General features: G+C 67.4%; 103 protein-coding genes, 1 tRNA gene and 3 pseudogenes (2 of these 107 cut by a window edge). 46 read left to right on the top strand and 61 right to left on the bottom strand.

Translation table 11 applies throughout. From position 1 onward, the window contains the following. The 5 genes from ASG37_RS04070 to ASG37_RS04050 all read left to right on the top strand — a co-directional run. Positions 1 to 1,141 carry the 3' portion of a M20/M25/M40 family metallo-hydrolase gene (locus tag ASG37_RS04070; RefSeq protein ID WP_055756291.1) on the top strand. The gene continues 335 nt to the left of window position 1, outside the view, so only the last 1,141 of its 1,476 coding nucleotides appear in the window; its start codon lies beyond the left edge, outside the window; the stop codon is at positions 1,139 to 1,141. 14 nt (positions 1,142 to 1,155) lie between these two features. After that, positions 1,156 to 2,613 (top strand): IMP dehydrogenase, encoded by a 1,458-nt coding sequence (gene guaB, locus ASG37_RS04065; RefSeq protein ID WP_055756289.1) that lies wholly within the window; start codon positions 1,156 to 1,158, stop codon positions 2,611 to 2,613. Positions 2,614 to 2,694: 81 nt separating this feature from the next. Then, entirely contained in the window at positions 2,695 to 3,876 is a 1,182-nt protein-coding gene (locus tag ASG37_RS04060; protein ID WP_055756284.1) for an RsmB/NOP family class I SAM-dependent RNA methyltransferase, read from the top strand. Between the two features lie 31 nt (positions 3,877 to 3,907). Next, positions 3,908 to 4,426 carry a tetratricopeptide repeat protein gene (locus tag ASG37_RS04055; RefSeq protein ID WP_055756282.1) on the top strand — a complete coding sequence of 173 codons (519 nt, stop codon included), beginning with the start codon at positions 3,908 to 3,910 and terminating at the stop codon, positions 4,424 to 4,426. Positions 4,427 to 4,441: 15 nt separating this feature from the next. After that, entirely contained in the window at positions 4,442 to 5,203 is a 762-nt protein-coding gene (locus tag ASG37_RS04050) for an SIMPL domain-containing protein (RefSeq protein ID WP_082448328.1), read from the top strand. A 161-nt stretch (positions 5,204 to 5,364) separates the two neighbouring features. On the opposite strand, the gene ndk is transcribed toward ASG37_RS04050, so the two are convergent. The 3 genes from ndk to ASG37_RS04035 form a co-directional block, all read right to left on the bottom strand. Next, positions 5,365 to 5,787, bottom strand: coding sequence for a nucleoside-diphosphate kinase (gene ndk / locus ASG37_RS04045; RefSeq protein WP_055756278.1), 423 nt, complete (start codon positions 5,785 to 5,787; stop codon positions 5,365 to 5,367). Positions 5,788 to 5,859: 72 nt separating this feature from the next. Next, complete coding sequence (locus ASG37_RS04040) at positions 5,860 to 6,297, bottom strand: DNA polymerase III subunit chi (RefSeq protein ID WP_055756276.1); 438 nt, start codon at positions 6,295 to 6,297, stop codon at positions 5,860 to 5,862. Positions 6,298 to 6,404: 107 nt separating this feature from the next. Next, positions 6,405 to 7,889 (bottom strand): leucyl aminopeptidase, encoded by a 1,485-nt coding sequence (locus ASG37_RS04035; RefSeq protein ID WP_055756273.1) that lies wholly within the window; start codon positions 7,887 to 7,889, stop codon positions 6,405 to 6,407. Between the two features lie 163 nt (positions 7,890 to 8,052). Here ASG37_RS04035 and ASG37_RS04030 point away from each other — a divergent pair, with 163 nt between their 5' ends. The 4 genes from ASG37_RS04030 (at position 8,053) to rsmA (ending at position 13,576) form a co-directional block, all read left to right on the top strand. Then, the gene (locus ASG37_RS04030) at positions 8,053 to 10,290 is read left to right on the top strand and encodes an LPS-assembly protein LptD (RefSeq protein ID WP_055756270.1); all 2,238 of its coding nucleotides are present in this window, start codon (positions 8,053 to 8,055) and stop codon (positions 10,288 to 10,290) included. Positions 10,291 to 10,381: 91 nt separating this feature from the next. Beyond that, positions 10,382 to 11,743: a peptidylprolyl isomerase gene (locus ASG37_RS04025; RefSeq protein ID WP_055756268.1), complete on the top strand. Its 1,362-nt coding sequence runs from the start codon at positions 10,382 to 10,384 to the stop codon at positions 11,741 to 11,743. Between the two features lie 13 nt (positions 11,744 to 11,756). Continuing rightward, positions 11,757 to 12,749, top strand: a complete 993-nt coding sequence (gene pdxA, locus ASG37_RS04020) for a 4-hydroxythreonine-4-phosphate dehydrogenase PdxA (protein ID WP_156349153.1) — start codon at positions 11,757 to 11,759, stop codon at positions 12,747 to 12,749. Further along, the gene (gene rsmA / locus ASG37_RS04015; RefSeq protein ID WP_414887839.1) at positions 12,746 to 13,576 is read left to right on the top strand and encodes a 16S rRNA (adenine(1518)-N(6)/adenine(1519)-N(6))-dimethyltransferase RsmA; all 831 of its coding nucleotides are present in this window, start codon (positions 12,746 to 12,748) and stop codon (positions 13,574 to 13,576) included. The genes pdxA and rsmA overlap by 4 nt, the downstream gene beginning before the upstream one ends. Positions 13,577 to 13,708: 132 nt before the next feature. Here rsmA and ASG37_RS04010 read toward each other — a convergent pair whose 3' ends face one another. Genes ASG37_RS04010 through purM form a run of 4 tightly spaced genes read right to left on the bottom strand, consistent with a single transcriptional unit; the run spans position 13,709 to position 16,239 of the window. After that, positions 13,709 to 14,311 carry a hypothetical protein gene (locus ASG37_RS04010; RefSeq protein WP_055756263.1) on the bottom strand — a complete coding sequence of 201 codons (603 nt, stop codon included), beginning with the start codon at positions 14,309 to 14,311 and terminating at the stop codon, positions 13,709 to 13,711. Beyond that, positions 14,308 to 14,574 carry a hypothetical protein gene (locus tag ASG37_RS04005; RefSeq protein WP_055756261.1) on the bottom strand — a complete coding sequence of 89 codons (267 nt, stop codon included), beginning with the start codon at positions 14,572 to 14,574 and terminating at the stop codon, positions 14,308 to 14,310. Before ASG37_RS04005 ends, ASG37_RS04010 begins: the two co-directional genes overlap by 4 nt. After that, a complete protein-coding gene (gene purN / locus ASG37_RS04000; protein ID WP_055756259.1) occupies positions 14,571 to 15,092 on the bottom strand; it encodes a phosphoribosylglycinamide formyltransferase in 522 nt (173 codons plus the stop codon). Before purN ends, ASG37_RS04005 begins: the two co-directional genes overlap by 4 nt. Before the next feature lie 40 nt (positions 15,093 to 15,132). After that, on the bottom strand, positions 15,133 to 16,239 hold the full coding sequence (purM, locus tag ASG37_RS03995; RefSeq protein WP_055756257.1) for a phosphoribosylformylglycinamidine cyclo-ligase: 1,107 nt from the start codon (positions 16,237 to 16,239) through the stop codon (positions 15,133 to 15,135). Between the two features lie 59 nt (positions 16,240 to 16,298). Here purM and ASG37_RS03990 point away from each other — a divergent pair, with 59 nt between their 5' ends. Genes ASG37_RS03990 through ASG37_RS03975 form a run of 4 tightly spaced genes read left to right on the top strand, consistent with a single transcriptional unit; the run spans position 16,299 to position 21,839 of the window. Beyond that, entirely contained in the window at positions 16,299 to 17,537 is a 1,239-nt protein-coding gene (locus ASG37_RS03990; RefSeq protein ID WP_055756256.1) for a hypothetical protein, read from the top strand. Next, the gene (locus ASG37_RS03985; protein WP_055756253.1) at positions 17,534 to 18,172 is read left to right on the top strand and encodes a hypothetical protein; all 639 of its coding nucleotides are present in this window, start codon (positions 17,534 to 17,536) and stop codon (positions 18,170 to 18,172) included. Before ASG37_RS03990 ends, ASG37_RS03985 begins: the two co-directional genes overlap by 4 nt. Next, positions 18,169 to 20,349: an RNA degradosome polyphosphate kinase gene (locus tag ASG37_RS03980; RefSeq protein ID WP_055756251.1), complete on the top strand. Its 2,181-nt coding sequence runs from the start codon at positions 18,169 to 18,171 to the stop codon at positions 20,347 to 20,349. Before ASG37_RS03985 ends, ASG37_RS03980 begins: the two co-directional genes overlap by 4 nt. Further along, positions 20,349 to 21,839 carry a Ppx/GppA family phosphatase gene (locus ASG37_RS03975; protein ID WP_055757289.1) on the top strand — a complete coding sequence of 497 codons (1,491 nt, stop codon included), beginning with the start codon at positions 20,349 to 20,351 and terminating at the stop codon, positions 21,837 to 21,839. Before ASG37_RS03980 ends, ASG37_RS03975 begins: the two co-directional genes overlap by 1 nt. 491 nt (positions 21,840 to 22,330) lie before the next feature. Here ASG37_RS03975 and ASG37_RS03970 read toward each other — a convergent pair whose 3' ends face one another. Together ASG37_RS03970 and rnd are read right to left on the bottom strand one after the other, a co-directional pair. Further along, the gene (locus tag ASG37_RS03970; protein ID WP_055756248.1) at positions 22,331 to 22,699 is read right to left on the bottom strand and encodes an I78 family peptidase inhibitor; all 369 of its coding nucleotides are present in this window, start codon (positions 22,697 to 22,699) and stop codon (positions 22,331 to 22,333) included. Further along, on the bottom strand, positions 22,696 to 23,871 hold the full coding sequence (gene rnd, locus ASG37_RS03965; protein ID WP_055756246.1) for a ribonuclease D: 1,176 nt from the start codon (positions 23,869 to 23,871) through the stop codon (positions 22,696 to 22,698). Before rnd ends, ASG37_RS03970 begins: the two co-directional genes overlap by 4 nt. Before the next feature lie 189 nt (positions 23,872 to 24,060). Between rnd and aspS the strand changes: the two genes are divergently transcribed. After that, positions 24,061 to 25,857 carry an aspartate--tRNA ligase gene (aspS, locus tag ASG37_RS03960; protein ID WP_055757287.1) on the top strand — a complete coding sequence of 599 codons (1,797 nt, stop codon included), beginning with the start codon at positions 24,061 to 24,063 and terminating at the stop codon, positions 25,855 to 25,857. A 48-nt stretch (positions 25,858 to 25,905) separates the two neighbouring features. Here the strand turns inward: aspS and ASG37_RS03955 are convergent, their stop codons facing one another. Then, positions 25,906 to 26,532, bottom strand: coding sequence for a carbonic anhydrase (locus tag ASG37_RS03955; RefSeq protein WP_156349152.1), 627 nt, complete (start codon positions 26,530 to 26,532; stop codon positions 25,906 to 25,908). Between the two features lie 107 nt (positions 26,533 to 26,639). Here ASG37_RS03955 and lipA point away from each other — a divergent pair, with 107 nt between their 5' ends. Then, a complete protein-coding gene (lipA, locus tag ASG37_RS03950) occupies positions 26,640 to 27,566 on the top strand; it encodes a lipoyl synthase (RefSeq protein WP_055756244.1) in 927 nt (308 codons plus the stop codon). After that, positions 27,566 to 28,066 carry a type II toxin-antitoxin system RatA family toxin gene (locus ASG37_RS03945; protein ID WP_055756242.1) on the top strand — a complete coding sequence of 167 codons (501 nt, stop codon included), beginning with the start codon at positions 27,566 to 27,568 and terminating at the stop codon, positions 28,064 to 28,066. The genes lipA and ASG37_RS03945 overlap by 1 nt, the downstream gene beginning before the upstream one ends. Here ASG37_RS03945 and ASG37_RS03940 read toward each other — a convergent pair. The 3 genes from ASG37_RS03940 to ASG37_RS03930 are packed head-to-tail and all read right to left on the bottom strand — an operon-like array spanning position 27,988 to position 30,203. After that, entirely contained in the window at positions 27,988 to 28,527 is a 540-nt protein-coding gene (locus ASG37_RS03940) for a CinA family protein (RefSeq protein WP_055756240.1), read from the bottom strand. The genes ASG37_RS03945 and ASG37_RS03940 overlap by 79 nt on opposite strands. Positions 28,528 to 28,533: 6 nt before the next feature. Then, positions 28,534 to 29,052, bottom strand: coding sequence for a hypothetical protein (locus tag ASG37_RS03935; RefSeq protein WP_055756238.1), 519 nt, complete (start codon positions 29,050 to 29,052; stop codon positions 28,534 to 28,536). Then, entirely contained in the window at positions 29,049 to 30,203 is a 1,155-nt protein-coding gene (locus ASG37_RS03930) for a bifunctional 2-C-methyl-D-erythritol 4-phosphate cytidylyltransferase/2-C-methyl-D-erythritol 2,4-cyclodiphosphate synthase (RefSeq protein ID WP_055756236.1), read from the bottom strand. The genes ASG37_RS03935 and ASG37_RS03930 overlap by 4 nt, the downstream gene beginning before the upstream one ends. A 91-nt stretch (positions 30,204 to 30,294) precedes the next feature. On the opposite strand from ASG37_RS03930, the gene dusB reads away from it, so the two are divergent. From dusB to hflX, 7 genes and pseudogenes are all read left to right on the top strand, one after another. Further along, complete coding sequence (gene dusB / locus ASG37_RS03925) at positions 30,295 to 31,290, top strand: tRNA dihydrouridine synthase DusB (protein WP_055756234.1); 996 nt, start codon at positions 30,295 to 30,297, stop codon at positions 31,288 to 31,290. Then, positions 31,266 to 32,336, top strand: a complete 1,071-nt coding sequence (locus tag ASG37_RS03920; protein ID WP_055756232.1) for a two-component system sensor histidine kinase NtrB — start codon at positions 31,266 to 31,268, stop codon at positions 32,334 to 32,336. The genes dusB and ASG37_RS03920 overlap by 25 nt, the downstream gene beginning before the upstream one ends. Continuing rightward, complete coding sequence (ntrC, locus tag ASG37_RS03915; RefSeq protein ID WP_055757285.1) at positions 32,333 to 33,778, top strand: nitrogen regulation protein NR(I); 1,446 nt, start codon at positions 32,333 to 32,335, stop codon at positions 33,776 to 33,778. The genes ASG37_RS03920 and ntrC overlap by 4 nt, the downstream gene beginning before the upstream one ends. Positions 33,779 to 33,847: 69 nt before the next feature. Continuing rightward, positions 33,848 to 36,097 (top strand): sensor histidine kinase NtrY-like, encoded by a 2,250-nt coding sequence (locus tag ASG37_RS03910; protein ID WP_055756231.1) that lies wholly within the window; start codon positions 33,848 to 33,850, stop codon positions 36,095 to 36,097. Next, positions 36,094 to 37,476: a sigma-54-dependent transcriptional regulator gene (locus ASG37_RS03905; protein WP_055756229.1), complete on the top strand. Its 1,383-nt coding sequence runs from the start codon at positions 36,094 to 36,096 to the stop codon at positions 37,474 to 37,476. Before ASG37_RS03910 ends, ASG37_RS03905 begins: the two co-directional genes overlap by 4 nt. Positions 37,477 to 37,598: 122 nt before the next feature. Then, positions 37,599 to 38,102: pseudogene (hfq, locus tag ASG37_RS03900) on the top strand (RNA chaperone Hfq); the annotation flags it as partial. Next, the gene (hflX, locus tag ASG37_RS03895) at positions 38,099 to 39,385 is read left to right on the top strand and encodes a GTPase HflX (protein WP_055756225.1); all 1,287 of its coding nucleotides are present in this window, start codon (positions 38,099 to 38,101) and stop codon (positions 39,383 to 39,385) included. The pseudogene hfq and the gene hflX, both read left to right, overlap by 4 nt. 134 nt (positions 39,386 to 39,519) lie before the next feature. Here hflX and mazG read toward each other — a convergent pair whose 3' ends face one another. The 10 genes from mazG to ASG37_RS03845 form a co-directional block, all read right to left on the bottom strand. Further along, positions 39,520 to 40,278 carry a nucleoside triphosphate pyrophosphohydrolase gene (mazG, locus tag ASG37_RS03890; RefSeq protein ID WP_055756223.1) on the bottom strand — a complete coding sequence of 253 codons (759 nt, stop codon included), beginning with the start codon at positions 40,276 to 40,278 and terminating at the stop codon, positions 39,520 to 39,522. 32 nt (positions 40,279 to 40,310) lie between these two features. Then, a complete protein-coding gene (locus ASG37_RS03885; RefSeq protein ID WP_235525210.1) occupies positions 40,311 to 40,952 on the bottom strand; it encodes a TIGR02281 family clan AA aspartic protease in 642 nt (213 codons plus the stop codon). Beyond that, positions 40,949 to 41,713, bottom strand: a complete 765-nt coding sequence (locus tag ASG37_RS03880; protein WP_055756221.1) for an MBL fold metallo-hydrolase — start codon at positions 41,711 to 41,713, stop codon at positions 40,949 to 40,951. Before ASG37_RS03880 ends, ASG37_RS03885 begins: the two co-directional genes overlap by 4 nt. Continuing rightward, positions 41,710 to 42,489, bottom strand: coding sequence for a TatD family hydrolase (locus ASG37_RS03875; RefSeq protein WP_055756219.1), 780 nt, complete (start codon positions 42,487 to 42,489; stop codon positions 41,710 to 41,712). The genes ASG37_RS03880 and ASG37_RS03875 overlap by 4 nt, the downstream gene beginning before the upstream one ends. Then, a complete protein-coding gene (gene metG / locus ASG37_RS03870) occupies positions 42,486 to 44,033 on the bottom strand; it encodes a methionine--tRNA ligase (RefSeq protein ID WP_055756217.1) in 1,548 nt (515 codons plus the stop codon). Before metG ends, ASG37_RS03875 begins: the two co-directional genes overlap by 4 nt. Positions 44,034 to 44,255: 222 nt before the next feature. Further along, the gene (locus ASG37_RS03865; RefSeq protein ID WP_055756215.1) at positions 44,256 to 45,206 is read right to left on the bottom strand and encodes an AAA family ATPase; all 951 of its coding nucleotides are present in this window, start codon (positions 45,204 to 45,206) and stop codon (positions 44,256 to 44,258) included. Beyond that, a complete protein-coding gene (tmk, locus tag ASG37_RS03860) occupies positions 45,203 to 45,829 on the bottom strand; it encodes a dTMP kinase (protein WP_055756214.1) in 627 nt (208 codons plus the stop codon). The genes ASG37_RS03865 and tmk overlap by 4 nt, the downstream gene beginning before the upstream one ends. Further along, complete coding sequence (locus ASG37_RS03855) at positions 45,826 to 46,992, bottom strand: D-alanyl-D-alanine carboxypeptidase family protein (RefSeq protein ID WP_055756213.1); 1,167 nt, start codon at positions 46,990 to 46,992, stop codon at positions 45,826 to 45,828. Before ASG37_RS03855 ends, tmk begins: the two co-directional genes overlap by 4 nt. 25 nt (positions 46,993 to 47,017) lie before the next feature. Further along, positions 47,018 to 47,746, bottom strand: a complete 729-nt coding sequence (locus tag ASG37_RS03850) for an SPOR domain-containing protein (protein WP_156349151.1) — start codon at positions 47,744 to 47,746, stop codon at positions 47,018 to 47,020. Continuing rightward, entirely contained in the window at positions 47,743 to 48,765 is a 1,023-nt protein-coding gene (locus ASG37_RS03845; RefSeq protein ID WP_235525209.1) for a lytic transglycosylase domain-containing protein, read from the bottom strand. The genes ASG37_RS03850 and ASG37_RS03845 overlap by 4 nt, the downstream gene beginning before the upstream one ends. A gap of 117 nt (positions 48,766 to 48,882) precedes the next feature. Between ASG37_RS03845 and ASG37_RS03840 the strand changes: the two genes are divergently transcribed. Then, a tRNA-Ser gene (locus tag ASG37_RS03840) sits at positions 48,883 to 48,972 on the top strand. 54 nt (positions 48,973 to 49,026) lie between these two features. Here ASG37_RS03840 and pcaF read toward each other — a convergent pair. Genes pcaF through pobA form a run of 8 tightly spaced genes read right to left on the bottom strand, consistent with a single transcriptional unit; the run spans position 49,027 to position 56,421 of the window. After that, entirely contained in the window at positions 49,027 to 50,229 is a 1,203-nt protein-coding gene (pcaF, locus tag ASG37_RS03835) for a 3-oxoadipyl-CoA thiolase (RefSeq protein WP_055756208.1), read from the bottom strand. Further along, complete coding sequence (locus ASG37_RS03830; protein ID WP_055756206.1) at positions 50,229 to 51,407, bottom strand: alpha/beta fold hydrolase; 1,179 nt, start codon at positions 51,405 to 51,407, stop codon at positions 50,229 to 50,231. The genes pcaF and ASG37_RS03830 overlap by 1 nt, the downstream gene beginning before the upstream one ends. Positions 51,408 to 51,411: 4 nt before the next feature. Next, positions 51,412 to 52,554: a lyase family protein gene (locus tag ASG37_RS03825; RefSeq protein ID WP_055756204.1), complete on the bottom strand. Its 1,143-nt coding sequence runs from the start codon at positions 52,552 to 52,554 to the stop codon at positions 51,412 to 51,414. Beyond that, positions 52,551 to 53,210, bottom strand: a complete 660-nt coding sequence (gene pcaG, locus ASG37_RS03820) for a protocatechuate 3,4-dioxygenase subunit alpha (protein ID WP_055756201.1) — start codon at positions 53,208 to 53,210, stop codon at positions 52,551 to 52,553. The genes ASG37_RS03825 and pcaG overlap by 4 nt, the downstream gene beginning before the upstream one ends. Then, a complete protein-coding gene (gene pcaH / locus ASG37_RS03815; protein WP_055756199.1) occupies positions 53,200 to 53,901 on the bottom strand; it encodes a protocatechuate 3,4-dioxygenase subunit beta in 702 nt (233 codons plus the stop codon). The genes pcaG and pcaH overlap by 11 nt, the downstream gene beginning before the upstream one ends. After that, entirely contained in the window at positions 53,898 to 54,527 is a 630-nt protein-coding gene (locus ASG37_RS03810) for a 3-oxoacid CoA-transferase subunit B (protein WP_055757281.1), read from the bottom strand. Before ASG37_RS03810 ends, pcaH begins: the two co-directional genes overlap by 4 nt. Further along, on the bottom strand, positions 54,527 to 55,237 hold the full coding sequence (locus ASG37_RS03805; protein WP_055756197.1) for a CoA transferase subunit A: 711 nt from the start codon (positions 55,235 to 55,237) through the stop codon (positions 54,527 to 54,529). Before ASG37_RS03805 ends, ASG37_RS03810 begins: the two co-directional genes overlap by 1 nt. Next, on the bottom strand, positions 55,234 to 56,421 hold the full coding sequence (gene pobA, locus ASG37_RS03800) for a 4-hydroxybenzoate 3-monooxygenase (RefSeq protein ID WP_055756195.1): 1,188 nt from the start codon (positions 56,419 to 56,421) through the stop codon (positions 55,234 to 55,236). The genes ASG37_RS03805 and pobA overlap by 4 nt, the downstream gene beginning before the upstream one ends. A 125-nt stretch (positions 56,422 to 56,546) precedes the next feature. Here pobA and ASG37_RS03795 point away from each other — a divergent pair, with 125 nt between their 5' ends. Continuing rightward, complete coding sequence (locus tag ASG37_RS03795; protein WP_055757279.1) at positions 56,547 to 57,428, top strand: helix-turn-helix domain-containing protein; 882 nt, start codon at positions 56,547 to 56,549, stop codon at positions 57,426 to 57,428. An 88-nt stretch (positions 57,429 to 57,516) separates the two neighbouring features. Here the strand turns inward: ASG37_RS03795 and ASG37_RS03790 are convergent, their stop codons facing one another. From ASG37_RS03790 to ASG37_RS03730, 15 genes and pseudogenes are all read right to left on the bottom strand, one after another. Next, entirely contained in the window at positions 57,517 to 58,440 is a 924-nt protein-coding gene (locus ASG37_RS03790; RefSeq protein ID WP_055756193.1) for a sugar phosphate isomerase/epimerase family protein, read from the bottom strand. A gap of 19 nt (positions 58,441 to 58,459) precedes the next feature. Beyond that, the gene (locus ASG37_RS03785) at positions 58,460 to 59,416 is read right to left on the bottom strand and encodes a sugar phosphate isomerase/epimerase family protein (protein ID WP_055756191.1); all 957 of its coding nucleotides are present in this window, start codon (positions 59,414 to 59,416) and stop codon (positions 58,460 to 58,462) included. Between the two features lie 65 nt (positions 59,417 to 59,481). Then, positions 59,482 to 60,255: a sugar phosphate isomerase/epimerase family protein gene (locus ASG37_RS03780; protein WP_055756189.1), complete on the bottom strand. Its 774-nt coding sequence runs from the start codon at positions 60,253 to 60,255 to the stop codon at positions 59,482 to 59,484. Positions 60,256 to 60,643: 388 nt separating this feature from the next. After that, positions 60,644 to 60,781: pseudogene (locus tag ASG37_RS17250) on the bottom strand (3,4-dihydroxy-2-butanone-4-phosphate synthase); the annotation flags it as partial. A 118-nt stretch (positions 60,782 to 60,899) separates the two neighbouring features. Beyond that, positions 60,900 to 61,979, bottom strand: a pseudogene (ribB, locus tag ASG37_RS03775) (3,4-dihydroxy-2-butanone-4-phosphate synthase); the annotation flags it as partial. A 54-nt stretch (positions 61,980 to 62,033) separates the two neighbouring features. Then, positions 62,034 to 62,136, bottom strand: a 103-nt coding sequence (locus ASG37_RS18220; RefSeq protein WP_156460577.1) for a 3,4-dihydroxy-2-butanone-4-phosphate synthase, incomplete at its 3' end; no start/stop codon positions are given. Next, entirely contained in the window at positions 62,133 to 63,074 is a 942-nt protein-coding gene (locus ASG37_RS03770; RefSeq protein WP_055756186.1) for a fumarylacetoacetate hydrolase family protein, read from the bottom strand. The genes ASG37_RS18220 and ASG37_RS03770, both read right to left, overlap by 4 nt. Then, the gene (locus ASG37_RS03765; protein ID WP_055756184.1) at positions 63,071 to 63,871 is read right to left on the bottom strand and encodes a cyclase family protein; all 801 of its coding nucleotides are present in this window, start codon (positions 63,869 to 63,871) and stop codon (positions 63,071 to 63,073) included. Before ASG37_RS03765 ends, ASG37_RS03770 begins: the two co-directional genes overlap by 4 nt. Further along, positions 63,868 to 65,025 (bottom strand): alpha/beta hydrolase family protein, encoded by a 1,158-nt coding sequence (locus ASG37_RS03760; protein WP_055756182.1) that lies wholly within the window; start codon positions 65,023 to 65,025, stop codon positions 63,868 to 63,870. Before ASG37_RS03760 ends, ASG37_RS03765 begins: the two co-directional genes overlap by 4 nt. 5 nt (positions 65,026 to 65,030) lie before the next feature. Then, positions 65,031 to 65,933 carry a VOC family protein gene (locus tag ASG37_RS03755; RefSeq protein ID WP_055757277.1) on the bottom strand — a complete coding sequence of 301 codons (903 nt, stop codon included), beginning with the start codon at positions 65,931 to 65,933 and terminating at the stop codon, positions 65,031 to 65,033. 71 nt (positions 65,934 to 66,004) lie between these two features. Next, positions 66,005 to 68,323, bottom strand: a complete 2,319-nt coding sequence (locus ASG37_RS03750; RefSeq protein ID WP_055756179.1) for a TonB-dependent receptor — start codon at positions 68,321 to 68,323, stop codon at positions 66,005 to 66,007. A 123-nt stretch (positions 68,324 to 68,446) separates the two neighbouring features. After that, positions 68,447 to 68,899: a nuclear transport factor 2 family protein gene (locus tag ASG37_RS03745; RefSeq protein ID WP_055756177.1), complete on the bottom strand. Its 453-nt coding sequence runs from the start codon at positions 68,897 to 68,899 to the stop codon at positions 68,447 to 68,449. Beyond that, positions 68,896 to 71,244 carry a glycoside hydrolase family 3 C-terminal domain-containing protein gene (locus ASG37_RS03740; protein ID WP_055756175.1) on the bottom strand — a complete coding sequence of 783 codons (2,349 nt, stop codon included), beginning with the start codon at positions 71,242 to 71,244 and terminating at the stop codon, positions 68,896 to 68,898. Before ASG37_RS03740 ends, ASG37_RS03745 begins: the two co-directional genes overlap by 4 nt. After that, on the bottom strand, positions 71,241 to 71,807 hold the full coding sequence (locus ASG37_RS03735) for an NADPH-dependent FMN reductase (RefSeq protein WP_055756173.1): 567 nt from the start codon (positions 71,805 to 71,807) through the stop codon (positions 71,241 to 71,243). Before ASG37_RS03735 ends, ASG37_RS03740 begins: the two co-directional genes overlap by 4 nt. Before the next feature lie 3 nt (positions 71,808 to 71,810). Then, on the bottom strand, positions 71,811 to 72,914 hold the full coding sequence (locus tag ASG37_RS03730; RefSeq protein ID WP_055756171.1) for an LLM class flavin-dependent oxidoreductase: 1,104 nt from the start codon (positions 72,912 to 72,914) through the stop codon (positions 71,811 to 71,813). A gap of 128 nt (positions 72,915 to 73,042) precedes the next feature. Here ASG37_RS03730 and ASG37_RS03725 point away from each other — a divergent pair, with 128 nt between their 5' ends. From ASG37_RS03725 to ASG37_RS03710, 4 genes are all read left to right on the top strand, one after another. After that, positions 73,043 to 73,711, top strand: a complete 669-nt coding sequence (locus ASG37_RS03725; protein ID WP_055756168.1) for a TetR/AcrR family transcriptional regulator — start codon at positions 73,043 to 73,045, stop codon at positions 73,709 to 73,711. A gap of 109 nt (positions 73,712 to 73,820) precedes the next feature. Further along, entirely contained in the window at positions 73,821 to 74,450 is a 630-nt protein-coding gene (locus ASG37_RS03720; RefSeq protein ID WP_055756167.1) for a gluconate 2-dehydrogenase subunit 3 family protein, read from the top strand. Then, the gene (locus ASG37_RS03715; protein ID WP_055756165.1) at positions 74,450 to 76,144 is read left to right on the top strand and encodes a GMC oxidoreductase; all 1,695 of its coding nucleotides are present in this window, start codon (positions 74,450 to 74,452) and stop codon (positions 76,142 to 76,144) included. The genes ASG37_RS03720 and ASG37_RS03715 overlap by 1 nt, the downstream gene beginning before the upstream one ends. Positions 76,145 to 76,317: 173 nt before the next feature. Continuing rightward, the gene (locus tag ASG37_RS03710) at positions 76,318 to 77,637 is read left to right on the top strand and encodes an MFS transporter (RefSeq protein WP_200909693.1); all 1,320 of its coding nucleotides are present in this window, start codon (positions 76,318 to 76,320) and stop codon (positions 77,635 to 77,637) included. Between the two features lie 43 nt (positions 77,638 to 77,680). On the opposite strand, the gene ASG37_RS03705 is transcribed toward ASG37_RS03710, so the two are convergent. The 4 genes from ASG37_RS03705 to ASG37_RS03690 are packed head-to-tail and all read right to left on the bottom strand — an operon-like array spanning position 77,681 to position 81,180. Further along, entirely contained in the window at positions 77,681 to 78,526 is an 846-nt protein-coding gene (locus tag ASG37_RS03705) for a DUF1080 domain-containing protein (RefSeq protein ID WP_055756161.1), read from the bottom strand. Then, positions 78,526 to 78,903, bottom strand: coding sequence for a C-glycoside deglycosidase beta subunit domain-containing protein (locus ASG37_RS03700; protein ID WP_055756159.1), 378 nt, complete (start codon positions 78,901 to 78,903; stop codon positions 78,526 to 78,528). The genes ASG37_RS03705 and ASG37_RS03700 overlap by 1 nt, the downstream gene beginning before the upstream one ends. Before the next feature lie 11 nt (positions 78,904 to 78,914). Further along, a complete protein-coding gene (locus ASG37_RS03695; protein ID WP_156349036.1) occupies positions 78,915 to 79,925 on the bottom strand; it encodes a sugar phosphate isomerase/epimerase family protein in 1,011 nt (336 codons plus the stop codon). Positions 79,926 to 79,947: 22 nt separating this feature from the next. Next, the gene (locus tag ASG37_RS03690) at positions 79,948 to 81,180 is read right to left on the bottom strand and encodes an MFS transporter (protein WP_055756155.1); all 1,233 of its coding nucleotides are present in this window, start codon (positions 81,178 to 81,180) and stop codon (positions 79,948 to 79,950) included. A 109-nt stretch (positions 81,181 to 81,289) separates the two neighbouring features. Between ASG37_RS03690 and ASG37_RS03685 the strand changes: the two genes are divergently transcribed. Next, on the top strand, positions 81,290 to 82,720 hold the full coding sequence (locus tag ASG37_RS03685; RefSeq protein WP_055756153.1) for an MFS transporter: 1,431 nt from the start codon (positions 81,290 to 81,292) through the stop codon (positions 82,718 to 82,720). 19 nt (positions 82,721 to 82,739) lie between these two features. After that, positions 82,740 to 83,537 carry an MBL fold metallo-hydrolase gene (locus ASG37_RS03680; protein ID WP_055757275.1) on the top strand — a complete coding sequence of 266 codons (798 nt, stop codon included), beginning with the start codon at positions 82,740 to 82,742 and terminating at the stop codon, positions 83,535 to 83,537. An 18-nt stretch (positions 83,538 to 83,555) separates the two neighbouring features. Here ASG37_RS03680 and ASG37_RS03675 read toward each other — a convergent pair whose 3' ends face one another. From ASG37_RS03675 to ASG37_RS03660, 4 genes are all read right to left on the bottom strand, one after another. Beyond that, positions 83,556 to 84,692, bottom strand: a complete 1,137-nt coding sequence (locus ASG37_RS03675; RefSeq protein ID WP_235525115.1) for a metallophosphoesterase — start codon at positions 84,690 to 84,692, stop codon at positions 83,556 to 83,558. Between the two features lie 200 nt (positions 84,693 to 84,892). Beyond that, complete coding sequence (locus tag ASG37_RS03670) at positions 84,893 to 85,297, bottom strand: cupin domain-containing protein (protein ID WP_156349035.1); 405 nt, start codon at positions 85,295 to 85,297, stop codon at positions 84,893 to 84,895. Between the two features lie 59 nt (positions 85,298 to 85,356). Then, a complete protein-coding gene (locus tag ASG37_RS03665; RefSeq protein WP_055757270.1) occupies positions 85,357 to 86,547 on the bottom strand; it encodes an MFS transporter in 1,191 nt (396 codons plus the stop codon). Positions 86,548 to 86,705: 158 nt separating this feature from the next. Then, entirely contained in the window at positions 86,706 to 87,614 is a 909-nt protein-coding gene (locus ASG37_RS03660; protein WP_055756151.1) for a LysR family transcriptional regulator, read from the bottom strand. Positions 87,615 to 87,794: 180 nt separating this feature from the next. On the opposite strand from ASG37_RS03660, the gene ASG37_RS03655 reads away from it, so the two are divergent. The 10 genes from ASG37_RS03655 (at position 87,795) to ASG37_RS03610 (ending at position 99,461) form a co-directional block, all read left to right on the top strand. Then, positions 87,795 to 88,178, top strand: a complete 384-nt coding sequence (locus ASG37_RS03655; protein ID WP_200909705.1) for a VOC family protein — start codon at positions 87,795 to 87,797, stop codon at positions 88,176 to 88,178. A gap of 124 nt (positions 88,179 to 88,302) precedes the next feature. Continuing rightward, positions 88,303 to 88,503 carry a hypothetical protein gene (locus ASG37_RS03650; RefSeq protein ID WP_082447965.1) on the top strand — a complete coding sequence of 67 codons (201 nt, stop codon included), beginning with the start codon at positions 88,303 to 88,305 and terminating at the stop codon, positions 88,501 to 88,503. A gap of 213 nt (positions 88,504 to 88,716) precedes the next feature. Continuing rightward, the gene (locus ASG37_RS03645) at positions 88,717 to 89,124 is read left to right on the top strand and encodes a response regulator (protein WP_055756145.1); all 408 of its coding nucleotides are present in this window, start codon (positions 88,717 to 88,719) and stop codon (positions 89,122 to 89,124) included. A gap of 378 nt (positions 89,125 to 89,502) precedes the next feature. Further along, positions 89,503 to 90,339: an alpha/beta hydrolase gene (locus ASG37_RS03640; RefSeq protein WP_055756141.1), complete on the top strand. Its 837-nt coding sequence runs from the start codon at positions 89,503 to 89,505 to the stop codon at positions 90,337 to 90,339. Between the two features lie 295 nt (positions 90,340 to 90,634). Beyond that, the gene (locus ASG37_RS03635) at positions 90,635 to 93,649 is read left to right on the top strand and encodes a TonB-dependent receptor (protein WP_055756139.1); all 3,015 of its coding nucleotides are present in this window, start codon (positions 90,635 to 90,637) and stop codon (positions 93,647 to 93,649) included. A 61-nt stretch (positions 93,650 to 93,710) separates the two neighbouring features. After that, positions 93,711 to 95,228: a tryptophan halogenase family protein gene (locus tag ASG37_RS03630; RefSeq protein ID WP_055756137.1), complete on the top strand. Its 1,518-nt coding sequence runs from the start codon at positions 93,711 to 93,713 to the stop codon at positions 95,226 to 95,228. Next, positions 95,221 to 95,928: a SapC family protein gene (locus ASG37_RS03625; protein ID WP_055756134.1), complete on the top strand. Its 708-nt coding sequence runs from the start codon at positions 95,221 to 95,223 to the stop codon at positions 95,926 to 95,928. Before ASG37_RS03630 ends, ASG37_RS03625 begins: the two co-directional genes overlap by 8 nt. Next, positions 95,921 to 96,928 carry a cupin-like domain-containing protein gene (locus ASG37_RS03620; RefSeq protein ID WP_055756132.1) on the top strand — a complete coding sequence of 336 codons (1,008 nt, stop codon included), beginning with the start codon at positions 95,921 to 95,923 and terminating at the stop codon, positions 96,926 to 96,928. Before ASG37_RS03625 ends, ASG37_RS03620 begins: the two co-directional genes overlap by 8 nt. Continuing rightward, positions 96,925 to 98,406: a tryptophan halogenase family protein gene (locus tag ASG37_RS03615; RefSeq protein WP_055756130.1), complete on the top strand. Its 1,482-nt coding sequence runs from the start codon at positions 96,925 to 96,927 to the stop codon at positions 98,404 to 98,406. The genes ASG37_RS03620 and ASG37_RS03615 overlap by 4 nt, the downstream gene beginning before the upstream one ends. Next, positions 98,406 to 99,461: a LacI family DNA-binding transcriptional regulator gene (locus ASG37_RS03610; protein ID WP_055756127.1), complete on the top strand. Its 1,056-nt coding sequence runs from the start codon at positions 98,406 to 98,408 to the stop codon at positions 99,459 to 99,461. Before ASG37_RS03615 ends, ASG37_RS03610 begins: the two co-directional genes overlap by 1 nt. An 18-nt stretch (positions 99,462 to 99,479) precedes the next feature. Here ASG37_RS03610 and ASG37_RS03605 read toward each other — a convergent pair whose 3' ends face one another. Next, a complete protein-coding gene (locus ASG37_RS03605) occupies positions 99,480 to 99,806 on the bottom strand; it encodes an ArsR/SmtB family transcription factor (protein ID WP_055756126.1) in 327 nt (108 codons plus the stop codon). Positions 99,807 to 99,936: 130 nt separating this feature from the next. Here ASG37_RS03605 and ASG37_RS03600 point away from each other — a divergent pair, with 130 nt between their 5' ends. Beyond that, positions 99,937 to 100,671, top strand: a complete 735-nt coding sequence (locus ASG37_RS03600) for an SDR family oxidoreductase (RefSeq protein ID WP_055756124.1) — start codon at positions 99,937 to 99,939, stop codon at positions 100,669 to 100,671. A 69-nt stretch (positions 100,672 to 100,740) separates the two neighbouring features. Here ASG37_RS03600 and ASG37_RS03595 read toward each other — a convergent pair whose 3' ends face one another. Continuing rightward, entirely contained in the window at positions 100,741 to 101,061 is a 321-nt protein-coding gene (locus ASG37_RS03595) for a hypothetical protein (protein ID WP_055756122.1), read from the bottom strand. 233 nt (positions 101,062 to 101,294) lie between these two features. Between ASG37_RS03595 and asd the strand changes: the two genes are divergently transcribed. Together asd and ASG37_RS03585 are read left to right on the top strand one after the other, a co-directional pair. Next, positions 101,295 to 102,146 (top strand): archaetidylserine decarboxylase, encoded by an 852-nt coding sequence (asd, locus tag ASG37_RS03590; protein ID WP_055756120.1) that lies wholly within the window; start codon positions 101,295 to 101,297, stop codon positions 102,144 to 102,146. A gap of 40 nt (positions 102,147 to 102,186) precedes the next feature. After that, complete coding sequence (locus ASG37_RS03585) at positions 102,187 to 102,876, top strand: hypothetical protein (RefSeq protein ID WP_156349034.1); 690 nt, start codon at positions 102,187 to 102,189, stop codon at positions 102,874 to 102,876. A 5-nt stretch (positions 102,877 to 102,881) separates the two neighbouring features. On the opposite strand, the gene ASG37_RS03580 is transcribed toward ASG37_RS03585, so the two are convergent. Beyond that, positions 102,882 to 104,165 carry a serine hydrolase domain-containing protein gene (locus ASG37_RS03580; RefSeq protein ID WP_055756116.1) on the bottom strand — a complete coding sequence of 428 codons (1,284 nt, stop codon included), beginning with the start codon at positions 104,163 to 104,165 and terminating at the stop codon, positions 102,882 to 102,884. 68 nt (positions 104,166 to 104,233) lie between these two features. Beyond that, positions 104,234 to 104,977, bottom strand: a complete 744-nt coding sequence (locus ASG37_RS03575; protein ID WP_055756114.1) for a glycine-rich domain-containing protein — start codon at positions 104,975 to 104,977, stop codon at positions 104,234 to 104,236. A 152-nt stretch (positions 104,978 to 105,129) separates the two neighbouring features. On the opposite strand from ASG37_RS03575, the gene ASG37_RS03570 reads away from it, so the two are divergent. Beyond that, the gene (locus ASG37_RS03570) at positions 105,130 to 106,068 is read left to right on the top strand and encodes a 2-hydroxyacid dehydrogenase (protein ID WP_235525114.1); all 939 of its coding nucleotides are present in this window, start codon (positions 105,130 to 105,132) and stop codon (positions 106,066 to 106,068) included. Between the two features lie 16 nt (positions 106,069 to 106,084). Here ASG37_RS03570 and ASG37_RS03565 read toward each other — a convergent pair whose 3' ends face one another. The 3 genes from ASG37_RS03565 to ASG37_RS03555 all read right to left on the bottom strand — a co-directional run bounded on the left by ASG37_RS03565 (position 106,085) and on the right by ASG37_RS03555 (position 113,606). Further along, positions 106,085 to 108,592 carry a putative bifunctional diguanylate cyclase/phosphodiesterase gene (locus tag ASG37_RS03565; protein ID WP_055756110.1) on the bottom strand — a complete coding sequence of 836 codons (2,508 nt, stop codon included), beginning with the start codon at positions 108,590 to 108,592 and terminating at the stop codon, positions 106,085 to 106,087. A gap of 107 nt (positions 108,593 to 108,699) precedes the next feature. Continuing rightward, positions 108,700 to 111,126 (bottom strand): prolyl oligopeptidase family serine peptidase, encoded by a 2,427-nt coding sequence (locus tag ASG37_RS03560; RefSeq protein WP_055756108.1) that lies wholly within the window; start codon positions 111,124 to 111,126, stop codon positions 108,700 to 108,702. Positions 111,127 to 111,203: 77 nt separating this feature from the next. Continuing rightward, on the bottom strand, positions 111,204 to 113,606 hold the full coding sequence (locus tag ASG37_RS03555; protein ID WP_055756106.1) for a glycoside hydrolase family 2 TIM barrel-domain containing protein: 2,403 nt from the start codon (positions 113,604 to 113,606) through the stop codon (positions 111,204 to 111,206). Positions 113,607 to 113,799: 193 nt separating this feature from the next. Here ASG37_RS03555 and ASG37_RS03550 point away from each other — a divergent pair, with 193 nt between their 5' ends. Next, positions 113,800 to 113,895, top strand: the 5' portion of a protein-coding gene (locus ASG37_RS03550) for a tryptophan halogenase family protein (protein ID WP_055756104.1). It continues 1,425 nt past the right edge of the window; only the first 96 of its 1,521 coding nucleotides appear in the window; the start codon lies at positions 113,800 to 113,802; the stop codon falls past the right edge of the window.

Below are 113,895 nucleotides of genomic sequence, written 5' to 3'. Positions count from 1 at the left end.
CCTTGCTCCCACGACCAGCATCACCCGCGCGCCGTTGGTGTTCGTCGGACGCGGCGCGCCCGATCAGATGGCGGGCACCGACCTGACCGGCGCGGTCGCGGTGGTGATCGGTGGCACCGCGCCCGATGCGCCGCCGGTGCCCAACGCCGATCGCAATGCGGCATTGCAGGCGGCGGGCGCGCTCGGCGTACTGCTGATCGCCTCGGCGCAGGCACCATGGGCAGACGTTGCGCATTCCTTCTCGGAACTGACGATCGCCGGTCCGGTCAAGCGGCCCGGCTTCACCGGCCTAGTGTCGGCCGATGCGGCGCAGCTTTTGCTGGGCCGGAGCGCCGCAGACCTGCGCACGGCGGCGATCGCGCCGACCTTCCGCCCGGTCCGCTCCGACACGACGATCGATATTGCCGCGACCGGCACCGCGCGCCGCTATACCACCGCCAACATCGTCGGCATGCTCCCCGGCACGCAGCGCCCGAACGAGGCGGTGCTGCTGTCGGCGCACTGGGACCATATCGGCATCTGCGCCCCCGAAGGTGCTGCCGACCGCATCTGCAACGGTGCCGCCGACAACGCCAGCGGCACCGCGATCCTGATCGAAGTGGCCCGGGTGCTGGCGAAACAGCCGCGTAGCCCACGCAGCGTCTATTTCGTCGCGACCACGGCGGAGGAAAAGGGTCTGATCGGCGCGGACGCCTATGCCGCCGCGATCGTCGATACGCCGCTCAAGGTCGTCGCCAACCTCAACATCGATACTGCGGCGATCGTGCCCGTCGGCATGCCGGTGGCGATGGTCGGGCGCGGCAACCACCCCACGATCGACGCGATCGTCGACCAGACTGCCCGCGCGATCGGCCGCAAGGTCGATACCGATACCGAGGCCAACATCATGGTCCAGCGGCAGGACGGCTGGGCGTTTGGCCAGCGCGGCATCCCTGCCGTCATGGCGACCGGGTCGGTCAGCGACATGAAGCGGCTGTTCGCCTATCTCGACGGGCCGTATCACAAGCCGACCGACGACATGGCGCATATCGACCTGACCGGCGCGGCCGAGGATGCCAATTTGCACGTAGCACTCGCCCGCGCGCTGGCCGATCCCACGCGCTACCCGACCCCCGCCGCCCCCGCCCAACCGACGAAGTAAAGAAGCGACCCCCAATGGACATCACCCTCGGCCTCACCTTCGACGACGTGCTGCTGGTTCCGCAGGAATCGGACGTTCTGCCCAGCCAGGCCGACCCGCGCACCCGCGTCGCCCGCGATCTGGCGCTCAACATCCCGTTCCTCTCGTCGGCGATGGACACCGTGACCGAGGCCGACATGGCGATCGTCATGGCGCAACTGGGCGGCATCGGCGTGCTTCACCGCAACCTGACGATCGAGGAACAGACGGCGGCGGTGCGCGCGGTCAAGCGGTTCGAGAGCGGCATGGTCGTCAACCCGATCACCATCGCCGCCGACGCGCCGCTGTCTGCCGCGCGCGCGCTGATGCAGCGCCACCGGATCAGTGGCATCCCGGTGGTCGAAGGGTCGGGCAAGCTGGTCGGCATCCTCACCAACCGCGACGTGCGCTTCGCCGAGAACCCGGACCAGCCGGTCGCCGAGCTGATGACGCACGAGAATCTGTCGACGGTCCGTGTCGGCGTTTCGCAGGAAGAGGCGCGCCGCCAGCTTCACCAGCGCCGGATCGAAAAGCTGCTGGTCGTCGACGACAAGTATCATTGCGTCGGTCTCATCACCGTCAAGGACATCGAAAAGGCCGTCACCTATCCCAACGCGACCAAGGACGGCACCGGCCGCCTGCGCGTCGCCGCCGCCACGACCGTCGGCGACAAGGGCTATGAGCGGACCGAGGCGCTGATCGACGCGGAATGCGACCTGATCGTCATCGACACCGCGCACGGCCACAACCGGCAGGTCGCCGAGGCGGTCCGCCGGGTGAAGGCGATCGCGCCGCACGTCCAGGTCATCGCCGGCAACGTGGCGACCGGCGAGGCGACCCGCGCGCTGATCGATGCAGGGGCGGACGGCATCAAGGTCGGCATCGGGCCGGGATCGATCTGTACCACCCGCGTCGTGGCGGGCGTCGGCGTGCCGCAATTGACCGCGGTGATGGACGCGGCGAAGGCAGCGGCGGGCACCGGCGTGCCGGTGATCGCCGACGGCGGCATCCGCACGTCGGGCGACGTCGCCAAGGCGCTGGCGGCCGGCGCGTCGGCGGTGATGATCGGATCGCTGCTGGCCGGCACCGAGGAAGCACCAGGCGAAACCTTCCTGTATCAGGGGCGCGCCTACAAGAGCTATCGCGGCATGGGATCGGTCGGGGCGATGGCCAAGGGATCGGCCGACCGCTATTTCCAGCAGGACATCAAGGACCAGTTGAAGCTGGTGCCCGAGGGGATCGAGGGGCAGGTGGCGTTCAAGGGCCCCGCCAAGGACGTCATCCACCAGTTGGTCGGCGGCGTGAAGGCGGCGATGGGCTATACCGGATCGAATACCATCACCGATCTTCAGGACCGCGCGCGTTTCGTCCGCATCACCAATGCGGGCCTGCGCGAGAGCCATGTTCATGACGTGACGATCACCCGCGAAGCGCCCAATTATCCGACGCGGTAAGCACGCGAAGCGCGGCCGTCCGACTGGATTGATGTAGGTTATGTTGGTAGCGTCGCGCATGATTTTTCAGGATAACTGCGCATGACCCCGGCGGCCCGGACCCAGGCGGCGATCGATCTGGTCGATGCGATTCTCGATGCGGCGCGCGCTGGCGGCGCGGCGGGCGATCAGGTGGCGAAGCGTTTCTTCGCCGCGCGGCGCTATGCCGGCTCCAAGGACCGGCGGGCGATCCGCACGCTCGCCTATGATGCGGTGCGCCGTTTTGGCGAACCGCCGGTCAGCGCGCGTTCGGCCATCCTCGCGATGGCCGATGCCGATCCGCTGCTGGCGGCGACCTTCGACGGCGCACCTTATGGCCCGGCGCCGATCGAGCCCGGCGAACCCCGCGCGGAGGCGGGGCCGGCGCCGCGCTGGCTGGTCGAGGCGTTCGCCGCCGCCGGCTTGGGCGACACCGAACTCGTTGCGTTGCTCGACCGCGCCCCGCTCGACATTCGCGTCAACCGGCTGACTGCCGATCGCGACACGGTGCTGGCCGAGATCGGTGGCGAGCCCGCCGTCGATCTGCCCGACGCCATTCGCTTGCCCGCGGATGCCGCGATCGATCAGAACGGCGTGCTGAACGACGGTCGCGGCGAGGTGCAGGACATCGGCAGCCAGATCGTGTCGCTCGCCACCTGTGCCGAACCGGGCGGCTTCGCGATCGACTTGTGCGCGGGTGGCGGCGGCAAGACGCTGGCGATCGCCGCGCAGATGAACGGGCAGGGGCGTATCCTCGCCACCGATACCGATCGTCCGCGCCTGTCGCGCCTTGGCCCCCGCGCCGCGCGTGCCGGGGTGACGATCGCCGAACCCCGGCTGATCGATCCGGGCAAGGAAATCGCGATGCTCGCCGATGTCGTCGGACAGGCCGATTGGGTGATGGTCGACGCGCCCTGTTCCGGCACCGGTACATGGCGGCGCAACCCCGAAGCGCGCTGGCGGCTGACCCCCGATCGGTTGGCGCGGGTGGTGGCAACGCAGGCGCGGCTGCTCGACGTAGCGGCGGAACTGACCGCGCCGGCGGGCACGATCACCTATGTCGTCTGCTCGCTGCTCGACGACGAAGGCGCGGAACAGGTCACAGCGTTCCTAGGGCGCCGTCCCGACTGGCGCGCGCTGCCGCTTGCATTGCCGCGCGGGCGCGTCCACGGTTCGGGCATGCGCCTGACCCCCGCCCATGACTCCACCGACGGTTTCTTCGTCGCGCGGCTGGGCCGGGCCTGACGCGCAGGGCACGGGACAACCGGAGATGTTGATGCGGATTACCTCGGTCTCGGTGGCAGCGGCGCTTGCCCTTATCTGCGCCTCCACGTCCTTGAGCGGCCAGCGCCCCGATGCGCAGATCGACCCGCGTTCGATGGCGTTGCTGCAACAGGGGCGCGCGGCGCAGGCCGCCGGCGACACGAGCGGTGCGACCGGACTGATCGAAAGCGCGCTGGTGATCGATCCGCGCAACCGGCAGGCGTTCGTGGCGCTGGCCGACATCGCCCGCGCACAGGGGCTGCCCGGCAAATCGATCCGCCTCTACCGCGAGGCGCTGACGCTCGAACCCAATGACGTCGCCGCGCTGAAGGGCGAGGGCGAGGCGCTGGTGCAAAAGGGTGCCGTGACCAAGGCGCGCGAGACGCTGGCAAAGCTGCGCACGGTATGTGGTGCGACCTGCCCGGCGGCGGGCGAACTGGCGGCGGTGATCGCCAAGGGTCCGCCGGTGACGGCCACCGCGCAGCAGACGCCGCCGGTGGTGCCGGGCACGGCGGGCGCGACGCAGCAGTAACGGGGGGGGAGCGGGATGATGCGGTTGTTGATTCCGGGAACGGCCGCGTTGATCGCCGCGCCTGCATTGGCGCAGGAGGATGTGCGCCCCTCTCATATCCAGGTGCAGGGTATGGCGATCGTCGAAACCAGCCCCGACAAGGCGCAAATGACCTATTCGGTCAATGGCGAGGGCAAGACCGCAGACGATGCAAGCCGTGCATTGGCGACGAAGCAGAAGGCCATTCGCGACGGAATCGCCTCGTTGCTTGGTCGCAACGCGGAACTGACGACGAGCGACGTAACGATCGGCGAAGTCCGCGCGCCGCAATGCGACGCCAATCCTTATGGCCGGCCACGGTTGAGCGAGGGACCGTGCGCCGTGATCGGTTATATCGCGACGATTTCCGGCATGGTGCGAACCGGGGCGGTGGATCGCATCGGAACTGCCGTGGGCCTTGCGGGACGACTGGGTGCTCGCGATGCCCGGATGCAGCGCTTCGATCTGGCCGATCCGGGCGCGGCAAAGCGGCGTGCGATCACCGCCGCGATCGCCGATGCCCGTCGCCGTGCGGAAGCGCTGGCCAGTGGCGCGGGCGTCCGTCTCGGAGAATTGCTGACGCTCAGCGACCAGAACGGCGGCGATGTCGTAGTGCAGGGGATCGAGGCGTCGGACATCGGTGCATTTTCCGGGCCGCCGGCACCACCGGCTCCGCCCGCGCCTGTCCCGATCGACGTCAAACCCCGCCCGATCGAAACCCGTGCCACGGTCTACGCTCGCTTCGCGATTGCGCGCTAGAGACAGACGTCATCCCAGCGAAGCTGGGATCTCTCGGTGGTGGCGCACGGCAAAAGCCGCTCGAAACCCCGGCCTTCGCTGGGGCGACGCTTCGGTTCGGATGAAGCAAACGTCACGCGGTAATCGGCCGGCACCCGCAACCGGGCACCGGCCGGACGGCATCAGCCGACGATTTCTTCGGGCTTGAAGAAGAAGTCGATCTCGATCTTCGCATTCTCTTCCGAATCCGATCCGTGGACCGAATTGGCTTCGATCGATTCGGCCAGTTCCTTGCGGATCGTGCCAGCATCGGCGTTCGCCGGGTTCGTCGCGCCCATGATGTCGCGGTTCGCCTGCACGGCGTTCTCGCCTTCCAGCACCTGCACGACGACCGGACCCGAGATCATGAACGACACCAGATCGTTGAAGAACGGACGCTCGCGGTGGACGCCGTAGAAGCCCTCGGCCTGCTCGCGGGTCATCTGGATGCGCTTGGAGGCGACGACGCGCAGACCGGCTTCCTCCAGCATCTTGGTGACTGCGCCGGTCAGGTTGCGGCGGGTGGCATCGGGCTTGATGATCGAGAAGGTACGGGTGGCGGCCATGGTGGTCGCGGCTCCTGCGTTATGGTGTTTTGGTCGCGGCTCCCTAGTCGGGCAACCCCCGACAAGCAAGGCTCACGCCGCCTGTTCCCAGCCGCCGTCGCCCTGCCGCCAGTAGCGCCGCTCGATGCCGTCGCGCTCGCCCAGTGCCTTCCATGCGGCGCGTGCGGCGGCGATGTGATCCTCGCCGAAGAAGTGGAACGCACGGTCGAACCCCAGCGCGGCGTCGCGCCAGCGCCCGTCGACGATCGCGACGTTGCGCGCCCCATTGGCGGGGGTGGGGTCGGCGGCGATCAGCACCGCCTGCGCGGCGTCGTTGCCGGTTCCCGCCTCGGCATGCGGCAGGAAGCTGTCGCGTGCATAGGTCCACAGCAGCGTGTCGATCACGCGGCGCTGGTCGGCATCGTCCGACAGCAGCAGCAACCGCTCGCCGGCGTCGTGCAGCCGCGCGGCGATGCGTGGCAACACCCGGTCGAGCGGGCTGCGGGTCAGGTGGTAGAAGTCGACTTTCATGACGCCTTTTCGTCGTTCCCGCGCAGGCGGGAACCCATTGCCGCTGCCGTTTCGAATCCATTCGCTACGTCGGCGTCAATGGATTCCCGCCTGCGCGGGAATGACGGCTATTCCTCGAAATTGTCCTTCACGAACCGGTCGAGCAGCCGCACGCCGAACCCGGTCGCACCCTTGTCATGATGGGTGCCCGGCTTGTCGGCCCACACCATCCCGGCAATGTCGAGATGCGCCCAGCGTACGCCGTCCTCGATGTAGCGCTTGAGGAACTGCGCGGCGGTGATCGATCCCGCGCCGCGCGGGCCGATGTTCTTCATGTCGGCGATCGGCGAATCGAGCAGCTTGTCGTACGCCGGCGATAGCGGGAAGCGCCACAGCAGGTCGCCCGACTCCTTCGATGCCGCCAGCAACTCGTCGGCCAACGAATCGTCGTTGGCGAACATGCCGCCATGCTCGCTGCCAAGGCTGATAATCATCGCGCCGGTCAGCGTGGCGAGGTCGACGATCGTCGCCGGCGAATGCGTCCGCTGGACCCACGTCAGCACGTCGCACAGCACCAGCCGCCCCTCGGCGTCGGTGTTGAGCACCTCGATCGTCTGGCCCGACATGCTGGTGACGACGTCACCGGGGCGCATCGCCTTGCCGTCGGGCATGTTCTCGACAAGGCCGACCACGCCGACGACGTTCGCCTTCGCCTTGCGCGTGGCGATCGCCTTCATCGCGCCCGCCACGGCGCCGGCACCGCCCATGTCCCACTTCATGTCCTCCATGCCGGGTCCGGGTTTCAGCGAGATGCCGCCGGTGTCGAAGGTCACGCCCTTGCCGACCAGCGCGACGTCGGTGGTGTCGCCGCCCTTGCCGTGCCAGCGCATCGCCAGCAGCCGCGCTTCCTTTTCCGAGCCGAGGCTGACGCCCAGCAGCGCGCCCATGCCCAGTTCGGCCATCTGCCGTTCGTCGAGGATGGTCAGCTCGATCCCCAGCGCTTCCAGCTCGCGGCACTTCTCGACGAAGCTGACCGGATAGAGGACGTTCGGCGGATCGGTGACGAGCGTGCGGGTAAGGTCCAGCCCCTGCGTGATCGCATCGGCGGCGACGAAGGCGTCGTCGATCCCGTCGGGCGCACCAACGATGGTAATCGTCGTCAGCGTCGGCTTCGATCGTTCGGGCAGCTTGGTGCGATAGCCGTCCTGCCGCCAGCCGCGCTGCGCCGCCGTCGCCGCGAACCGCGCAACCGCCGCCGCGTCGGGCGCGGTCGCCAGCGCGCCGAAATCGACGGTCAGCTCGGTGAGGCCCGACAGCAGGAACCGCCCGGTCAGCGCGCCGCCCGCCTTTTCCAGCGCCACGCCGCCGCCGTCACCGATGCCGAGCAGGATCACCCGACCCGCGTCGCCGCCCTCGATGCCGGGTACGAAGACCTCGGCGATCGATCCCGCCTCACCATCGAAGCGACCCGCCCGCGCCGCGCCAGCGACGAGCGCCGCAACCGCATCATCCAGTCCGGCGGCGGCGGCGCGGTCGAGCCCGCCCGTCGCGATCGGCAGGACGAGGGCGGGGGGAATTTCGCTACGCTGGGCGAACTGGATCGAGATCGACATGAATTTCCTTTGTACTACGCGGGCGTCGGCGCGCCGGCTATCTTGGCGCGCCCGTCCCGGCACGTAAAGCGGGTGGACGGCGATTGCGGTTCCCGGGCGACGATGCAATAGGCGTTGCGACAGGCGCGATCAGGGCACCGACGGCATTGGGGAATCTGGACTAGTGAAGCGTGCGTTCGGGTCGCTGGCCCTTGGCCTGACGCTGGCGGTCGCCGGCCCTGCGCTGGCGCAGGACCTGCAGGATCGCGCTGCGCCTCCGCCGCCGCCCGAAAGCGCGCTGCCGACGCCGGCGAGCGCCGACCAGATCGATTTCTCGTCCGACCTGCTCGAATATGACAGCAACGCCGACATCGTCACCGCCAGCGGCGAAGTGCGGCTGCTGCGCGACGGCAATCGCCTGCGCGCCGACCGGGTGACGTGGAACCGCAAGTCGGGGCAGGTGGTGGCGACCGGCAACATCGCCGTCACCAATCCGCAGGGCGACATCGCCTATGGCGACCGGATCGAGCTGACCGATACGCTGAAGGACGGCGTGGTCGACAACATGCTCGTCGTCCTCGACGAAGGCGGGCGTATCGCCGCCAGACGCGGCACCCGGTCCGACAACGGCGTCGTGACGGTCGAGAGCGCGGCCTATACCCCGTGCGCCGTCACCACGTCGGCCGGCTGTCCCAAGGAGCCGTCGTGGAAGATCACCGCGCTGCGCGTCCGCTACGATCCGGTGCGACAGCGTATCCGCTACACCGGCGCGGGCCTCACGCTCTTTGGCCTGCCGACGATTCCGCTACCGTCGTTCTCGCATTCGATCGGCGGCAACAGCGATTCGGGTCTGCTCGCGCCGTCGATCCGGCTCGACCGGGTGAACGGCGTCGAAGTGGCCGTGCCCTATTATTTCAACCTCGCTCGCAACCGCGACCTGACGATCACGCCGCATGTCTTCACTGCCGTGCTGCCGATGCTCGAGGCGGAATATCGCGCGCTGGGCCGCAACGGCGCGTACCGGGTACAGGGCTTTGCGACGGTCAGCCGGCGCAGCGACGACCTCGTGCTCGGCGCTGCGCCCACCGGCACGCAGCAATCGTTCCGTGGCTATGTCGATGCGACCGGCCGGTTCCAGCTCGATCCCAACTGGAGCGTGTCGGGATCGTTGCGCTATACCACCGACCAGACGTTCCTGCGCCGCTACGACATTTCGCGCGACGACCGGTTGCGCAATAATATCTCGGTCGAACGGATCGACCGCGACTCGATGCTCTCGATCAGCGGCTGGGCGGTGCAGACGCTGCGTGTCGGCGATAATCAGGGGATGCAGCCGGTGGCGCTCCCCGAAATCGACTATCGCCGCCGCTTCAACGGCCTGCTCGGCGGGGTCGCGCAGGTTCAGCTCAACACGCTGGCGATCGGCCGGTCGGAGGGGCAGGATACCCAGCGCGCCTTCGCCGCCGCGCGGTGGGACCTGACGCGCTACACCCCGCTCGGGCAGGAAGTGACCTTCACCGCCTATGGCCGGCTCGATGCCTACAACACGCGCGACGTCATCGATACCGCCGTGCTGAGCTACCGCGGCGGCGAGGGCTTTACCCCGCGCGGCATCGCCGCGCTGGCGGTCGATATGCGCTGGCCGTTCGTCGGCGCGGTGGGCCGGGGCACGCAGCGCATCAGCCCCCGCGTCCAGCTCGTCGCCTCGCCCAAGATCGCCAATCTCGCCGTCCCGAACGAGGACGCCCGCGCGGTCGATCTGGAAGACTCGAACCTCTTCGCGCTCAACCGCTTCGCCGGCTACGACCGGTTCGAGGATTCGTCGCGTGTCACCTATGGCCTCGACTATGCGCTCGATCTGCCCGGAGTCGCGGTGCAGACCACGATCGGCCAGAGCTATCGTACCTCCGAGCGCGCCAGCATCCTGCCCAACGGCACCGGGCTCGACGATCGTTTTTCCGATTTCGTCGGGCGCACCGATGTCCGCTTCCGCGAACTCGTGACGCTCACCCACCGCTACCGGCTCGACAAGGACGGGTTCAAAATCCGCCGCAACGAGATCGACGCGACGGTCGGATCGCGCCGCACCTATGTCCAGGTCGGCTATCTCCGGCTCAACCGCGACATCAGCGAGCTGGAGGATTTGCAGGACCGCGAGGAAATCCGCGCCGCCGGGCGGGTCGCCTTCGGTCCGTTCTGGTCGGCGTTCGCCTCGACCACCATCGATCTGACCGACCGGTCGGAGGATGCGTTGTCGGTATCCGATGGCTATGACCCGATCCGCCACCGTATCGGCGCGCAATATGAGGACGACTGCCTCCGCCTCGGACTGACGTGGAAACGCGATTATCAGCGGATCGGCGACGCCCGCAGCGGCAACAGCTATCTCGTGACGCTGGCGTTCAAGAATTTGGGACGATAGATAAGGCTGCGTTCAGCCGCGACGGGCCATGATTTGGCCCGAATGGTTCGGCAGGCACGTCGCCGACGTGCGCATGGGATAGTACGACCAAGTGACCAACAACATCGTGAATGCCACCCGCCTCGGCCGTTCGATCGCCGGTATCCTGAGCATAGCCGCCGCCACCGCGCTTGCCGCGCAGACGGTCAGCGACGGACAGCAGGTGCCCGGCGCCAATCTGAACCTGCCGGGCAATCCGACGATCTTCGGCAAGGTCGACCCCAATATCCGCAAGCCGACCGCGATCGTGAACGATACGGTGCTGACCGGCACCGACGTCGACCAGCGCATGGCGCTGATCGTCGCGATCAACGATTTCAAGCTGAGCGCGGAGGACCGCGAGGTGCTGCGCGGGCAGGTGGTCCGTCAGTTGATCGACGAGACGCTGCAGATCCAGCAGGCGAAGTCGAAGGACATCACCGTCACCGCGCCCGAGCTGGAGCAGAGCTTCAACCGCCTCGCCAAGCAGCGGTTCCAGCAGACGCCCGACCAGCTTCGCGCCTATCTCCGCTCGGTCGGCTCGTCGGAACGCTCGCTGCGCCGCCAGATCGAGGGTGAGCTGGCGTGGAGCCGGTTGCTGCGCAAGCAGGTCGAACCCTTCATCAACGTCGGCGAGGAAGAGGTCGAGGCGATCCGCGCTCGGCTCGAAGCGTCGAAGGGCACCGAGGAATACAGCCTTCGCGAGATCTACATCTCAGCGACGCCCGATCGCGCGGCCGAGGTGCAAGCGGCAATGACCAAGATCGTCGAACAGATCCGCCAGGGCGCGCCGTTCGAATATTTCGCGCGCAACTTCTCCGAAGCCACCACCCGCGCGGTCGGCGGCGATCTCGGCTGGGTGCGCCTGAACATGCTGCCCGACCAGTTGCAGCGCGCCGCGACGCAGATGCAGGTCGGCCAGATCGCCGGACCGATCGAGGTGCCGGGCGGCTATTCGATCCTCTACCTCGCCGACAAGCGGCAGGTGCTGATGGCCGATCCGCGCGATGCCAAGGTCGCGCTGCGCCAGCTCACCCTGCCGTTCCCGCCGGGCACGACGCAGGCGCAGGCGACGCAGCGCGCCGCATCGTTCGCCACCGCGACGCAGGGCATCCGCGGCTGCGGCGACGCGACCAAGGTCGCGCAGTCCGAAAAGGCCGAGGTCGTCGACAATGATTCGGTCGTGATCCGCAACCTGCCGCCGGCGCTTCAGGAGATCATCCTGAAGCTGAACGTCGGACAGGCGACCCCGCCGTTCGGGTCGCCCAAGGACGGCATCCGCGTGCTAATCGTGTGCGGTCGCGACGATCCGCGCGGCGGCACCGTGCCCAGCGCCGAACAGATTCAGGACGGGTTGCAGCAGGAGCGCGTGAACCTGCGCGCCCAGCGCATGCTGCGCGATCTGCGGCGCGACGCGGTGATCGAATATCGTTGATCGGGGGCCGGGCGTGACGCTCCCCCTCGCGGTATCCATGGGCGATCCCGCCGGCATCGGGCCGGAGGTGATCGCCAAGGCATGGGCTTCACGCGACGCCCACCGCCTGCCGTGCTTCTTCGCGGTCGGCGACGTGCGCGCGGTCGGCGCGGTGTGGTCCGGCCCGGTCGAGCGCATCGACGATCCGGCGCGTGCCGCCGCCGTGTTCGGTCGCGCGCTCCCCGTCCTGTCGGTTGCCGATGGCGGATCGATCGTCCCCGGCCGCCCCGATACCGAGGGGGCGGACTGCACGCTCCAGTCGCTGGAACTTGCCGCCGGTCTTGCCCGGTCGGGCGCAGCGGCAGGACTCGTGACGGGGCCGGTGTCGAAGGGCGAGCTTTACCGCATCGGCTTCACCTATCCCGGGCAGACCGAATTCGTCGCCGAACGTTGCGGCGTGGCGCGCGAGAATGCGGTGATGATGCTCGCCGGGCCGACGCTGCGCGTCGTGCCGCTGACCATCCACGAAGCGATCGTCGATGTGCCGCGCCTGCTCACCACCGAACTGGTCGTCGCTCGCGCGCGCGCGACCGTGCGCGGGCTGATGCTCGACTTCGGCATCGCCGCGCCGCGCCTCGCCGTCGCCGGGCTCAACCCGCATGCCGGGGAGGGCGGGGCGATCGGCCGCGAGGAGATCGACGTGCTGGCCCCCGCCATAGCCCGGCTGCGCGGTGAGGGGATCGACATCGTCGGGCCGCTGGCCGCCGACACCATGTTCCATCCGCGCGCGCGCGCCCGCTACGACGCGGCACTGTGCCCTACGCACGATCAGGCGCTGATCCCGATCAAGACGCTGCATTTCGACGACGGGGTCAACATCACGCTCGGCCTGCCGATCGTCCGCACCTCGCCCGACCACGGCACCGCGTTCGACATCGCCGGCGAGGACCGCGCCGAACCGGGCGCGATGATCGCCGCGATCGCGATGGCTGGCCAGGCAGCGGCCCGCCGCGCCGCCGCCCGGTGAGCATCGCCCCCGTCCACGACCTGCCGCCGCTGCGCGAGGTCATCCAGCGTCACGGCCTGTCGGCCAACAAGGCGCTGGGGCAGAATTTCCTGTTCGACCAGCAATTGCTCGGCCGCATCGCCCGCGTGCCCGGCGACCTGCACGATGCCGAGGTGCTGGAAGTCGGTCCCGGCCCTGGCGGCCTCACCCGCGCGCTGCTGCTGGCAGGGGCAAGGGTGACGGCGATCGAGCGCGACCGCCGCTGCATCCCGGCACTTGCCGAACTGGGCGAGGCGTTCCCCGACCGGCTGCGCGTGATCGAGGGCGACGCGCTGGAGATCGACGCGCGCACGCTGTTCGCGGGCAAGCCGCACATCGCCTCCAACCTGCCCTATAACGTCGGCACCGCGCTGTTCGTCGGCTGGCTTTCGGCCGACTGGGAGCCATGGTGGCAGAGCCTGACGCTGATGTTCCAGCGCGAAGTCGCCGACCGGATCGTCGCGCAGGCGAACGACGATGCTTTTGGCCGCCTCGCGGTCCTTGCCCAGTGGCGCAGTGCCGCGCGCATTGCGATGCCGGTGCATCGCAGCGCCTTCACGCCGCCGCCCAAGGTCATGTCAGCGGTCGTCCATGTCGTGCCGACGCCCGCGCCCGACGGCGTCCGTCTGCGCACCCTCGAAACGCTGACTGCTGCGGCCTTCGGCCAGCGCCGCAAGATGCTCCGGCAGAGTTTGAAAGGCGTCCCCGGCGCGCTGGCGGCGGCAGAAGCGATCGGCATCGACCCGACGCGCCGTGCCGAGACGGTCAGCGTGGCGGAGTTCGTCGAACTGGCGAGGATGTTGGGGTAGGGGATCATCCTCACCCACATTCGTCATTCCCGCGAAGGCGGGAATCCATAGCCGCTGACGTTCGGGCTTGAGTCGCTTCGGTGGCGTATATGGATTCCCGCCTTCGCGGGAATGACGATGAGACAGGAGAAGCTACCCCGCCAACCGCCCCAGTTCCGCCGCCCACAACGTATCGAGCCGCCGCGCCACGCCACCGTTCGCCGCCTCACGCCGGGCCAGCGCCTTCAGCTTCAACGATCGCCCACCAATCATCCGCCCCTCGGTCGCGAACACCAGATCGTAGATCGCGCTCGACCGACGCTCACTGTCGCCGTCGAACCATGTCGCGGTGACTTCGACCGGCAACCGCCCTTCGAGATCATCCTTGCCGCCATCGGTGATCGCCAGCAGCGGCGCGCGGACCCAGTCGGCGTCGATCGCGACATCGCCCACCGCCGTCCGCTCGGCCACCTTCAACGCGGGCGGAAAGCGCACCGCGATCCGCTCGATCCGCCGGTCGGCGGCGCTCAGGGTCAGCCGGTCTCCGCCCCCGGCCGGCGTCGCGACGATCGCCAGCGCATTCTTGGCCTTCGCCGCCGATGCGCTGGCCGCCGCGCGATCGGCGTCGACGCTGCGCCGTTCGGACACGTTGTTCCACAGCGTCAACCCGCCGATCACCACGCCCGCCACCGCCACGCCTTCGGCCAGCGTGATCCAGCGCCGTCGCTGGGCGCGTGCCTCCTCGGCCTCGCTCACCGCCCGCCGGCCTCCAGCAGATCGCGCGGCGCGGTCAATTCCCATCCGCGCGCGATGGCGTCCTCGACCAGCCGCCAGTCGACGTCACCCTCGACCGATACCGGCGTCCAGCCATCGGCGGTGCGCACCGACAGCGCGTCACCATCCACTCGCGCGAACGGCTTGCCCTCGACACAGAATGCGCGGTCGTCGCCGTCGCCCTGTTCCGCCGCGCCCGGCAGCAGCAAAGCAGTTTCGCGTACCCGGTCCAGCCATTCACTCATCGCGTCACATACTCCGCCAAGGTTCGCGGATAGAGCCGATGCTCTTCCGCCAGCACCCGCGCCGCCAGCGTGTCCGCGCTGTCGCCGGGCAGGATCGGAACGCGCGCCTGCGCCAATATGCTCCCGGCATCCAGTTCCTCGGTGACGACATGCACCGAACAGCCCGCTTCTGCATCCCCCGCCGCGATCGCTCGCGCGTGGGTGTCGAGCCCCTTGTACCTTGGCAGCAGCGAGGGGTGGATATTGACGATCCGGTCGCGCCACGCCGGGACGAAGCCGGGCGAGAGCAGCCGCATATAGCCCGCCAGCGCGATCGTCCCGACCCCGGCGTCGCGCAGCGCGCCGTCGATCGCCGCTTCATACTCGGCCTTGGGAATGCCCTTGGGCGAACAGGCGAAGGTCGCGATGCCCCGCCCGGCGGCATGCGCCAGCCCGGCGGCATCGGGCTTGTCCGACGCGACCAACACGACCTCATACGGGCAATCGGTGCGCTCGGCGGCGGCGACCAGCGCCGCCATGTTTGATCCCCGTCCCGAAATCAGGATGCCGACGCGGTGTTTAGCCAAGATGAGTCGCGCTCCATGCCGTCCGCGCGCTCCACGTCTCCACGCTGCCCTTGACGGTGCAGCCCTTCTCGCCCGCCTCGACGTTGCCGATCCGCACCACGCTCTCGCCCGCGGCGGCAAGGTCGGCGGCGACCGAGTCGGCGGTGTCGGCCGACACCAGCAGCACCATGCCGATACCGCAGTTGAACGTCCGTGCCATTTCCTCCGGCTCGATATTGCCCTGCGCCTGAAGGAACGCCATCAATCGCGGCTGTTCCCACGCATCGGCATCGACCACGGCATGCGCGCCTTGCGGAAGCACGCGCGGGATATTCTCCAGCAACCCGCCGCCGGTGATATGCGCGAGGCCATGGATGCGCCCGGCGCGGAGCAGTGGCAGCAGCGGCTTCACATAGATCCTGGTCGGCGCCATCAGCGCGTCGATCAGCATCACGTCCTGATCGAACAGCGCCGGTCGGTCGAGCTTCCACCCCCGGTCCGCCGCGAGCCGGCGCACCAGCGAGAAGCCGTTGCTATGCACGCCCGAGGAGGCGAGGCCGAGGATCACGTCGCCCACGCCCACCTTGTCACCGGTCAGCAACTGTTCGCGCTCGACCGCGCCGACGCAGAAGCCGGCGAGGTCATAGTCGCCATCGGCATACATGCCGGGCATCTCGGCCGTCTCGCCGCCGATCAGCGCGCAGCCCGCCTGCCGGCACCCCTCGGCGATCGAGGCGACGACCCGCTCGGCGGTGTCCGCGACCAGTTTGCCGCTGGCGTAATAGTCGAGGAAGAACAGCGGCTCGGCACCCTGCACGATCAGGTCGTTGGCGCACATCGCGACGAGGTCGATGCCGACGCCGTCATGCGCGTCATGCTCGATCGCCAGTTTCAGCTTGGTGCCGACGCCGTCGTTCGCGGCGACCAGCAGCGGGTCCTTGAATCCCGCTGCCTTGGGATCGAACACCCCGCCGAATCCGCCCAGTTCGGCATCCGCGCCGGGCCGCCGGGTGGATTTCGCGAGCGGTCCGATCGCGCGGACCAGTGCGTTGCCCGCCGCGATCGAAACCCCTGCCTGTGCGTAGGTATAGCCGCCGCCGCGGTCGCCTTCGTTGCTCATAGGAGCCGGTTAGCCACATCGCGCTTGGATTTCCACGCCTGCTTCGTCAAAAGGCGCGCATGACGCTGCAAACCCGCCACCGCCTGCTCGCCGCCGCCCTCCTGGGCACGGTCGCGACCGGCGCGGTCGTGGCGCAGGGCGGGGTCGCCGCCGTCGACAGCTCGGGCACCTTCGAGGTGAACGGCGTCCGCGTCGACGTCGCCGGCCCCACCGCAGACGTGGCGCGCACCACCGGCTGGCGCCTCGCGCAGCGCAAGGGCTGGCAGATGCTGTCGCAGCGGCTGACCGGATCGGCGCAGACGCTGCCCGACGGCACGCTCGATTCGCTGGTCGACGCGATCGTGGTGGAGAGCGAGCAGATCGGCCCCAACCGCTATGTCGCGCGCCTCGGCGTCCTGTTCGACCGGGGGCGGGCCGCGTCGATCCTCGGCATCGCCGGCGTCGCCGAACGCAGCCCGGCGATGCTCGTCGTGCCGCTGATCTGGGATGGCGGCACCGGCACCGCGTTCGAACGGGCGACGCCGTGGCAGGCGGCATGGGCGCGCTTCCGCACCGGCGGCAGCACCGTCGACTATGTTCGCCCGAACGGCACCGGCGGCGACGCGCTGCTGCTGAACGCGGGGCAGGTAACGCGGCGGGGGCGCGGCTGGTGGCGCACCGTGCTCAACCAATATGGCGCGTCGGACGTGCTGGTCCCGCAGGTCCGGCTGGAGCGGCAATGGCCCGGCGGCCCGGTCGTCGGCACTTTCACCGCCGGCTATGGTCCTGACAACCGGCTGATCGGCCGCTTCGCGCTGCGTGTCGAACAGGCCGATGCGATCCCCGCGCTGCTCGACGAAGGCGTGCGGCGAATCGATTCGCTGTACCAGCAGGCGCTGCGCGACGGCACGCTGCGCCCCGATACGGCGCTGAACGCCGCGCCGCCGGGCACGCCTGCACCGGTCGAGAACCCGCTGGCCGATCCGCTTGCCCCCGTGCCGGCCGATCCTGCCGCACCGGTGCCGACCCCGACGCCCGCCGACACCTTCGTCACCCTGTCGGTTCAGGCCGACACGCCCACCGCCGCCGCCGTCGAATCGACCGAAGCGGCGTTCCGCGCCATTCCGGGTGTGCGCAGCGCGATCACCTCCAGCCTCGCGCTGGGCGGTGTATCGGTCTTGCGCGTCACCTTCGATGGCGATCCCGCGATCCTGTCGGCAGCCCTCGAAGCGCGCGGCTGGCAGGTGCAGGGCGGCGACGGCGCGCTACGCATCCGCCGTCGCGCGGCCCCGACGCCACCGGCTCCGGCCGGCGGATGAGCGGCCCCGCCAACGGTCCCGCCCAGATGAGCTTCACGCTCGACCTGCCGCCCGGCGCGCGGAAAGACCGGTTCCTCGTCAGTCCCTCCAACCGCGAAGCGGTCCAGTTCCTCGACAATTGGGGGCTGTGGCCGGTGATGGCGGCGGTCCTGATCGGCCCGCGCAAATCGGGCCGCACGCTGCTGGCGCGGATGTTCGCCGCGCGCAGCGGCGGGATGATCGCCGACGATGCCGAACGGATGAACGAGATCGACCTGTTCCACCTGTGGAATCAGGCGCAGGCGGAAGGGCGCCCGCTGCTGATCGTCGCCGATGCCACGCCGCCGGTGTGGAAGATCGAGCTGCCCGACCTGCGCACCCGCATCGCCGCTACCCCGGTCGTCCGGCTCGACGCGCCCGACGATCTGCTGATCGAAACGCTGCTGCAACATCTCTTCGACAGGAAGGAATTGATAGTCGCGCCCGATCTGGTGCGCTGGCTCGCCCGCCGCGTCGACCGGAGCCATCTCGCCGTGCTTCGCGTTGTCGAGGCATTGGAGGAAGATGCGATGCTGCGCTCGACGCGCCTTTTGACCGTTCCCGCCGTGCGCACCGCGCTCGGCCGTACCACGCTCCTGACGGACTCCGCCGCATGACCGAGTTGCAGACCGACGCCCCCGCCGGATCGACCGTCGCCGCCGTGCCCGAAGCACGCTATTTCAACCGCGAGCTGTCGTGGCTGGCGTTCAACCGCCGCGTGCTGGACGAGGCGTGCAACGCCGCCCATCCGCTGCTTGAGCGCCTCCGCTTCCTCTCGATCTCGGCGACCAACCTCGACGAATTCTTCATGGTCCGCGTGGCCGGGTTGAAGGGGCAGCAGGCGCAGGAGGTCGGCCACGAATCGCCCGACGGCCTGACCCCGACCCAGCAACTGGAGGCGATCGTCGCCGACGCCGCGCAACTGGTCGACAGCCAGCAACGCATCTGGCGCGACATCGCGACCGATCTGGCGGCGGCCGACGTCACCGTGCTGGGCGCCGATGCGATCACCGGCGATGCCGAGGTATGGTTGGAACGCTATTTCCGCGAACAGGTGTTCCCGGTGCTGACCCCGCAGGCGCTCGACCCGGCGCACCCGTTCCCGTTCATCCCCAACCTCGGCTCGGCGTTGCTGTTCGACCTCATCCGCCGATCGGATGAGGTCGAGGTGCGCGAGGTCGTGCTGCTCCCGCCCGCCATGCCGCGCTTCGTCCGCCTACCGGGCAAGGCGGCGCGTTATGTCGCGATCGAGACGATCCTGCGCCATTTCTCCGGGCTGTTCTTCCCCGGCTACACCGTGCGCGCCTCCGCCGCATTCCGGGTGATTCGCGACAGCGACATCGAACTGGAGGAGGAAGCCGAGGACCTCGTCCTGTATTTCCGCACCGCCATCAAGCGGCGACGGCGCGGCCGCGTCATCCGGCTGGAAATCGAATCGGGCATCTCCGACGAGATGATCGAACTGCTGCGCGAGGAAATGACCGGCAGCGACGCGGTGATGACCGAAACCGGCGGCTTCCTCGCCATCGGCGACCTGTCGATGCTGGTCGCCGAGGATCGCCCCGACCTGAAATTCCCGCCGTTCAGCCCCCGCTTTCCCGAACGCATCCGTGAATATGGCGGTGACTGTTTCGCGGCGATCCGCGCCAAGGACATCGTCGTCCACCATCCGTACGAGACGTTCGACGTCGTCATCGCCTTCATCAAGCAGGCGGCGGCCGACCCCGATGTCGTCGCGATCAAGCAGACGCTGTACCGCGCCGGCAAGCAATCGGCGATCGTCGCCGCGCTGGTCGCCGCCGCCGAGGCAGGCAAGTCGGTGACGGCGGTGGTCGAACTGAAGGCGCGCTTCGACGAGGAACAGAATCTCAACCTCGCCTCGGTCCTCGAACGCGCCGGGGTGCAGGTCGTCTATGGCTTCATCGAATGGAAGACCCACGCCAAGATCTCGATGGTCGTCCGGCGCGAGGAACAGGGCTATCGCACCTATTGCCACTTCGGCACCGGCAACTATCATCCGATCACCGCACGCATCTATACCGACCTCAGCTTCTTCACCGCCGATCCGGCGATCGGGCGCGATGCCGCGCAGGTGTTCAACTACATAACCGGTTATGTCGAACCGCAGGCGCTGCAACAGCTCGCCATTTCCCCGCGCGACCTGCGCGACCGGCTGGAAGCGCTGATCGAGGGCGAGATCCAGACTGCGCGCGCCGGCGGGCAGGGGTCGATCTGGCTCAAGATGAACTCGCTGGTCGACCCCGCGCTGATCGACAAGCTTTACGAAGCCTCGGTGGCGGGGGTGCAGATCGACCTGATCGTGCGCGGCATCTGCTGCCTGCGCCCCGGCGTTCCCGGCATGTCGGAAAATATCCGCGTCGAATCGGTCGTCGGCCGGTTTCTCGAACACAGCCGTATCTATTGCTTCGGCAACGGGCAGGCGCTGCCCAACGACGATGCGCTGGTCTATGTTTCCTCGGCAGACTGGATGCCGCGCAACTTCGATCGCCGCGTCGAATATCTGCTGCCGATCACCAATCCGACCGTCCACGACCAGGTGCTCGATCAGGTGATGGTCGCCAATCTGCTCGACACCGAACAAACTTGGGAATTGCGCGCCGATGGCAGCTATCGCCGCGTGGCGAAGGGCGACCGGCCGTTCAACCTCCATCGTTACTTCATGACCAATCCCTCGCTGTCCGGCCGTGGCGCCGCGATCGAGAGCGGGGCGGCGATGAGCCCGCAGAAACTGTCGCTCCGCGCATGGCGCGCGGCACGCGGCGGCACGCTCTGATGGGGTTGGGCTGGCCGGGAAGCACGCCGACCTCGATCGCGCACAGCGCAATCGTCGACATCGGTTCGAACTCGATCCGGCTGGTCGTCTATGGCGGGCCGGAGCGGATTCCGGCGATCCTGTTCAACGAAAAGGTATTGGCCGGGCTGGGCCGCGCTCTCGCCGGCACCGGCGCGATCGATGCCGACGCGATGGCGGCGGCGCGCGCCGCGCTGGAGCGTTTCGCATGGCTGACGCGCGAGATGGCGGTGCCGCGCGTCCGCACCGTCGCCACCGCCGCCGTGCGCGATGCCGCCAACGGCGCGGAGCTGATCGCGTTGGCGCACGCCGCCGGCCTCACCGTCGAAATCCTGTCGGGCGAGGAAGAGGCGCAGGCCGCCGGCCACGGCGTCCTCTCGGCCATTCCGCAGGCCGACGGCATCGTCGGCGATCTGGGCGGCGGCAGCCTCGAACTGGTCCGGGTGAAGGACGGTCAGCTCGGCGAGCGCGTTTCCTTCCCGCTGGGCGTGCTGCGCCTCGGCGCGATCCGCGCGAAGGGGGCGGGCGAACTCGACCGCACGGTCGCCCGGATGATCGCGGCGGCCGGCTGGACTGGGCAGGGGCAGGGGCTGCCGCTCTACCTCGTCGGCGGATCGTGGCGCGCGCTCGCCCGGCTCGACATGCACCTGACCGGCTATCCGCTGCCGATCGCGCATGGCTATGCGCTGTCGCCCGCGCGCATATCCGCACTGCGCAAGCTGCTCGCCGAGATGCCGCGCGCCGACCTGAAGCTGGTGCCGAACCTGTCGGGCGGGCGGGTGCCGACGCTGGACCATGCCGCCGCCGTGCTCGCCTATGCGGTGCGGCACCTCGGCTGTGCCACCACCGTCATTTCCGCCTATGGCCTGCGCGAAGGGCTGCTCTACGCCGCGCTGCCCGCCAAGGTCCGCGCGACCGACCCGCTGCTGGTCGCCGCGCATGACGAAGGCGCGCGGCAGGGCCGCTTCGCCGAACACGGCGACCTGCTGCACCGCTGGATCGCGCCGCTGTTCCCGCAGGACGATCCGGCGATGGTCCGGCTGCGCCACACCGCCTGTCTGCTCGCCGATGTGGGTTGGCATGCCAACCCCGAATTCCGCGCCGAACGCGGTGTCGAGATCGCGTTGCACGGCAACTGGGTCGCGGTCGACGCCGCCGGCCGTGCGATCGTCGCGCAGGCGCTGCATTGTTGCCTTGGCGGCGGCAGCGACACGCCCGAACCGCTCGGCCGCCTCGCCCCGCCCGACGCGCTGGCGATCGCGCGCCGCTGGGGCCTCGCGATGCGGCTGGGCCAACGGCTGAGCGGCGGGGTGGCCGCCCCGCTCAAGCGCACCGCCCTGCGGCGCGGGACCGGCGGCGTCGAACTGCTCGTGACCGGGGCGGATGCCTCGCTGTATGGCGAAGCGGTGCAGAAGCGGCACAAGGCGTTGGCGACTGCGCTCGGCATGGAAGCGGCGCTCGTCACGCGCTGACTGTCCTACAGGGCAGGCGGTATGCCAAGATCAGGACGCTCGTTGAATCGTCCGCCCCCTGTATTTTCCGTCCCGGAAGGGGCGGGAGTTTCCCGTGCGCGGATCGACATTCAGCTTTGGCAGGGGGAATTTGCTCTCGCCCCCGCGTCATCCCCGCGCAGGCGGGGATCCATACACGCCAACGCCGGTGATCGAACCGAGCCCGTTGCGTCTATGGCTTCCCGCCTAAGGCGGTCCACATTTCGCATTTCCGGCCAATCTTTGTCATTTTTGGCCGAAACAGCCGCCCCTGTCGTCACCCCGGACTTGTTCCGGGGTCCACGGCTCGGCAATCGGCACGCCTTGAGGCCTTATCGACAGCGTTTGGGGCTAGGTGGACCCGGAACAAGTCCGGGGTGACGACGGGTGAAAGAATGTCGATCGGCCCTAGGAAGCCGCCGCCCCGTCAAACCGCAAACCGGTCAAATCGCGCTATAATGTAAACTTTGCCATCATCCGCAGCGAAGCCGCAGGATCTTGCGGCTCGGGTCGAGCTCGATGTTCAGCCGGTCGGGGCGATAGTCCATGGTGATGGCGTTATGGTCCGGCCCGATCACCCGCACGCTCCGCGCGCCGACCTTCGCCTGTGCCTCGGCCTGCACCGCCGGGGTCAAGGGTTTGCCGATCAGGCCGGCGGCTGCCTCGATCCGGCACGGCGTCATCGGCTGGACCTCGGCCGACTCGTCGCCGGGCGGCGCCGGGATCACCGGCGGCATCACGACCTGGGGCGGCGCGACCCGCCGTGGCGGCGGGGGTGGCGCATCCGGGGCACTTGGCGCACAACCCACCAGCATCAATCCGATCAGGGCAACCCGCTTCATTCGACGACCTCCGCTCGTGTCATCTTCAACTTTCCGCCCAGCACCGTGAACCCGAGCTGACCCTCGACCAGCGCCAGCGCGTCGCGCCCGAACTGCTCGAACCGCCACCCGTCGAGGATCGCCAGCCCGTCGCGCTGCCCGGCGGCCAGCGCCTCCAGATCGTCCGATCGCGCCAGCAGCCGCGCGGCGACCTTGATCTCGTTCGCGCGGATTTTCAGCAGCAGTTTCAACAGGTCGGCGACCAGCGCGCCTTCCTTGCCCAGCGCCGGCTTGCGCTCGTCACGCCCCGGCATTTCATCGGCGGTCAGCGGTTTCGCCTCGGCCAGCGCGGTCATCATCCGAGCACCAATGTCGTTGTGCGCCCAAGCCGCCGACAGGCCGCGCACCTTGGCCAGATCGGCCTGTTTGCGCGGCGGATTGGCCGCCAGATCGGCGACCGTTTCGTCCTTGACGATCCGACCGCGTGGCAGGTCCTTGCCCTGCGCCTCCAGCTCGCGCCACTTGCCCAATGCCTTCAACCGGCCGAGCACGTCGGGCTTGCGGCTGTTGACGCGGATGCGCTGCCACACCGTTTCGGGATCGTTGAAGTAATTGGCCGGATTGCCGATCCGCTCCATCTCCTCGTCCAGCCACAGCCCGCGACCCGTCCGCCGGAGCTTGGCGAGCATCTTGGGAAAGATCACCGACAGATGCGTCACGTCGGCGATCGCATAGTCGATCTGCCGGTCGTCGAGCGGCCGCCGCGACCAGTCGGTGAACCGCGCACCCTTGTCGACGACGATGCCCAGATAGGCATCGACGAGGTTGGAATAGCCGACCTGCTCACCTTGCCCCAGCGCCATCGCCGCCACCTGCGTGTCGAACATCGGAAAGGGGGTCTTGCCGGTCAGGTTATACACGATCTCAATGTCCTGTCCGCCGGCGTGGAAGACTTTCAGGACCTCGTCATTGTCGGTCATCAGGTCGAGCAGCGGCTTCAGGTCGATCCCCGGCGCCATCGGATCGATCGCGGCGGCTTCTTCCGCGTTGGCGATCTGGATCAGGCAGAGTTCGGGCCAATAGCTGTTCTCGCGCATGAATTCGGTGTCGACCGCCACGAAATCGGACTGGGCGAGGCGGGCGCAGAGGGTGGCGAGGGTCGCGCTGTCCTCGATCAACGGATGGATATGCATCCCGCCCGCATAGCAGCCTCGCGCGCCTTGACAAAAGGGGGTTGGAAGGGGAAGCGCGCGGCAACGGATTAATCCGTCATCCCCGCGCAGGCGGGGATCCATACACGCAGGTTCGCGTGAGAGCCGCGCCGTCAGCGGCTATGGATTCCCGCCTCCTCGGGAATGACGACCAAGCAGGGTTACGTTCTGATGCACGCCTATCGCACCCATAACTGCGGCCAGCTTACGGACGCGAACGAGGGCGATACCGTCCGCCTGTCGGGCTGGGTTCATCGCAAGCGCGACCATGGCGGCGTGCTGTTCATCGATCTGCGCGACCATTATGGCATCACCCAGATCGTTGCCGACAGCGACAGCCCGGCACTCGCGCTGCTCGATGCCGCGCGGACCGAATCGGTGCTGACGATCGATGGCACGGTCAAGGCGCGCTCGGACGCGACAAAGAATCCCAACCTCGCGACCGGTGCGATCGAAATCTACGCCCGCGCCGCCACGCTGCAATCGGCCGCGCAGGAACTGCCGATGCCGGTGGCCGGCGAGGCCGAATACCCCGAGGACATCCGCCTGCGCTATCGCTTCCTCGACCTGCGTCGCGAGCGGCTGCACGCGAACATCCTGCTGCGCTCGAACGTCATCGCGTCGCTGCGCCGCCGGATGATCGATCAGGGCTTCACCGAATTCCAGACGCCGATCCTGACCGCGAGCAGCCCCGAGGGCGCGCGCGATTATCTGGTTCCCAGCCGCGTCCATCCCGGCAAGTTCTACGCGCTGCCGCAGGCGCCGCAGATGTTCAAGCAGTTGCTGATGGTCGCGGGCTTCGACCGCTATTTCCAGATCGCGCCCTGCTTCCGCGACGAGGATGCCCGCGCCGACCGCTCGCCGGGTGAATTCTACCAGCTCGATTTCGAGATGAGCTTCGTGACGCAGGAAGACGTGTTCGCCGCGATCGAACCCGTCCTGCACGGCGTGTTCGAGGAATATGCTAACTGGCAGGGCAAGGGCCGCACCGTCAGCCCGCTGCCGTTCCAGCGTATCCCCTACCGCGAATCGATGCTGAAATACGGCAACGACAAGCCCGACCTGCGCAACCCGCTCATCATCACCGACGTGTCGGACCTGTTCGTCGGTTCGGGCTTCGGCCGCTTCGCCTCGATCGTGGAAGACGGCGACGTGGTTCGCGCGATCCCGGCCCCGAAGACCGCCGACAAGAGCCGCAAGTTCTTCGACGACATGAACGCCTGGGCACAATCCGAAGGCTTCGCCGGTCTGGGCTATGCGACCCGCAAGGATGGCGTGTGGGGCGGCCCGATCGCCAAGAACCATGGCGACGAGGGCATGGCCAAGATCGCCGAGGCGCTGGGCCTCGGTCCCGACGACGGCGTGTTCTTTGCCGCCGGCAAGGAAGCGCAGGCGGCCAAGCTCGCCGGGCTTGCCCGCACTCGCGTCGCCGAGACGCTGGGCCTGATCGACGACAAGCGCTTCGAATTCTGCTGGATCGTCGATTTCCCGATGTTCGAATATGACGAGGACGCGAAGAAGGTCGATTTCAGCCACAACCCCTTCTCGATGCCGCAGGGCGAGATGGACGCGCTGGAGACGATGAACCCGCTCGATATTCTCGCCTATCAGTACGACATCGTCTGCAACGGCGTGGAATTGTCGTCGGGCGCGATCCGCAACCATCGCCCGGAAATCATGTACAAGGCGTTCGAGATCGCCGGCTATACGCAGGCGGACGTCGACACGAACTTCGCGGGCATGATTAACGCCTTCAAGTTCGGGGCACCGCCGCACGGCGGCTCGGCTCCCGGCGTCGACCGTATCGTGATGCTGCTGGCCGACGAACCGAACATTCGCGAGGTCATCACTTTCCCGATGACGCAGAAGGCGGAGGATCTGATGATGGGTGCGCCGAACTATGCGACCCCGAAGCAGCTTCGCGAACTGAACATCCGCGTGACGGCGGACGGCCCCAAGGAGGGCTGATCCGGTTGACGTGCGCCGGGCGGGAACTTCCTGCCCGGCGCAGCCCGGTCAGGCGTTCTCGAACTTCTCGCCTTCGAGAACACGCAGCCGCCCGTCGTCGATCGCGAACACCGCGCCGTGCAGCTTGAGCGTGCTGGCCTCGACCCGCTCACGGACGAACGGGAAGGTCATCAGGTTTGTCAGCGACACCTTGACGCCTTCCTGTTCCAGCGCCTTCTGCCCCTCGGGACCGGTGCCGTGTTCGGCGACCACCTTCTCGCGCGCTCCGTCCAGCAGGTCGATCCAGTGGGCGACGAACCCGCCCTCGCCGGGTTTGGTATTGGCCAGCGCCTGCGTCAGACAGGCGTTGACGCCGCCGCACGCCCCATGGCCAAGGACGAGGATTTCCTCGACTTCCAGCTTCGTAACCGCAAATTCGAGCGCGGCGGACACGCCATGGCGGCCCCCGTCATCTTCGAACGGCGGCACCAGATTGGCGACGTTGCGCACCACGAAAATCTCGCCCGGCCGCGCGCCGAAGATGGTCGCGGGATCGACGCGGCTGTCCGAACAGGCGATCACCATCACCTTGGGGCTCTGGCCGGTCGCCAGTTCGCTCCAGCGCTCGCGCTCCTGCTGCCATTCGTTGCCACGGAAGCGATAGTAACCTTCCTTGAGGTCGCTGAAGTGCATCAAAGAATCTCCATCATACGTTAGGTTTTTCCCTCACGGCCACAGACGCACGGCGCGCGCGAACGTTGCAGGCGGTTGTTCGTTTCCTCGCGGATCGCTATCTGGGGCCCATGAACGAAATGTCGCCGCTCCCCCGCCCGCAGCGTGAACGCAAGCCCGACTGGATTCGCGTGAAAGCCCCGACCGGCAAGGTCGTGGCCGAAACCCGCGCGCTGATGCGCTCGAAAAGCCTGACGACGGTCTGCGAGGAAGCGGCCTGCCCGAACATCGGCGAATGCTGGTCGAAGAAGCACGCGACCGTCATGATCCTCGGCGACACCTGCACCCGCGCCTGTGCCTTCTGCAACGTCAAGACCGGCATGCCGCGCAAGGTCGACCCGATGGAGCCGCAGCATGTCGCCGAGGCGGCGGCGGCGATGGGGCTGAACCATATCGTCATCACCTCGGTCGATCGCGACGACCTGCCCGATGGCGGCGCCAGCCAGTTCGTGAAGGTGATTCAGGCGATCCGCGCCGCGAATCCGACGACGACGATCGAAATTCTCACCCCCGATTTCCGCAACAAGCACGAAGCGGCGGTTGAGGCGATCGTCGCGGCGCGTCCCGACGTCTACAATCACAATCTCGAAACCGTGCCGCGCCTCTATCCGACGATCCGGCCGGGCGCGCGCTATTATGCCTCGCTGCGGTTGCTGGAGAGCGTCAAGAAGCTTGACCCGTCGATCTTCACCAAGTCGGGCATCATGCTGGGGCTGGGCGAAGAGCGGCTGGAGGTGCATCAGGTGATGGACGACATGCGCTCCGCTGACATCGATTTCCTGACGATGGGCCAGTATCTCCAGCCAACCCCGCGCCATGCCAAGGTGATCGATTTCGTGACCCCCAAGGCATTCGACGCCTATGCCGCGATCGCGCGGGCCAAGGGGTTCCTGCTGGTCGCCTCCTCGCCGCTGACGCGGTCGAGCTATCACGCCGGCGACGATTTCGAACGGATGCGCGCGAACCGCGACGCGAAGCTGGGCGTAGTCCGCGCCTGATGCCCAAGCATACCGAAACCCGCCATCTGCCCTACAGCCCCGAGCAAATGTTCGATCTGGTCGCCGACGTCGCGCGCTATGGCGAGTTCCTGCCATGGGTCAGCGCGATCCGGGTGCGGTCGTCGAGCGACACCGAAATGGTCGCCGACATGATCGTCGGTTTCAAGGGCCTGCGCGAAAGCTTCACCTCGAAGGTGCAAAAGGAACGGCCGGACCATATTCGCGTCGACTATCTCGACGGACCGCTCAAATATCTCAACAACGACTGGCGCTTCAAACCCGACGGGCAGGGCGGTACGCTGGTCGAATTCTGCGTCGACTTCCAGTTCAAGAACCGCGTGTTCGAGATGCTGGCGGGGCAGGTGTTCGACCGTGCGCTGCGCAAGATGATCGGCGCGTTCGAGGAACGCGCCGCGGCGCTTTACGGTGATTCGGCGACGGGTTCTTCCGACGCTTCGTCGGGCGGCAGCAGCAGTTCGAGCGCGCACAGCGCCGCCTGAAGCCGGACGCCTCCCCGGCCGAGATCGCCGAAATGGCGCAGGTCGGCGACGACCTTCGCCGGATCTCCGCCCTTTTCGGCCCGCGCGAATACGACGGTGCCGACCGGTTTCTTGTCCGATCCGCCGCCCGGCCCCGCCACGCCGGTGATCGCGACCGCGACATCGGCATCGGACGCCTCCAGCGCACCCTGCGCCATGCTCCACGCGGTCGCGACCGACACCGCGCCAAAGGTTTCGAGCACGTCCGAACTGACCCGCACCTGCGCGGTCTTGGCTTCGTTCGAATAGGTGACGAAGCCGGTGTCGAAGATTTCCGACGATCCCGGAATTTCGGTGATCGCGGCGGCGACGAGGCCGCCGGTGCAGCTCTCCGCCAGCGTCACGCGACGACCGACGGCGCGATTGGCCGTCACCACGCGGCGGGCGGCGGCAACCAGTTCGGCGGGAAGAATGGTATCCATAATGTCTCAGTTCCGGGGGCGCGTGCCGCATAGCGGCAACCGCATCTGGGGACGGGGGCTGTCGGCATCGATCTGCGCGAACAGCACGATGAGCCCGGCGACGTTGCGCGGGGGAAGCGACTGGACGAACGTCGCCGCGCGTTCGATCCGGGGACAGTCAGCCGGATCGATGTTGCCGACGACCATCGGTGCGATGATCGACGACACGATCGGCGCGGCGAAACTCGAATCGAGCAACTGGATCGCCTGTGGCGCGGTGAGGCGCGACAGCGCCGCCTTGGCCTGGGTCCAGGCACCTTCGGTTTCCGCTTCGTAGCGGGCGAGGAACGGTCCGCTCGTCCGGCGGATCAGGGCGGTGGCCGGCAGCGCGGTCGCACAACGGGTTCCGGCCTGACGGATCAGGTCGGGCGCGACGAACAGTACCAGTGCCTCGGCCTCGGCCGGGGTGACGCAGGCAGCGGAGGTCTGCGCCTGCGCCGCACCGGTCGTCGCGAACAGGGCGATGGCGGCGGCGATGCGCCTCATGCCGGCACCCGCACGGTCGCGATCGCCTGTGCGGCGATACCCTCTTTGCGGCCGGTGAAGCCCAGCCGCTCGCTCGTCGTCGCCTTGATGCTGACCTGCTTCTCGGTGAGGCCGAGGATGGCCGCGATCCGCGCCCGCATCGCCGCGCGGTGCGGGCCGATCTTGGGCGCTTCGCAGATCAGCGTCAGGTCGACGAAGTCGAGGACGCCGCCCTCCGCCCGAACCAGCGACGCGGCATGGGCGAGGAACTGGTCCGACGCCGCCCCGCGCCACCGCGCATCGCTCGGCGGGAAATGGGTGCCAATATCGCCCGCGCCGATCGTGCCGAGCAACGCATCGGTGATCGCATGCAGCGCGACATCGGCATCGCTATGCCCCGACAGTCCGCTATCATGCGGGATCAGCACGCCGCCCAACCACAATTCCTCGCCCGCTTCCAGCCGGTGAACGTCGTAGCCGGTGGCGCTGCGCGATACGAGCGTGGGGGCGATCCGCGCCTCGGCCGCCGCGAAGTCGGCGGGATAGGTGATCTTGTCGAGCATGATGTCTCCTTCGACGGTCGCGACGTCCAGCCCGATCGCGCGCAGCATCTGCGCATCGTCGGTCGCCTCCACGCCCGCGTCCCATGCGGCATGCGCGTCGCGAAGCGCAGCGACGTCGAATGCCTGCGGCGTCTGTACCCGCACCAGCCCGGCGCGCGGCACGACGTCGCCCAGCACCTCGCCCAGCACCTCGCCCGCCTGCGCCAGCGTATCGGCGACCGGCAGCACCGGTATCGCGCCGGGCAGATGGTCGAGCGCGGCGAGCAGCCGGTCGATCACCGCGCCCGGAACGAACGGCCGGGCGGCGTCATGGACCAGCACCCGCGCCGCATCGCCGATCGCCGCCAGCCCGGCGGCGACGCTTTCCCGCCGGGTCGCGCCGCCGATGACGTGGCGCACCTCGCCGATGGCCGCCGCCAGCATCGCCTGCTGGCCCTCGCCGATGACCACGACGACCTCGTCGATTGCCGGATGCGCCGCCAGTGCGGCATGGGCATGGGCGATCATCGCTCGGCCACCGATGGCGCTATATTGTTTCGGGGTGCTGCTGCCCGATCGACTGCCCTGTCCGGCAGCGACGATGAGGGCGACGGTAGGTCCGGTCTGCATCGCAGCCGCCTAGCCCAAGCCGCCGCCCGCCGCCAGCCTTGCCCTTGCCCATGGTTTGGGGTAAAGCCTGCCCGATTTTCAGGCAGTTCCCATGACCCTCGCTCCCATCCATATCGGTGATGTCGTGATCGACACGCCGGTGATCCTCGCGCCGATGACCGGTGTCACCGACCTGCCGTTCCGCAAGATGGTGCGGCGGCACGGGTCGGGGCTGAACGTGACCGAGATGATCGCCAGCCAGGCGGCGATCCGCGAGACGCGCCAGTCGATCCAGAAGGCGATGTGGGACCCGGCGGAGGAACCGGTGTCGATGCAGCTTGTCGGCTGCACGCCGATCGAGATGGGCGAGGCGGCGAAGCTGGCCGAGGACAAGGGCGCGGCGATCATCGACATCAACATGGGCTGCCCGGTGCGCAAGGTGACGAACGGCGATGCCGGTTCGGCGCTGATGCGCGACCTGCCGCTCGCCGCCGATCTGATCGCGGCGGTGGTGAAGGCGGTCGACGTTCCCGTCACCGTCAAGATGCGGATGGGCTGGGACCATGCAAGCCTCAACGCCCCCGAACTGGCGCGCATCGCCGAGGACCTCGGCGCGCGGATGGTCACGGTCCATGGCCGCACCCGCAACCAGATGTATCGTGACACCGCCGACTGGGCGTTCGTCGCCAGCGTCAAGGACGCGGTCAAGGTGCCAGTGATCGTCAACGGCGACATCTGCTCGGTCGCCGATGCCCGCACCGCGCTGGCGCAGTCCGGCGCGGACGGGGTGATGATCGGGCGCGGTGCCTATGGCCGGCCGTGGCTGCTGGCGCAGGTCATGGCCGCGCTGTCGGGCGGGGCCGAACCGGCCGATCCGTCGATCGAGGAGCAATATCACCTGATCGTCGAGCATTATCACATGATGCTCGACCATTATGGCGAGGAAACCGGCGTCAACATGATGCGAAAGCATATCGGCTGGTACACCAAGGGGCTGCACGGATCGGCCGAGTTCCGCAACAAGGTGAACCAGCAACCGGACGCCCGTACCGTCCTTGCCATGCTCGCCGATTTCTATGCACCGTGGTGCTCGCGCGCGGCGGCCTGAGCGCCGCCGAGGGCGCGCCGCCGTTCGCCGATCTGTTCGCGGCGCTGCCCGTCGCGACGATCGTGCTGGATGAGGCCGGCTGCGTCGCCCACGCCAACAGCGCCGCCGAACTGCTGCTGAACCTGTCCGACCGGTCGATGCGCGGGCTGTCGCTGTCGCAGATCGTCACGCTGCCGCCGGGCTATGGCGACCAGCGCGACGGGCATGGTTTTGCCAGCTACGAATGCGAATTGCGGTTGCGGCGTGGGGGCAGGCTGCGCGCCGATTTCCATGAAACGCCGGCCGGGCATGGATCGCCGTGGCGGATCGTCATGCTCTATGGCCTGCGCGCCATGCCCGCCGCGCCGCGTGCCGCCGGGGCACGGGCGGCGGCCGGGGCGGCGGCAATGCTGGGCCATGAGATCAAGAACCCGCTGTCGGGCATTCGCGGCGCGGCGCAGTTGCTGGCCGACGAGGTCGACGACCGTGGCGTCCTGACCGACCTCATCATTACCGAGGTCGACCGGATCGCCGCGCTGATCGACCGGATGGAGGATTTCACCGATGCCCGCCCGCGCGAGCTGACCGTGCAGAACATCTATCCGGTGATCGCCCATGCGGTGCAGCTCGCCACCGCCGGCTTCGCGCGCGGCATCGTGATCGAGGAGCGGTTCGACCCGTCGCTGCCGCCGGTGCGGATCGATCGCGATGCCTTTGTCCAGGTGCTGGTCAATCTGCTCAAGAACGCCGCCGAGGCATTGGCGGACACGCCCGATCCGCGGATCGTGGTCGGCACCGCCTATCGCCACGGCATGTCGCACGGCGTCGGCGGTGGCGCACGGCGGGCGGTGCCGATCGAGCTGAGCGTCGGCGACAACGGCCCCGGCGCGCCGAGCGACATCGCCGGGCATCTGTTCGAACCGTTCGTATCGGGCAAGCGTGAGGGCAGGGGGTTCGGCCTGCCGATGGTGGAGAAACTGATGGCGGAGATGGGCGGAACCGTGGGCTATGCGCGCGAAGGCGATCCCGAATGGACCATATTCCGCATCCGGTTGCCGCGCGCATGACCCAACCGGCGCGTATCCTGTTGTGCGACGACGATGCCGCGATCCGCACGGTCGTGGCGCAGGCGCTCCGCCGCGAGGGGCATGTGGTCCAGTCGGTCGCGACCCTCGGGCAGTTGCGGGCGCAGTTGCGGGCCGAGGCGCCCGACGTGCTCGTGACCGACGTGGTATTGCCCGATGGCGACGGCCTCGAACATGCCACCGCGCTTGCGGCGGAAATGCCCGACCTGCCGGTCATCGTGCTGTCGGCGCAAAACACGCTGACCACGGCGGTCCGCGCGACCGAGGCGGGAGCGTTCGACTATCTGCCCAAGCCGTTCGACCTCGATACGCTGGCATTGGCGGTGCGCGGCGCGCTCGCCCGGCGGCGGCGTGGCCCGGACGAGGCACCCGTCGATTCGATCGATGCATCCCTGCCGCTGATCGGCCGGTCCGCTGCGATGCAGGACGTGTACCGCGTGATCGCCCGCGTCGTCGCCACCGACCTGACCGTGCTGGTGACGGGGGAATCGGGGACCGGCAAGGAACTGGTCGCCCGGGCGATCCACGATCTCGGTCGCCGTGCCCGTGCGCCGTTCATCGCGCTCAACATGGCCGCGATCCCGCGCGAACTGATCGAGGCCGAGCTGTTCGGCCATGAACGCGGGGCGTTCACCGGCGCGGCGCAGCGATCGGCCGGCAAGTTCGAGCAGGCGGCGGGCGGCACGCTGTTCCTCGACGAGATCGGCGACATGCCGATGGACGCGCAGACCCGGCTGCTGCGCGTGCTGCAATCGGGCGAGTTCACCAGCGTCGGCGGCGCGCGGGTGATCCGAGCCGATGTGCGCATCGTCGCGGCGACCAACAAGACGCTGGCGGCGCAGGTCCAGTCGGGCCAGTTCCGCGAGGACCTGTTCTACCGGCTGAACGTCGTGCCGATCGCGCTCCCACCCTTACGCGAACGACGGCAGGACGTGGCGCTCTTGGCCCGCCATTTCCTCGACCGCGCCGGGCAGGAAGGGCTACCCCGCAAAACGCTGTCGGCCGAGGCGCTGGCGCTGCTCGAGGCGCATGACTGGCCCGGCAACGTGCGCGAACTCGAAAATCTGATGCGGCGGCTGGCGGTGCTCGGCCGTGACACGACGATCGAAGCCGGCGAACTGCGCGGCGCGCTGGGCGAGGGTGGCCTGCGTCCCCCCGCCGTCGACATCGACCTGCACGAAGCGGTACGCGGCTGGCTGCGCCGCATCGCGCGCGAGGAGCCGGTGACGCTGGAAAACGGCACGCTCTACGATCGCCTGATCGCCGACGTCGAACGCCCACTGATCGAAGCGATGCTCGACCGCCACGGCAACAACCAGTTGCGCGCGGCCAAGGCGATGGGGCTGAACCGCAACACGCTGCGCAAGCGGCTCGACGATCTGGGCATCGATCCGGCGCTGCGCCCCTATCAGAACGAACGATAACGCACGTAAGCGATTTGACGTGCGTTGCCGCGCGAATGTTGTAAAACGGCAACTATGGTTGCAGCGTTGATGGAAGCGGATCGCGCCCCACGCAGTTCGGCGCGCTGGTTCCCGGCGATCGAGCTGATCGTGCTGGCCGTGGCGCTGGCGATCGGCATCGGCAGCTATTTCCTGATCGACGGCACGCAGGACGCCCGCAAGAGCCTGCCGCCACCCGAACAGATGGCGGGGTTGCTGGTCGCCAACCTTATCCCCGCAATGGCGCTGCTGGTGCTCGCCGGTCGCCGGGTCGCGATGCGTCGCGCGGCACGCTCCGAAATCGGCGGCACCGGTACGCTGCACGTCCGGCTGGTCGCGCTGTTCTCGATCCTCGCCAGCGTGCCGTTGCTGCTGGTGACGGTCGGCGCGTCGTTCGGGTTTCAGGTCGTCGCCGAATTCTGGTCGTCCGAGCGCGCGCGCGGCATTTTCGAGAATGCGCAGTCGGTCGCCCAGTCGTCCTACAATGATTTCCTGAACTCGGTCGATGCGCAGAACGTCGCGGTCGCGTCCGACATCCAGCGGATGCTGTTCGTCAATCGCTACAAGCCGTCCGATCCGATGTTCGGGATCATCTATCAGCAGAGCATCAGCGCGCGCGGCCTGACCGATTCGGTGCTGTTCGAAATTCCGGCCGACGGCCGCCCCGTCTCGCTCGCCTCGGCATCGATCTACGAGGGGCCGCTGCGGTGGAGCATCGATCCACGATCGGTGACAGCGCTGGGCAAGGGCAAACGCAGCGACGTTCGCGAACGTGATGGCATGGTCCAGTCGGTGACGCGCATCCCCAACACGCCCTATCTGCTCTATTCGGGGCGGGACCTCGACCTGAAGACCTATACCGACCGGCGTGATCGTACCCGCGCGATCCTGTCGGATTACAATGCGTTGCTCGATCGGTCGCGCGTCGTCCAGTTACGGCTTTATGTCGCGCTGTTCGTCGTGTCGTTGCTGATCGTCGGGCTGGCGGTATTCGTCGCACTGGCGGTCGCCGACCGGCTGGTCCGCCCGGTCGGCGCACTGGTCGGCGCAGCGCGGCGCATTGCTGATGGCGACCTGACCGCGCGCGTGGCCGAACCCGGCAAGCGCAAGAAGGACGAGATCGCCACGCTCGCCAGCGCGTTCAACAGCATGACCGAACGGTTGCAGGAACAGACCGGCGAGCTGGTCGCGGCCAATGCGCAGATCGACAGCCGCCGTGCCTTGATCGAGGCGGTGATGTCGGGTGTCAGCGCCGGTGTGGTGTCGGTCGGGCGCGATGGTACGATCCGACTGGCCAACAGCTCGGCGACGGCGCTGCTCAAGACCGGTCCGGCCCCGCTCGCCGGCCGGTCGCTGCGCGAGGTCGCGCCCGAACTCGACCAGTTGCTGGCGGGCGACAAGCAGGACGCGACCATCCAACTGGCGGCGGCGGGCGGGGCCAAGACGCTCGCGGTCCACATCACCCGCGACGACGGCCAGCATATCCTGACCTTCGACGACATCACCCAGCAATTGCTCGACCAGCGCCGCGCGGCATGGTCCGACGTGGCGCGGCGGATCGCCCACGAGATCAAGAACCCGCTGACCCCGATCCAGCTTGCTGCCGAGCGGCTCCAGCGCCGCTATGGATCAAAGCTGACTACCGACGACGGCACCTTCGCCCGCCTGACCGAGACGATCGTCCGGCAGGTCGGCGACCTGCGGCGGATGGTCGATGAATTTTCGTCGTTCGCGCGGATGCCCAAACCGGTGTTCCGCAGCGAATCGATCACCGAACTCGCGCGGCAAAGCCTGTTCCTCCACGAAGTCGCCCATCCCGAAATCGATTTCGTGCTAGAAAACGACGGCCCGGCCACCCTTGTGTGCGATCGGCGGCAAATGGCGCAGGCGATGACCAACATCGTCAAGAATGCGACCGAAGCCGTTGCCGTACGCGGGGAAAATGCGCCGCGTGGCCGCATCGCGATCGACATTCGGGTGATGGCGAACGGCCATCTGCGGATCGACACCAGCGACAACGGCATCGGCCTGCCCGCCGAGCGCGACCGGATCGTCGAACCCTATATGACGACGCGCAAGGGCGGCACCGGGCTGGGGCTGGCTATCGTCCGCAAGATCGTCGAAGAACATTTCGGAACCATATCGTTCGCCGACCGTCCCGGAGGAGGGACGATCGTTTCCATCATCCTCGACCCCGTGATGCTCGCCGCGCTGGCGAACGACGACGGGGTGGCGGACGACAATGTGCAGGAGGTTACGACGCGCCACCCCATGCTTACCCGGACCGGATTTACGTCATGAAACTCGACATTCTCGTCGTCGACGACGAAGCCGATATTCGCGAACTCGTCGCCGGTGTGCTGGAGGACGAGGGCTATGACACGCGCAGCGCCGCCGACAGCGACGCCGCGCTGGAAGCGGTCGCCGCCCGGCGTCCGTCCTTGGTGCTGCTCGACGTCTGGCTTCAGGGGTCGCGGCTTGACGGGCTGGAACTGCTCGACGAGTTGAAGGCGCGCGATCCGTCGCTGCCGGTGCTGGTCATTTCGGGGCATGGCAATATCGACACGGCGGTGTCGGCGATCCGCCGAGGTGCGGTGGACTTCATCGAAAAGCCGTTCGAGGCCGAGCGGTTGCTGTTCCTTGTCCAGCGCGCGACCGAAACCGAACGGCTGCGGCGTGAGGTCGCCTCGCTGCGCGCCTCGGCCGGGCGTGAGGACGACCTGACCGGCAGTTCGACCGCGATCAACGCAGTGCGCGCGACGTTGAAGCGGGTTGCCGGCACCGGCAGCCGCGTGCTCATCACCGGCGGGGCGGGGGTGGGCAAGGAAGTCGCCGCCCGGCTGCTCCATGGCTGGAGCCAGCGCGCGCAGGCGCCGTTCGTGGTCGTCAGCGCGGCGCGGATGACGCCCGAGCGCGTCGACGAGGAACTGTTCGGCGTCGAGGAAGCCGGCAATCTCGTCCGCCCCGGGCTGCTCGAACAGGCGCATGGCGGCACCCTGTTCCTCGACGAGATCGCCGACATGCCGATCGCGACGCAGGCGCGCATCCTGCGTGTCCTGACCGATCAGAGTTTTTCCCGTGTCGGCGGCACACGGGTGGTGAAGGTCGACGTCCGCGTCGTCTCGGCGACCGGGCGCGATCTGCAACAGGAGATCGTCGACGGCAATTTTCGCGAGGACCTCTATTACCGGCTGAACGTCGTGCCGGTGCAAATCCCGTCGCTTGCCGAACGCCGTGAGGATATTCCGCCACTGGTCGAGCATTTCGTCGCGCATTATGCCGCCGAACGCCGCGTCTCGACGCCCGAGGTCGCGGCCGATGCGATGATCGCGCTGCAAAGCTACGAATGGCCGGGCAACGTCCGCCAGTTGCGCAATGTCGTCGAGCGGACGGTCATTCTGGCACCGGGCAATCGCATCGCCCGCATCGACATCGACTTGTTGCCACCCGAGGTCCTGGGGTCTGCCGGGGATGGTACGGGCGGGGCGAGCAACAGCGCGATCATGGGATCGCCGCTGCGCGAGGCGCGCGAATCGTTCGAGCGCGAGTATCTCCGGGTGCAGATCCGGCGCTTCTCCGGCAATATCTCGCGCACCGCGACGTTCATTGGCATGGAGCGATCGGCATTGCACCGGAAGCTCAAGCTGTTGGGGATCACCGAAACGCGCGGCGACGAATAGCGTATTGCTGGACATTGCCGCCGTGTGTCCGGCATCCTATTTTACAATTCCGCACCAAAGGGGTGCGGCAATCCGGCGTCGGATACCGGCGCTATGCGGAATAAGAGTTCCGCCAAGAACAAGGGCAAGCCATGGCCGACAGGCAGGGGTCGCTTCAAGACCTGTTTCTCAATTCGTTGCGCCGGTCGAAGACGCCGGTCACGATGTTTCTCGTCAAGGGCGTGAAGCTCCAGGGCATCGTGACGTGGTTCGACAATTTCTCGGTGCTGCTGCGTCGCGACGGCCAGTCGCAGCTTATCTACAAGCACGCGATCTCGACGATCATGCCATCCGGTCCCGCCGATCTTGCGTCGGTGATCGAAGCGGCGGCCGAACATTCGTCGAAGAACGCGCCGTTGCAGGAAATCTTCCTCAACGCCGTTCGCAAGGCACGTGAGAATGTCACGATGTTCCTCGTCAACGGCGTGATGTTGCAGGGGCAGATCGCGGCGTTCGACCTGTTCTGCATGCTGCTCCAGCGCGACGGCATGTCGCAGTTGGTCTATAAACATGCGGTATCGACGATTCAGCCGGCCAATCCGTTGAATCTGGCCGAGGAACAGGCGTTGGGAGCGGACGAGGCTTGAGCACCGGTTTCGATCGCGACGCACAGGAATTCACTCGGGGCGCCAGCGCGATCGTCGTGCTGCCCGACATGGGCGGATCGGCCCGCGATGCCGATGCCCGGCTGGAGGAAACCGCCGGTCTGGCGCTGGCCATCGGTGTCGAGGTTCGGCACCGCGTGCCTTTCCGCGTCCGTGCGCCCAAGCCCGCGACGCTGATCGGCAGCGGGCAGGTCGATCAACTCGCTGCGATCGTGCGCGACGAGGAAATCCAGCTTGCCGTGTTCGACGCTGCGCTGACCCCGGTGCAGCAACGCAACCTGGAAACCGGGTTGGGCTGCAAGGTCATCGACCGTACCGGGCTGATCCTCGAAATCTTTGGTGAGCGTGCGCGCACCGCCGAGGGCCGGCTGCAGGTCGAACTAGCCCACCTCGACTATCAGGCCGGTCGACTGGTGCGGAGCTGGACTCACCTTGAGCGGCAGCGTGGTGGCTTCGGCTTTCTCGGCGGTCCGGGTGAAACCCAGATCGAGGCCGATCGTCGTTTGATCCGCGACCGGATGGCGCGGCTGCGTCGCGAACTCGACGGCGTGTCGCGGACGCGGACGCTGCATCGTGATCGGCGCCAGCGCGCGCCGTGGCCGGTCGTGGCGCTGGTCGGCTATACCAATGCGGGTAAATCGACGTTGTTCAACCGGCTGACCGGGGCAGGGGTGATGGCGGAGAATCTGCTGTTCGCCACGCTCGATCCCACGTTGCGGCAAATATCGTTGCCAGGGATCGACAAGGCGATCCTGTCCGACACGGTGGGCTTCGTTTCCGACCTGCCGACCCAGTTGGTCGCGGCGTTCAAGGCGACGCTGGAAGAAGTCGTGTCGGCCGATCTGCTGATCCATGTCCGCGACGTCGCCCACCCTGATACCGACGCACAGGCGGCTGACGTCGAGGCGGTATTGCGTGAGATCGGCGTGGATGAAACTACCCCGCGCATCGAGGCATGGAACAAGCTCGACCTGCTCGATGAGGACACCCGAATCGAAATGTTGGGGGAGGCGGCGCATCGCGATGATGTCGTCGCGCTCTCGGCGCTGACCGGGGAGGGGATCGATCGCCTTGTCCGCACAGTCGGCGACCGGCTGACGCAGGGGCATCGACGCTTTCGCATCGCGCTGGCGCCGGAAGATGGCGCGAGTGCCGCATGGCTCCACGCGCATGGTGAAGTCGTCGATCACTGGATCGACGGGGAGAGGGCGCTCTATGACGTACGCATGGCCCCGGCGGACTATGACCGGTTCCTGACCCGGTAGGGCGGGGCCGGGGAGTCTGCCAGAGTCCGAAAACGGCCCGCCGGGAGTCGCTGAACAGGTTTGGAATGCTACCTATCATTCCAGAGCCATCCGACTCCAGCGGGCGTTTTCGGCGGATCGGTTGAAACCGGGTGTCAGGGCAGGGAGGCAAGCTGTTGTTTTTCTTGGACCCACGCAGCTTCCTGTTCCTTCAGCGATCGTTCTGCAAAGTGCGGATCACCTGCTTCCATTGCGGCAAAGCGCTGTTCGAACTTGGCGTTGGCGGTGCGTAACGCTGCCTCCGCATCGATGCCGAGATGCCGCGCCCAGTTGACCACCGAGAACAGCAGGTCCCCGACCTCCCCGGCACGATCGTCCGGCGCGGCCGTCTCCACCTCGCGCAATTCCTCGTCGATCTTGGCACGCGGCCCCGCCGCGTCGAGCCAATCGAAGCCGACCCGTGCTGCCCGCTTCTGCAACTTCTCCGCCCGGCTGAGCGCCGGCAGTCCCAGCGCCACGCCTGCCAGCGCGCCGACTGGCCCGGCTTTTGCGGCGCGTTCGGCAGCCTTGATCTGTTCCCACATCGGTTGGCCACCGGTGGTGGCGTCGCCGAAGATATGCGGGTGGCGGCGTTCCATCTTTTCGCTGATCGCGGTGACGACGTCGCTGAGGTCGAACAGGCCGGCTTCTTCGGCGATGCGGCTGTGGAAGACGACCTGGAGGAGCAGGTCGCCAAGTTCGTCCTTCAGATCGTCGGGATCGCCCCGAGCGATCGCGTCGGCGACTTCATAGGCTTCCTCAATGGTATAGGGCGCGATCGTCGCGAAGCTTTGCGCGCGGTCCCATTCGCAACCGTGTACCGGGTCGCGCAGCCGGGCCATGATCGCGACGATCCGTGTCGTTACATCCGTCATTCCGCTAGTCCGATAATCAACATTATGTAAAATTACTGGGTTTGGTTCGAAAAAGTCGAGTTGCCGATATTCAACTTCGAACTTCCCTCAAGGATCAGCGTGCCTCGTTCCACCCGCCAGCCATCGAGGCGTGACAGGAAGTTCATGCCGATCACGTCGAAGCGGCCGAACGTCGGCGAGATCACCACGCCGAGGTCGCGGGTTTCCAGACCGCCGAGCCGAACGGTTTCGGCGACACCGCGTTCGGCGCGGATCGCGCCGTTGGCGGTGTTGAGCAGTACCGGCGGGCTTCGACGCGGTTCGATGCCGGCGGCGCGTGCCGTGTCGTCGGAGATCGCGGTGATCGTCGCGCCGCTGTCGATCAGCATGCGGCGTTCGACACCGTTCAGCCGGACCGTTGCCCAGTAATGGCCATCGGCCGAGGCGCGGATGCGGACGGTATCGCCGTCGACGGTCTGTTCAGCGCCGCCGATGCGTTCGTTCAGGCCGGCAAATGCCGTGGCGATCCGGTCGCGCTGGGCGATCACGACATAGACGATGCCGACGATGACGATCCAGCCGACCAGTGCGCGCAGCACGTCGCCGATCGACGGACGCCGCGCGATCAGCGAGGCCAGCGGCAGGACCAGCATCGCCAGGCCGAAGATCAGCCAAAGCGTGCGATCATCGGTCACAACGCGACTTCCAGCCCGTCATACCCCGGCTCGATCCCCGCCGGAACCGTCGCGGCGAGTGTCGCATAGTCCATCGAATGGTCCATGTGGATCAGGATCGAACGCCCTGCCCGCACGTCCTGCGCGAACCTGATGGCCTCGGCCAGCGACGGATGCGTCGGGTGCGGTTTGACGCGCAAGGCGTCGACGACCAGCACATCAACACCTTCATACAGACTGCGCATATCATCGGTTACGGCACTGAAATCAGTGGCATATCCGATCGAATGGCCGTCGGTGTCGAAGCGCAGCCCGGCGGACAGGATCGAGCCATGCGGTTGGTCGGTACAGCGCACCCGGATCGGCCCGACCGTCATGTCGTCGGGCAGCAATGCGCCGGCGATCGTCGGGCGATAGCCCGCCCTGCCCGCGAACGCATAGTTGAACCGCGCCTTCAGGCTGTCGAGCGTGTCGGCGCGGGCATAGCCCCGGACCGGTTCGCCGCGATTGTGGAACAACTGGCGCAGATCGTCGATGCCGTGGCAGTGATCGGCATGGTCGTGGGTCCACAGCACCGCATCGACATCGGCGACGTCGGCCGCCAGCAACTGCTCGCGCATGTCGGGGCCGGTGTCGATCAGAATGCGGGTGCCCTCCGCCTCGATCAGCGCCGAGACGCGGGTGCGGCGGTTGCGCGGGTTCGCCGGATCGCAGGCGCCCCAGTCGTTGCCGATGCGCGGCACCCCCGAGGACGTTCCCGATCCGAGGATGCGCAGCTTCACGCGCGGGTTTTCGCGAACAGGCGGTGGAAATTGTCGTAGGTCGTCTCGGCGAGCGTGTCGGCATCCTCGCCGCGCAGGTCGGCCAGAAAGCGGCAGGTGTCGGCGACGAACGCCGGTTGGCCCGGCTTGCCGCGATGCGGCACCGGGGCGAGGAACGGCGCGTCGGTTTCGATCAGCAACCGCTCGATCGGCAACGACCGCGCAACCGCCTGCAAATCCTGCGCGCTCTTGAAGGTGACGATGCCCGAGATCGAGATGTAGAAGCCGAGGTCGATCGCGGTGCGGGCCAGCTCGGCGCTACCAGTGAAACAATGGAGGACGCCGGGAAAGGCCCCCTTCCCCAGCTCGTCGCGCAGGATGTCGGCCGTGTCGGCCTCGGCATCGCGGGTGTGGACGACGATCGGCAGCCCGGTTTCGCGGCAGGCGGCGAGGTGGGCGCGGAAGCTCGATTGCTGGGCGGCGCGGTCGCTATGGTCGTAATAATAGTCGAGGCCGCTTTCACCGATGCCGACGATGCGGGGGTGCGCGGCGCGTTCGACCAGTTTCGCGGTGTCGATATGTGGATGCTGGTCGGCCTCGTGCGGGTGGATGCCGACCGTCGCCCAAACGTCGCTCTCGCGCTCGGCGGTGCCGACCACCGCGTCCCATTCGCTTTCGCGGGTCGCGATGTTGAGCATCGACGCGACCCCGGCGGCGCGGGCGCGGGCGAGGACCTCGCCCTGCTGTTCCGCGACGCCCTTGTAGTTCAGGTGGCAGTGGCTGTCGGCCAGTTTCATGCGGCGGGGGTTTCCTCGATCGTCAGTCGGGGAAAGATGGGGGTCGGCGGGGCGATGCGAAAGCCCTCCGCTTGTGCAGCCGCGTACCAGCCATGGTCGCCGAGCAGCGCGTGCGGCGTTTCCCCCTGCCCCAGTTGCGCGAGCAGCTTCGCGGCCGATGCGGGTACGACCGGATAGATCGCCACGGCAAGATCGCGGATCGCGCGGACCAGCGTACCGAGGACCGCGTGCATCCGATCGGGATCGGTCTTGCGCAGCGCCCACGGGGCCTGCACGTCGATATACTGATTGCAGGCGAATACGCCGCGCATCCACGCCTCCAGCGCCTGCGACAGCGCGAGATCGTCGAACGCGCGGGCGAAAGCGGCGTTGGCCTCGGCGATGATTCCCAGCAGTTCGGCGTCGGCGGGATCGCTGCGCCCTTCGGCGGGGAGTTCGCCGCCGAGGTTCTTGGCGATGAACGACAGCGTGCGCTGCGCCAGATTGCCGAAGCTGTTCGACAGATCGCTGTTGGCGCGCGCGACGATCGCCTCGTCGGAGAAGGTGCCGTCATGGCCGAAGCTGATGTCGCGCAACAGAAAATAGCGCAGCGCGTCGACGCCGTAGAGTTCGGCGAGCTGCATCGGATCGACGACGTTGCCGGTCGACTTCGACATCTTTTCGCCCCGGTTGAGCAGGAAGCCGTGGCCGAACACCTTGTGCGGCAAGGGCAGTTTGGCAGACATGAGGAACGCGGGCCAATAGACCGCGTGAAAGCGGACGATGTCCTTGCCGATCAGGTGCAGCGCGGCGGGCCAGTAGCGGTTGGTTTCGTTCGGATAGCCCGCGCCGGTCAGATAGTTGGTCAGCGCATCAACCCAGACGTACATGACATGGCCGGGGCTGCCCGGCACCGGCACGCCCCAGTCGAAGCTGGTGCGCGATACCGACAGGTCGGTCAGGCCCCCCTCGACGAAGCGCAGCACTTCGTTGCGACGGCTTTCGGGCTGGATGAAATCGGGGTTGGCGGCGTAGAAATCGAGCAGCGGCTGCTGGTATTTCGACAGGCGGAAGAACCACGTCTCCTCGGCGGTCCATTCGACCGGCGTGCCCTGCGGCGACAGGCGTACCCCGCCCTCGCCGTCGGTCAGTTCCTTTTCCTCGTAGAACGCCTCGTCGCGGACCGAATACCAGCCCTCGTAGCGGTCGAGATACAGGTCGCCGGCATCCTGCATCGCCTGCCAGATCGCCTGCGACGCGGCGTAATGTTCCGGCTCGACGGTGCGGATGAAGCGGTCGCACGAGATATTCAGTTTGTCCGACATCTCACGGAAATAGCCCGACATTTCGTCGGCCAGCGCACGGACCTCGACACCCCGGTCGCGCGCGGTCTTGACCATCTTCAGCCCGTGTTCGTCGGTGCCGGTCTGAAAGAACACGTCGCGCCCCGCCTGCCGCTGGAACCGGGCGATGGCGTCGGCGGCGATCATCTCATAGGCGTGGCCGATGTGCGGCCGGCCGTTGGGATAATGGATCGCGGTGGTGATGTAATAGGGTTCGGACATAGGGCAGCGCTCTAGGGTCCTGCCCCGGAAACGGCAATGGCCGGGAGTCGATGCCATCTGCTTATCCAAGACGGCTTCTGCATTGCTCCCCTCCCTGACAAGGGAGGGGCTGGGGGTGGGTTGGTCCGCGAGGAAGGGTGGGCGTTCCACAACCGGCCTACCCACCCCCGACCCCTCCCTTGTCAGGGAGGGGAGCAAATTTCGTCGGTGTTTTGATTGACCTCAGCGATCCGCTGGCTGGGCCAGACGCGCGATCAGGCCGGCCATTTCGAACACCGTCGTCTCGGGCACCAGCGACAGCGCCGGGGCCATCGCGGCAAGCGAGCGGGCCTTGTCATAGGCGTCGAGCGCGTCGCGCAAGGCCGTGCCGGTGCGGTCTTTCGCGGCGGATGCGATCAGCGCGGGCGCGCGGTCGAGGAAGGCGAGGTAGCGTGGGTGGGCGGTCTTGCCCGACAGCGCCTTGGCGAGCCGGCTGCGGGTGCGGTTGGCGGGATCGCCATCGGCGAGGATGGCCGCCAGATCGCGGTCGAGCGCGGCGATCGACAGGCCGGCATATTGCAAGGCGCGGCCGGGCGAGCCTTCGGCCGCCGCGACCAGCGCGGCGATTTCGTCGTCCGGCGTGTCGGGCAGGTGGTCGCGGATCACCGCGCCGACGTCGTGATCGTCGAGCGGATCGAAGCGAAGCTGGCGGCAGCGCGAGCGGATGGTGGGGAGCAGCCGGCCGGGCGCATGGCTGACGAGCAGGAACACCGTGCCGGGCGGCGGTTCCTCAAGGTTCTTGAGCAGCGCGTTGGCCGCACCGCGTTCGAGGTCGTCGATCGCGTCGATCACCACCACGCGCCGTTCGCCGGGTTCGAGCGAGCGGGCGAACAGCGGTTGCAGCCCGCGTACCTGCTTGATGACGATGCTGCGCGCGATGTCCTGATCGGGCTTGTCGGGGTCCTTGGGCAAGCGGACCAGTTCGCGATAACCATGGTGCGCGCTGGCGGCGATCATCGCTTCCGTCCGCTCGCGGCCTTCGCGGGCGGCGAGCAGGTCGATCGCGGTCTGCCGCGCGAAACTGGCCTTGCCGACGCCCTCGGGGCCGGTCAGCAGCCATGCGTGGTGAAGCGCGCCGCTGGCGGTCGCGGCGGCGAAGGCCGCGCGGGCGGCGGCGTTGCCGCGCAGGGTCATGGCAGCAGGTCGGCGAGCGCTTCCATCAGCCGCGCGGTCACGGTGTCGGGCGCGCCGCTGGCATCGATCCGCCGGACACGGTCGGATTCGCTGGCGGCGATGCGATCGAAGGTGGCGACGACCGAACGGTGGAAATCGCTGTCGCGCGCGGCGAAGCGATCGGCAGCGTCACCATCGCGTGCCTTGGCCCGGGCGTCACCCTGCCCTTCTGGCAAGGTCAGCAGCAGCGTGCGATCGGGCAGCAGGCCGCGCGAGCCGAAGGCGTGGAGCGCGAGGATCGCCGCATCGTCGATCCCCTGCGCGCCCTGATAGGCGCGGGTGCTGTCGAGGAAGCGGTCGCACACGACCCAGCTTCCGGCATCGACCAGCGGGCGGATGACCTTTTCGACATGGTCGGCGCGCGCGGCGGCGAACAGCAGCGCCTCGGCATGCGCGCTCCAGCGGCGGACGTCGCCCTGCATCAGCAGATCGCGGATCGCCTCCGCGCCTTCGCTGCCGCCCGGTTCGCGGGTCAGCACGGCGTGGAGCCCGCGCGCTTCGAGCGCGGCGACGAGGGCGCGGGCCTGGGTCGACTTGCCGACCCCCTCCCCGCCTTCCAGCGTCAGGAAGCGCCCGGCGCTCAAGCGAACAGGCCGGTCAGCCCCGCCCAGACGCGGCCGAAGAAGCCGGCCTCGGCGACAGCGCTCTCGGCGACCAGCGGCATGCGCTGTTCACCGGTGTCGGGCGAGGTGATGACGAGGTCGGCGATATGCTGGCCCTTGGCGATCGGGGCCTTGATCGGGCCGGTGTAGACGACCTTGGCGGTCATCGGGCTGTTGGTGCCCGCCGGCATGGTGACGGTCAGCGCGCGCGGGGCGACCAGCCCGACCTGGTTGACGTTTCCCATCTGCACATCGGCGGTCTCGACCCGCTTGCCCGCCGCGACGATCGGGCGCGCGCGCCATGCGCCGAAGCCCCAGTTCATGAACTTGACCGATTCGCTCGCGCGCTGGTTGAAGCTGGTCAGCCCGGCGAGCACCATCACGAGGCGGCGGCCGTCCTGTTCAGCGGAACCGGTGAAGCCGTAGCCCGCTTCCTCGGTATGGCCGGTCTTGAGGCCGTCGGCGCCGCGCACCTTGCCGAGCAGCGGATCGCGGTTCGCCTGGGTGATGGCGCTGCCGCTGCCCAGCGTCTTGCCCCAGGTGAAGTTTTCCTTGGAATAGAACTGCTTGTAGAGCTGCGGATGGTTCTGGATCGTGGCGGAGGCGAGCTTGGCCAGATCGCGCGCGGTGACATAGGTGCGGCCTTCGTCGGGCCAGCCGTTCGAGGTGCCGAAGTGACTGTTGGTGAGGCCCAGTTCCTTGGCGCGCTGGTTCATCAGATTGGTGAAGGCTTCCTCCGACCCGGCGATCTTCTCGGCGAGCACGACGCAGGCGTCGTTACCCGAGAGGACGACGATGCCGTAGAGCAAATTCTCGACGCTGACGTTCTCGTTCACCGACAGAAACATCGTCGAGCCGGCCTGCGGGCCGTGCCATTTGCGCCACGTCTCGGGCGAGACGAGCGCGGTGTCGCTGAGTTTCAGATCGCCCTTCTTGATGAGGTCGAACGCGACATAGGCGGTCATCATCTTGGCCATCGACGCCGGGGGCATCCGCCGGTCGGCATCCTTGGCGAAGAGCGTCGCGCCCGACGACAGGTCGGTCATGAACGCGACCGGGGCCGGCGTCTCGAACGTAGGCGCAGCGGCGATGCCCGGGGTGGCGACGGCAAGGGCGACGATGCTCGACAGGGCGATTGTACGCATGGTGGGATACGCTTCCGTTTGGACGTTAGTTTGGGGCGATCGTCCGCGCGTCGCCGAAGCCGCGCCGGACCAGCGAGGCACGGGCGGTATCGGCGGCGGCGCGGGTGGCGAACGGGCCGGCCTGGACCCGGTACAGCGTGCCCGTGCGTCGCACAACGCCGCCGACCGAATTTGCCAGTTGTTCGGCGCGCGGACCATCGGACAGCGCGGCGACCTGCACGAACCACTGGCCGGTTGCCGGGGCAGCGGCGACGGGTGCTGTGGGGCGGAACGGCTTGGGCGTGCGGGCAGGAGGAGAGACGCTCGCGCGCAGCATCTCGCGCGACGGGCGGACGGCCGTCGGCAGGCGGCGGCGCAGCGCCACCAGCAGCGGTTGCGGTGCGTCGAGCCTAGCGACCACGCCGCCGGCGCGCAGCACCGTCTGATCCTGCGGCGTGGGCGTAACCGGGCGGATGCGGACCGCGACCAGCGCAACCTCCGGCAGCCCCAGCGCCGCGGCGGCGGCGGGCGACAGGTCGGCGACACGGTCGGGCGGCAGCGGCGCGCCGGCCTTCACCGCCGCCAGAATGATCCGTCCGGTATCGAGCGCGGTCACTTCGACGAAGCTGTCGGGGGCGAGCGAGCGATGGACGACGAACACGCCGCTCCCGTCGGTCCGCCCCGCCCGGCCGATGTCGTCGAGCCGTGCTTCATGGACCGGTGGCGCGTCCTGCGCCCCGGCCGCGAGCGCGACGATCATCAGCGGCACGATCACCGCGCGACCTCGTCGGCCAGCAGCCCGACCGACAGCGCGTAGAAATTCGAGCAGTTATAGTCGAGGATCACGCGGTAGTTGCCGGTTAGCAGATAGGCGGTCGCGCTGGGACCATCGGGTTCGATCAGCGTCGCCTGCACCGCGTCGTCGTAGCGCCGGCCATCCGACGGCGTGACGCCGAGCGAGCGCCATTCGCCGATCGTGCGCCACTGGCTATGCCGTTCGAACACGCGTGGGCAGCGCGGCGAGAGCGAGCGCGGCGTGAGGACCCCCCGGTCGAAGCCCGAAGGCACCGCGACCGCGAACCCCCATGGCTGACCGGGACGCCAGCCGGCGTTGAGGAAATAGTTCGCGATCGAGGCCAGCGTGTCGGCCTCGTTCGACCAGATGTTGGCGACGCCGTCGCCATCGCCGTCCCGGGCCAGGCGCAGGTAGATCGACGGCAGGAACTGCGGATAGCCGAAGGCCCCGGCCCAGCTCCCCTTCAACCGGTCGCGCGGCACGCCGCGATCGATCATCTTGAGCGTCGCGATGAATTCCGGCTCGAACAGCGCGCGGCGACGGCCTTCATAGGCGAGCGTCGCGAGGCTGCGCGGCAGATCGAAATCGCCGGTGTAGCTGCCGTAGTTCGTTTCATGGCCCCAGATCGCGACCATGATCTCCTCGGGCACCCCGGTTTCGCGCTCGATCGCCGCCAGCCGGCCGCGCTGCGCGCGATAGGCGGTGCGCCCGCGCGTGATCCGCGCGGTATCGACATGGCGCGCCTTGTAGGGGGCGAAGCGCGGAACCGCGCTGGTCGACGACGTGCCCGGCTGTTGCCGGTCGAGTTCGACGACGCGCGGATTGTAGGTGAGCGTCGGCAGCACCGAATCGATCGTCGCCTGTCGCACGCCCTCCGCCCGCGCGCGGACCGCCACGCCCTGCAAATACGCCTGAAACCCGCTTTCATCCTGTGCCGATGCCGATGCACCGGCCGTAAGGGCAAGAAGTGCGGCAAACCCCGTCCTGAAGATACGCATTACCCGGTCTCCCGCCATGGCGCAGTCTTGGCACAGGCGGCGGGGCGGATGAACCCCTCTTGTTTGCGACGGGGCTTGCGCGATACGCCGCACCGGTTCTAGGCAGCGCTGCGATCTGGAAGCGTGTCCGAGTGGTTTAAGGAACCGGTCTTGAAAACCGGCGAGCGGGCAACCGTTCCGTGGGTTCGAATCCCACCGCTTCCGCCATCGCTGCATGGCCGCGTGATGGTCATGCCGGCGACGACACCGGCCGCACCGATCTCAGCAGCGCTCCAGCATCAGGGCGATACCCTGTCCGACGCCGATGCACATGAACGCCATGGCGTAGCGACCGCCGGTACGATGCAGTTCCTCCGCCGCCGTCATCACGATGCGCGCGCCGGACATGCCGAGCGGGTGCCCAAGCGCGATCGCACCGCCGTTGCGGTTCAACCGTGGATCGTCGGTGGCGATGTTCAGGTCGCGCAAGGTCGCGATCGCCTGCGCGGCGAAGGCTTCGTTGAGTTCGATGACGTCGAGCTGGTCGAGACGCACGCCGGTGATCCGGCACAGCTTGCGCGCAGCCTCGATCGGCCCTGCCCCCATGATCCGGGGCGCGATTCCGGCCGACGCCATCCCCAAAATGCGCGCGCGCGGGATCAGGCCGTGGCGAGCGGCGGCGGCCCCAGAGGCGATCAGCATCGCCGCTGCTCCATCGTTCAGGCCCGATGCGTTCCCGGCCGTCACCGTGCCGTCGGGCCGGACGACCGGCCTGAGCCTTGCCAGCGCGTCGAGGCTGGTCGCGCGGGGATGTTCGTCCTGCGCGAAGACGATCGGATCGCCTTTGCGTTGCGGGATCGTGACCGGCACGATCTCGACGGCCATCCGTCCGCCGGCGATGGCCGCAGCGGCCTTTTGCTGGCTGGCCAGTGCGAAGCGGTCCTGATCCTCGCGGCTTACCTGCCACTGGTCGGCAACATTCTCCGCCGTCTGCGGCATCGTGTCGACGCCGTAAGCCGCTTTCATCGCCGGGTTGACGAACCGCCAGCCGAGCGTCGTGTCCTCGATCTGCTGTGCGCGGTCGAAGGCGGTGCCGGCCTTGCCCATCACATAGGGCGCACGGGTCATGCTCTCGACGCCGCCGGCGATGACGAGGCCGGCATCGCCGCTGCGGATCGCCTGCGCCGCGCTGCCGACCGCGTTCAGCCCCGATCCGCACAGCCGGTTGATCGTGCCGCCGGGCACCGTGGCGGGCAGGCCGGCAAGCAGCACCGCCATGCGCGCGACGTTGCGATTGTCCTCGCCCGCCTGATTGGCGCAGCCGAGCAGCACGTCGTCGACCGCTTCCCAGTCGACCGAGGCGTTGCGCTCGACCAGCGCGCGCAGCGGGATCGCGGCCAGATCATCGGCGCGGACGCCCGACAGCGCACCGTTCAACCGGCCGATGGGCGTGCGGATCGCGTCGCAGAGATAGGCGTCGGGCATCAGGCGTCCTGTTCGAGCATGGCGATGATCTTCTGCGCTTCGGCGAAACCGGTGTTCGCGGCGGGCACCCCGGCATAGATCGCGGTCTGCATCAGCACCTCCTTCAACTCGTCGGTGGTGAAGCCGCCCTCGCGAAGCCCGGCACGGACGTGCAGCGCATATTCCTCCCACCGGCCGAGCGCACAGGTGATGGCGAGGACGAGCAGGCGGCGGGTCCGGTCGTCGAGGCCGGGGCGGCCCCAGATCTCGCCCCATGCGATGCGCGTAATCATCGCCTGGAAATCGGCGGTGAACGGGGTGCGCTTCGCGAGGCTGGCATCGACCCACGCATCGCCCAGCACCCGGCGACGGTGGCGCAGGCCGGCGTCGAACAACGTGTCGGCGGCCGCCGTTACCGCGTCGTCACCGTCGAGGAAGCCGCGCAGCGCGCTCGCCAGCGCCGCCGGTGCCTCGATCGGCGGCAGATGCGCGCCTTCGATGCCGATGTGTCGCGCGCCGGGGATGGTCAGCAGATGCTCGCCATGCCCGGCATAGGGGGTCGAGACGTCGAGCATCGCGGTCATGACCAGCGTCGGCACGGCGATGCTCGCGATCCGCCCGGCCAGGGCCATGTCGCGGATCGCCGCGCCCGCCCCTGCATAGCCGGCATCGGCCTGTCGCGCGATGCCGTCGCGCAGGGTTTCGGCGATCCCCGGATGACATGCCGCGAAGTCCGGCGACAGGAAGCGGCCGACCGCCATGGCGGCGATGGTGGCGGTGCCCTGCCCACGCACCGTGTCGATCCGTGCCTGCCACGCGGCGGGGTCCATCGTCGCCGAGGTACAGATCAGCGCCAGCGCCGACACCCGGTCGGCATGATCGAGCGCCAGTTGCATGGCGACCATGCCCCCCAGCGACACGCCCGCCACCGCCGCCCGTGCGATCCCGGCATCGTCCATGACGCCGACGACATCGGCGGCCAGCATCGACAGGCTATAGTTGCCGTCCGGCGCATCCGACCCGCCCGCCCCGCGCGTGTCGATGCGCAACAGGCGGAAGGCGGGGAGCAGCAACGGCACGGTGCGGTCCCACAAAGACAGGTCGGTGCCGATCGAGTTGAGCAGCACCAGCACCGGTCGGTCGGCCGCCCCCTCCAGCCGCCAGTGCAGCCGCACGCCATCCCGGATCGTCATGGCCATCGCGTCAGTCCTTCCCGTCCGCCAGCAGGTCGGCGATGATCGCCGCGCTCTCGCCGATGTCATCGCCGACCGCCGCCGTGACGAGGTTGCGCGCGATGGCCGCTTCGTCGATCTCCAGCCCTTCGGCGACGACCGCCAGTGCAGCGGCGCTGCCCGAGGCGAGCAGGAACAGGTCGGTCAGCACCGGTCCCTCGGCCTGCCAGCCGCCGAGGCCCCGTTCCGCTTCCTGTGGCAGCCCGGCCAGCAGCGACGCGACCAGTCCCGGCGCGCGGATCGCCGCCGACAGCGCGACCTGACACCCCGTCGGGTTGCGTTTGTGCGCCATCGCCGACGATCCGCCGCGTCCGGCGACCAGCGGCTCGCGCGCCTCGCCGATGCCGTTCTGCGCCAGCAGCGCGACGTCGCGCGCCAGCTTGCCGAGCGCGCCGATCAGGATGCCCAGCGCCGCGCCGATCGCCGCCACGCCGGTGCCGCGCGCGTGCCATGGGGCGGCACGGCCAAGCCCGAGGGCATCGGCGACCTGCGCCGCGATCTCCGCACCCTTGCCATCCAGTCCGGCGCGTGTCCCCGCCGCGCCGCCCAGTTGCACGACCGCATGGGTGCCGACCGCCGCGTCGAGCATCGCCAGCGCATCGTCGATCCCCCGCGCCGCCTGTGCCAGTCGCAGCCCGAAGGCGACCGGCATCGCATCCTGCAACAGCGTCCGCCCGATCGCCGGCCGTTCGGCATGGGCACGCGCCGACCTCGCCAGCGCATCGCGCACCCGCTGGCCGTCCTTCGCCAGCAGGCGATGCGCCGCGCGGACCTGCACCATCAGCACGGTATCGGCCACGTCCTGGCTGGTCGCGCCGTGGTGCAGTGCCATTGCCGCTGCCCCGCCGACCATCGCCCGCAACCGCGCGACGAGGGGGATCGCGAGCGTGCCGGCCAGCGCCGCTTCCTCCGCCAGTTCCGCCTTATCGATCTGCGCCGGATCGACGCCGGCCATGATCGCGTCGGCCAGTTCGGGCGCGATCACGCCCTGAGCCGCCTGCGCCCGCGCCAGCGCGGTTTCGAAGGCGCAGCCATGGGCGATGGTCGCGGCATCGTCGAACACCGCGATCATGTCCGCCGTCGCGGCGGGGCGGAGGCGCAGCAGGTCGCTCACAGGTCGAAGAACACCGTTTCGCGTGGCCCCTGCAACATGAAATCGAGCGTCCAGACGCTGTCACCCGTTGCCGTGGCGATCAGCGTGTGGCGGCGCTCCGCCGGCACCAGCGACAGGATCGCGTCGCCGTCTTCCGATCCGGCGAAATACAGCCGCGTCGCCAGCCGCTTGATGAGCCCACGCGCGAAGATCGACACCGCGACATGCGGCGCATGGCCGGGGCCGATCGCGCCGGGCAGGATCGTGCGGAACCGATAGCTGCCGTCTGCGGCGGTCGCGGCACGGCCGAAGCCGACGAAATGCGGATCGGCGTCTGGCTCGCCATGATAGCGACCGGCGGCATCGGCCTGCCAGATTTCGACCATCGCGTCCGGCACCGGCGCGCCCTCGCCATCGACCACGCGGCCGGTGAGGTCGATCGCTTCGCCCGCCGGCGTACCGGTGGGGGAGGACAGGTTCAGCACATAATGCGCCTCGGGAAACAGTTCGGGGCGCGCCCCCATGTCCGACTGGCCCACCAGATCGGCACCGCCCTTCCACGGCAGGCCGTAGTGGAAGAAGGGGCCGACCGTCTGGCTGGGGGTCTGGCCGAACAGCGCCGGGTCCTGATTGTCGGCGCGCGGTGCGGGACGGCGGTCGGCGACGTCAATGGTCATGGTCGTCCTCCTCGAACGGCGTCTGTTCGCGGCCCTTCAACACCACGTCGAAGCGATAGCCGAGCGCCCGGTTCGGCTCGGTCACGTCCATGTCGAACCGCGCGACCAGCCGCTGGCGATAGGGCATCGGCACCGCATTCGCGATCGGATCGATCTCGATCAGCGGATCGTCGGGGAAATAGAGCTGCGTCACCAGCCGCGTCGCGAACGCCGGCCCCAGCAGCGACAGATGGATATGCGCCGGCCGCCATGCATTATGGTGATTGCCCCATGGATAGGCCCCCGGCCGGATGGTGACGAAGCGATAGCATCCCTGCGCATCGGTCACGACGCGGCCCGCGCCGGTGAAGTTGGGGTCGTGCGGCGCGTCCCACTGGTCCTTCGCGTGGATGTAGCGCCCGGCGGCATTGGCCTGCCAGATTTCCATCACCGTGTCGGGCACGGCACGGCCATCCTCGTCGAGCACGCGGCCGGCGACGATGATCCGCTGCCCCTGCGCCACCCCGCCGTGCTGCGTCGTCAGATCGGCGAGTGCCGGCCCCATCAGCCGGTCCCAGCCCGCCGGGCCGGTCGTCTCGGTCCGGGTCTGCGGCACCCGCAACGGCGGGTGCAGCGGCGCGCGGGTACGGGTCGAGCCGTACTCGGGGAACAGCGACGGTGGCGCCCCGGCATCGTCACGCTTGTAGGTCATGCGGCGAGATCCGCGCCGGTTCTGGCGCGCACGTCGTCGGCCGTGACGCCGGGCGCGCATTCGATCAGCCGCAGGCCGGGCTTGTCGCAGGCGATGACGGCAAGGTCGGTGATGATGAGATCGACGCAGGCCCTGCCGGTCAGCGGCAGCGTGCAGACTGGCAGGATCTTCGGATCGCCATGCTTCGACACATGGTCCATCACCACGACGACGCGCCGCACGCCGGCGACCAAGTCCATCGCCCCGCCCATGCCCTTCACCATCTTCCCCGGAATCGTCCAGTTGGCGAGATCGCCCGCCGCCGACACTTCCATCGCGCCGAGGATCGCCATGTCGATATGCCCGCCGCGGATCATCGCGAAGCTGTCGGCGCTGGAAAAGAAGCTGGAGGTCGGCAGCGCGGTGATCGTCTGCTTGCCGGCGTTGATGAGGTCGGGGTCGGCCTCGCCCGCATAGGGGAACGGGCCGATGCCGAGCATGCCGTTTTCCGACTGGAGCGTCACCTCGATACCCGGCGGCACATGGTTGGCGACCAGCGTGGGGATGCCGATGCCGAGATTGACGTAGAACCCGTCCTGCAATTCGCGCGCGGCGCGGGCGGCCATCTCGTCGCGGGTCCAGCCCATCATCCTTCCTCCCGTTCGCGCACCGTCAGCTTCTCGATGCGCTTCTCGTTGATCGTGCTTTTGACGATACGGTCGACATAGATGCCCGGCGTGTGGATGCAGTCGGGGTCGAAGCTGCCTTCGGGCACGATTTCCTCGACTTCCACCACCGTCACCTTACCCGCTGTCGCCATGTTCGGGTTGAAGTTGCGCGCGGTCTTGCGGAACATCAGGTTGCCCGCCGGATCGGCCTTCCATGCCTTAACGATCGACAGGTCGGCGCGCAGCCATGTCTCGCGGACATAGTCCTCGCCCTCGAACGTCTCGACCGGCTTGCCCTCGGCGACGACCGTGCCGACGCCGGTTTTGGTGTAGAAAGCGGGAATGCCCGCCCCGCCCGCGCGGATGCGTTCGGCGAGCGTCCCTTGCGGGTTCAATTCCAGTTCCAGTTCGCCCGAGAGATATTGCTGCTCGAACAGCTTGTTCTCACCGACATAGCTTGCGATCATCTTGGCGACCTGCCGGCTTTCCAGCAGCATCCACAGGCCGAAGCCGTCGGCCCCGGCATTGTTCGAAATGACCGTCAGCCGCTGCACGCCGTTGCTGCGGATTTCGGGGATCAGGCTCTCAGGGTTGCCCGACAGGCCGAACCCGCCCGACATGATCGTCATCCCGTCGAACAACAGCCCGTCGAGCGCCGCCGCCGGGGTATCATAGATCTTGCGCTTCATGCCGCCTCCAGCGGTAGGCCGACGTAATTCTCGGCAAGGGTACGCTGCGCGGCGGGGGAGCCACGCAGATAGTCCAGTTCGGCCATCTGGATGCGCCGGTCGAAGCCATCCATGGTCGGGAACCGGTGCGTGACCGAGGTGAACCACCACGAGAAACGCTCGGCCTTCCACACCCGCGCCAGCGCGCGCGCCGAATAGCCGTCGATGCCGGCATCGCTGCGCTCGCGATACCGTTCGGTCAGCGCCTCGCCCAGCATCGTCACGTCGGACACGGCGAGGTTCATGCCCTTGGCACCCGTCGGCGGCACGATATGCGCTGCGTCACCGGCCAGGAACAGCCGGCCCCAGCGCATCGGTTCGGCGACGAACGACCGCAGCGGCGCGATCGACTTCTCGAACGAGGCCCCCCGCGTCACCTTCGCCGCCGTCTCCGGCCCGAGGCGCAGGCAGAGTTCGTCCCAGAAGCGATCGTCGGACCAGTCGGCGACATCCTCGTCCAGCCCGCATTGAATGTAATAGCGGCTGCGCGTCGGCGATCGCATCGAGGCGAGCGCGAAGCCGCGTTCGTGATTGGCATAGACCAGTTCATGTTCGGCGGGCGGCACATCGGCCAGAACCCCCAGCCAGCCGAACGGATAAATGCGTTCGAAGGTGCGCAACACATGGGCGGGGATCGCCTGGCGGGCGACGCCATGATAGCCGTCGCAGCCGACGACGAAATCGCAGTCGAGATGCTGTGTCCCGCCATCCTCACGCCACGTCACGACCGGCCGGTCGCTGTCGAGGCCGGCGAGCGTCACGTCCTTCGCATTCCAACGAACGTCCAGCCCACGCGCTCCGGCGGCGTCGAACAGGTCGCGCATGACCTCCTGCTGGCCATAGACGGTGACGGTGGCACCGCCGGTCAGCGCCGCCATGTCGATGCGGAACATGCGCCCGTCGAGCGACACGTTGGTGCCGCCATGGACCAGGCCCTCGCGCTCCAGCCGGGCCGACAGGCCAAGGCGCCGCATCAGATCGACGGTGCCCTGTTCGAGAACGCCGGCGCGCACCCGCCCCTCGACATAGTCGCGGTCGCGGCGTTCGATGACGGTGGCGTCGATCCCTTCGGCATGTAGCAGATGGGCGAGGAACATCCCCGCCGGCCCCGCACCGATGATCGCGACCTGTGTGCGCTGTCGCATCCTGTCCTCTCCCGTCGGCATGTCTGCCGTTCCGGGGAGCATCATGTCGCGTCGGTGCGTGGAGGACGATGGATATGCCGCGCGAAAAGTTGGACGATCCGGTCGTACTCGCGTACACTTGCGGCATGACCGGCGCTTCGGTTCCCAGCTTCTATCTCTACGGCGAACCGCACCGGGCGGTGGATGATGGCTTCGTCCATGCCGAACGGCTCGACGATCGCTCGCGGCCGAGCGAATGGACGATCCTGCCGCACGCCCATGCCGATCTCGTCCAGTTGTTCGTCGTCGAACAGGGCGGGGGCGAAATGCGCGCGGAGGACGACCGGATGACGGTGACGGCCCCGGCGGTCCTGCTGGTCCCGTCGGGAGTCGTCCACGGCTTTGCATGGCAGCGTGATTCGGTCGGATCGGTCGTCACCCTGTCGGTTCGGCATCTGGCCTTGCTCGATACCCGCTATCCGGGCGTCACGGCGCTGTTCGGGTCCGCCCGCGCGATCCCGCTCGACGGCGCGGCATTCCGCGCGGTTCAGGCAAGCGTCGCCGCGCTGATGCGCGAGCTGGGGTGGGCGGCACCCGGCCATGGTGCCGCCGTCGATGCGGCGCTGCTCGGCATGCTGGTCGAGCTGTGGCGCGCGGGCGGGCCGATCGCGGCCGATGCGGCGGGCATTCCGGGCCAGCAGAGCGCGCTGGTCGCCCGGTTCCGCGCGCGGATCGACGAACGCTTTCGCCTGCGGGAACAGATCGCGGTCCATGCCGCCGCGCTTGGCGTCAGCGAAAGCAGGCTGCGCACCGCCTGCGCGCAGATCGCCGGCCTGTCGCCGGCGGCGATGCTCGACCAGCGCGCCGTGCTCGAGGTCAAGCGCGCGCTGCTCTATACCAACCTGTCGGTCGCCGAGGTCGGCTATACCGCCGGATTTGCCGATCCCGCCTATTTCACGCGCTTCTTCACCCGTCATGCCGGGGTATCGCCGCGCGTTTTCCGATCGATGGGCAGCGATCGCGGATAGACCTGCCGCCGCCCGCGCGCGGCGCATCGTGCGCGGCGGCGGGCCGGGGAGGATCGCCACCACCGGCGGGGGCGATCCTCCCGGATGTTCAGTCGTAGATCGGGCGCAGCACGGTATCGAGGTGGTAGCGCGTCAGCGCCATCGACGCGAGCAGGTCCGGCGATCCGTCATATTCGATCGACATCCAGCCTGTGAACCGATGCTCCTTCAGCAACCGGTACAGCCCTTCGAGGTCGAGCGTGCCGAGGCCAGGTTCCCAGAACCAGCGCGTTCCGTCGTCGGTGATCTCCGGGTCCTGCGCATAGCGGACGCTGTCGGGCTGCCGCTGTGATGCGGTGTCCTTCAGATGGAGGGTGCTGATGCGGTCGTGATAGTCGTTGTAGAAGGTCAGCAGATCCTCGCCCATGATCGCCACCTGCGCGGTGTCGAGACAGTAATGGACGTAGCGCGGATCGGTCGATTCGATCAGCTCGCGATGGTTGGGCAGGTTGATCGCGCAGAAGAACTCGTTGTGCAGCCCGATTTTTACCCCGTGATCGGTGGCGTAGCGGCCGATCTCGTTCATCACCCTGGCGCATTGCTGCACTTCGTCGCGGCTCAGCGGACCCGAACCGTAATAGTTCTGCGTGGGACAGGTATTCATGTAGCTGCCGCCAAACCGGACGATCGTGTCGACCGCCTCGCGGCCCGAACGAACCGCTTCGTCGAAATGATCGGCCTGGTGCGAGGCGTGTGCCCCGTGGAACATGCCGATCACCTCGACCCCGCGTTCCTTCGCGAACGCCGTGAACTTCTCGGGCGATCCGAACAGCGGCAGGATGTCGGCCAGATCCCATGGCGCGATCTCGATCCCGTCGAAGCCGAGTGCCGCCTGATATTTCAGGATCGTATCCCAGTCCGAATAATAGGCGGTGTTCGTATTGTCCTCATAGTAGAATTCCCGGAAATTATCGATCTTGCGATAGGGAATGCTCTTCCAGTGGCACATGTTGGCGTAGCGGATATTGGGCATCGCGGAGACTCCGTCCGGCTTAATTCTGTAACTGGTTCAGCAGCGCGCGCGTGCGCAGCAACGCCCGGAACGGGTCGCGCGTCTGGCGGGCGCTGCAGATGATCGGCCCGGCATAGCCCGTCCGGTCCAGCAACCCGACGATCGCCGCGAGGTCGATGGCGCCGGTGCCCGGATCGCGGAATAGCTGCGTCGCGCGATGTTCGGGGAATTCCGGGTTGGGCGTCTTCCACGTGCCGGCGGTGTCGACGAAGCTCGTGTCGGTCAGGTGGACGCAGCCGATCCGGTCGCGCTGCGCGGTGATGAACGCCGCCGGATCGATCCCCGCGATCGTCAGGGTCGCGGTATCGACGTCGAGCTTCACGCTGTCGGGCAAGCGGTCGAGCAACGCCAGGATGCGTTCGCCGCGGAACACGCTCCAATATTCGTTGCGCAGCACCAGCGCGACGCCCGCCGCCTCTGCCTTTGCCGCAAGGCCGCCGAGCAGGTCGGCCATCCGGTCGGCGAACGCCGCTGCCTTGTCCTCAAGGTCGGGATGATAGTGCGCGATGCGCCCGTAATAGGGCGACGGGCTGATCGCGAGATACCCGGCGTTCAGATCGGCGGCATGGCCCAGCGCTTCTCCCGCGAAATGACCGGTGGCGCCGAAATAGAAATCGAGGTTGGCGTTGCGCATGAACAGGTTGGAATCGAACGTCAGGCCCGTGACCCGGTCGATGTCACCTTTCGCCAGCGCCGCGCGATAGTTCTCGGCATTCTGGTATTTGGTGTTGACGCAGTAGCGGTTCATCGGAACCCCGCTGCGTCCGCCGAACTGCCATACCGGTTCGTAGGGTATCTCGATCGAACGAAACCCCGCCGCGCCGATCAGCGGGTAGAGTTCTTCCCAGAAATACCTGCTTTCGTAGCGGTTGCGATTGGGTTCCTGGTAATGGCGATTGACCAGGTCGAGGCTGATCGCGAATTGATCGCTGTGCATGGATGGATTCCGCAATTGGTGGGCGCGGTCGTTCGCGCCGGGGATCTGGACGGGCCGCGTCGGCGTCAATCGGCGAGCATCCGCCGGGACTGGGCCAGCGACTGTTCCATCGGCATCGTCGGAAAATATTCGAGCCCGATCGCCCCGTCATATCCCAACGCGCGCAGCGTCTGCGTGATCGCGGCCCAGTCGAGCGTGCCGGTGCCCGGTTCGTTGCGGTCGGGCATGTCGGCCACCTGGACATGGCCGACGAGATGGATGCGATCGGCGAGCACCGCGCCCATGTCCTCGCCCATCACCGCGCTGTGCCAGACATCGTAGAGCAGGCGCAGGTTGGGGCTGTTCACCGCTTCGACCAGATCGAGGCCAAGGCTGGTGCTGACCAGATACATGGTCGCGAACAGCCGGGTGTTGAGCGGTTCGAGGAGCAGTTGAACGCCCGCCGCCTCTGCCGCATCGGCCGCGGCGCGCAGCGCGGCGACGGCATTGGCGAAATGCGCTTCCTCGCTCATCCCCTCGACGCGGAAGCCCGACGCGACGATCAGGTCGGGCTTGCCGAGAATGGCCGTCGCCTCGATCGTCTCGCGCACGGCGGCGACCATCGCGTCACGCTCGGCCGGATCGACGATCGAGCGGCGCGGATCGACGCACAGGCTGGTCAGCCGCATGCCCGTTTCGTCGAGCGCGGCGGCCATCGCCTCGATCGGCTTGTCGCGCCACAGGTGGAATTCGGCGAGATCGAACCCGGCGTCCCTCGCAGCGCGCAGCCGCGCGGAAAGATCGCCCGCTTCCGCGAACTGCCATTCGATACAGGACGATACTTGATAGACCGCAGACATAGGACCCTTCCCATTCTACGGCCCCGTGGCGCGCACCGCGCCCGTATGCCTGGCGGGCACCTGCCCGCTATTTTATGTGTCGTTCCGTACAGGATTCGGTGCGATACGCAAGGTTGCAACCGGGGAAACGCCGTGCCGCCAATGGCATGGCCGTGCGATCGACGACGGAACCGACCAAGGCAGCACCAGCGCTTTGTCGCCCGTTTTCAGAACAGGATGCCCGCCATCCAGAACGACCCGACGAGTGCGGTCAATGCGCTGACCGCCATCACCGCGCAGCGTGCATCCTCGAACCGGCGCATGCCGGGTTGATCCTTCGTCCGCATCATCCACTCCCATGGTGGCCGCCCCGGCATCATCCGTCCCGGTGGCGGCAGGTTGATATTCGCTACGCGGTTTCCCGCAGCGGCCGTTCGCCGACGACGCGCAGGCCATAGCCATCGAGGCCGACCAGCGTGTGGTGGGTGTTGGTGAGCAGCACCATGTCCTCGACGCCCAGTTCGTTCAGGATCATCGCGCCGACGCCNACCAGGACAAAGACGAGGAGTGCGACGGGCGACGTATTGGACGGCGCGCTCGATCCGTTCATGGCCGCCGCCCTGTCGCAGCGCGTGACCGGTGAGGCGGTGGAAGTCGAGGATGTCGACGATTTTCAGGCCATAGCCATCGAGGCCGACCAGCGTGTGGTGGGTGTTGGTGAGCAGCACCATGTCCTCGACGCCCAGTTCGTTCAGGATCATCGCGCCGACGCCATAGTCGCGCAGTTCCTCCATGTCGGGCACCGGCGCACCGCTGCGGGCATGGATCGCCAGCGTCAGGCCATCGGGACGCGGACGGTTGATGACGACCACCACCCCCGCCCCTTCCTCGGCGATGATCCGCATCGAGCGGCGCAGCAGGCCGCCGCGCTCGCCCCCCTCGCCGAACAGGTCGGCGAACGGCGACAGCGCGTGCATCCGCACCAGCGTCGGCCGGCTCGGATCGATCCGCCCCTTGACCAGCGCGACCTGCTCGCTGCCCGTCGCCTTGTTCCAGAACGACATGGCGCGCCACTCGCCGCCCCACTCGCTATCGAACACCGTCTCGGCGCGCTTCTCGACCAGATGGTCGTGGCGACGGCGATAGGCGATCAGGTCGCGGATCGTCCCGATCTTGAGCGCGTGCAACTGCGCGAAGGCGACGAGGTCGTCCATCCGCGCCATCGTCCCGTCCTCGTTCATGATCTCGCAGATCACGCCCGAGGGGTTCAACCCGGCGAGGCGCGACACGTCGACCGCCGCCTCGGTATGGCCGGCGCGCACCAGCACCCCGCCCTCGCGCGCGACCAGCGGGAAGACATGCCCCGGCGTCACGATCTCCGACGCTTCCTTGGCGGCATCGATCGCCACCGCGATGGTCCGCGCCCGATCGGCGGCGGAGATGCCGGTCGTCACCCCCTCGCGCGCCTCGATCGAGACGGTGAAGGCGGTTTCGTGCCGCGTGCCGTTGTTGCGCGCCATCAGGTCGAGGCCGAGTTGTTCGACCCGCGCCTTGTTCATCGCGAGGCAGATGAGGCCCCGCCCGTGCCGCGCCATGAAGTTGATCGCATCGGGCGTCGCCATCTGCGCCGGGATGACGAGGTCGCCCTCGTTCTCGCGGTCCTCGTCATCCACCAGGATGAACATCCGCCCGTTGCGCGCCTCGTCGATGATCTCTTCGGGGCTGGAGAGAAAGGCGTGGCTCATCGCCGCACCACCCGTTGATCGATCGTGCCGAAATATCGCCCGCGTGCATCGTCNCGCCCTCGTTCTCGCGGTCCTCGTCATCCACCAGGATGAACATCCGCCCGTTGCGCGCCTCGTCGATGATCTCTTCGGGGCTGGAGAGAAAGGCGTGGCTCATCGCCGCACCACCCGTTGATCGATCGTGCCGAAAATATCGCCCGCGTGCATCGTCACGCGGTCGCCGAACCGGAGGAACGGGGTCTGCGGCGCCCCATGGTCGATCATCTCGATCGCGCGGCGTTCGGACAGGCAGGTCGAGCCGACCTCGCCATGGTTCGGGTTGGACACGGTGCCCGATCCGATGATCGTGCCCGCGGGCAGATCGCGGGTGCGGGCGGCATGGGCGATCAGGTCGTGGAAGCCATAGGCCATCGCATCGCCGGCCGGGCTGCCGAACCACCGTCCGTTGACCTCGACGGTCAGCGACAGGCAGACGCGGCCGTCGACCCATGCCCGGCCCAGAGCGTCGGGCGTCACCGCAAAAGGGGCAACCGAACAGGCGGGCTTGGCCTGGACCCAACCGAAGCCCGTCTTCATCTCGACGGGTGCGATCGCGCGCAGCGACCAGTCGTTGAGCAGCAGGACGAGGCGGATGTGGCCGAGCGCGTCGGCGGCGGTACATCCCATCGGCACGTCGCCGGTGACGACCGCGAACTCGCCTTCGAAATCGATGCCATCCGCCTCGCTCGGGAACGGCACGTCCTCGAGTCCCGACAGGAAGCGGTGCGACATGCCCTGATACATCAGCGGCTTGTCGGTTTCGATCGGCGGGAGCCGGAACGCCTGCTGCATCAGTTCGCCGTGGGTCGGGAACGCCGAACCGTCGAGCCACTGCCACGCGCGCGGCAGCGGGGCGAGCAGCGTCGCGGGATCGAGCGGCTCCCCCTGCCCGGCATCGAGCCGGTCGGCCAGCGCGCGCAACATGGGTTCGCAGCGGCTCCACTGGTCGAGCGCCGATTGCAGCGTACCGTCGGTCGGCAGATAGCGGCTGCCGTCGCCCGACACGACGACCAGCGCCCCGTCGCGGTTGCCGTTCGCGCGGGTCGCGAGCCTCATGCCGCGTCCCCGAGGATCGCGACCGCGCGGCACCAGCCCGCCGACCCGCGCTTCACCTTGACCGGCAGGCACGACACGATGAACCCGGTCGCGGGTAGCTGGTCGAGGTTGGTCAGCTTTTCCATGTGGCAATAACCGATGTCGCGACCGGCCTTGTGCCCTTCCCAGACCAGCGAATAGTCGCCGGTTTCGGCAACACGCGCGGCGGTGTGGCCGAACGGCGCATCCCAGCTCCACGCATCGGTGCCGGCGACCCGCACCCCGCGCGACGTCAGGTACATGGTCGCTTCATAGCCCATGCCGCAGCCGCGCCCCAGAAAATCGGGTTGCCCCAGCGCCGCGCCGGCGGCGGTGTTGACCAGTACGATGTCGAGCGGGCGCAGGTCGTGGCCGATCCGCGCCAGTTCGGCCTCGACCTCGGCCGCCGTCACGACATGGCCGTCAGGCAGGTGCCGGAAGTCGAGCTTCACGCCGGGTTGCAGGCACCAGTCGAGCGGCACCTCGTCGATGGTCAGCGCCGGTTTGCCGCCGCCGCCCAATGCCTCGTCCTGCGTCGGGTGATAATGCCATGGCGCATCAAGATGCGTGCCGTTGTGGGTCGAGAGCGTCAGCGTCTCCGATGCGGCGAACCCCTGCCCGCCCGCCATCGCATCGGCGGTGATGCCGGGGAAGAACATCGCCGCCTCGGCCACCGTCTCGGCATGGGTCTGGCGGGCAATCGTCGGGCGCATGAACGGCGGGTCGGTGACGACCGCCGGGTCGATCGCGATCGACAGGTCGAGGATGCGTCGGGTCATGCGGTCGCACCCCCCAGCGTCTCGGCGAACCAGTCGGCCAGCAGATCGCGGCCATAGGCCATGTTGTCCGCCCCGACATGCTCGACCCCGCCTTCGCGCGGCGTGAAGATCACCTTCTCGCGGCGCGGCGAATTGACCAGTTGGTCATAGAGATCATCGGCATAGGCGACGCCGATCTGGCGGTCGTTCGCGCCATGCGTCACGAGGAACGGCACGTGGATGCGGTCCATATGGCCGTTGAGGTTCATCGCGTCCGAGCGGCTAAGGAAGTCGTCCTGGTCGCTCGCGCCGAACGCCCAGTGGACGTGCTTCCAGTAGTGCGGGACCGGGTTCTCGCCCTCGCGCGCCATGCGCCTGTCCTGCACCTCGCGCCAGTTGTGGTTCGCTCCCCACACCGCGCCGCTGGCGAAGCGCGGTTCATAGGCGACGGCGCGGGGCGCGAAATGACCGCCCAGCGAAATGCCGGTCATGCCGATGCGCTCGGGATCGACATCGGCCTGACCCTCCAGCCAGTCGACCGCCTTGCCCGCCCAGTGTTCGCTGTGCGGATCGACGGGCAGGTCCTGCAACCGCAGCGCCTCACCCGAGCCGGGCTGGTCGACGCACAGCGTCGAGATGCCCCGCCGTGCCAGTTCGTGCGGCAGCCGCGTCCAGTAGAGCAGCTCCTTGCAGCTATCGAGGCCGTTGCAGAACACCACCACCGGATGCGGTCCGACACCGGGGGCGCGGGTATAGAGCGCGGGCATCGTGCCGGTCGCCAGCGGAATCTCGACCCGTTCACGGTTCAGCCGACCCAGCATCGTCGACCGGTCGAACACCTCGCGCGCCTTGGCATAGGTTTCCGTGCGGCCCGGTGCGCCATGGCCCTGCATCCGTTCGGCGGTGAACAGGTAAAGGCTGGCGCGCTCCAGCTTGTTCGACGCCGAGAAGGCGCGACCCCTGCCCTCGTCCTCGGCGGCGAGGGCGATCAGCTTGGCCCCCATCGCCGCCCATGCCGCCATGAACTGCGGCGTGCCGGCGTCCGCGCCGGTTGCCGCCGCGTCGCTGAGCGGCTGGCACATGTCGATGATCTCACCGAGCTGCGCGCCGCTCTCCATCGCGATCGCGACCGACAGGTTCCAGATATAGTTGGGAAACGGTTCGTACAGCGCCATCGCCGTTACACCGCCACCGGCTGGAACAGGCCCGCGTCGGGCTTGGGATGCGGCATGGTCTGCGGACCGCCGACGCCGATGCCCCACTGGTCCATCGTGCCCGGCCCCGGCACATGCACCTGATGCTGATGCTGCTCGAAATCGACATGTTCGAGTTCGGAGGTATATTCGACGGCGAAGCCGTTGGGCGTGGTGAAATAGCTGAAGGTGTTGTTGCCCGCCGTATGCCGCCCCGGTCCCCAGCGGATGTCGGTCCCGGCCTTCTTCAGCCGCCGGATGCCCGCCATCATGTCGTCGAGCGTCAGCATGTCATAGGCGACATGGTTGAGGCACGGCGGTCCGGGGAGGATCGCCAGCCGGTGATGCGCCGTATTGCAGCGCAGGAAGCACATGAAATCGCCCAGCCAGTCCGACACGCGGAACCCCAGCACGTCGGTGAAGAACGCCACCATCGCGCGGTGGTCGGGCGAATGCAGCACGATATGGCTGATCTTCTGCGGAATGCCTTCCCAGCGGGTCAACTGGCGCGGGGTGCGCCGTTCGACCCCGGCCGAAACCTCGAACGGCAGTCCGTCGGGCGAGAAGAAGCGGAAGCCATAGCCCCCGCCGAAGGTGGTCAGGCCCCGCGGGGCGAAGATGATGCGGCATCCGGCGGCGACCACCTTGTCGTGCAGCGCATCGACATCGGCATCGCTGTCGGCGGCCAGCGCGATCACGTCGACGCGGTTGGCATCGTCCTGCCGCAGCCGGACGACGCATGCCTCGTCATGCCCCTCGGCGGCGAAATGGACCATGCCGTCCACCTCGCCCGCCTCGACCAGTTTCCAGTCGTCGCGGTAAAAGGCGCGTTCGGCGGCCAGATCGGCGACGCCATAGCCGACGAAGCGGATTTCGGTAACTCGGGCCATCACGCCCTCCATGGCTGGGTAGGAAAGAGAAGAACGGAGCCGGCGACGTACGCCGACCCCGAGGGGGAGGGTCAGAACCGGAACGTGCCCTGCACGCCGTAGGTGCGCGGCTGGCCGAAGTTCCAGTTGTAGATGTTGATCCCGCCGCCGGTGAAGCCGGCATAGGTCTTGACGCGATTGTTCTCGACGTTGCGGACATAGCCCTGGAGGCTCAGCGTATCGCCGGGCAGCTTCAGTTCGAGGCTGAGGTCGGTGGTCGTGAACGCCTGCACCCGGTCGCCGCGATAGTTGAACGCGGTGAGGTAATATTCCGACTTGAACCGGCTGAACCCGTTGGCGACCAGTTCATAGCCGCTGCCGAGGTCGATCGACTTGTTGTAGTTGATGCCGATCGTCCACTTCGGGGCCTGCGGCGGGGCATTGCCCGCAAGATCGAGGGTCAGGCGCGGTACGTTGGCGGGCGGGTTGGCCAGCGTCGGTGCCGGGATGCCCGCGAAATTCTGCAACCGGGCATCGATATAGTTGACGATCAGGCCGATCCGGTCGTTGGGCGACAGCTTGATCGTGGTATCGGTCTCGATCCCCCACACCCGGCTCTTGCCCGCATTGAACGTCCGCGCGCCGACCGTGGTATCGATATAGACCTGCACCTGCTGGTCCTGATAATCATAATAGAAGGCCGAGACGTTGAATTCGAGCGTGTTGTTGAGGAACCGGTTCTTCGACCCGACCTCATACGCCGTCAGGCTTTCCGCATTGAACGCGCCGACCAGATCGAACCCGCCGCTCTTGAAGCCGGTGCTGACCTTGGCATAGAGCAGGTTGTCGCGCGCCGGTTTATATTCGACGCCCGCGGTCCACGTCACCTTGTCCTCGGCATAGGTCGGGAAACGGATGACCGAGCCGGCGCCGCTGCCGTCGGCGGGCGGACGGACCATGTTCTGGGTGCGGAAGAAGCCGTAGTTGATGTACTGGGCGTCCTTCTGATCGTCGGTATAGCGCACGCCGCCGGTGAAGCTGAGCGTGTCGGGCACCACCCAATAGGTCGCCTGCGCGAACGCCGACTTGGATTCCGACTTCACATAGGGGCGGTAGAAGAAGTTGGCGAAGGCACTGGCCAGCGGCAGATACAGGCCGCGCGCGATGATCTGGTTCTCATGGAAATAGAACCCGCCGACCTGCCAGACGAAGCTGCCCTGTGCGCCGCCGTTCAGCCGTACTTCGTGGCTGTGGGTACGGGTGTCGTAGCGGTCGTTGTAGAAGGTGAACTGTTCGGGCAGGAACCCGTTCTGCGGCAGGATGACCTGGTTGTCGACGTGGCGATAGCCACCGATGTAGCTGAGCGTCGCGCCGCCGAAATCATAGGCGACCCGGCCGCGCACCGCATATTGCTGGCTCTTGAAGTTGCCGCGCCGACCGATCGGGAAGCTGGCGGGATCGAACCCCGCCGGCAGGTCGACGAACCCCGGCACCACGCGCTGTGCCAGCGTCGGATAGGTCACGGGCGACGCGACCGATGCCGGCAATTCGGTCAGCCCCGGCGTCGCGTTGTTGACCAGCAACCCGTATTGCACCGGGCCGGTCTGGTTCACGTCGACATATTCGCCCGCCAGATACACTTCGAGCGCGCCCGGTGCGAACAGGATGCTGCCGCGCACCGCGTCGACGTTGGCATCGTCGCCCCGGCCCGCCAGCGCGCCATTGTCGACATAGCCGTCATGTTCGTTGTGCAGCCCGGCGATGCGGATCGCGACATCCTGCCCCAGCGGCACGTTGACCGCGCCGGTCGCATAGATCGCGTTGTAATTGCCGTAGCCAGCGGTCGCCGAGCCTTCAAAACTGCCGAGCACCGGCTTGGCCGCGACGATGTTGAGCGCACCGGCGGTCGAATTGCGGCCGAACAACGTGCCCTGCGGCCCGCGCAACACCTCGATCCGTTCGAGATCGAAGAAGTTGGCGTTGAGCGCGACCGGGCGGTTCACATATTCGCCATCGATCGACACGGTCAGCGCCGGATCGGCGCTTTCCGAAATGTCCTGGCTCGACACGCCGCGGATCGCGATCTTGGTGAATACCGAGTCGGGGGTGATGCCGAGATCGGGGGCGAGCCGCTGGAGCCCGCTGACGTCGGTAACCGCCGCCTTGGTCAGATCCGCGCCGCTGACCACGCGGATCGCGATCGGCGTTTCCTGCAACCGGGTCACCATCTTGGTCGCGGTGACGATGATGTCGCCCAGTTGATCGTCGTTCTGCTGGCCGGTGGTGGTGTCGTTGGCGCTGGTCGGCGGGGTGGCCCCGACCGGTTCGGCGGTCTGTGCCAGTGCCGGGACTGTGACCCAGCTGGCGGTAGTGGCAAGCGCCGTGGCGGCGATGCGGCGGAACGTCGTCATGCGATCCCCTCTCCATGATAGCGGGGGCGTATTCGCCCCTCGTTTAGAACTAGAATTGCTATTCTATTTGACAGGTAAGTCAAGCGGTCTTGCGCAGCGGCGACCACTTATTTCACCGGCGGGTCAGAACATCGGGTGCGGATTGCGCGCCGTCGCCGGGATCGGCTGGATCACGTCCCAATGTTCGACGATCCTGCCGTCCTTCAACCGGTAAATATCGGCGACCGCCCCGCCCCTGCTGGCCGGATCGGTCCGCCCATGCAGGTGGATCATCGCCAGATCGCCGTCGACCAGAATGCGCTTCACGTCGAAGCGCGCGCCGGGCGTGGCGAACTTGTCGGCCAGCGCGGCGACGGCGGCGTCGCGTCCGTCGGCGATGCCGGGATTATGCTGGATATAATCGGGCGCCACGAATCGATCGAACGCGCCCTTCACGTCACGCCTGGCATAGAATTGCTCGGCAAAGGCGGTAACGATCGCCCGGTTGCGTTCCGTTTCCGACGCCGTGGGCCGGGCGGCGACGGCGGTCGTCATCACCGCCACCCCGGCCAATCCCGCTACGATCATCCGATTCATGCCCTTGCCTCCACCTCGAAGATCAAACGGTCGCTGGCCGACCCCGCCGACAGGCGCAGGCTGTCGCCGATGCTGCCCCATTCCCCGCCCTGCCAGACGCGCAGCAGCCGTGGTTCGGGCGTCACCCGCACCACCGCCGTCTCCCCGGGGGCGAGCGTCGCCTTGGTGAAGCCGACCAGCGCGAATTCGGGGGCATGGCGATAGAGTTGCACGACCTCGCTGCCCGTGCGGTCGCCGGCGTTGCGGATCGTCACCAGCACGCTATCGCCCTCGACCGTGGCATCGACCCAGTCGAACCGGGTATAGCCCCGCCCCGATCCGAAGGCATGCAGCGGCGCGATACCGCGCGCGGCGAATCCGCGATAGCCGACCAACACCCCGTCGTCATAGGCCAGGTCGCCCGCGACATCGGGTTGCAGCGCGAGCGCGGGATAGTCGCGCTCGTCGCGCGCCAGCGTCAGCGGCAGCCGCCCGCCCGGCTCGACATCGCCCGCCAGCACCCCCGCCAGCGCCGGGCCGAACCCTTCGCCCGGATACCATGCCGACACCAGCGCCGCCGCCTGTTCGCCCCAGCGGGCGTCGAAGGCATGTCCGATGTTGGCGATGATCGCGACATTCGGGTTGGCAGCGCAGACCGCGTCGATCAGCGCGACCTGTTCGGCGACGAGCGCGGTGTCGGCGCGGTCCTTGCTCTCGACGCTGGAATCGGAGGTTTCGCCGACCATCAGCACGACCGCGTCGGCCGAGCGCGCGGTATCGACCGCGCGGGCAAGCATCGCCGCCGCGCTGTCGGGACCGCGCACCCCGTACCACAGCCCGTGAACGCGCGCGCCGTCGTAGCGGAACTCGACCTCGACCAGCACCCGCTGCCCGGTGGTCAGCGCGACCTCGACACTGTCGGCATCGCCGCGTTTCAGCGATCCCATGACGTCCGACGCGGCCATCCGCTCGGTCCGGTCGAAAACCTCCTTGCCATCGATCCGCAACCGTACCGCGCCGGTCGCCCCGACGTAGAAGCGGTGGGCGCCATCGGCGTCGGCGGTGAACCAGCCGCTGGCGCGCACGGCGGCGGGGCGATCGAACACCCCTTCGTCATGGACGCCCACGAACCAGACCAGCGAGTTGGTATCGCGCACCTCGCTGAAGACCGGTGTGCCGGTCAGGTCGCTATTGGCGAAATAATCGACGGTCATGCCGCGCCCGTTGCCCCGGACCGGCGCGACCGGCATCGACGGCAGGCGCGGCTGCGGATCGACGCCGGGTTCGTAGACGATGTCCGCCCGGTCGCCATAGCGGGCGACGATCGCCTCGATCGGGCGGATCGCGTCGGGTGACAGCGCGATCTTGGCGAAGGTGCCGCCCTGATAGCAGGGAGAGGCGGCATTGGGGCCGATCACCGCGATACGGGCGTGGCGACCGGGGACCAGCGGCAGCAGGTCGCCATCGTTGCGCAACAGCACCATGCCCGCCGCCGCCGCCTCGACCAGCAGCGCGTCGGCGTCCTCGGTCCGCGGGGTCTTGGCACCCGACCAGCGGCGCGCGGCGCGGGTGACGCGCGCGGCCGCAGCGGCGACGCGGTCGCCGGGAACCTCGCCCCGCTCGACCGCGCCGACCGCATGGGCACCGACGAACCGCGCCGGCCCCGGCATTTCAAGGTCGAGCCCGCCGTTCAGGCTGCCCGCCGTCGAATGGGTGCCGAACCAGTCGCTGATGAATGGGCCATCGAACCCCCATTCCTGCTTCACGATCGTCGAGACATGAGCGTGTTCGGCGCACCATGTCCCGTTGACCCGGTTATAGGCGGTCAGCATCGCCCCCGCGCCTGCTGCTGCGCACAGTTCGAACGGCAGCAGGTAGATTTCGCGCAGCGTCCGTTCGTCGACGACCGCGTTCATCCGGTCGCGGTCGGTTTCGCTGTCGTTGCACACCAGATGCTTGACGCACGCGCCGGTGCCGGTCGACTGCAATCCGCACGTCCATGCCGCCCCGGCGATGCCGGTGAGCAGCGGATCTTCCGAATAATATTCGAACGCCCGCCCGGCGAGCGGGCTGCGCGCCAGGTTGACGTTGGGGGCCAGCACCATGTCGACGCCGCAGCGCACCGCCTCGCCACCCACCAGCGCACCCATTCGTTCGATCAGCACGGGGTCGAAGCTGGCACCCAGCGCCGTGGCGCAGGGCGACAGCCGCGCGACGTCGCGTTCATCGACCCGGCCGCTGGCGATGCCCATCGGCCCGTCGCTCAGGTGCAGCGAGGGGACGCCAGCATGCGGGATCGCGACCGTGCGCCACATCGTCGCCCCGGCGGTGAGGCTCGCCGCCTCGGTCAGCGTCAGGTCGCTCATGCGACCGGCTCCAGCCGGAACGCCATGATCTGTCGCGCCATCGTCGCAATCTGTCCGGCGATGCTTGGATCCACGATCGCACCGTCGCCGCCGAACGGTTTCTGGGCGATCGAATTGATCGCGATGCCCGCCGGCGTCGGCCAGCCGCGCATCGCGTGGACGATGCCGCGCAGCGCGGCGAGCGTGACGCCGCCCGCCTGCCATCCCGCCGCCGACACGATCAGTCCGACCGGCATCCCGTCGAAATACACCCGCTCGTCACCGCGCAGATCCTCCAGCAGATCGATCGCGTTCTTGACCACCCCCGACACCCCGCCGTGATAGCCGGGCGTGCCGATCACCAGCGCGTCGGCATCGCGCAGCGCGGCGACGAACGCCGCCTGCTCCGCCGTCCGCTCGGGGCGTTCGGGGTTGAAGTGCGGCAGGGCGGCGAGCGCCGGACCGTCGAACATGGTCGTCCGCGCCCCCAGCGCCGCGCAGTCGCCCAGCACCGCGCGCACCAGCATCTCGCTGGAGGAGCGGGGGCGGAACGTGCCGCCGATCCCGATGATGTGGCGGGCCATCGCTCAACCCTTCCGGAACGCGGGCATGACCTTCTCCGACAACAGCCGCAGCGTCTGGTCGCCCAGCCGCAGCCGCTCGTCGGTCAGCGGGCCGGTGGTGGTGCCGCACAGGATGTTGCCGATGCCGAGGTCGGCATAGGGCCTGAGATGCTCGACCACCGTCTCGGGCGATCCGTACAGGCACCATGTCCCGATCCAGTCGTCGGTCAGCGCGTTGGGCGTGCGGTCGGTCTTCTTATTGGCATCGTTCGATTCCGCCCGGGCGTTGAACGCCGCCTCGCGCTCGATCGCGTCCTGATAGGCGCGCAGGATCGTCATCATCTCGTCGCGGGCCTGTTCGTCGCTGTCGGCGACATGGACCAGTTGATAGGTGTGCGTCGTCCAGTCGAGCGCGCGCGCGATCTTTTCCGCGCTGTGCCCCGCTTCCTCCAGCATCGCGCGATAGATGCCGAAGAATTTGGCGACGTGCTTCATCGGTTCGGTCCCGCCGATCTGCGGCGGGGTGAAGGCGGGGATGAACGCGGGCCACGCATTTTCCGCGGCGCGGCGCGCGCTCGATTCCTTCATGGCGACCGGCATCAGCCGCGCATGCCCCTCGCTATAGGCGGCGGGCGCGATGCGTTGGAGGACGCGGCCCTGGTGCGGGCCGTTGTCGATCTCGACCGCCGGATCGTCAACCGTCTTGGCCCAGAGCTGTTCGGCGAGCGCGAGGTTGCGTTCCGAAATCTGCCCGGCATCGCGGTAATCGACGCCGAAGCCGATCATTTCCTCAGGGGTGGTGCCCGATCCGACGCCGACGAGCAGCTTGCCGTCGGTCAACTGGTCGAGAATGTTGATCCGCTCGACGAACCGGACCGGGTGATGCAGCGGCACCGACGTGACCGAAAAGCCGAAATGCATGTGCGGATGCTTCGCCGCCAGATAGGCCGCGAACATATAGCTGTCGCTGGCGATCGGCATGTAGCCGTTGAAGTGATGATCGGGCAGGAAGAGCCCGTCGAAGCCGAGCGCGGCGGCGCGAGCGGCATGGCCGGTCAGCCCATGGATCAGCGCGCGGTCCTGCTCCGGCGCCATCGAACGTGCATTGAGGAACACCGAGAAACGCATTCGACCTCTCCCTTTTCGCGGCCGGTTGTCCCGGTACGCGGTTGCCGCTCGTTGCCGAGTGGCCTAAACTAAAATTAGAACTGCTATTCTGATATGCCTCCGTTCCGGGGGCTGTCAATGGGGTGCCGATGGATATTGAAACGATCATGGCCAAGGCGCGCGTGCCACAGCAGGGCCGCAGCAAGGCCAGCTTCGAACGAATGCTGACCACCGCCGAGGAATTGATGACCCAGCGCGGGTCGGACGAATTCACGCTGAACGAGGTGGCCAAGCACGGAAAGGTATCGATCGGATCGATCTATTGCCGGTTCGACAGCAAGGAGGATCTGGTCCACGTCGTGCAGTTGCGCGTGCTGGAACGGGTCGACACCGACATGCTCGAAGCGATCGCGGCGGCGCAGGCGCGCGGTGGCGGGCTGATCGATGTGGTGCATGACCTGGTCCAGTCGGTTGCCGAGGTGCTGCGCCGCTATGCCGACCGGATGCGCCCGCTGATGCTGCGCGCCAGCGGCGATCCCGTCATCGCCGCGATCGGCAAGCGCAGCTATGTCCGCACCAGCGAGGCGGTGATCGACGCGCTGCTGACCTGCGCGGACGAGATTCGCCATGACGATCCGCGCCATGCGGCCGACGCCGGGTTCCGTATCCTCTATGCCTCGATCGCGCGCTACCTCGGTTTCGGATCGTCGCTGGATGCCGCGGGCGAAGGCGACTGGAACGAGCTGAAGGGCGACCTGTCGGACATGCTGGCGGCCTATCTGTCGACCAGGCCCAAGGCCCGGCCCCTGCCCGCCTGACCCGCGACGACACCGCTTTCTTTCCCCTTGCCGTGGGCTCGGTCAGGCTATATCAGAACATTCGTTCTAATAAGCCGCGATGACGGCAGGGATGAGGATGAGGAGCGTCATGGCCGATACAGGCTGGACCCGGCGCGACACGCTGGGCGGTGCCGCATTGTTCGCGCTGGTGGTGGGGTTGCCCGTCGCCGTGGTGCGGATGACCGATACCGACGAAACGGTCAGCGATCGCCAACGCACCATGTTGCGCGAGGCCGCCCAGGCGGTGATCCCGCGCACCACCACCCCCGGTGCCGGGGACGTCGGCGCGCAGGATTTCGTGATCCTCGCGCTCGCGCATGGCCTCGACGGCACCCGCGCCCCTGCGGCCGGTGCGGCATTGCCGGTGACCGTCACCCGCCATTTGCGCCGCGACGGCACGCTCGACTATCTCGACTGGCTGGAATGGCAGCTCGACGCGAATGCCCGCGGCGACTTCCTGCGCGAAGGCCCTGCGCGGCGCATGGCGGCGGTCGAGGCGATCGACCGGGCGGCGTTCGCCGAAACCGATCGCGACGCGCCCGAATCGCCGTGGAAGAAGCTCAAGGCGCTGATCCTCACCGCCTATTACACCTCCGAGGCCGGCGCGTCGCGCGAGCTGCAATATGAGCTGGTCCCCGGCAAGTTCGACCCCGATCTACCCTTTGTTCCCGGCAGTCGCGCATGGTCGAGCGACTGGACCGCGGTGGAGTTCAGTTGATGGCCGACGCAACCTTCGATGCGATCGTGATCGGATCGGGCATCACCGGCGGCTGGGCCGCCAAGGAACTGACCGAGGCGGGGCTGAAGGTCCTGATGCTCGAACGCGGGCCGATGATCGAACACGGCACCGGCTATACCAACGAAACCAAGGCGCCGTGGGATCTCGACTTTCGCGGGCTGGGCGATGCCGCGCTGTTCGAAACCGATTATGCGGTGCAGCGCAAGAACCGCCACTTCACCGAATTCACGCAGGACCGCTTCGTCAACGACCGCGAAAACCCGTACACCACCGAGGGCGCGACCGAGTTCAACTGGTGGCGCAGCCACAACCTCGGCGGGCGGTCGCTGTCGTGGGGGCGGCAATGCTATCGCTGGTCGGATTACGATTTCGACGCCAACCGCCGCGACGGACACGGCACCGACTGGCCGATCCGCTACGCCGACATCGCGCCATGGTATGACAAGGTCGAGGAGTTCGTCGGCGTGGCGGGCATGGCCGAAGGCTTGCCGCAGTTGCCCGACGGGCGCTTCCTGCCGCCGATGGCGCTCAACCCCGTCGAGGAACACGTCCGCACGGTGATCGGCGAACGCTGGGCCGGACGGCGGCTGACCATCGGACGCAACGCCAATCTGACCGTCGCCAAGCCCGACGAGGGGCGCGCGGCGTGCCAGTATCGCTCGATCTGCGCGCGCGGCTGTTCCTACGGCGCCTATTTCTCGACCCAGAGTTCGACGCTGCCCGCCGCACGGAAGACCGGCAACCTGACGCTGATGACCGATGCGGTGGTCGAGGCGATCGAGCATGACCCGGTCAGCGGGCGCGCGACCGGTGTCCGCTTCCTCGATACCAAGGGGAACACGCACAAGCGCGCCACCGCGCGGATCGTGTTCCTGAACGCCGGATCGTTCAACAGCGTCGGCGTGCTGCTGCGTTCGGCGACCGCGGCCAACCCGACGGGCCTCGCCAATTCCAGCGGGATATTGGGCACGCATATCATGGACCATGCGCAAACGGTCGCAGGGATCGCGATCATGCCGGGGTTCGAGGAACATACCTATTTCGGCAACCGCCCGACCGGGGTGGTCATTCCGCGCTTCCGCAACCTCGACACGATCGACGGCAAGGGCCACACGCGCGGCTTCTCCTATCAGGGTGGCGCGTTCCGCGCGGCATGGACGCGCGGCAAGCGCGATGCGGGGATCGGTGCGGACTATAAGGACGGGCTGCGCGAACCGGGCCCATGGCGGATGGTGCTGGTCGCCTTCGCCGATTCGATGCCCCGCGCGACCAACCGCATCACGCTCGATCCGACTGTAAAGGATTCAGCCGGGCTGGCCGCGCTGCGTATCGCGTTCGAACACGGCAAGGAGGAACGCGCCGCGCTGGCGGAGGCAAAGGCGGAGGCCGCCGCGATGCTGACCGCCGCCGGGGGCCATGTCATCATGGGGCTAGACCAGCCCAGCCCCGGTGGATCGGCGATCCACGAAATGGGCGGCGCGCGGATGGGCCATGATCCCCGGACCAGCGTGCTGAACAAGTGGAGCCAGTCGCACGACGTCGCCAACCTGTTCGTCACCGATGGCGCGCAGATGGCATCGTCGGCCTGCCAGAACCCGTCGCTGACCTATATGGCGCTGACCGCGCGTGCCGCCGCCACGGCGGTGTCGATGCTGAAGGAAGGCTCGCTCTGATCCCAGTTTGCTAGCGGGCACATCCCGCCAGGCACCGCCCGGGTGCGGTGCCGCCCGGAGTGGAACCATGTCTCTTGCCGCCTGTATTTCATGGCCGTTCGTCGTGGGCGCGCCGCCCGCCCCCGCCCCCGCCGCCACCCGCATCGCGCGGGGTAGCTGACATGCCGGAAGGGGTGCGGGACGACCTCCCGCTCGCGTCGCCGCCGCTTCCCGCGTTGGCGAAGCTCGCCTATGGCCTTGGCGACTTCGGCTTCGGATTGTCGTGGAACATGGTGGGGGCGTTCCTGCTGTTCTTCTACACCGATGTCGCGCTGCTCCCCGCCGCCGCAGTCGGCACGCTGCTGCTCGTCTCGCGGCTGGCCGACGCCGCGATCGATCCGGTCATCGGCATCGCGGTCGACCGGACGCGCGGGCGCAGCGGGCGGGCGCGGCCATGGTTCAAATGGGGCGCGGTCCCCTTCGGACTGTTGTGCGCTGCCACCTTCTGGATGCCTCCCGGCAGCGAAACCATCCGGTTGTTGTGGGCGGTCCTGACCTTCGGTGCGCTCGGCATCCTCTTTTCGGTCGTCAACATCCCCTATGGCGCGCTGCTGCCGATGATGACCAACCGGTCGAACGAGCGGCTGACGCTTGGCAGCCTGCGCGCGGCGGGCACCGCGATCTCGGTGATCGTCGCCACCGCCGCGACGATGCCGCTGGTCGGGGCGCTGGGCGGCGGCGATCAGGCACGGGGGTTTCTGATCGTCGGCACGCTCTTCGGCCTGCTCACCACGCTCACCACGCTCAACCTGCTGCGCTGCCCCGAACAGGTCCATGCGCCCGACCAGCCGCATCGCCAGGCGGTGTTGCCCCAGGTGCGCGCGATGATCGCCAACCGGGCGTGGCACACGGTATTCCTGTTCGCGCTGCTCAATTTCGTCCGGTTCGGCGCGGTGCTGGCGGTCACGCCGTTCTTCGCGATCAACGTGCTGGGCAAGCCATGGATGATCTCGATCCTGCTGCCCGCCGTGTCGGGAACGCTGCTGATCGGATCGATCATCGCCCCGCCCTATCTGAAGCGAATGGGCATGCGTCGCGGCAACCTGATCGCGCTCCTCGCCGCGCTGCCCCTGTTCGCGCTGCTGCCTTTGACGGAGGGGTCCACCGCCGCGTTCCTGACGCTCTATCTGATCGGATCGGTGCTGCTCAGCATCACGATGACCGCGATCTTCGCGATGGCGGCCGAGGCGATCGAATATCACGAACAATTGACCGGGACCCGCAACGAAGGACTCTTGTCGTCGGGCATCAGCCTGTCGACCAAGATCGGCATGGCACTGGGCGGCGCGCTGATCGCGTTCGGGCTGGCCAGCATCGGCTATGTGCCGGGCAAGGGTGGCGCGCAGGTCGTGTCGGGGCTGCGCTGGCTCTATTACGCGCCGATCATCCTGTGCATGATCGCGCAGATGGCGGTGATCGCGCGCTATCCGGTGATCCGTCGCGCGACCCGGTAACGGTCCGCCCCCCGATCAGCGATCGGGGGGGCAGGTCGATCGATCAGGCGCCGCCCGCCTTCAGACGGTCGACATCCTCCGGCGAAAGCGGCCGGATCATCACGTTCCGATACATGATTTCGGCGGCTTCGAATTCGAGCGCGATACGGCCGCCGGTGAGCGGCGCGTTGCCCCGGTCGCGCATGGCGAACAGGGTCATGACAATGCGCCCGTTGACCAGATGCGCGGCCTGATCGCCAAAAGCGTAGAGGTCGAGCGTATTCCAGCCATCCAGCGTTTCATAGGACCCGGCATGGCGGAACCACTGGCGGGCGATGCCGCCCGCCACGACCGGCGGCTCATAGGTCGTCGGCAGCCCGGGGAAATAGGTCGGCCACAGCGGCGTTCCGCCCAGCACCGGTCCGGCCAGGGCCCGGCTGTTAATCATGATGGCGTCGCCGACATCGCCCTCCTCGACCTGGAACTCGACGCCGTCGGGGAACAGCCGGTCGCGTTCGGGGCCGAGATGATACAGGATGCCGCTGTTGCGGCGTTGCAGGGCACGCGGCGCGAACCGCGCGGTGCCCCATCGATAGTCGAGACGCAGATGATAGTTGGACCAGCGGTCGACCGTCGCGATGTGGCCGAACGCGGCCTTCTCCGGTCCGCGATAGTCGCGGCCGTGGAAATGCAGGACACCGTCATCAACGGCGACGACGCCCAGCGTATCGCGGGCCCCGATGCCGTCCTGATAGAACGTCCAGCCGTCCAGACCATTTCCATCGAACAGCGGCCGCCAGCCGGCCACGGTTCGCGGACCCGCCGCGACGGTCATCCCGGACATGCCGAGCAAGGCCGTGCCGGCGGCACCCGCCAGCATCGAACGGCGATCGATGCGAGGCGGGGCCATCATGCCGATAACCGAAGCAGCTTCGCATCCTTCGTTGTCGGCACGAACGGCAGGTACGAGATCCGCATCGTCTCTGCCAGTTCGATGCGATGTTCGCCCGGCGCCAGTCCGCCGGCGCGCCTGACGCCGATCACCGCCTTTTCACCGAAATTCCAGCGATCGCCATATTCGCTCTCCAGCTCGTCGAGCGTCCAGGTGCGGCCGCGCAGCGTGAGCGTCACGTCCTCGCGCGGCACGGCATCGCCGTCGATGGTCACCGCCACATTCTCGATCATCGAAAGCCCCAGCCCCCGATAATAGGGCAGCCGCGCCTCGATGCTGAAACCGTCCCCGGTCGCCTTGAGGCTGTCGTCCACGATCATCTTGTTGTCGAACATGTCGGTTCCCTTCAGGCAGCCAGAGCGGTGGTGGCGGGGCCGTCGATCAGGGCTTTCAGCATTTCCTGATGGCGGCGGACCTGTTCGACCGAATCGACGGTGTGCGCGTCCTCGATCCAGCGGTTCCCCTCATATTCCGAGCAGATATAGCCGTCGTACCCGCCCTGCTTGAGCACCGCGACGATCTTGTCATAGGGGATGCCGGGTTCGACCAGATCGGTGTCCATCTGATAGAATTTGCCGTGGATGTGGTGGATGCGGTGCATGTAATCGAGCATCCGCTTCGGCTCGAACGCCGCATTGTGGCGCAGCGTCTCGGCCATGCCGATCGCGGGCCCCGTGCCGCCCATCTCGCGCACGTTCAGGATGACATACTCGCTGAGCACGCGGTCCTCATACGCCTTGGTGATATAGTCGGCGATGTGCTGCGGCACGCCGTTGCGGATGAAGCGTTCCTTCCACACCGGCGGGAACCGGAACAGGAACATGCCCATGTCGGGCAGAAAGCCGAGCGCGTCGCTGCCCGATTTCTCGAAGGCTTCGGCGTGGCGGATGATCCACGGATGGTCGAAATGCAGCGGCGCATGCACTTCGATCAGAATCTTGATCCCCTTTTCCTCGGCATGGGGCGCAGCGGCGACCAGCACTTCGGGCGCGATCGACACGAGCGCGCGGACGTATTTCATGCCCAGCCGCGCGCCGAAGTCGATGTCCTTCCTCACGCTGGCGACCTGCTCGTTGAACGGCATGTCGCGGCCCTTGTACCGCTTGTAGTCGAGCATGAAATCATGGGCGACCGGCACCGCGTCATATTTTGCGATCAACTGGTGCCACTCGGCGATCTTCTCGTCGGCCACGCCCACTTCGGGCCAGCCCCAGAAGGTCTGCTCGCCGATGATCTCGATCCCCGGCGCGCCCAGCTCGACGCTGGTGCGGATGCAGTCCTCCAGCGTCATCGTGCCGAGGAAGGTTTCGTTCTGATAGCTGTAGAGGCTGACGCCCCGCTTGATCGTCATGATGATGGTCCCGAACGGTGAGGAAGGATCAGGCGACCGCGGCGGCGGCGGGGGACCCGCTGTCGCGCCGCTTCGCCGCGATAAGGACCGCGACGACAGCGCCGACGATCCCGGCCACGCCCATGATGAGGAACGCGCCCTGCATCGCGCCCGTCTGGACGCGGAACATCGAAACCAGGAACGGGCTGGAGAACTGCCCGAAGAAGAAGCAGGCGGTCCACACCCCCATGCCGCGCCCGCGATGCTCGAACGGCAGCCTGGTCTGCGCCCACGCGATCAGCGTCGGCACCGCCATGCCCGCCCCGGTCTGCTGCACGACCAGCCCGGCGACCATCCAGCGCCAGTCGGGAGCCAGCCCGATCGTCGCCAGCCCGCCACCGATCAGCGCGAGGAAGATGCCGAGCTGCACCACCGGCCGCGCCCGGCCGGTCGCCCAGAAGATCGCCGATCCGACCATGACGAACAGGCTGGGGATGAAGGTCAGCTTGCCGAGGTCCTGCGACGACTGGATGCCCACCTCGCGGAATGCCATGCCGCCGTTGATGATGAAGACGTAATAGAGCGCGGAGGCGAACAGCGTTACCGCACCGATCGCCGCAACCGACGCGGCGGGAAACGGGCTGCGCGCCGGTTCGGCTCCGATGCCGAGCATCTTGCGCGCGGTCGCGTCGCTGCTCGGCTCGTACAGGAATTTCGCAGCGGCGAGGAACGTAGGGAACGCGATCAGGTAGATCAGGAAGATGCCGTTCCAGCGCAGCCCGGTCAGGAAGCCGGAGGCGAGGATCACCCCGCTGGCGAGGAACGGCCCCGCCAGCCCCTGGAGCGTCAGCCAGTTGCGGCGGCCCTTTTCGTCCCAATAATCGCCGATCAGCGTGTTCATCGTCGTCAGGATCGCCGCCTCGGCGACACCCAGCAGCAGCCGCGAGGCATAGATCGCGTTCAGGTCATCCAGAAAGAACGGCGCCGCCCCGAACACGCCGAACAGGAGCGTCGCCCCCAGCAACAGCTTGCGCCGCCCGAAGCGGTCGACGAGAATTCCGGCGAACAGCGCGAAGATCGCGATGGTCAGCCCCGGAGCCGACACCATCGCGGGCACTTTCCATGCGGCGGTCGGCTCGGTCGAGAAATGGTCGATGATCGACGGCACCGCCGGGAACAGCGACACGATGGCAAGGATCGGCAGGAACCCCGCGATGATGACGGTCAGCCCCTGCCCGATACCGGGGCGACGCGCGCTCGTATCCTGTGTGTCGGTGTTCATCCGATCCCTCTCCCGCAATCCACGACCGGTGATCCGGCTCAATTAGAACTTGCATTCTGATACGTGGTATCGCCATGACCTGCAACCCTGTCAAGCAAGGATCGATCAGGTGACCATCACGGCGGTTTCGGACGGGTTGAGCGACCGGCAACGCAGCTTCGCGTTCGCCACGATCCTGGTGGCGTTCGTGATGGACGTGGTCGATTCGACGATCGTCAACACCGCGCTGCCCGCGATCCAATCCGGGCTGGCGGTGTCCGACCGGGTGATGCAGTGGGTGGTGTCGGGCTATTTCCTGACGTTCGCGGTGCTGCTGGTCGTCGGCGGGCGGCTGGGCGATCTGTTCGGCTATGCGCGGATGTTCGTGATCGGGGTGGTCGGCTTCACGCTGGCGTCGCTTGCCTGCGGCATGGCGCCGGACGGCGGCACCCTGTCCGCCGCGCGGCTGGCGCAGGGCGCGGCGGCGGCGATCATGGCCCCGCAGGGGGTGGCGTTGATCCAGTTGCTCTACACGCCCACCGAACGCATCGGCCGGCTGGCGGCATTCGGCGTCATCGGCGGGTTGGCGGCGATCGGCGGTCCGATCCTCGGCGGGTTGCTGATCGAATGGAGTCCGCTTGGGCTCGGGTGGCGCAGCGTGTTCCTCATCAACCTGCCGTTCGGAATGCTGGCGCTGGTCGCCGGTCTGACGCTGCTGCCTTCGGGGCGGTCGGGCCATGCGCTGCGCCCCGATGTGCCGGGATCGCTGCTGCTGTTCGGCGCACTCGGAACGGCCCTGCTACCGCTGATCGAAGGGCGTGCCGCCGGATGGCCGTGGTGGACCATCGCGCTGGGCGTTGCCAGTGGTGGGCTGTGGTGGGCGTTCTGGCGCTACGAGCGACGGCGACGGGCGACGATCGGTTCGGCGTTGATCGAACCGTCGCTTTTCGCCGAACCCCGGTTTTGCATCGGCCTGTCGACGACCGCAGCCTTCGCCATGGCATCCGCCGGCTTCCTGCTGACCCTCAGCCTGACGCTGCAACGCGGTCTGGGCTATGCGCCGATCGACGTCGCGCTGCTTCACGTTCCCTTCGGTCTGGGCGTGATGGCCGGCATCAGCCAGATCGGACGCAAGGCGCTGCCCCGCCACGGCAAGCGCGTGCCGATGATCGGGGCGCTCGTGATGGCCGCCGGCTGTCTGGCAACCGCGATCGCGATCTGGCTGGCGCTGCCGCCGGGCTTGATCGGTGCGGCGCTGCTGGTCGCCGGCATCGGCATGGGTACGCTCAGCGGGCCGCTCGGCCCGATCACGCTTGCCGGAGTCGATCGCAACCATGCCGGCGTCGCCGGTGCCACGCTCAAGACCGTGCAGCAGATCGGTGGCGCGCTCGGCACTGCGCTGGTCGCCACGATCTACTTCGCGATGATCGCCGATCGATCCGGGCAAGGGGCTCCGACCGCGTTTCTGGCAGCGAGCGGGATCGTTGCAATCGATCTGGTCGGACTGGCATGGTTGCTGAACTTCTTGCCGGACCGGCTTTTCGAACAACGTCACGGGTAGCGTGACCGGAGCATCGGCCATGATCCATGTCTGCGCGACCTGCGGGACCTCCTATGCCTCGGGCGCGATCCCGCCCGGTGGCTGCGCGATCTGCAACGACGAACGGCAATATGTGCCGCCGACCGGACAACGCTGGACCACCCGCGAGGCAATCGCCGCCCGCCATCTGAACAGTTGGCGTCAGCACGCGCCAGACCTCTTCAGCATCGTGACCACGCCGCGCTTCGCGATCGGGCAGCGCGCGTTCCTCATCACGACACCCGCCGGCAACATCCTGTGGGATTGTATTGCCAACCTCGATGCGGCGACCCGCACCCTTGTCGAAGCGCTGGGCGGCATCCGTGCGATCGCCCTGTCGCATCCGCATTATTACACGACCATGCAGGACTGGTCCGACGCCTTTGGCGCGCCCATTCTTGTCCATGCCGACGACCGGCGATGGCTGATGCGAAACCATGGTGCGGTTCGGTTCTGGGAAGGCGACAGCTTCGACATGATGCCGGCCATCCGGCTGATCCGCCTAGGCGGCCATTTCCCGGGCGGTGCGGTGCTGCACTGGGAAAAAGATAACGGTAGTTTGTTCGTCGGCGACATTCTTCAGATAGCGCCCGGCGCCGACAGGCTGTCGTTCATGTGGAGCTATCCCAACATGCTGCCGCTTCCGGCTTCGGTCGTCGCAGCCATGGCAAGACAGATCGATCGCTATGGCTTCGATCGAATGTTCGGCGCGTTCGAGGGGCAGGATATTTGGAGCGGTGCGAAATCCATCGCGCTTACGTCTGCCAAAAAATATATATCCCATCTTGCCGAAGATTGAATCGCGATTTGCCTTCCGTCACCGTGCCGTGCGTAACGTGATGCGCGTGAGTTCGGACGGCACGCCGAGCCGAAGCGCGAAGCCCGGCCACAACGCGGTGCCGTTGTTCACGTACAGCGTCATGCCGCCGACCGCATAGCGGCCCGAAACGAAGCCGTTGTTGGCCGGCGCGACCAGCCGGTCGAGGCCCCGGATCATGCCGCCATGGGTATGTCCCGAAAGCTGGACGGCGACACCGCGCGCGGCGGCCCGGCGTGCTTCCTTGGGTTGATGGTCGAGCAACAGTACCGGAACGCCCGCCGGTGATCCGGCCAGCGCGGTATCGAGGTCGGGTCCGGCCTGACCGACGCCTGGCGCGGAAAGGTCGGTCACGCCCGCAAGGACCAGTTGCGCATCGCCCCGCCGCAGGACGGTATGCGCGTTGGGCAGCATCCTCATGCCCAGCCCCGTCAGGTGCCGCATCCAGTCGCCATAATCGAAGAAATATTCGTGATTGCCCGGGATCGCATAGACGCCGTCGGGTGCCCGGAGGTCGGCCAGCGGCGCGACGTCGGAACGACGCATCGCGACCGAACCATCGATGAAATCCCCGGTGACGACGATCAGATCCGCCCCCGCCGCATTGGCCCGGTCGACCACCGCCCGCGTCCAGCCGCCGGGGAACAGCCGGCTGATGTGGAGATCCGTCAACTGGACCAGACGATAGCCGTCGAACTCGCTCGACAGGCCGGGGACGACGATCTCGACATCCTTGACCGGCGGCACGCGGATCGCATTCCAGACGCCCCACGCCGCCAGCAGTGCGGCGATCGTCGCGATCGCGTACCGCACGCCATCGGGCACCATCACCGTTGAGCGTCGCGCCGCCATTACCGCCAGCGTTCCGAGATCGAGCGCGATCTGGAACACCGCCAGCAGCAGGACTGCGCCAAAGGCCCAGTTGAGCAGGATCACCACCACCCGCGGCATTTCGGGCGCGAAAACCGAGCCGGAGGAAAAGCGGCTCCACAGATGATATTGGGATGCGATCAGCAGCACGACAGCCACGCAGGCCTTCGCGCCCGGCGTCAGCGCCAGGGGCCATAGCCAGCGCGCAAGGACGAACAGGCATGGTACGGCGAAGAAGAGGTGGAAAATCGCGTTCGCTCCCGTCAAGCCAACCGGCCTTGCGCGCCGTGGCTCTGGTGAAAGGCGGTACATTTTGGACCGATCGGTACGCCGGGCAGAATGCACCTGCCCCGCCCGTGCCGCAACGACGCTGTACCGGTCAGGGCATTATCCCGGACCATGCGCGCCGCGTCAGGCGACAGTCGGCGGTCGACGCGCGCATAAGCCCGAACCCGACCGCCACTCGGTCAGGTATCGTCGCCGAGATAGTCCGCGTCCGTCACCTTCTCTATCCATTTCACCGGCGAACCATCGACCGTTTCCTGAATGGCGATATGCGTCATGCCCGCGTGCGGGGTCGCGCCATGCCAGTGTTTGCGGCCAGCGGGGCACCACAGGACATCGCCGGCATGGAACTCCAGCTTCGCCTCGCCCTCGACCTGGGTCCAGCCGATACCCTCTGTGACGATCAGCGTCTGGCCGGCGGGATGCGTGTGCCACGCGGTGCGTGCGCCCGGCTCGAAATGGACGATCGCGCCGCCGACGCGCGACGGATCGGGGCGCTGGAACTGGCCGGTAATCGTGACCTTGCCGGTGAAATAGTCGGCGGGGCCGTCCACCGTCTTCCTGTCGGCCTTGCGGGTGATTTCCATGTCGTGGGTCCTTTGCATGGCAGGTGTCATCATCAGGGCAAGCATCATCAGCGAAACGATCATCTGCGTTCTCCGGCACGCCCGATCCGGGCATCGAGCGCGGCGAAAACCGCCGCCGCTGCGAGCAACGCGGCGCTGGTCAGGAACGCGGCACGGTAACCGCCGGCATCGAACAACAGCCCGCCCCCCGCCGCGCCCAGCGTGATCGCGAGTTGCACGACGGTGACCAGCAACCCGCCGCCCGCTTCGGCGTCATCGGGAAAGCGGCGTGCCACCCATGTCCACCACGCGACCGGCACGCCGGTGCCGACGATGCCCCACAGCGTCAGCAACGCCGCGGTCGGCATGGCAAGGTCGCCGACCACGACCAGCGCCACGGCGATCGTCGCAAGTGCGATCGGTGCGAGGACGAGCGTGGCCGACATGCTGCGCGCGACCAACCGTCCGAACAGCCATGTCCCGAACAACCCGCCCGCGCCCATCACCAGCAGGACGAGCGACAGCGCCGGTACGCCAAGCCGCGTCACCCCTTCGAGGAAGGGACGGACATAGGTGAACAGCGCGAACTGCCCGGCGAACAGCAGCGCCACCGCCAATGCGCCGGTGCGCGCGACCGGACGGCGCAGCACGCCGAGCGCGCCGTCCGTCTTCGTGCCCCGGTCCGACGGCATCGCCGGCAGCGTCAGCCATTGCCAGGCAAAGGTGACGGCGGCGAGCGGCACCACGACGAAGAACGCTCCACGCCAGCCGATATACTGGCCGAGAAAACTGCCGAGCGGCGCGGCGATCGTCGTCGCCAGCGCATTGCCGCCGTTCAACAGGCCCAGCGCGCGTGGCACCTGATCCTCCGGCACCAGCCGCATCACGGTGGCGGCCGACATCGACCAGAAGCCGCCGATCACGATCCCGATCAGTGCCCGTCCGGTCATGAAGATCAGGAAGTTCGGCGCCAGCGCGACGATCAGCCCTGATGCCAGCATCAGCAGCGTCAGGCCCAGCAGCAACGTCCGGCGATCGATCCCGCGGCTGAGCGTGGCGATCGACAGGCTGGTCAGGACCGCGAACAGGCCCGAGACCGAGATCGCCTGTCCCACCGCCCCCTCGGTCAGATGGAGGTCGGCGGCGATCGGGCTGAGAATGCTGACCGGCATGAACTCGGATGCGATCAGCGTCGACACGCACAACGTCAGCGCGAAGACGGCGCTCCATCCGCCGCGGGTGTCGCGCCGCACATCTGTCGGCGTGGGCATAGGATCGAGTGATGCGGCTTGCGGCAACGTCCATACTCCGGCTGCGATGCGCGGCCATGGATCGCCCATGATCGCCCGGCGGATATGGGGGTATGCGATGCTGCCGATCACCCATGGCCCGTGCGATGGAGCGTTGAGCCCACCTCATCGATCCGACGCTACAGTCCCAGCGGGCGCAACTCGCGGATGAGGTCAATCAGCAGCCGCAGTCCGGTCGGCAACTGGCGGCGCCCCGGATAATAGATATGGAACCCCGGTCCGGTCGCAGCCCAGTCCGACAGGACCGGACGCAGCGCGCCGCTCGCCACCAGCGGCATCGCCGACGGCTCGGGCAGATAGGCGAGGCCCGCGCCGGCACTCGCCAGCGCCAGCGCGAAAGGCGTCTCGTTCAGCAGGATCGCGCCGGGAACGTTGATCGCGATCGCTTCGCTGTCCTTCTCGAACTCCCAATGATAGATGCTGTCGTCTCCCAGCCGGAACCGCAGGCAGCGGTGATCGGCAAGATTATTGGGATGGGCCGGAATGCCGTACCGATCGAGATAAGCGGGCGCGCCGACCACTACCCAGCGGACATCCGCCGACAGTCGCTGGGCGACCATATCCTCCGGCACCGTGCCGCCCCAGCGGATGCCCGCATCGGCACCCTGCGCGACCACGTCGACCAGATGGTTCGACGTGACCACGTCGACAGAAATATGCGGGTATCGCTCGACGAAGACGGCAAGGACCGGCGCGAGCAGCAACGCGCTCGCCTGATCCATCACGTTCAGCCTGATCCGGCCGGCGGGCTCGTCCCGGTAGCGGTTGAGCGCTTCCGCCGCCGCACTGATCAGGTCGAACGGCTCGGTCAGCGCTGAGTGCAGTTCCTCCCCCGCCGCGGTCAGCGTGACGCTGCGACTCGTCCGGTTGAAGAGCCGTACCCCGATCCGCGCCTCCAGATTTTTCAGCGAATGGCTGAGCGCAGAGGCACTGACGCCGATCTCCAGACCGGCACGACGGAAATTGCGATGCCGTGCGAGTGCCTGAAAATAGGCAAGATCGGCAAGATCGGAGCGGCTGATGCGCATATCGGTTTCTTGCCGGCACGGCTGGCCGGGCGCAACCTTTCCGGGGTGCGGGGCTTTGCCCGGTCCGGCAACGGCCTGATGAAACCAGGTGTGCCCCCCATGGTTTTCGCTATGGTTGGGGTGCAGGCGGTGTTCGGTTGCGACGCGCCGGGTAGGAGAATATGCGTGCTGTTTCATACCATGATCGGGTCCAACGACATCGACCGCTCGAAGCGCTTTTACGACACCGTACTCGGCACCCTCGGGGTGCAGGAAGCGACGCTGAACATCGCCGGCAGCGGACACACCCGCCTCATCTACCGCGGTCGGGAAGGAACCGTTTTCATCGTGACCCAGCCGATCAACGACGAACCCGCCACCGCCGCAAACGGTGGCACCGTTGCGTTCCAGTGCAGCTCGCCCGAGCAGGTGAAGCAGTTCCACGACGTCGCGGTCGCCAATGGCGGTACGTCGATCGAAGCGCCTCCCGGCCCGCGCGAAACGCCCTCGATGGGTAGGATCGAACTGGCATATGTTCGTGATCCCGACGGCAATAAACTTTGCGGCATTCATTTCCCGAAGTGACGGCGACCAGCGCCGCTGGCGCGTCCCGGTGCCGGATGCGCGGGGGGAGTCCGCCCCTCGGTCCGTCGCAAATCCGACGATGCGGGGGTGGACGGGAATCGATCGGCGTCGGTATCGGCCGGTCATGCCAATAGTCACGACGATCATGAATTCGACCACCGGTCAGCCCATCCAGAAGCATAGTTTCGGACGGATGCCGAAGCCGTGGGAGTCCTTCACGCTGCAGACCGGCGAGATGGTGAAGGCGGACCGTATCGACATTGGCAAGCCGGCACCCGGAAAGGCGATCACGCCGATTTCGGTATGGGTCACGCCCAAGAGCTGACACCGGTCCGCCCGGCAGTCATGCCGCTCCCGTCGGGACGCCGCCCGTCGGCCCGCGTTGCCCGCCATGATGGTTGCAGCGCCGGCCGATCCGGGTGGCGCAGTCGGCGGGAACCGGGGGATCTTTCGCCGTACGCCGGCATCCGGCCGGAAAGCATTGCTGATTTATGTCGGTTCTGTCGCAACCTGTGGCCAGACAGCCGGTTGAGACACCATGCCAACCTCAACAATCCCCTTCGCGCTGGTCGTCGATGACGACCCGATGATCCTGATGGATACATCGGGCATCCTCGAAGACGCCGGGTTCCGAATTCATGAAGCGATGGACGGCGATCAGGCCAAGGCGGTCCTGGCCGAACACTGGGAAAGCATCGTCCTGCTTTTTTCGGACGTCGACATGCCGGGATCGACCAACGGTTTCGAACTGGCGCAACATGCCGACCGCCATTGGCCGCACATCGAGATCGTGATCGCATCCGGTCACGTCTTGCCCCGGGACGGCGACATGCCGGAACGGGCGACCTTCATCTCCAAGCCGTTCAACAAGCGCACCGTCCATCACCATCTGGCGCAGATGCTGCCCGACGAAAAAAAGCCCGAACCGCTGGCGAAGGCGATCTAGGGCCGATCGACATTCGGCCGTCCGTGACGCCAGCGAAGAACATTTCCGTCACCCCGGACTTGTTCCGGGGTCCACCGTGCAGCGATCGATGCCGTTCAAGGTACTTGCGACAGCGTTCGCAGCCAGGTGGACCCCGGAACAGGTCCAGGGTGACGAAAGAGGGTGGTGTTTTCGACTACGGACTGCGCACGAAATGCTGAATGTGGATCGGCCCTGGTCGCAAACCCGTCAGGACCCGACCCATGTTCTGGTACAGGATGACAAGGGTGGGCAGTACACCCGGCACTTCGCGGTTTCGATGATGCCGCATGGCTATGGACCGGCCGGTCGTCTACCCAACGTTCTTGTTGCGAGGCGGGGCCATTGTCAGGAGCTGATATGCTGAACGCGGACGAAACGGTTCCAGTCCGGGAAGCGAACGACGGCGAAGCGTTTGACCTTGGCGATCCGGCGAGCGAACCAGGCGCCGCCGTCGTCACCAGCGTGAACCATGCCTGCCTGTTGCGCTACGACGCCAGCCAACCGAACGGCAAGGCGATGCTGGTTCTCGCCGGCGGCGGCTACACGCAGTTGATGGTCGGGCGCGAAGGCGTGGCGGTCGCCGGATGGCTGACCGATCTTGGCTACCGGGCGTTCGTCCTGGTCCATCGTTTCCCCGACGCCGAACATGGCCCGGGCGCTGCACTGGACGATGCGATCGAAGCCATGCGCCTGATCCGTGGCAGCGGCTGGGCACCGGAAGGGCTGGGCGTTGTCGGGCTGTCGTCCGGTGGGCATCTGGCAGCGTGCCTTGCTGCTTCCTACCCTGCCGGATGGACGGCGCCACCGTCGCGCTTTCCCGGCGAGTCGAGCCGGCCGGACGTGCTGGTCGTCGGTTATGGTCCGATCTCGACCAATGCGAAGGGGCGGACCGTCATCCCGGACAAGCCGCCGCTACCGCCGGTCGAGAAACAGGCGATGTACGACGCGCTGCAACCCGATGCGATGCTGATCCCTGCCCCGCCGCCGACGTTCCTTGTCTATTCCGGCAACGATCCGGTAGTTCCCGTCGAGAACGCTCGTCGCCTGCATGCCGCCGTGCAGGACAATGGCGGCGTGTCCGAGCTGCATGTGTTTGCCGATGCACCACATGGCTTCGCGCTCGATACCCCGTCGGGGCCGGTAACGCTCTGGCCGCAACTATGCGCGGCGTGGTTACGGCAGCTCGGCTTCTAGACCGGCCGATCGGAAATGCGTGGTGCCGGGAAAACGATCCCGGGCGTCGCATCGCGGTGAGGACCCGTCACGGCATTTCCGCCGATGGACCACTGCGCCGCCGCCGTCATACCCAGCAGCACTCTCGACGCGAGCGATGATGGGCTGCCGCTGGGCTGATTACTGTCGTTCGCGGAACAATGGGAACGTTCACAATTGATGCCCGAACATCTTGACAGCGATGTTCACATGGCTGAGTGAACGTTATCAATATGCGCACGCCAGAATAAGCGCTGATAACAAGGGGAGGAATACCATGCGCGGAACCGCCGTCCGCACCGTGTCGCGTCTTGCGATCGGGGCATCGACTATCGCACTGAGCGCTATCGCCGGCCCGGCATGGGCACAGGACGCCGCCGCGACGCTGGGTGCGCCGGGACCGTCCGAGGTTCAGGACGCACCGGCGGCCGAGGGAGAAGGCGATGAAATCCTCGTCACCGGCATCCGCGCCAGCCTTCGCGACGCGCTGAACATCAAGCGCAATGCGCAGGGCGTCGTCGACGCGATCTCGGCCGAGGATATTGGCAAGTTTCCCGACACCAACCTCGCCGAATCGCTCCAGCGGATCACCGGCGTGTCGATCGATCGCCAGAACGGCGAAGGATCGACCGTCACCGTGCGCGGCTTCGGCCCCGAATATAACCTCGTCGTGCTGAACGGCCGCCAGTTGCCGACCTCGACGCTGGGCGACGGTGCCAGCGCGCCGGCCTCGCGCTCGTTCGATTTCGCCAATCTCGCGTCCGAAGGGATCGCCGGGGTCGAGGTGTACAAGACCGGGCGCGCCGCCGTGCCGTCGGGTGGCATCGGCTCGACGATCAACATCAAGACGCCCCGCCCGCTCGACCGTCCCGGCATGCGCGGATCGGTCGCGGCGCGCGGCGTCCTCGACACGTCGCAGAACGGCAAGGATCAGATCACGCCAGAAGTCTCGGGCGTGTTCAGCACCACCTTCGGCAGCGACGACCAGTTCGGCTTCCTCGTGTCGGGCGTCTATCAGAAGCGCAACGCGAGCGTGAACACCGGCTCGGTCGGGTTCGGCAATGCGTTCCTCGGCACCGAGAACGACTGGGGGACGCTGGGCGCCGAAGGGCCGAACGTGGTCAATCGTCCCGGCCCCACCGACGTGTACGAAGTGCCGCAGAGCGCGGCGTACAACCTGACCGATATTCGCCGCGAGCGGATCAACGGACAGGTCGTGCTGCAATATCGCCCGGTCGATTCGCTGACCGCGACCGTCGACTTCACCTATTCGCGCAACAAGATCGAGGCGCGCGACAGCAGCGTCGGCATCTGGTTCAACTTCGGCGACACCTCGACCGAATGGACCGATGGCCCCGCCGCCGGACCGGTCTTCTACACCGAACGCTTCGGGCCGGGTAAGGACCTGTCGTACAGCGGGTCGCTGACCGCCAACCTGTCGGAGAACAAGTCGCTCGGCGGCAATCTGCGCTGGGACGCGCCGGGCGGCGTCACCGTGACGCTCGACGCGCATCATTCGACCGCGGAATCGAAGCCGACCAACCGCTTCGGCACCAGTACCTCGGTCGGATCGGCGATCTTCGGCGTCGCGTCGCAGACGGTCGATTTTACCAAGGAGCTGCCGGTCCTGTTCTACACGATGCAGCCGGGTGTCGATGCGCTGAACCCGGCGCTCATCAACGCGACCGGCAATTCGTTCCGCAACGCCTATTTCCGCGACGAGATCAATCAGGTGCAGTTGAACGGTCATTACGACCATGACGGCAGCTTCCTCGATTCGATCGATTTCGGCTTCTCCTACGTCAACAATCAGGTCCGCTCGGCCTATGGCTTCGTGCAGAACGATACGTGGGGCGGCGTCGGCACGCCGGCCGACCTGCCCGACGACCTGTTCGAGCGCGTATCGCTGCCCGACAAGTTCCGCGGGCTGGACGGCGCGAAGGACGGGATCATCCCCGCCTATTACCGGTTCGATTTCGAACGGATGGTCGACCTGCTCGACAGCCGTTTCGGCATCTGCGGCCGGGACGGCAACTGCCTCGCCGGGTTCGACACCGACCGGCGCATCACCGAAAAGACGATCTCGCCCTTCGTCCAGGTCAATAATACGTTCGACCTGCTCGGCCGTCGCGCGCACCTGATCGCCGGCGTCCGCTATGACCAGACGACGGTCAATTCCGCCTCGCTCACGCCGATCCCGGTCGGCACGGCATGGGTCGCCACGGGCGAGTTCAACGTCGTCTATTCGGCGAACAGCGACTTCCTGCCCAACAAGGGCAGCTACGACAACTGGTTGCCGGCGGTCGATTTCGACATCGAGGCGCTCGACAACGTCAAGCTGCGCGCGTCGTACAGCCACACCATCACCCGCGCCGACTATAACAGCCTGCAAGGCGGCCTGACGCTCAATCGCCAGTTCGGCATCGCCGGCGGCGGCGGTTTGCAGGGCAATCCGAACCTCGTGCCGTTCCTGTCGAAGAATATCGATGTGTCGGCCGAATGGTATTATTCGCCGACCAGCTATGTCTCGGCCGGCTATTTCCGCAAGAAGGTGAGCAATTTCATCAATTCGCAGGAAGTCGAGCGGTCGGCGTTCGATCTGCGCAACCCGGCTGACGGCCCCCGTTTCCGCGCGGCGCAGGCGGCGCTGGCCGGCACCACCGATACCGCGCGCATCCGCGACTATATCCTGCGCAACTTCACGCAGGGCGTCGAGGTCGCGCGCAATGCGGCCGGAGCCCCGATCCTCGACGTGAACGGCTATTACACCGGCCGGGTGCTGGGCCTGCCCGAAGACGGACTGGTCGATTTCCGCGTCGGCACGCCGTTCAATTCGGACCAGACCGCCACCATCGACGGGTTCGAATTCGCGATCCAGCACAGCTTCTGGGAAACCGGGTTCGGTGCGATCCTGAACTATACGATCGTGCGTGGCGATGCGCAGTTCGACAATGCGCTCGACCCCAACGTCGGCCAGTTCGCGCTGGCGGGGCTGAGCGACAGCGCCAATGCGGTGCTGTTCTATGACAAGGCCGGGTTGCAGGGGCGCGTCGCGTACAACTGGCGTGACAAATTCTATGCCGGGGGCAATCCCAACCCGACCTATGTCGAGGCGTACGGACAGATCGACGCGAGCATCAGCTATGAATTCCGCAAGGGGCTGACCGTGTTCGCCGAAGCGATCAACCTGACCGGCGAAGGGCGGCGCGGCCATCGCCGCAACGACAATTTCGTGACCTTCGCGCAGCCGGGCTTCGCGCGCTATACCGGCGGCATGCGCTTCAGCTTCTGATGCGCACGAACGTTCCGGGCGGAGCCTCTCCGCCCGGAACCCGAACAAGGACAGGGAAGCGGTGAGCGGTCGGATCAGGCGGGTCGTGGTCGTCGGCGGGGGGACCGCCGGATGGCTGGCGGCGTGCCGCATCGCCGCCGCCGCCGACCCCTCGGCGCAACAACCGCTGTCGGTGACGTTGATCGAATCGCCCGACATCGCGACGATCGGCGTCGGCGAGGGCACCTGGCCGACGATGCGCGGGACGCTCGCCCGGATCGGCATCGACGAAGCGACCTTCCTGCGCGCCACCGACGCCAGCTTCAAACAGGGATCGCGTTTCGACGGCTGGCGGACGGGCGCGGCCGACGACCGCTATTATCATCCCTTCACCGCCCCGGCCGACCTGCCCGCCGCCGATCTGCTGCGCGACTGGCGACGCGGAACGTTCGCCGACCATGTCTGCGCCCAGCCCGATGTCTGCGCCGACGACCTTGCCCCGCGCCAGCCGGCGATGCCACCCTATGCCGGCGCGCTCAACTATGCCTATCACCTCGACGCCACCAAATTCGCCGCGCTGCTGCGCGAAACCGCGGTCGGCCGGCTGAACGTCACCCACATCCGCGATCATGTGACCGGCGTCGAGCCGGCCGCGAACGGCGATATTGCTGCCGTCGTCGCCCGCGACACCGGCCGGATCACCGGCGACCTGTTCCTCGACTGCACCGGCCAGGCCGCCTTGCTGATCGGCGGTCACTGTCGCATCGGCACGATCGATCGCACCGCGACCCTGTTCAACGACCGCGCGATCGCGGTGCAGGTGCCGGTCGCGCCCGACAGTCCGGTCGCGTCGCAGACCAACGCCACCGCGCATGACGCCGGCTGGATCTGGGACATCGGCCTGCCCGCCCGGCGCGGGATCGGCTGCGTCTATGCCAGCGATTTCCTCGACGACGATGCCGCGGCGGCGACGCTCACCGCCTATCTCGCCCGGACCGCGCCGCACGTCGATCCGGCCGGCCTGTCGTTTCGCCAGCTTCGCTTCCGCTCGGCCCATCGCGAACGGTTCTGGGTCGGCAATTGTCTTGCCATCGGCTTGTCGGCGGGGTTCCTCGAACCGCTGGAAGCATCGGCGATCGTGCTGATCGAATTGTCGCTCGACGCGCTGCTCGACGGTTTTCCGGCCGATCGCGCGGCGATGGACCTGCATGCCCGGCGGTTCGACGCGCTGTTCCGCTATCGCTGGGACCGGATCGTCGATTTCCTGAAGCTGCATTATGTGCCGAGCCGCCGCGACACCCCCTATTGGCGGGCGCACCGCGATCCCGCCTCGATCCCGCCCTCGCTATGCGACCTGCTGGCCTTGTGGCGGACCCAGCCGCCCTCGCCGGCCGACTTTGCGCAGGCTGGCGAAATCTTTCCGGCGGCCAGCTACCAATATGTCCTGTACGGCATGGGCGTGACGCCCCCGCCGATCGGCCCGCTGCGCCCGCGCCCCGACACCGCATCGGTGCTGCATCAAATGCGCCAGCGCGCCCGGACGCTGACCGCCAGCCTGCCGACCAATCGCGCCTATCTGAACGGAATTGCCCATGTCTGACCATCAACTGCTGAACGTGGCCGCGCACCGCGACCTGCGCGTCCGCCGCGAACGCTCGGCCGAGCTTGGCGATGCAGTTATGACCGCGCTGATCGTTCCCGACGAATTCCGCCAGGTGCAGGCGAGCTACCCGATCCTGTTCCGCCAGAACCGCGAACGGACCGGCTTTGCCGCGCTGGCGCTGTTCGGCTTCGACGCGGGCGAGAACCTATTCCTTGAGGGCGGTCGCTGGGACGCCCCCTATCTGCCGCTGTCGATCGATATTCAGCCGTTCCTGATCGGCGGCGCGCCCGGTGCCGATGCGACGCCCAAGGCGGTGATCGACCTTGCCAGCCCGCGCATCGCCACAAACGACGGCGTCCGCATCTTCGATCGCGAGGGCCGCCCCTCCCCCTATCTCGAAGTCGTGCTCGAACGTCTCGGCGCGCTCGACGCCGGCTATCGCGGGTCGGCCGCGTTCCTCGACGCGCTCGATCGCTACGGGTTGCTCGAACCCTTCACGCTGGAGGTCACGCTCGACGATGGCGCGACCAACCGGCTGGTCGGCTTCCATGCCATCGCCGAGGAACGGCTGGCCGAACTCGATGCGGCGACGCTCGGCAAATTGAACGCGGAAGGGCATCTGCTGCCGATCTACATGGCGGTCGCCTCGCTCGCCAATTTCCCCGCCCTGATCGCGCGCAAGAACCAGCGTGGCTGACCTGCCGCCCATCGCCGAAGTGGCGGCCCCCGACGCCGCCGCGCTCGACCATCTGTTGCGCAGCGCGACCGGGCCGTTCGTGGTGCGCGGCCTCGTCGCCGACTGGCCGCTGGTGCAGGCGGCGAAGCGATCGTCACAGGCCGCCCGCGACTATCTGATCGACCATCACCGCGACGTGCCGTTCACCGTGTCGGTCGGACGACCCGGCAGCGGCGGTCGGCTGTTCTACGACGATGCGATGGCGATGAACTTCGCGACGGTCCGCGCCAGATTGCCCGACGTGCTCGGCGAAATCGGCCGGGGCGAAACGAGCGACGATCCGCGCCCGATCTATCTTGCCTCGATCGACATGCGCGGCTTCTTCGACGGGCTGGACGAGGCGAACCGCGTCGATCTCGGCACCCGCGAACCGCTCGCCAGCATCTGGATCGGCACGCGCACCCGCATCGCCGCGCACAACGACCAGCCCGACAATCTCGCCTGCGTCGCGGCGGGCCGTCGCCGCTTCACGCTGTTCCCGCCGGACCAGTTCCGCAACCTGCACCTGGGGCCGCTCGACAACACGCCGGCCGGCCGGGCGGTGTCGATGGTCGATTTCGACGACCCCGACCCCACCCGCTTTCCCCGTTTCGCCGAGGCGCTGGCCCATGCCCAGGTCGCCGAACTGGCGCCGGGCGACGCGATCCATATCCCGGCGCTGTGGTGGCATCATGTCGAGGGGCTGGCACCGTTCAACATCCTCGTGAACTATTGGTGGCGCGACCAGCCGCGCTGGCTCGGCCAGCCGCAGGACGCGCTGCACCATGCGATCCTTGCCGTCCGCGATCTGCCCGACGACCAGAAACGCTATTGGCGGGCGCTGTTCGACCATTATGTGTTCGACGCTGACGACGGCGTCACCGCGCATATCCCGCCGGGCGGGCGCGGCGTGCTCGACCCGCTGACTGCCGCGAGCGCCGATCGCCTGCGCAACTTCCTGCTCCGGCAGTTGGCGAAATGAGCGTCACCCGCGTCGTGATCGCCGGGGGCGGCACCGCCGGCTGGATGGCCGCCGCCGCCATCGCGCGGACGATGGGCCGCATGGTCGAGGTGACGTTGGTCGAATCCGAAACGATCGGCACCGTCGGCGTCGGGGAATCGACCATTCCGCCGCTCGTCACCTACAACCGGCTGCTCGGCATCAACGAAGCCGAATTCATGGCCGCCACTGCCGCGACCTTCAAACTCGGCATCCTGTTCGACGGCTGGAAAACCGCCGACAGTCGCTATTTCCACTCGTTCGGCACCACCGGCCGCGATCACTGGGCGGCGGGGTTCCAGCATTACTGGCTGAACGGCCTGACTCGCGGTCACGCGCAGCCATATGACGACTATTGCACCGAACTGGTCGCGGCGTTGCAGGGCCGGTTTGCGCACCTGCCGGGCGATGCGACCAACTATGCCTATCAGCTCGATTCCGGCCGTTATGCGCAATTCCTGCGCGCGATGGCGGAGCGCGACGGCACGCGGCGGATCGAGGGGCGGATCGCGCAGGTCGAACTGGACGGGGAAACTGGCGACATCGCCGCGCTGCAGCTCGACGGTGACCGGCGGTTTCCCGGCGACCTGTTCCTCGACTGCACCGGTTTCCGGGCGCTGCTGATCGAAGGCGCGCTTCATGCCGGTTATGACGACTGGACCCACTGGCTGCCGTGCGATGCCGCGATCGCGCTCCAGACCGACAGCGTCGGTCCGCCGGTGCCCTATACCCGCGCCATGGCGCATGATGCCGGCTGGCAATGGCGTATCCCGCTCCAGCACCGGGTCGGCAACGGCATCGTCTATTGCAGCCGCTATCTCGATCGCGATGCCGCGCTCGACCGGCTGGTGAACAATGTCGAAGGCAAGGTGCGGACCGATCCCAATTTCCTGCGCTTCACCACCGGAGCCAGGCGGCGGCAATGGCATCGCAACTGCGTGGCGATCGGCCTGTCGGGAGGGTTCATGGAACCGCTGGAATCGACCAGTATCCACCTGATCCAGCGTGCCGTCCTTCGCCTGTTGCGGCTGTTCCCCCAAGCGCGGGTCAGCCCGGCCGACGTCGCCGAATTCAATGACCAGCAATTGCAGGACATGGAGCAGATCCGCGACTTCCTGATCCTGCATTACAAGGCCACCGATCGCCGCGACTCCCCCTTCTGGCGGCAATGTTCCGCAATGGACGTACCAAACAGCCTCGCGCAGAAAATCGACTTGTTCCGCCAGACCGGGCGGGTATTCCGCCGCAACGAGGAATTATTCGGTGAGAATAGCTGGGTGCAGGTGATGATGGGTCAGGGGATCGTGCCGGAACGTCACCATCCGATCGCGGCCAGGCTGACCGATGACGAGCTGGACCGGCTGTTGTCGATGGTCCGGCGGCAGGTGGCCGACACCGTCGCGACGATGCCGCCGCATGGCGACTATCTCGCGCGCTACTGCCCGGCGGACCGCCCCTGATGCCACGTCGCCGGGGGGGCGTGACGATCAAGCATGTCGCCGCCGATGCCGGCGTGTCGTTGCAGACCGTCAGCCGCGTCATCAACAACGAACCCAATGTCCGCCCCGAAATGGCGGAACGGGTGCAGGCGGCGATCGACCGGCTGGGTTATGTCCCGCTGATCGCGGCGCAGCGCATGGGCGGATCGAAATCGCGGCTGATCCTGGCACTCAACGATCGCGACCGGACGATCGCGGGGTGGCGCAACCGCGAAGGGACCGACTGGGTCGATCAGATGCTGCTGGGCGGCATGCTGACCTGCGGCGCGCATGGCTATCGCCTCATCCTCGAACTAGTCGACACCCACAGCGACCATATCGAACGCGAATTGTCGGCGACGATCGGCGCGCTGCAACCCGATGGCGTCATCCTGACTCCGCCGCATTCGCAGGATCTGGTGATCCTGAACCTGCTGGCGAAGCGCGGGATCAGCATCGCCCGCATCGGTTCGCTGACCCCGGATCCCGGATTCTGCCTGACGATGGACGACGAGGCCGCGGCGCGCCTTGCGACCGGCCATCTGCTCGACCTCGGCCATCGCCGGATCGGTTTCATCAAGGGCTCGGACGATTATGAACTGAGCGGCTGGCGCGTCACCGGCTGGCGCGCGGCGATGGACGCGGCGGGGCTGGTCGCCGATCTGATCGAACCCGGCGATTTCGATTACGCATCGGGCCGAACGGCGGCGGGTGCGCTGCTCGATGCCACCGATCCGCCGACCGCCATTATCGCCAGCAGCGACCAGATGGCGATCGCGACACTCGACGTCGCGCTCGAACGCGGGCTGGCCGTGCCGCACGACCTGTCGATCATCAGCTTCGACGACACGCCGATCGCCCGCTATGCGTCGCCGCCGCTGACGGCCGTGACGCAACCGATCGCTGCCGTCGTCGCCGAGGCGGTGGAACGCATCATCGCCGAGCAACATGGCGCGAGGCTGTCAATCGAACCGAAGTCGGTGCCGGCCCAACTGACGGTAAGGGCTTCGACTTCACCCCCGCGCAGCATCGGCTGAGCCTCGAAGCGGCACCCGCTACCCCATGCCAGAGCGGTTCGCCCGGTTGGCGAGTACCGCGTCGAGCAGGCCCGGAAAGCGCCGATCGAATTCGGATCGCCGCAGCGTGTTAATCATCTCCCGCCCGGCCTGCGTCGTCTCGATCAGCCCTGCCGCGCGCAGCAGCTTGAGGTGGTTCGATAGCGTGCTTTTGGGAATCGAGTCGCACGGCGCCGCACCGGCGCAGCTCAGCCGCTCGGTGGCGGCGAGGCGAGCGACCATGCCCAGCCGATTGGGATCGGCCAGCGCATGCAGCGCCAGATCGAGCGGGACGTCCTCCAGCCGGGGATGGGTAAAGCGGGGCATGGACGAGATATAAGGCGATGCTGTGAATTTAATAGTTCGGGAATATTGAACCATCGAAATATCACGCCATTTTCCGTCATGTCAGCCGCGCACGACGCCGTGATCGCGGGCCATATTTCGGAGAATATCTATGTCGCTTCAGGGCAGGAACGCGCTCGTCACCGGCGGATCGCGCGGAATCGGATCGGCCATTGCCAAACGACTGGCGGCCGATGGCGCGGCGGTTGCGATCACCTATGCCGGAAACAGGGCCGCAGCGGACGCCACCGTGGCGGCGATCGAGCGCGCGGGCGGCACTGCCTTCGCCTTTCAGGCCGATGCCGCCGATCCCGCATCGCAGCGCGCCGGTGTTGAGCAGGCCGCCGCCGCATTGGGCGGGATCAACATTCTGGTCCATAACGCCGGCGTGGCGGAATTCGCCACCGTTGCCGACGATACTGACGCGATGTTCGACCGTCAGTTCGGCGTCAACGTGAAGGGCCTGCATGTCGGCACGCGCGCTGCCCTGCCACATCTTCGCGATGGCGGACGGATCATCCTGATTGGCAGCATTTCGGGTGAAGTCGCGTTCCCCGCGACCGCGGTCTACAGCGCGACCAAGGCGGCGGTGGCCGCGCTGGCACGCGGCTGGGCAAAGGATCTCGCCTCGCGCAATATCCTCGTCAATACCGTGCAGCCGGGACCGATCGACACCGACACGAATCCCGCTGACGGCGAGTTCGCCCAGCAGATGATGGGCGCCATCCCGCTTGGCCGGTATGGCAGCGTCGAGGACATCGCAGGCGCGGTCGCATTCCTTGCCGGACCGGATGCAGGCTATATCACCGGCACCACGCTCAACGTCGACGGCGGCGCGGCGGCCTGACGAACCGCCAACGGCCCGTCCGATGAACCCGGACGGGCCGTTGGCGCCTGACGCGACCGTCGGAGCGGCTCAATTGCCTTCGGCGTCGACCATCATGACGACCGGCTTTCCACGCGACATCGGGTCCCACCCTGCCGACAGGGCCGCGCGCGTGCAGCGCGAGATCGTCGCATCATCGAGCTGAAGACGCCCGCGCGGCAACCCCTTCAGGAGTCGCTTGGGCGCGGGAAATTCCACCCATGCCTCGCGCTTGGCATCGCGCTGGACCAGCGCGATGGTCATCCCCTTCCACCCTTCGTCATCCGACAGATGCGGCTCGCGGTGCAGTTGCCAGTCATATTTGACCCCGTCCACTTCGATGGTTCCGGCATTGCTTCTGGATTTCGACATGTCGACGGGATTAGCACGGCAACTCCGATGTGGCGATCATCAGGGTGAACGCGCTATGGGCGCGGCCGTTGCGGGGCTTCCCCCAACCGGATGCGTATTCGGTTATCATTGTCGCCTTGTGCTGATAGCCTGTCCGCAAGCGTATCGACGGACCGCGTCGTTGCCCCGCACTTTTACAGGCCAAGCTGTCGGATCACGCCCTTGCCCGACAGCGGCGACGTTTCGAGGTTCCGATGTCCGATCGTTTGAAAGTCCTGTTCCAGCATGTGCTGCCCAAGCAGGGCCTGACCGTTTTCGCCGGCCGCATCGCCCGGGCACGGGGCGGCGCGATGACGACGCGGTTGATCCGCTGGTTCGTCGGCAGATATGCCGTCGACATGGGCGAGGCCGCCGATAGCGACATCGCCAGCTACCAGAGCTTTAACGACTTTTTCACCCGTCCGCTCAGGGCCGGGGTGCGCCCGATGGCCACCGCCGATTTCGTCTGTCCGGTCGATGGCGCGATCAGCCAGTTCGGGCCGATCGACGACCATCATATGGTGCAGGCAAAGGGGCATCGCTTCACCACGACCGAACTGGTCGGCGGCGATGTTGCGCTGGCCGCGCGCTTTCGTCACGGCAGCTTCGCCAACCTCTATCTGTCGCCCAGCGATTACCACCGTCTGCACATGCCCTGCGACGGCCGGTTGACCCGCATGATCTATGTGCCGGGAAAGCTGTTTTCGGTGAACCCGGTCACGGCGCGTGGCGTGCCCAACCTGTTCGCGCGCAACGAACGGGTGGTCTGCATTTTTGAGTCGGCGGATCATGGCCCGTTCGTCATGGTGCTGGTCGGCGCGACCATCGTCGGGAGCATGGCGACCGTGTGGCACGGCGTCGTCAATTCGCGGCGGACCGGCCGGACCGCCGAATGGCGCTATGCCGATCAGGAGATCGTGTTGAAGAAAGGTGAGGAGATGGGCCGCTTTCTCCTCGGTTCGACGATCGTGATGCTGTTCGGGCAAGGAACCATTGCGTTCAACAAGGACTGGGCACCGGAAGCGAAGGTTCGTCTGGGCGAGGCCATGGGCGATCGCCCGGCCTGACCATTTCGGACCGACCGGAGGCGATGAACGGGAGTGGGACATGAAGCGCATGATACGAATGACTTGCCCGCTGCTGTTCCTCGTCGCGGGGGCGGGAGCGGCCAGCGCGCAACTGCCCTCCAACAGCCGGCCGGCGTTCATCGCCGACGAGCGGGTGCTGATCGGCCGGTATCATTATGAGGAAGCGAGCGACGACTTCAAAATGGACGTTCATCTGAACGCCGATCATACCGCGCTCTACCGGATCACAACGGGCAAGGATCAGGCGGAGTTCATCCGTCTGACGGGGTTCTGGACGCTCGACAATCCACATATCCATATCCACAACAAGCCCGGACCGGTCCGGCTGGTGGCGGCGGGCGCTCCGACACGCGATCCGTCGGTGGGATTGTCGGTCACGGCGATGAACGCGGATGGCAGCCCGGCCCAGGGTCTGGGCGTGACATGGGCGGATGCGAACGGGCTCTACATGCTGTCCGATGGCCGGCACACCACCCGTTCCGGCGAGCCGGCTGGCGCAGCGGTGGTGGAGATCGTGCGAGCATCGGACCGCAGGATATTGCAGACAGTGAACGTCCGGCCCGGCGGGCCGAACAGCTTCCGCTTCACCTATTATCCAAGCGATCAGGAGCCGTTCGACCTTGCCGCCATCGCGCTCGATCCCCGCGCCGACACGATCGAGGTCGAGGTCGGCACCGCGCAGGCGAAGCTGAAGCGGGTGCCTAACTAGCTGCGTCAGTTCAGTGCCTGATACACCAGCGCCCGAAGCTTGGCATGATCGTCGATGTCGCCCGCCGGCAGAAGCTGGGTCATGTAGACGACGGTCAGCCGCTCGTGCGGATCGACCCAATAGGTGCTGTGATAGGCCCCGCCCCAGCCATAGTCGCCGACCGACCCCGGCTGGCCCGCCTTGCCCAGATCGGTACGGATGCTGAAGCCCAGCCCGAACCCCATGCCCGGCTGATAGGGAATGTCGCCGAGCTGGTCGGCGATCATCAGTTCGACGGTCTTGCGGCCGAGATACCGCCGCCCGTCCAGTTCGCCGCCATGCCGGAGCATTTCGAGGAACCGCGCATAATCCGGCGCGGTCGACACCAGCCCTGCCCCGCCCGAGAACGCCACGCGCGGCCCGCGCAGATAATGGCCCTGCCCGACATGCCCGCCGCCCTGCCATGCGCCGGGGTCGGGCACACGCCGCACGCCGTTCGGATCGGCGGCATAGACTGTGGTCAGCCGGTTCGCCTTGGCCGGCGGAACATAAAAGGCCGTATCCTTCATCCCCAACGGATCGATCAGCCGTTCGCGCAGGAACTGCTCCAACGTCTGCCCGCTCAGCTTTTCGACCAGTACGCCGAGAATGTCGGTATTGTAGCCATAGACGAATTTCTCGCCCGGCTGCTCGGCCATCGGCAGCGCCGCCATGCGCGCGACGACCGTTGCCACCGGTTCGTCGCGATCGGCGAAATACCAGCCGAAGATGCCCGCGTCGCGCCACGCCTTTTCCGCCGGCCCCGCGCCATAGGATATACCGGCGGTGTGCGTCAGCAGATCGCGGATGGTGATCGGCCGCTTGGCAGGCACCACGTCATAGCCGCCACCGGCTTTCGCGACCGCGACGGTGGTCGCCTTCCATTCGGGCAGATATTTGCCGACCGGATCGGACAGGACCAGCTTGCCCTCCTCCATCAGCATCATCACCGCGACGCTGGTCAGCGCTTTCGTCTGCGATGCGATGCGGAACAGCGAATCGGTGCGCATCGCATCGCGTGCCTCCTTGTCGCGCCAGCCGACCGCCTTGCTATGAATGGTGCGCCCGTCGCGCTGAATCTGCACCACCGCTCCGGCGATCCGCCCCTGATCGACATAGGCCTGCAACACCCGGTCGAGCCGGGCCAGCCGTTCGGCCGATACCGCGGCGGCGGGCTGAACGACCGCACGTGGCCGCTGCGCCTGTGCGGGCGCGAGCGACGTCGCCGCGAGCACCACGCCCGTTGTGATCCGGCCCAAGATATATCGCATCGACTCTCCCCTTTATCGCCGCATCTTGCCCGATCGGCCGCGCGCGGGAAGCCGGAATCGACGCGGCGTCATCCGCAACCGCCACCGCACCCCCCGCCGCAGCCGCCATCACCGCCGCCACATCCGTCCGATCCGGTGCCGTCACCGCCATCGAAGTTCCACTGGAAGCGGCGGCGGAAGCTTCGGGTTCGCAAGGCAACGCTCGCGATGAACGCGCCGATCGCGATGACGGCGAGCAGGGCAGCGGCGAACAGGGCCATGCCCTGCGCGATCAGGAAGACCAGCCCGACCGCGACGATCCCCAGCCCTGTCGTCGCTTCGGCCCCCAGCAGGATCGTACCGGCGCGGTCGACCCGTTCGAACTCGCCCGCAAACCGTTCGGAGGGATCGGGCCAGATGTCGCGGGGCGGTTCGGCGCCGAACGTCGCGCGATACCGGTCGAGGGTCCGGGCATAGCGGTCGCGGTAATAGTCGCGCTGGTCGGGGCCACCCGAGGTCGGTTCGTGATGCAGCTCGCGCCCGACGATGTCGCGACACAGGCCGTGCCAATAGTCGCGGGTATAGGCCATGTGCAGGTGCCATGCCTGATCGACCGCATCCGATGGCGTGAGCGTTTCATCGCTGGTCGCAATCAGCACGAGGAACCGGCGATATTCGGTGGCGACCCGGTCGGCGAAGGTCGCCGTCCATCCATTCTCTGCGGCCAGCCTCCCTTCGAAGCCGAGCGCCGCGTCGTTCCGGCCAATGGCCAGGGTTTCGATCCTCCCGATGAGGACCCTTCGCGCCCGATGCGCGGAGCTGTTCGCTTCCATGTCCCATCATATTAGTGGGATATTGTTACGACTGTGTGAAACCCGGTCGCTCCGACGAAACCTCCCCGCCGCCCGTTCGTACCTCTTTCCGACCCACCGCGCCCGCCAAGGAGGATCGTTTGACCGCAACAGAGCTTCTCATGCCCGCACCGATGCCTGCGAACGTCATCGACGCGCTCGATCGCCACTTCACGCTCCACCGCCTGTGGGAACAGAGCGATCCCGACGCTTTCCTTGCCGAACACGGGCCGCAGATTGCCGGCATGGCGGTCAGCACGCTGTCGGGGATGATCGACGCGGCGTGGCTCGACCGGTTGCCCGCGCTAAAGATCGTCTCCAGTTTCGGTGTCGGCTATGACAATGTCGATGCGGCGGCGGCGGCAGCGCGCGGGGTCGTCGTCACCAATACGCCGGGCGTGCTGGATGAAGAAGTCGCCGACCTTGCCATCGGCCTGCTGCTCGCCACGCTACGACGGATTCCGCAGGCCGATCGCTATCTGCGCGCCGGGCACTGGGGCGATGCGCCGTTTCCGCTGTCGCCGACGCTGCGTGGCCGACGGATCGGCATCATCGGGCTGGGGGCGATCGGCAAGGCGATCGCGCGGCGGCTCGATGCGTTCGCGGTATCGGTCGCCTATCATGGCCGCTCGCAGCAGGCGGGGGTCGCCTATCCCTATTATGACAGCCCGGTCGCGCTGGCGACGGCGTGCGACGTGCTGATTGCGATCGTCCCCGGCGGGGCGGAAACACGCCGTATGATCGATGGCGCAGTGCTGGCGGCACTGGGGCCGGACGGCGTTCTCATCAACGTCGCGCGGGGGAGCGTGGTCGACGAGGCGGCGCTGATCGCCGCGCTCGACGCCGGAACGATCGGCGGGGCCGGGCTGGACGTGTTCGACGACGAACCGAACGTGCCCGACGCCCTGCTCGCGTTCGACAATGTCGTGCTGCTGCCGCATGTCGGTTCGGCGTCGGAGGCGACGCGCGCGGCGATGGGGCAGTTGGTGGTCGACAATCTGGTCGCGTGGTTCGACGGCAAACCGGCGCTGACGCCGGTGTCCGAAACGGCGGAGCTGAACCGGAAGGGATAGGCCGCAGCAGGATGGATCAGCGTGCGCCGGCCTGTCGCGGCATAGCGTTATCCTGCTGCGCGACGACGGCATCGGGCAGCAGCGCGGGCCGGCCATAGCGGAGCCCCTGCGCCAGATCGCAGCCGAGGTCGCGCAGCACCAGCGCCTGCGCCTGGGTTTCGACCCCCTCCGCCACGACGGTCTTGCTCAGTCCCTTGCCCAGCCCGACGATGGCGCGCACGATCTCCAGCGTGCCCCCGCCATCGCCGTCGAGTCCGGCGACGAACGACCGGTCGAGCTTGATCCGGTCGATCGGCAGGCGGCGCAGATGGGCGAGCGACGCCGCGCCCGTTCCGAAGCCGTCCAGCGTGATGCAGACGCCGGCAGCATGAAGCCGCTGCAACGTCGCCGCGATGACATCGGCGGCACGGTCGAGCAGGGCGCTTTCGGTGATCTCGATGCACAGCCGGGCGGGCGGCACGCCGTAGCGGGCAAGACGGTCGAGCACGGCCTCCGCCGAGCGTGACCCGGCCAGTTGCGCCGCGGTGAAGGTCAGCGCGACCTGACCGATGCGGTCGCCATCGGCCTGCAACCGGCGCAGCGCGAGATCGAGGATATGCTCCTGCACCCGCAGCCCGATCCGTTCGGCGACTAGGACGTCGGCAAAGCGATCGGGGGGCAACAGGCCATGGCGCGGATGGTCCCAGCGCAGCAGCGCGGCATAGCCGCGCACCGCGCCCGTGCCGATGTCGACGATTGGTTGATAGTGCAGGCAGAATTCGTCGCGCCGTAACGCCGCATCGGCATCGCGAACGAATTCGGTCTGAAGGTCGCGCAGGATGCGTTGCAGCGGATCGTAGCGATAGAGCTGCGCCCGGCCGAGCCGCTTGGCGCTGTAGAGCGCGAGATCGGCGTTCTGGTAGAGTTGATCGACATCGGCGGCGTCGGCGGGGAAATCGGCACGCCCTATGCTGAGCGACAGCGTACGCTCGCGTCCCTGAAAGCGCCACGCGATGCCTTGCAGCGCGTCCAGCCGCGCGGTCAGCAGTTCCGCCTCCGCCGGACCGCCGGGGCACAGAATGGCGAATTCGTCGCCGCCGATCCGCGAGCAATGCAGGTCGGGCAATATGGTGCGCAGCGCGGCGAGGCGCTCGCCGACCAGCCGGAGCAGCGCGTCGCCGCCGCCATGCCCCAGCCGGTCGTTGACGTCCTTCAGGAAATCGACGTCGATCAGATACAGGTCGAACGCGGTCCCCCGGTCGGCAAGCGTTCCCGCCGCGTCGTGGAACGCGGCGCGGTTGCCCAGACCGGTCAGGAAATCGGTCTGCGCGGCATGGCGCAGCGTCCGCGCCTCCGCATGGTCCACCGCGCGCCGCTGCCGCGCGTCGTCCAGCTCGCGCTGGACCCGGCGGAACCGGTCGGCGATCGCGAGCGAGAGCACCAGCGCCTCGAAGGCGAGCGCGGCGAAGGTCGCCATGTCGATCAGGTCGTTCTGCGCGGTAAGGCCGAGGTTGCGGACCAGCCGTGCGACGAACACGAAGATCACCGGCCCCCAGCCGAGCAGGTAGAACCACACCACCCGGCTGCCGCGGCGGACCGCGATGACGCACGACAGGGCGACCGTCACCGCCGTCGCGGCGATCACATAGTTCAGCCAGCGATCGGCCGGCACCGGCGGGAACACATGGTCGAGCGCCGCCATGACCCCCAGCGCCGCCCCCAGCACGGCGAGCGTCCGCCCGGTCCGCATCAACCCGCGCGGCACCATGCCGCGTTCGATCACTGCATAGAAAAACATGTTGCCCGCCGCGACCATCAGCCCGACGAGTACGAAATCGACCCGCACCGCCCATGGCCCGACCAGATCGGGCAGCAGCAGCGCCGACATGTTGGTCCATGTCATGCCATAGGCGAACGACACCGCGACCCACAGCAGATACCAGCGCTGAAAGGCGTGGCGCCGGCCGGTGTTGATGACGACGTTGTAGAGCAATGCCGACAGCATCGTGCCGGCGAAGATGCCCATAAGCAGCAGCCAGCGGGTGTCGGCCCCCGCCTGCGCCGGTGCCGCGACCGCGCCGACCTTGCGCATCAGCGACAGGTCGTCGATCCGGCGAAAGCCGAGGTAGAGCGCGCGCACCTCGCGCCCCGGCGGGGCCATGTCGAAGCGCAGCATGCCGCCCGGCGCCCAGTGCCCGGCCAGCGCATCGGCCCGCCAGGTCGACCGGGATGCCCCGCCCTGCCCGACGCTCAGGATCGCCAGTTCGTCGAAGCGCGTCTGGTCGACGAGCAACTGCCAGCCGGCCGGAAGCGCGCCCAGCCCGCGCGTATCGAGCCGCAGCCACAGCCAGTCCTCGCTGTCGGTCGGGGCCTGCGCGCCGCAGCGATAGGAGGCGGTCATCACCGCGCGGTCGCCCGCGCCGTCCCCCAGCACCGCGCTGCACAGCGGGTGGTGCAGCGCGATCGCCGTGGTCGTCGGGCGTTCGGCCAATGCGCCGAACGCCAGCAGGAGCAGCGCGAGGATCCAGATAATCTTGCGCTTCACGTCCTGTCCGCCGCTGCCGCCTTCCGTTCGACGAGCAGCATATTGGAAAGACGTTAACAGGGGTTCACCACCGAAAGTATGATCGGCAAAATGGGTAGCGTGACCCGTTATTTAACCGGTCGGGCGGGCTTTACGTAACGGTCGAGCCAGTCGGTCATCTGCCACAATGTCTCACCGGTGGATTCCAGCGCGCGATAGCCGTGCGGTTCGTTGGGCAGCACGACATAGCGCACCGTCGCGCCATTACCCTTCAGCGCAGCGTACATCCGTTCCGACTGGATCGGGAAAGTGCCCGAATTATCGTCGGCCGCGCCATGGATCAGCAGGATCGGCTCCTTGATCTTGTTGGCATAGGTGAAGGGCGACATTTCGGTATAGGTCGGCGTCGCCTGCCAATAGGTGCGCTGTTCCGCCTGGAAGCCGAACGGGGTGAGCGTGCGGTTGTACGCGCCCGACCGGGCGATTCCGGCGCGGAACAGGTCGGTGTGCGCCAGCAGGTTGGCGGTCATGAACGCGCCATAGCTGTGTCCGCCGACCGCGATCCGGTCGCGATCGGCGACGCCCAGCTTCACCACAGCCTCGACCGCCGCCTCGGCATCCTCGCGCAACTGTTTGATGTAGGTGTCGTTCGCTTCGGCGGCGCCTTCGCCGATGATCGGCATCGCCGGATCGTCGAGCACGGCATAGCCCTGCGTCAGCAGGAACAGGTGGCTGATGCCGCGCGGACGGGTGAAGCGGTTGCCCTGATCGACGGTCTGCCCGGCAACCTTGGCATCGGTATATTCGGACGGATAGGCCCAGAGCAGCGTCGGCAGCGGTCCGTCGCGCTTCGCGTCATAGCCGGCGGGCAGATACAGCGTGCCGGACAGCGGCAGGCCATCGGCGCGGTTGTAGGTGATCGTCCGCTGGGTCACGTTCGCGAAGGTCGGAGCAGGATCGGCGAAATCGGTGATCGGCTTCGCACCGCCACCGCGCACGCTGCGGATGACATAGTTGGGGGCGAGCTTCGCGCTTTCGCGCCGCGTCAGAATGCGCGCGCCCTTGTCGTCGAGCAGCGACACGACGCTTTCGTAATAGGGGGCCCTGGCGGTCCACAACCGGGTCTGTTCGCCGCCCGCGACCGGCATCCGCGCGAGGAACGGAAACGCCCCTTCCTTGGTCGCGCCGTCGCCGGTGACGAACACCGCCTTGCGATCGGGGGTGAAGCGCATCACCGGCTTGCCGGCCGCATTCTCCTCGACCATCGGCATGCCGGGATCGCCATATTGATCCTGATAGTTGCGCGTCGCCACCAATCGCACGGTCCCCGGCTGCGACGGGGCGACCGCGTAGCGCCGCTCGGTCCGGGTGCGCCATTCGCGATCGACGATCATCGCGAAGCCGTCGTCGCCCCACAGCGTCCCCGCGTAGCGCTTGACCGTCTTGGCGAGTTCGACCGGTGCGGCGTCGAACGGCGCGGCCTGCGTCACCAGCCGGTCGTGGAACGGCACGTTCGCCTTGGGATCGCCATCGTCAAGCGCTTCGGCCCACAGCAGCGTGGCGGGCGCGTCGCTGCGCCATTCCACCTCGCGCGGCCCCTTCACCACCGCGTCGAAATCGACCGGCAGGTCGTCGGCAAGCGGGCGATCGACGATCACCCGGCCCCCTGCCCCGCCGGCCATCAGTTGGACCGCGACTTCGGTCGGGAAGAAACCGGCCGGGAGCAGATAGCTGTAAGGGCGTTTCAGCCGTTCGGTCAGCAGATAGCGGCCATCGGGCGACACGGCGAAGCTGCGCCACATCCCCTTGGCCGCCAGCGGCTGGAGCGTGCCGCTGGCGATGTCGATCCGGCCGAGCACACCGGTGAAATAATAATCGAACAGCGCCTCGTCGGCGGCGTTCTTGAGCAAATCCTCATAGGTGCGCGCCGCCGAAGTGCGGCCCATGCTCTCCTGCACCACCGGCCCGGTCGGCGTATCGATAGCGGCCGGACGCGCGCCGCGATCTGCCGGCACCAGCCGTGCGACGATCGACGCGCTGTCGGGCGTCCATGCGAACGACGACCCGAACGCCGCGTTCAGCCCGCGCACCAGCCGCCGCGCCGTGCCATCGCGTCCCGCGATCCAGAGCGCCAGCCCGTCGCTTTCCTGCACGACGAATGCCAGATACCGGCCGTCCGGCGACCAGTCGGGCGAGGTGAAGCGCGTCCCCGCCGGCAGCGTCACCCGGGCGGTGCGGCCGCTGGCGATGTTCTTGAACGACAGCGCGTTCAGCCACTGGACGCGGACCTCCGCCGGGCCGTTGGTCGCCGGATCGATGCGATAGCCCGCCAGCCGCAAAATCGGTTTCGCCAGATTGGCGATCGACGGCAGATTCTCCCGCCCGAGGATCGCCAGCGTCGCATGATCCGGGCTGACCGCGACCGACGGCGTCGGGGCTGCGTCGAGGATGCGCGCGATCGCATCGGGCGCGCGGTGATAGGCCGGTGCCGGGTCCGCCGCCCATGCCGCGCCCGATGCGAGCAGCGACAGCAGAAATGCCGTTTTCCGAACCATGAACAACCCCCGATACTGACGATGCGTGTATGGTGTCCGTTAGCGTGGACGGGGGCAAGCCCTTGTTGTTCGCACCTTTACTCCTGTGTCCGAAGCGTGATGGTCCCACTGGCCAGCCCGTCGGCGCTGGCCGTCACGCGCAGCCGGCCGCGTCCGGCGCCACGCACCAGTGCCACCGCCATGCCGTCGAGCACGGCACGATCTGGCGAGGCGAACGGCGTGTGATCGACCGACGAACCATTGTCGGTCGCGACCAGCGTGCCGCTCCCCTCGACCGCGAAGTGCAGGCGGTGCGCGGCGTCGGGCACTGTCGTCCCCTTCGCATCGACCACCCGCGCGCGGACATAGCCCAGCTCGTCAAAGGTCGAGCCGACCGAGGGCATATCCGCGACGAGATCGATCTGCGCCGCCGGCCCGGCGGTCCGCAGCCTGTCGGCGACATGACCCTGCCCGGCATCGCGGCACACCGCGCGAACCTCGCCCGGCGCATAACGTACCCGCCAACGGCGCGGCGACGCATCGGCGTTGATCGGCAGCATGCCGAGCGAACGGCCGTTCAGCAGCGCCTCGACCCGGGCGCAGTTGCTGTAGACCTCGATCGTCTCGTCATGCGGCGTCCGGTCGGCCGGGGTCCAGTCGTCGAACAGCGCGACCTTGAGCTTCGGTGTCGCGACCGCGATCATCGTCGGCAGCGCCGGCTGGTTGGGGCCGCCCGCGCCGTCGGTCGCCGGTCCCGCCGCGCCCGGATCGGCATTGCGCACGACATGGACGACTGGCCGTTCGGACCACCAGCTTTCGCGTTCCATGCCGGCGATCTTCTGCCGGCCGGTCCGGTCGAGCAGCCCGGCCGGGTTCTGGATATTGGGCCAGCCCGACCGGTTCGCCTCCCCCAGATAATCCACGCCGGTCCACAGGAACATGCCCGAAAACGGAGCATAGTCGCGCACCGGCAGCCAGTTGCTGCGGTTGAGCGCATTCTCGGTGCCGACGATGCTGCGTTTCGGGTTCTGCCGACTGGCGGCGATCAGTTCGTTCTCGCGATAATTCTGCCCGATCACGTCGAGCATGTCGGCAAGGCCGTTGTCATAATCCTTGGTCACGTTCGGCCGGAACAGCGCCATGGTGACGGGGCGGGTCGGATCGGTCGCATGGACGATGTCGAGGATGCTGCGCAGCGCCGCCTTGGCCTGCACCGGATAGGCGGTGTCGTGGATTTCGTTGCCCGCGCTCCACAGCACGATGCTGGGGTGGTTGCGGTCGCGGCGGACCATGTCGAGCGTATCGCGCTTGTGCCAGTCGCCGAAGAACAGGTGATAGTCCTCGGGCGTCTTGGCGACGTTCCACTGGTCGAACAGCTCGTCCATCACGATGAGGCCCAGCTCGTCGGTCAGGTCGAGGAATTCGGGGGCCGGCACGTTGTGCGCGGTGCGGATGGCGTTCACCCCCTGCGCCTTGAGCGCGCCCAGCCGCTGCCGCCACACCGCCAGCGGCACCGCCGCGCCGACCGCGCCGCCGTCGTGATGCAGCGCCACGCCCTTCAGCTTGAAGTTGCGGCCGTTGAGCCAGAAGCCGGTCGCGGGATCGAACCGCGCCTCGCGGATGCCGAAGCGAACCGTCTCGTCGTCGCGCACCGCGTTGTCGCCGGTCAACACCTGCACGCTTGCGCGATAGAGCGCGGGATCGCGAATATCCCAGCGGCGTGGATCGGTGAGGGTCAGGTCGCCCTGCACCAGCGCGGTACGCCCGGCAGCGACCGTTACCGGCGCGGTCGTCGTGCGGGCGACTTCGCGACCGTTCGGGTCGCGCAGCACGATCGCCAGCCGGACGGTCGCATCCTGCGCCGTCAGGTTCTCGACATCGCTGCCGACCGTCATCGCCGCGCGATCAGCGGCAAGCGCGCCGGTCCGCACGAACGCCCCGCCCTGCGGAATATGCACGTCGTCGGTTTCGATCAGCCGGACATGGCGATAGATGCCCGACCCGGTATACCAGCGCGACGACGGTGCCGCCGACGTATCGGCGCGCACCGCGATCATATTGCGGCCATCGGCGCGCAGGTGGCGGGTGATGTCGTAACGCTGGCCGACATAGCCCATCGGGCGATAGCCGACATGATGGCCGTTCACCCACACGCCGCTGCGTTCCATGATCCCGTCGAATTCGACGAAATAGCGTCGCCCCGCCTTTGGCGTCAGCGATAGCGCCCTACGATACCAGGCAACGCCGCTCGGCAGGAAGCCGTTCTCGCCCGCCGCCTTGGCGTTCGCGTCGAACGGACCGGCGATCGCCCAGTCGTGCGGCACCGATACCGTTGCCCAGCGGCTGTCATCGAGTTCGGGCGTTTCCGCGCCGGCCGGATCGGCCTGAACGAAGCGCCAGTCGTTGGCCAATGGCGTCACGGTCCGTGGCGCGCCATGTGCCATCGGCGTGGTCAGCGCCATGGTCGCCGCCGCCGCAAGCAGCCATCCCGATCGGGTCATCCTTGCCTCTCCGTACCTCGGTTCGTCCAACCGAATCTATATATGGGATGATGATCCACATTCAGGGACAGTGCAATGCTCGATTCAGCCGTTCGGATCATCGCCGCTGCGATCGATTGCAACGCCAGACGTGCCGGCATAGGTTGCTGGAAACGATGCGGAAAGCATCGGAGCGACGGGAAGGGGATGCACGATGGAACAGGCCGCCGATACTGCGATCCGGTCGATAGCGATCGTCGGCGGCGGCACCGCCGGCTGGATGACGGCGGCAGCGCTCGCCCATGCCATC

Origin of the sequence: Sphingomonas sp. Leaf407, assembly GCF_001425385.1 — a bacterium.
Classification (GTDB): Bacteria; Pseudomonadota; Alphaproteobacteria; order Sphingomonadales; family Sphingomonadaceae; genus Sphingomonas.
The sequence above is the reverse complement of the archived record's forward strand: the minus strand, read 5'-3'. Positions and strand labels throughout refer to the sequence as shown.

What these genes read in the sequence shown, in the direction of transcription:
- guaB (WP_055756289.1), top strand. Translation starts at nt 1,156, where the DNA reads ATGGACATCACCCTCGGCCTCACCTTCGACGACGTGCTGCTGGTTCCG.
- ASG37_RS04060 (WP_055756284.1), top strand. Translation starts at nt 2,695, where the DNA reads ATGACCCCGGCGGCCCGGACCCAGGCGGCGATCGATCTGGTCGATGCG.
- ASG37_RS04055 (WP_055756282.1), top strand. Translation starts at nt 3,908, where the DNA reads ATGCGGATTACCTCGGTCTCGGTGGCAGCGGCGCTTGCCCTTATCTGC.
- ASG37_RS04050 (WP_082448328.1), top strand. Translation starts at nt 4,442, where the DNA reads ATGATGCGGTTGTTGATTCCGGGAACGGCCGCGTTGATCGCCGCGCCT.
- ndk (WP_055756278.1), bottom strand. Translation starts at nt 5,787, where the DNA reads ATGGCCGCCACCCGTACCTTCTCGATCATCAAGCCCGATGCCACCCGC.
- ASG37_RS04040 (WP_055756276.1), bottom strand. Translation starts at nt 6,297, where the DNA reads ATGAAAGTCGACTTCTACCACCTGACCCGCAGCCCGCTCGACCGGGTG.
- ASG37_RS04035 (WP_055756273.1), bottom strand. Translation starts at nt 7,889, where the DNA reads ATGTCGATCTCGATCCAGTTCGCCCAGCGTAGCGAAATTCCCCCCGCC.
- ASG37_RS04005 (WP_055756261.1), bottom strand. Translation starts at nt 14,574, where the DNA reads ATGAGTGAATGGCTGGACCGGGTACGCGAAACTGCTTTGCTGCTGCCG.
- purN (WP_055756259.1), bottom strand. Translation starts at nt 15,092, where the DNA reads ATGGCGGCGCTGGTCGCCGCCGCCGAGCGCACCGATTGCCCGTATGAG.
- purM (WP_055756257.1), bottom strand. Translation starts at nt 16,239, where the DNA reads ATGAGCAACGAAGGCGACCGCGGCGGCGGCTATACCTACGCACAGGCA.
- ASG37_RS03990 (WP_055756256.1), top strand. Translation starts at nt 16,299, where the DNA reads ATGACGCTGCAAACCCGCCACCGCCTGCTCGCCGCCGCCCTCCTGGGC.
- ASG37_RS03985 (WP_055756253.1), top strand. Translation starts at nt 17,534, where the DNA reads ATGAGCGGCCCCGCCAACGGTCCCGCCCAGATGAGCTTCACGCTCGAC.
- ASG37_RS03980 (WP_055756251.1), top strand. Translation starts at nt 18,169, where the DNA reads ATGACCGAGTTGCAGACCGACGCCCCCGCCGGATCGACCGTCGCCGCC.
- ASG37_RS03975 (WP_055757289.1), top strand. Translation starts at nt 20,349, where the DNA reads ATGGGGTTGGGCTGGCCGGGAAGCACGCCGACCTCGATCGCGCACAGC.
- ASG37_RS03970 (WP_055756248.1), bottom strand. Translation starts at nt 22,699, where the DNA reads ATGAAGCGGGTTGCCCTGATCGGATTGATGCTGGTGGGTTGTGCGCCA.
- rnd (WP_055756246.1), bottom strand. Translation starts at nt 23,871, where the DNA reads ATGCATATCCATCCGTTGATCGAGGACAGCGCGACCCTCGCCACCCTC.
- aspS (WP_055757287.1), top strand. Translation starts at nt 24,061, where the DNA reads ATGCACGCCTATCGCACCCATAACTGCGGCCAGCTTACGGACGCGAAC.
- lipA (WP_055756244.1), top strand. Translation starts at nt 26,640, where the DNA reads ATGAACGAAATGTCGCCGCTCCCCCGCCCGCAGCGTGAACGCAAGCCC.
- ASG37_RS03945 (WP_055756242.1), top strand. Translation starts at nt 27,566, where the DNA reads ATGCCCAAGCATACCGAAACCCGCCATCTGCCCTACAGCCCCGAGCAA.
- ASG37_RS03940 (WP_055756240.1), bottom strand. Translation starts at nt 28,527, where the DNA reads ATGGATACCATTCTTCCCGCCGAACTGGTTGCCGCCGCCCGCCGCGTG.
- ASG37_RS03935 (WP_055756238.1), bottom strand. Translation starts at nt 29,052, where the DNA reads ATGAGGCGCATCGCCGCCGCCATCGCCCTGTTCGCGACGACCGGTGCG.
- ASG37_RS03930 (WP_055756236.1), bottom strand. Translation starts at nt 30,203, where the DNA reads ATGCAGACCGGACCTACCGTCGCCCTCATCGTCGCTGCCGGACAGGGC.
- dusB (WP_055756234.1), top strand. Translation starts at nt 30,295, where the DNA reads ATGACCCTCGCTCCCATCCATATCGGTGATGTCGTGATCGACACGCCG.
- ntrC (WP_055757285.1), top strand. Translation starts at nt 32,333, where the DNA reads ATGACCCAACCGGCGCGTATCCTGTTGTGCGACGACGATGCCGCGATC.
- ASG37_RS03910 (WP_055756231.1), top strand. Translation starts at nt 33,848, where the DNA reads ATGGAAGCGGATCGCGCCCCACGCAGTTCGGCGCGCTGGTTCCCGGCG.
- ASG37_RS03905 (WP_055756229.1), top strand. Translation starts at nt 36,094, where the DNA reads ATGAAACTCGACATTCTCGTCGTCGACGACGAAGCCGATATTCGCGAA.
- mazG (WP_055756223.1), bottom strand. Translation starts at nt 40,278, where the DNA reads ATGACGGATGTAACGACACGGATCGTCGCGATCATGGCCCGGCTGCGC.
- ASG37_RS03875 (WP_055756219.1), bottom strand. Translation starts at nt 42,489, where the DNA reads ATGAAACTGGCCGACAGCCACTGCCACCTGAACTACAAGGGCGTCGCG.
- metG (WP_055756217.1), bottom strand. Translation starts at nt 44,033, where the DNA reads ATGTCCGAACCCTATTACATCACCACCGCGATCCATTATCCCAACGGC.
- ASG37_RS03865 (WP_055756215.1), bottom strand. Translation starts at nt 45,206, where the DNA reads ATGACCCTGCGCGGCAACGCCGCCGCCCGCGCGGCCTTCGCCGCCGCG.
- ASG37_RS03855 (WP_055756213.1), bottom strand. Translation starts at nt 46,992, where the DNA reads ATGCGTACAATCGCCCTGTCGAGCATCGTCGCCCTTGCCGTCGCCACC.
- ASG37_RS03845 (WP_235525209.1), bottom strand. Translation starts at nt 48,765, where the DNA reads ATGCGTATCTTCAGGACGGGGTTTGCCGCACTTCTTGCCCTTACGGCC.
- pcaF (WP_055756208.1), bottom strand. Translation starts at nt 50,229, where the DNA reads ATGCCCGACGCCTATCTCTGCGACGCGATCCGCACGCCCATCGGCCGG.
- ASG37_RS03830 (WP_055756206.1), bottom strand. Translation starts at nt 51,407, where the DNA reads ATGGCCATGACGATCCGGGATGGCGTGCGGCTGCACTGGCGGCTGGAG.
- pcaG (WP_055756201.1), bottom strand. Translation starts at nt 53,210, where the DNA reads ATGACCATTGACGTCGCCGACCGCCGTCCCGCACCGCGCGCCGACAAT.
- pcaH (WP_055756199.1), bottom strand. Translation starts at nt 53,901, where the DNA reads ATGACCTACAAGCGTGACGATGCCGGGGCGCCACCGTCGCTGTTCCCC.
- ASG37_RS03810 (WP_055757281.1), bottom strand. Translation starts at nt 54,527, where the DNA reads ATGGGCTGGACCCGCGACGAGATGGCCGCCCGCGCCGCGCGCGAATTG.
- ASG37_RS03805 (WP_055756197.1), bottom strand. Translation starts at nt 55,237, where the DNA reads ATGAAGCGCAAGATCTATGATACCCCGGCGGCGGCGCTCGACGGGCTG.
- pobA (WP_055756195.1), bottom strand. Translation starts at nt 56,421, where the DNA reads ATGCGACAGCGCACACAGGTCGCGATCATCGGTGCGGGGCCGGCGGGG.
- ASG37_RS03795 (WP_055757279.1), top strand. Translation starts at nt 56,547, where the DNA reads ATGACCGGCGCTTCGGTTCCCAGCTTCTATCTCTACGGCGAACCGCAC.
- ASG37_RS03790 (WP_055756193.1), bottom strand. Translation starts at nt 58,440, where the DNA reads ATGCCCAATATCCGCTACGCCAACATGTGCCACTGGAAGAGCATTCCC.
- ASG37_RS03785 (WP_055756191.1), bottom strand. Translation starts at nt 59,416, where the DNA reads ATGCACAGCGATCAATTCGCGATCAGCCTCGACCTGGTCAATCGCCAT.
- ASG37_RS03780 (WP_055756189.1), bottom strand. Translation starts at nt 60,255, where the DNA reads ATGTCTGCGGTCTATCAAGTATCGTCCTGTATCGAATGGCAGTTCGCG.
- ASG37_RS03770 (WP_055756186.1), bottom strand. Translation starts at nt 63,074, where the DNA reads ATGAGGCTCGCGACCCGCGCGAACGGCAACCGCGACGGGGCGCTGGTC.
- ASG37_RS03765 (WP_055756184.1), bottom strand. Translation starts at nt 63,871, where the DNA reads ATGACCCGACGCATCCTCGACCTGTCGATCGCGATCGACCCGGCGGTC.
- ASG37_RS03760 (WP_055756182.1), bottom strand. Translation starts at nt 65,025, where the DNA reads ATGGCGCTGTACGAACCGTTTCCCAACTATATCTGGAACCTGTCGGTC.
- ASG37_RS03755 (WP_055757277.1), bottom strand. Translation starts at nt 65,933, where the DNA reads ATGGCCCGAGTTACCGAAATCCGCTTCGTCGGCTATGGCGTCGCCGAT.
- ASG37_RS03750 (WP_055756179.1), bottom strand. Translation starts at nt 68,323, where the DNA reads ATGACGACGTTCCGCCGCATCGCCGCCACGGCGCTTGCCACTACCGCC.
- ASG37_RS03745 (WP_055756177.1), bottom strand. Translation starts at nt 68,899, where the DNA reads ATGAATCGGATGATCGTAGCGGGATTGGCCGGGGTGGCGGTGATGACG.
- ASG37_RS03740 (WP_055756175.1), bottom strand. Translation starts at nt 71,244, where the DNA reads ATGAGCGACCTGACGCTGACCGAGGCGGCGAGCCTCACCGCCGGGGCG.
- ASG37_RS03735 (WP_055756173.1), bottom strand. Translation starts at nt 71,807, where the DNA reads ATGGCCCGCCACATCATCGGGATCGGCGGCACGTTCCGCCCCCGCTCC.
- ASG37_RS03730 (WP_055756171.1), bottom strand. Translation starts at nt 72,914, where the DNA reads ATGCGTTTCTCGGTGTTCCTCAATGCACGTTCGATGGCGCCGGAGCAG.
- ASG37_RS03725 (WP_055756168.1), top strand. Translation starts at nt 73,043, where the DNA reads ATGGATATTGAAACGATCATGGCCAAGGCGCGCGTGCCACAGCAGGGC.
- ASG37_RS03720 (WP_055756167.1), top strand. Translation starts at nt 73,821, where the DNA reads ATGGCCGATACAGGCTGGACCCGGCGCGACACGCTGGGCGGTGCCGCA.
- ASG37_RS03715 (WP_055756165.1), top strand. Translation starts at nt 74,450, where the DNA reads ATGGCCGACGCAACCTTCGATGCGATCGTGATCGGATCGGGCATCACC.
- ASG37_RS03705 (WP_055756161.1), bottom strand. Translation starts at nt 78,526, where the DNA reads ATGGCCCCGCCTCGCATCGATCGCCGTTCGATGCTGGCGGGTGCCGCC.
- ASG37_RS03700 (WP_055756159.1), bottom strand. Translation starts at nt 78,903, where the DNA reads ATGTTCGACAACAAGATGATCGTGGACGACAGCCTCAAGGCGACCGGG.
- ASG37_RS03690 (WP_055756155.1), bottom strand. Translation starts at nt 81,180, where the DNA reads ATGAACACCGACACACAGGATACGAGCGCGCGTCGCCCCGGTATCGGG.
- ASG37_RS03680 (WP_055757275.1), top strand. Translation starts at nt 82,740, where the DNA reads ATGATCCATGTCTGCGCGACCTGCGGGACCTCCTATGCCTCGGGCGCG.
- ASG37_RS03670 (WP_156349035.1), bottom strand. Translation starts at nt 85,297, where the DNA reads ATGGAAATCACCCGCAAGGCCGACAGGAAGACGGTGGACGGCCCCGCC.
- ASG37_RS03665 (WP_055757270.1), bottom strand. Translation starts at nt 86,547, where the DNA reads ATGCCCACGCCGACAGATGTGCGGCGCGACACCCGCGGCGGATGGAGC.
- ASG37_RS03660 (WP_055756151.1), bottom strand. Translation starts at nt 87,614, where the DNA reads ATGCGCATCAGCCGCTCCGATCTTGCCGATCTTGCCTATTTTCAGGCA.
- ASG37_RS03655 (WP_200909705.1), top strand. Translation starts at nt 87,795, where the DNA reads ATGATCGGGTCCAACGACATCGACCGCTCGAAGCGCTTTTACGACACC.
- ASG37_RS03650 (WP_082447965.1), top strand. Translation starts at nt 88,303, where the DNA reads ATGCCAATAGTCACGACGATCATGAATTCGACCACCGGTCAGCCCATC.
- ASG37_RS03645 (WP_055756145.1), top strand. Translation starts at nt 88,717, where the DNA reads ATGCCAACCTCAACAATCCCCTTCGCGCTGGTCGTCGATGACGACCCG.
- ASG37_RS03640 (WP_055756141.1), top strand. Translation starts at nt 89,503, where the DNA reads ATGCTGAACGCGGACGAAACGGTTCCAGTCCGGGAAGCGAACGACGGC.
- ASG37_RS03635 (WP_055756139.1), top strand. Translation starts at nt 90,635, where the DNA reads ATGCGCGGAACCGCCGTCCGCACCGTGTCGCGTCTTGCGATCGGGGCA.
- ASG37_RS03625 (WP_055756134.1), top strand. Translation starts at nt 95,221, where the DNA reads ATGTCTGACCATCAACTGCTGAACGTGGCCGCGCACCGCGACCTGCGC.
- ASG37_RS03615 (WP_055756130.1), top strand. Translation starts at nt 96,925, where the DNA reads ATGAGCGTCACCCGCGTCGTGATCGCCGGGGGCGGCACCGCCGGCTGG.
- ASG37_RS03610 (WP_055756127.1), top strand. Translation starts at nt 98,406, where the DNA reads ATGCCACGTCGCCGGGGGGGCGTGACGATCAAGCATGTCGCCGCCGAT.
- ASG37_RS03605 (WP_055756126.1), bottom strand. Translation starts at nt 99,806, where the DNA reads ATGCCCCGCTTTACCCATCCCCGGCTGGAGGACGTCCCGCTCGATCTG.
- ASG37_RS03600 (WP_055756124.1), top strand. Translation starts at nt 99,937, where the DNA reads ATGTCGCTTCAGGGCAGGAACGCGCTCGTCACCGGCGGATCGCGCGGA.
- ASG37_RS03595 (WP_055756122.1), bottom strand. Translation starts at nt 101,061, where the DNA reads ATGTCGAAATCCAGAAGCAATGCCGGAACCATCGAAGTGGACGGGGTC.
- asd (WP_055756120.1), top strand. Translation starts at nt 101,295, where the DNA reads ATGTCCGATCGTTTGAAAGTCCTGTTCCAGCATGTGCTGCCCAAGCAG.
- ASG37_RS03585 (WP_156349034.1), top strand. Translation starts at nt 102,187, where the DNA reads ATGAAGCGCATGATACGAATGACTTGCCCGCTGCTGTTCCTCGTCGCG.
- ASG37_RS03580 (WP_055756116.1), bottom strand. Translation starts at nt 104,165, where the DNA reads ATGCGATATATCTTGGGCCGGATCACAACGGGCGTGGTGCTCGCGGCG.
- ASG37_RS03575 (WP_055756114.1), bottom strand. Translation starts at nt 104,977, where the DNA reads ATGGAAGCGAACAGCTCCGCGCATCGGGCGCGAAGGGTCCTCATCGGG.
- ASG37_RS03570 (WP_235525114.1), top strand. Translation starts at nt 105,130, where the DNA reads ATGCCTGCGAACGTCATCGACGCGCTCGATCGCCACTTCACGCTCCAC.
- ASG37_RS03560 (WP_055756108.1), bottom strand. Translation starts at nt 111,126, where the DNA reads ATGGTTCGGAAAACGGCATTTCTGCTGTCGCTGCTCGCATCGGGCGCG.
- ASG37_RS03555 (WP_055756106.1), bottom strand. Translation starts at nt 113,606, where the DNA reads ATGACCCGATCGGGATGGCTGCTTGCGGCGGCGGCGACCATGGCGCTG.